At 41.4% G+C, this 100,616-nt stretch carries 78 protein-coding genes, 1 tRNA gene and 2 pseudogenes; 50 read left to right on the top strand and 31 right to left on the bottom strand.

Annotated features, from left to right (window positions below):
* Positions 1–8: 8 nt before the first annotated feature.
* Positions 9–1,104, bottom strand: a pseudogene (locus ACSQ7D_RS07900) (ISAs1 family transposase).
* 315 nt (positions 1,105–1,419) lie between these two features.
* Between ACSQ7D_RS07900 and ACSQ7D_RS07895 the strand changes: the two are divergent.
* From ACSQ7D_RS07895 to ACSQ7D_RS07850, 10 genes are all read left to right on the top strand, one after another.
* The gene (locus ACSQ7D_RS07895) at positions 1,420–2,604 is read left to right on the top strand and encodes a hypothetical protein (RefSeq protein WP_437135862.1); all 1,185 of its coding nucleotides are present in this window, start codon (positions 1,420–1,422) and stop codon (positions 2,602–2,604) included.
* A gap of 7 nt (positions 2,605–2,611) precedes the next feature.
* Entirely contained in the window at positions 2,612–3,796 is a 1,185-nt protein-coding gene (locus tag ACSQ7D_RS07890; RefSeq protein WP_437135861.1) for a hypothetical protein, read from the top strand.
* Between the two features lie 106 nt (positions 3,797–3,902).
* Entirely contained in the window at positions 3,903–5,204 is a 1,302-nt protein-coding gene (rimO, locus tag ACSQ7D_RS07885) for a 30S ribosomal protein S12 methylthiotransferase RimO (protein WP_437135860.1), read from the top strand.
* Positions 5,205–5,266: 62 nt separating this feature from the next.
* Positions 5,267–6,814 carry a type I restriction-modification system subunit M gene (locus tag ACSQ7D_RS07880; RefSeq protein WP_437135859.1) on the top strand — a complete coding sequence of 516 codons (1,548 nt, stop codon included), beginning with the start codon at positions 5,267–5,269 and terminating at the stop codon, positions 6,812–6,814.
* Between the two features lie 3 nt (positions 6,815–6,817).
* Positions 6,818–7,063, top strand: a complete 246-nt coding sequence (locus ACSQ7D_RS07875) for a hypothetical protein (protein WP_314299285.1) — start codon at positions 6,818–6,820, stop codon at positions 7,061–7,063.
* 9 nt (positions 7,064–7,072) lie between these two features.
* Entirely contained in the window at positions 7,073–8,179 is a 1,107-nt protein-coding gene (locus ACSQ7D_RS07870; RefSeq protein ID WP_437135858.1) for a restriction endonuclease subunit S, read from the top strand.
* Between the two features lie 200 nt (positions 8,180–8,379).
* Positions 8,380–9,552: an AAA family ATPase gene (locus tag ACSQ7D_RS07865; RefSeq protein WP_437135857.1), complete on the top strand. Its 1,173-nt coding sequence runs from the start codon at positions 8,380–8,382 to the stop codon at positions 9,550–9,552.
* 163 nt (positions 9,553–9,715) lie between these two features.
* Positions 9,716–12,820, top strand: a complete 3,105-nt coding sequence (locus tag ACSQ7D_RS07860) for a type I restriction endonuclease subunit R (RefSeq protein ID WP_437135856.1) — start codon at positions 9,716–9,718, stop codon at positions 12,818–12,820.
* Positions 12,821–12,871: 51 nt separating this feature from the next.
* On the top strand, positions 12,872–13,438 hold the full coding sequence (gene pth / locus ACSQ7D_RS07855; protein ID WP_437135855.1) for an aminoacyl-tRNA hydrolase: 567 nt from the start codon (positions 12,872–12,874) through the stop codon (positions 13,436–13,438).
* Positions 13,439–13,456: 18 nt separating this feature from the next.
* Complete coding sequence (locus ACSQ7D_RS07850) at positions 13,457–13,915, top strand: CopD family protein (protein WP_437135854.1); 459 nt, start codon at positions 13,457–13,459, stop codon at positions 13,913–13,915.
* A gap of 305 nt (positions 13,916–14,220) precedes the next feature.
* On the opposite strand, the gene ACSQ7D_RS07845 is transcribed toward ACSQ7D_RS07850, so the two are convergent.
* Entirely contained in the window at positions 14,221–14,382 is a 162-nt protein-coding gene (locus ACSQ7D_RS07845; protein WP_437135853.1) for a hypothetical protein, read from the bottom strand.
* A 471-nt stretch (positions 14,383–14,853) separates the two neighbouring features.
* Between ACSQ7D_RS07845 and ACSQ7D_RS07840 the strand changes: the two genes are divergently transcribed.
* The 14 genes and pseudogenes from ACSQ7D_RS07840 (at position 14,854) to ACSQ7D_RS07775 (ending at position 44,663) form a co-directional block, all read left to right on the top strand.
* A complete protein-coding gene (locus ACSQ7D_RS07840) occupies positions 14,854–18,138 on the top strand; it encodes a SusC/RagA family TonB-linked outer membrane protein (protein WP_437135852.1) in 3,285 nt (1,094 codons plus the stop codon).
* A 12-nt stretch (positions 18,139–18,150) separates the two neighbouring features.
* Positions 18,151–19,899, top strand: a complete 1,749-nt coding sequence (locus ACSQ7D_RS07835; protein ID WP_437135851.1) for a RagB/SusD family nutrient uptake outer membrane protein — start codon at positions 18,151–18,153, stop codon at positions 19,897–19,899.
* A gap of 24 nt (positions 19,900–19,923) precedes the next feature.
* Positions 19,924–22,677 (top strand): SusC/RagA family TonB-linked outer membrane protein, encoded by a 2,754-nt coding sequence (locus ACSQ7D_RS07830; protein ID WP_437135850.1) that lies wholly within the window; start codon positions 19,924–19,926, stop codon positions 22,675–22,677.
* A gap of 4 nt (positions 22,678–22,681) precedes the next feature.
* Positions 22,682–24,382 (top strand): RagB/SusD family nutrient uptake outer membrane protein, encoded by a 1,701-nt coding sequence (locus ACSQ7D_RS07825; RefSeq protein ID WP_437135849.1) that lies wholly within the window; start codon positions 22,682–22,684, stop codon positions 24,380–24,382.
* 132 nt (positions 24,383–24,514) lie between these two features.
* Positions 24,515–26,071 carry a DUF1735 domain-containing protein gene (locus ACSQ7D_RS07820; protein ID WP_437135848.1) on the top strand — a complete coding sequence of 519 codons (1,557 nt, stop codon included), beginning with the start codon at positions 24,515–24,517 and terminating at the stop codon, positions 26,069–26,071.
* Positions 26,072–26,103: 32 nt separating this feature from the next.
* A complete protein-coding gene (locus ACSQ7D_RS07815) occupies positions 26,104–26,892 on the top strand; it encodes a glycoside hydrolase family 16 protein (RefSeq protein WP_009411015.1) in 789 nt (262 codons plus the stop codon).
* Complete coding sequence (gene galA, locus ACSQ7D_RS07810) at positions 26,893–29,349, top strand: beta-galactosidase GalA (RefSeq protein ID WP_437135847.1); 2,457 nt, start codon at positions 26,893–26,895, stop codon at positions 29,347–29,349.
* A 704-nt stretch (positions 29,350–30,053) separates the two neighbouring features.
* A complete protein-coding gene (locus ACSQ7D_RS07805) occupies positions 30,054–30,542 on the top strand; it encodes a hypothetical protein (protein ID WP_437135846.1) in 489 nt (162 codons plus the stop codon).
* A 278-nt stretch (positions 30,543–30,820) separates the two neighbouring features.
* Positions 30,821–32,233: a cellulase family glycosylhydrolase gene (locus ACSQ7D_RS07800; RefSeq protein WP_437135845.1), complete on the top strand. Its 1,413-nt coding sequence runs from the start codon at positions 30,821–30,823 to the stop codon at positions 32,231–32,233.
* A gap of 147 nt (positions 32,234–32,380) precedes the next feature.
* Positions 32,381–34,693 (top strand): glycoside hydrolase family 3 N-terminal domain-containing protein, encoded by a 2,313-nt coding sequence (locus ACSQ7D_RS07795; RefSeq protein ID WP_437135844.1) that lies wholly within the window; start codon positions 32,381–32,383, stop codon positions 34,691–34,693.
* A 24-nt stretch (positions 34,694–34,717) separates the two neighbouring features.
* Positions 34,718–37,777: a glycoside hydrolase family 2 TIM barrel-domain containing protein gene (locus ACSQ7D_RS07790; RefSeq protein ID WP_437135843.1), complete on the top strand. Its 3,060-nt coding sequence runs from the start codon at positions 34,718–34,720 to the stop codon at positions 37,775–37,777.
* A 450-nt stretch (positions 37,778–38,227) separates the two neighbouring features.
* Positions 38,228–38,378 (top strand): annotated as a pseudogene (locus ACSQ7D_RS07785) (phosphinothricin acetyltransferase).
* A 132-nt stretch (positions 38,379–38,510) separates the two neighbouring features.
* Entirely contained in the window at positions 38,511–42,554 is a 4,044-nt protein-coding gene (locus tag ACSQ7D_RS07780) for a hybrid sensor histidine kinase/response regulator transcription factor (RefSeq protein WP_437135842.1), read from the top strand.
* A gap of 105 nt (positions 42,555–42,659) precedes the next feature.
* Positions 42,660–44,663, top strand: coding sequence for a beta-galactosidase (locus ACSQ7D_RS07775; protein ID WP_437135841.1), 2,004 nt, complete (start codon positions 42,660–42,662; stop codon positions 44,661–44,663).
* A 332-nt stretch (positions 44,664–44,995) separates the two neighbouring features.
* On the opposite strand, the gene ACSQ7D_RS07770 is transcribed toward ACSQ7D_RS07775, so the two are convergent.
* Genes ACSQ7D_RS07770 through ACSQ7D_RS07760 form a run of 3 tightly spaced genes read right to left on the bottom strand, consistent with a single transcriptional unit; the run spans position 44,996 to position 47,134 of the window.
* Positions 44,996–45,328: a MerR family transcriptional regulator gene (locus ACSQ7D_RS07770; RefSeq protein ID WP_437135840.1), complete on the bottom strand. Its 333-nt coding sequence runs from the start codon at positions 45,326–45,328 to the stop codon at positions 44,996–44,998.
* A gap of 15 nt (positions 45,329–45,343) precedes the next feature.
* Positions 45,344–46,123 (bottom strand): DUF695 domain-containing protein, encoded by a 780-nt coding sequence (locus tag ACSQ7D_RS07765; protein WP_437135839.1) that lies wholly within the window; start codon positions 46,121–46,123, stop codon positions 45,344–45,346.
* 36 nt (positions 46,124–46,159) lie between these two features.
* Entirely contained in the window at positions 46,160–47,134 is a 975-nt protein-coding gene (locus ACSQ7D_RS07760; RefSeq protein ID WP_002675822.1) for a M23 family metallopeptidase, read from the bottom strand.
* Between the two features lie 129 nt (positions 47,135–47,263).
* Between ACSQ7D_RS07760 and ACSQ7D_RS07755 the strand changes: the two genes are divergently transcribed.
* On the top strand, positions 47,264–47,506 hold the full coding sequence (locus ACSQ7D_RS07755; protein ID WP_009420160.1) for a Sec-independent protein translocase subunit TatA/TatB: 243 nt from the start codon (positions 47,264–47,266) through the stop codon (positions 47,504–47,506).
* Positions 47,507–47,728: 222 nt separating this feature from the next.
* On the opposite strand, the gene ACSQ7D_RS07750 is transcribed toward ACSQ7D_RS07755, so the two are convergent.
* The 5 genes from ACSQ7D_RS07750 to ACSQ7D_RS07730 form a co-directional block, all read right to left on the bottom strand.
* On the bottom strand, positions 47,729–48,028 hold the full coding sequence (locus tag ACSQ7D_RS07750) for a type II toxin-antitoxin system RelE/ParE family toxin (protein ID WP_181831485.1): 300 nt from the start codon (positions 48,026–48,028) through the stop codon (positions 47,729–47,731).
* Positions 48,019–48,264 carry a hypothetical protein gene (locus tag ACSQ7D_RS07745; RefSeq protein ID WP_264855445.1) on the bottom strand — a complete coding sequence of 82 codons (246 nt, stop codon included), beginning with the start codon at positions 48,262–48,264 and terminating at the stop codon, positions 48,019–48,021. Before ACSQ7D_RS07745 ends, ACSQ7D_RS07750 begins: the two co-directional genes overlap by 10 nt.
* 57 nt (positions 48,265–48,321) lie before the next feature.
* Entirely contained in the window at positions 48,322–49,242 is a 921-nt protein-coding gene (locus ACSQ7D_RS07740) for an acyl transferase (RefSeq protein ID WP_437135838.1), read from the bottom strand.
* A gap of 201 nt (positions 49,243–49,443) precedes the next feature.
* Positions 49,444–49,956 (bottom strand): DnaJ domain-containing protein, encoded by a 513-nt coding sequence (locus ACSQ7D_RS07735; protein ID WP_437135837.1) that lies wholly within the window; start codon positions 49,954–49,956, stop codon positions 49,444–49,446.
* A complete protein-coding gene (locus ACSQ7D_RS07730; protein WP_314783919.1) occupies positions 49,956–50,363 on the bottom strand; it encodes a hypothetical protein in 408 nt (135 codons plus the stop codon). Before ACSQ7D_RS07730 ends, ACSQ7D_RS07735 begins: the two co-directional genes overlap by 1 nt.
* 855 nt (positions 50,364–51,218) lie before the next feature.
* On the opposite strand from ACSQ7D_RS07730, the gene ACSQ7D_RS07725 reads away from it, so the two are divergent.
* The 6 genes from ACSQ7D_RS07725 (at position 51,219) to ACSQ7D_RS07700 (ending at position 58,049) form a co-directional block, all read left to right on the top strand.
* Entirely contained in the window at positions 51,219–51,926 is a 708-nt protein-coding gene (locus tag ACSQ7D_RS07725) for a tRNA1(Val) (adenine(37)-N6)-methyltransferase (RefSeq protein ID WP_437135836.1), read from the top strand.
* Positions 51,927–52,014: 88 nt separating this feature from the next.
* Positions 52,015–53,037, top strand: a complete 1,023-nt coding sequence (locus ACSQ7D_RS07720) for a hypothetical protein (protein ID WP_437135835.1) — start codon at positions 52,015–52,017, stop codon at positions 53,035–53,037.
* 45 nt (positions 53,038–53,082) lie between these two features.
* Positions 53,083–53,211: a hypothetical protein gene (locus ACSQ7D_RS07715; protein ID WP_437135834.1), complete on the top strand. Its 129-nt coding sequence runs from the start codon at positions 53,083–53,085 to the stop codon at positions 53,209–53,211.
* Positions 53,212–53,297: 86 nt separating this feature from the next.
* Positions 53,298–53,567, top strand: a complete 270-nt coding sequence (locus ACSQ7D_RS07710; protein ID WP_437135833.1) for a glutaredoxin-2 domain protein — start codon at positions 53,298–53,300, stop codon at positions 53,565–53,567.
* On the top strand, positions 53,564–54,010 hold the full coding sequence (locus tag ACSQ7D_RS07705) for a PIN domain-containing protein (protein ID WP_437135832.1): 447 nt from the start codon (positions 53,564–53,566) through the stop codon (positions 54,008–54,010). The genes ACSQ7D_RS07710 and ACSQ7D_RS07705 overlap by 4 nt, the downstream gene beginning before the upstream one ends.
* A 142-nt stretch (positions 54,011–54,152) precedes the next feature.
* Positions 54,153–58,049 (top strand): AAA domain-containing protein, encoded by a 3,897-nt coding sequence (locus tag ACSQ7D_RS07700; RefSeq protein WP_437135831.1) that lies wholly within the window; start codon positions 54,153–54,155, stop codon positions 58,047–58,049.
* A 105-nt stretch (positions 58,050–58,154) separates the two neighbouring features.
* Here the strand turns inward: ACSQ7D_RS07700 and rplT are convergent, their stop codons facing one another.
* The 4 genes from rplT to thrS form a co-directional block, all read right to left on the bottom strand.
* On the bottom strand, positions 58,155–58,499 hold the full coding sequence (rplT, locus tag ACSQ7D_RS07695; protein WP_002674637.1) for a 50S ribosomal protein L20: 345 nt from the start codon (positions 58,497–58,499) through the stop codon (positions 58,155–58,157).
* Positions 58,500–58,598: 99 nt separating this feature from the next.
* Positions 58,599–58,796 carry a 50S ribosomal protein L35 gene (gene rpmI, locus ACSQ7D_RS07690; RefSeq protein ID WP_002674635.1) on the bottom strand — a complete coding sequence of 66 codons (198 nt, stop codon included), beginning with the start codon at positions 58,794–58,796 and terminating at the stop codon, positions 58,599–58,601.
* A 121-nt stretch (positions 58,797–58,917) separates the two neighbouring features.
* On the bottom strand, positions 58,918–59,415 hold the full coding sequence (infC, locus tag ACSQ7D_RS07685) for a translation initiation factor IF-3 (protein ID WP_106096058.1): 498 nt from the start codon (positions 59,413–59,415) through the stop codon (positions 58,918–58,920).
* A gap of 91 nt (positions 59,416–59,506) precedes the next feature.
* Positions 59,507–61,450 (bottom strand): threonine--tRNA ligase, encoded by a 1,944-nt coding sequence (gene thrS / locus ACSQ7D_RS07680; RefSeq protein ID WP_437135830.1) that lies wholly within the window; start codon positions 61,448–61,450, stop codon positions 59,507–59,509.
* 134 nt (positions 61,451–61,584) lie between these two features.
* Here thrS and ACSQ7D_RS07675 point away from each other — a divergent pair, with 134 nt between their 5' ends.
* The 15 genes from ACSQ7D_RS07675 to ACSQ7D_RS07605 all read left to right on the top strand — a co-directional run bounded on the left by ACSQ7D_RS07675 (position 61,585) and on the right by ACSQ7D_RS07605 (position 79,218).
* On the top strand, positions 61,585–61,764 hold the full coding sequence (locus tag ACSQ7D_RS07675) for a hypothetical protein (RefSeq protein WP_437135829.1): 180 nt from the start codon (positions 61,585–61,587) through the stop codon (positions 61,762–61,764).
* A gap of 319 nt (positions 61,765–62,083) precedes the next feature.
* The gene (locus tag ACSQ7D_RS07670) at positions 62,084–62,296 is read left to right on the top strand and encodes a phosphinothricin acetyltransferase (RefSeq protein ID WP_437135828.1); all 213 of its coding nucleotides are present in this window, start codon (positions 62,084–62,086) and stop codon (positions 62,294–62,296) included.
* Positions 62,297–62,427: 131 nt separating this feature from the next.
* Positions 62,428–62,509: transfer RNA gene (locus tag ACSQ7D_RS07665), tRNA-Leu, on the top strand.
* A gap of 183 nt (positions 62,510–62,692) precedes the next feature.
* Positions 62,693–63,970: a Na+/H+ antiporter NhaC family protein gene (locus ACSQ7D_RS07660; RefSeq protein ID WP_437135827.1), complete on the top strand. Its 1,278-nt coding sequence runs from the start codon at positions 62,693–62,695 to the stop codon at positions 63,968–63,970.
* 226 nt (positions 63,971–64,196) lie between these two features.
* Complete coding sequence (locus ACSQ7D_RS07655) at positions 64,197–66,161, top strand: alpha-amylase family glycosyl hydrolase (RefSeq protein ID WP_437135826.1); 1,965 nt, start codon at positions 64,197–64,199, stop codon at positions 66,159–66,161.
* A 169-nt stretch (positions 66,162–66,330) separates the two neighbouring features.
* Positions 66,331–66,705, top strand: coding sequence for a GxxExxY protein (locus ACSQ7D_RS07650; protein WP_009421412.1), 375 nt, complete (start codon positions 66,331–66,333; stop codon positions 66,703–66,705).
* Between the two features lie 195 nt (positions 66,706–66,900).
* The gene (locus tag ACSQ7D_RS07645; protein WP_437135825.1) at positions 66,901–68,856 is read left to right on the top strand and encodes a glycogen debranching enzyme N-terminal domain-containing protein; all 1,956 of its coding nucleotides are present in this window, start codon (positions 66,901–66,903) and stop codon (positions 68,854–68,856) included.
* 15 nt (positions 68,857–68,871) lie between these two features.
* Entirely contained in the window at positions 68,872–69,228 is a 357-nt protein-coding gene (locus ACSQ7D_RS07640; protein WP_308766836.1) for a DUF4377 domain-containing protein, read from the top strand.
* 55 nt (positions 69,229–69,283) lie between these two features.
* The gene (locus tag ACSQ7D_RS07635; protein WP_437135824.1) at positions 69,284–70,573 is read left to right on the top strand and encodes a glycosyltransferase family 4 protein; all 1,290 of its coding nucleotides are present in this window, start codon (positions 69,284–69,286) and stop codon (positions 70,571–70,573) included.
* A gap of 11 nt (positions 70,574–70,584) precedes the next feature.
* Positions 70,585–71,835 (top strand): glycoside hydrolase family 57 protein, encoded by a 1,251-nt coding sequence (locus ACSQ7D_RS07630; RefSeq protein ID WP_437135823.1) that lies wholly within the window; start codon positions 70,585–70,587, stop codon positions 71,833–71,835.
* Positions 71,836–72,019: 184 nt separating this feature from the next.
* Positions 72,020–72,250, top strand: a complete 231-nt coding sequence (locus ACSQ7D_RS07625) for a hypothetical protein (protein WP_009421486.1) — start codon at positions 72,020–72,022, stop codon at positions 72,248–72,250.
* A 97-nt stretch (positions 72,251–72,347) separates the two neighbouring features.
* Positions 72,348–72,971, top strand: a complete 624-nt coding sequence (locus ACSQ7D_RS07620; protein ID WP_437135822.1) for a hypothetical protein — start codon at positions 72,348–72,350, stop codon at positions 72,969–72,971.
* An 871-nt stretch (positions 72,972–73,842) separates the two neighbouring features.
* Positions 73,843–75,219, top strand: coding sequence for a hypothetical protein (locus ACSQ7D_RS07615; RefSeq protein WP_437135821.1), 1,377 nt, complete (start codon positions 73,843–73,845; stop codon positions 75,217–75,219).
* Between the two features lie 58 nt (positions 75,220–75,277).
* Positions 75,278–77,536 carry a hypothetical protein gene (locus tag ACSQ7D_RS07610; protein WP_437135820.1) on the top strand — a complete coding sequence of 753 codons (2,259 nt, stop codon included), beginning with the start codon at positions 75,278–75,280 and terminating at the stop codon, positions 77,534–77,536.
* A gap of 95 nt (positions 77,537–77,631) precedes the next feature.
* On the top strand, positions 77,632–79,218 hold the full coding sequence (locus tag ACSQ7D_RS07605; protein ID WP_437135819.1) for a DUF5018 domain-containing protein: 1,587 nt from the start codon (positions 77,632–77,634) through the stop codon (positions 79,216–79,218).
* A 126-nt stretch (positions 79,219–79,344) separates the two neighbouring features.
* Here the strand turns inward: ACSQ7D_RS07605 and ilvA are convergent, their stop codons facing one another.
* From ilvA to ACSQ7D_RS07530, 15 genes are all read right to left on the bottom strand, one after another.
* Positions 79,345–80,532 (bottom strand): threonine ammonia-lyase, encoded by a 1,188-nt coding sequence (gene ilvA, locus ACSQ7D_RS07600; RefSeq protein WP_437135818.1) that lies wholly within the window; start codon positions 80,530–80,532, stop codon positions 79,345–79,347.
* A gap of 125 nt (positions 80,533–80,657) precedes the next feature.
* On the bottom strand, positions 80,658–81,311 hold the full coding sequence (locus tag ACSQ7D_RS07595) for a porin family protein (RefSeq protein ID WP_066431119.1): 654 nt from the start codon (positions 81,309–81,311) through the stop codon (positions 80,658–80,660).
* Positions 81,312–81,421: 110 nt separating this feature from the next.
* Positions 81,422–82,249, bottom strand: a complete 828-nt coding sequence (locus ACSQ7D_RS07590; protein ID WP_437135817.1) for a leucine-rich repeat domain-containing protein — start codon at positions 82,247–82,249, stop codon at positions 81,422–81,424.
* Between the two features lie 8 nt (positions 82,250–82,257).
* Positions 82,258–83,070, bottom strand: a complete 813-nt coding sequence (locus tag ACSQ7D_RS07585) for a leucine-rich repeat domain-containing protein (RefSeq protein WP_437135816.1) — start codon at positions 83,068–83,070, stop codon at positions 82,258–82,260.
* Positions 83,071–83,771: 701 nt separating this feature from the next.
* Positions 83,772–84,608: a leucine-rich repeat domain-containing protein gene (locus ACSQ7D_RS07580; protein ID WP_437135815.1), complete on the bottom strand. Its 837-nt coding sequence runs from the start codon at positions 84,606–84,608 to the stop codon at positions 83,772–83,774.
* Positions 84,609–84,733: 125 nt separating this feature from the next.
* Positions 84,734–85,036, bottom strand: a complete 303-nt coding sequence (locus ACSQ7D_RS07575; RefSeq protein WP_314784667.1) for a type II toxin-antitoxin system RelE/ParE family toxin — start codon at positions 85,034–85,036, stop codon at positions 84,734–84,736.
* Positions 85,027–85,197: a hypothetical protein gene (locus tag ACSQ7D_RS07570; RefSeq protein ID WP_009418193.1), complete on the bottom strand. Its 171-nt coding sequence runs from the start codon at positions 85,195–85,197 to the stop codon at positions 85,027–85,029. Before ACSQ7D_RS07570 ends, ACSQ7D_RS07575 begins: the two co-directional genes overlap by 10 nt.
* A 104-nt stretch (positions 85,198–85,301) precedes the next feature.
* Positions 85,302–86,123 carry a mechanosensitive ion channel family protein gene (locus ACSQ7D_RS07565; protein WP_002674535.1) on the bottom strand — a complete coding sequence of 274 codons (822 nt, stop codon included), beginning with the start codon at positions 86,121–86,123 and terminating at the stop codon, positions 85,302–85,304.
* A 497-nt stretch (positions 86,124–86,620) separates the two neighbouring features.
* Complete coding sequence (locus ACSQ7D_RS07560; RefSeq protein ID WP_437135814.1) at positions 86,621–87,316, bottom strand: hypothetical protein; 696 nt, start codon at positions 87,314–87,316, stop codon at positions 86,621–86,623.
* Between the two features lie 62 nt (positions 87,317–87,378).
* Entirely contained in the window at positions 87,379–90,216 is a 2,838-nt protein-coding gene (leuS, locus tag ACSQ7D_RS07555; protein ID WP_437135864.1) for a leucine--tRNA ligase, read from the bottom strand.
* Positions 90,217–90,243: 27 nt separating this feature from the next.
* Positions 90,244–90,555 (bottom strand): type II toxin-antitoxin system YafQ family toxin, encoded by a 312-nt coding sequence (locus tag ACSQ7D_RS07550; RefSeq protein ID WP_437135863.1) that lies wholly within the window; start codon positions 90,553–90,555, stop codon positions 90,244–90,246.
* Positions 90,548–90,820 (bottom strand): hypothetical protein, encoded by a 273-nt coding sequence (locus ACSQ7D_RS07545; protein ID WP_034554399.1) that lies wholly within the window; start codon positions 90,818–90,820, stop codon positions 90,548–90,550. Before ACSQ7D_RS07545 ends, ACSQ7D_RS07550 begins: the two co-directional genes overlap by 8 nt.
* 158 nt (positions 90,821–90,978) lie before the next feature.
* The gene (locus ACSQ7D_RS07540) at positions 90,979–91,629 is read right to left on the bottom strand and encodes a hypothetical protein (RefSeq protein ID WP_009411537.1); all 651 of its coding nucleotides are present in this window, start codon (positions 91,627–91,629) and stop codon (positions 90,979–90,981) included.
* Between the two features lie 801 nt (positions 91,630–92,430).
* Positions 92,431–92,619, bottom strand: a complete 189-nt coding sequence (locus tag ACSQ7D_RS07535; protein ID WP_009418203.1) for a hypothetical protein — start codon at positions 92,617–92,619, stop codon at positions 92,431–92,433.
* A 110-nt stretch (positions 92,620–92,729) separates the two neighbouring features.
* On the bottom strand, positions 92,730–93,965 hold the full coding sequence (locus tag ACSQ7D_RS07530) for a hypothetical protein (protein WP_437135813.1): 1,236 nt from the start codon (positions 93,963–93,965) through the stop codon (positions 92,730–92,732).
* 287 nt (positions 93,966–94,252) lie between these two features.
* On the opposite strand from ACSQ7D_RS07530, the gene ACSQ7D_RS07525 reads away from it, so the two are divergent.
* From ACSQ7D_RS07525 to ACSQ7D_RS07510, 4 genes are all read left to right on the top strand, one after another.
* Positions 94,253–94,675 carry a hypothetical protein gene (locus ACSQ7D_RS07525; RefSeq protein ID WP_178977413.1) on the top strand — a complete coding sequence of 141 codons (423 nt, stop codon included), beginning with the start codon at positions 94,253–94,255 and terminating at the stop codon, positions 94,673–94,675.
* A 49-nt stretch (positions 94,676–94,724) separates the two neighbouring features.
* The gene (gene dinD / locus ACSQ7D_RS07520; protein WP_437135812.1) at positions 94,725–95,588 is read left to right on the top strand and encodes a DNA damage-inducible protein D; all 864 of its coding nucleotides are present in this window, start codon (positions 94,725–94,727) and stop codon (positions 95,586–95,588) included.
* Between the two features lie 62 nt (positions 95,589–95,650).
* The gene (locus tag ACSQ7D_RS07515) at positions 95,651–96,415 is read left to right on the top strand and encodes a hypothetical protein (RefSeq protein ID WP_437135811.1); all 765 of its coding nucleotides are present in this window, start codon (positions 95,651–95,653) and stop codon (positions 96,413–96,415) included.
* Positions 96,416–96,462: 47 nt separating this feature from the next.
* A complete protein-coding gene (locus tag ACSQ7D_RS07510; protein ID WP_437135810.1) occupies positions 96,463–98,634 on the top strand; it encodes a glutamine synthetase III family protein in 2,172 nt (723 codons plus the stop codon).
* Between the two features lie 182 nt (positions 98,635–98,816).
* On the opposite strand, the gene ACSQ7D_RS07505 is transcribed toward ACSQ7D_RS07510, so the two are convergent.
* Complete coding sequence (locus ACSQ7D_RS07505; protein ID WP_437135809.1) at positions 98,817–99,638, bottom strand: leucine-rich repeat domain-containing protein; 822 nt, start codon at positions 99,636–99,638, stop codon at positions 98,817–98,819.
* A gap of 228 nt (positions 99,639–99,866) precedes the next feature.
* Positions 99,867–100,616 (bottom strand): transposase (locus ACSQ7D_RS07500; protein ID WP_437135808.1); only part of this gene is annotated, 750 nt, incomplete at its 5' end.

Below are 100,616 nucleotides of genomic sequence, written 5' to 3'. Positions count from 1 at the left end.
CAGGGCTGTTACATAGAGTTACAAATGTTTGATTTATAATATATTAAATTCATAAGTTCTTTGAAATTAATGATACTCCATTCCATAGCTGACTTGATAGAGTCTTTTCCATTAAGACGAAATAGGTTAATTGATATATTTCTCATTATTGAAAGATTCTCAGGAGCATTACCTGATTTAGTCTTACTCTTGTCCTCTTTCATTTGTACATCTTTCACCCAGTGCAAACGATTTTCTATACCCCAATGAGAACGTATGTGATTAGCAAAGAAATCAGCCTTATTCTTAGCTACACTGCTAATATGGTAAACTATCTCTATTGTCTGACCTTTCTTTGTTTTGACATAACGTGTTGTTTCTATAATTCGCTTTATACCAAACCATTCAGGAGAAATACCCTCTAAATTTTTATAAACTTTGGTAATACGCAATTCATCACGACCTCTTAGCAAAGAACACTCTTGGTAAGTGTGCATTAAATACTTTTTTGTAGCAACATTTGCTTTTATTTGCTCAAAAAGCTTTTTTTGATTACCTTTTACTTGTACTATGTAGTCATTTTTTGACTTTATAATAGTTTCAAGAGTTTTTTTGACAATGTAAGGCATCTAAAGTGATTATTTCACCTTGAATGTCTAAGGCTTGTAAGAGTCTTTGAACGGTATAAATTTCAGATTCTTTTTTGTTCTCTAATTTATCACAAGCTAATACAATGCCTCTTTGTGAAGCAAAAACACTTATCAATGAAACAAAATTCTGATAGTTATTTTGAGTGTCTTTAATAGTTCCTGCAATAGCCTTTCCATCAACAGCAAGTGTTTCACCTTGACACATTGGTAAAAATTGGGCAGTCCACTGATTGAATTTTTGGGCAAAATCATCAAAATCAATTTCCATAAATATCCTTCTAATAGAGCCATATGTAGGTACTTTACAGAAAGTTAGATACTTTTTAAACTCCCATTGGTTTTCTTTGAGGAAACGGCCTATTTCTCGATAACCAGTATAACCTGACATTATTGCTGTTAGGCACATAATCAGGAAGTTAGGCATTTTATGGCGGATACCGCGTCTTTTTCTAGTATCCTCTATACTAGATAACATTTCTATCAGTGTCATAGACTTTTACATTTTATTAGAATGCAAAAATAGTAATTTAAAATAACTTACAAAACTTTGTAACAGCCCTGCCCTAGCCCCCTTCAAAGGGGGAATGTAGCGACGGAAAGAGAATAGATGGTTTGGGATAATTAGAGAATTAGCAAATTTGGAAATTAGCAAATGAGAAGTGTGATTAATCGAAGGGACTCTGAAAGAGGTTGGTTTTTTGCCATTGTTTGAAAGTTTAACATTCCTTTAATAGTTGAGAATAAAAAAAAGCATTACTTTTGCCTCAAAATTTAAATACTAACATTCATTATGAAGAGAATTTTATTGAGCCTTTTGGCAATGGCTACGCTTGTAGGGTGTGGTAGTAAGGACGATAATAATCCTACCCCTCCTCAGAGACCTGACTTCACAAAAGAACAGCAAAACTATCTGCCTACTAAAAAAGTAAAACACGTAACAGCTACTTATGTAGAGGCTGATTATGAAAATGGTTCTTACCCTTCCGTACAATACAAAGACTTTTTAAACCCTGAGTTGAATCAGGGACAAAAGTTTACAGTGAAAACTATGGAGTACTTCTATGAGTATGACAATGCAGGTAGAATCACTAAGGTTACTTTTAAAAGAGAGGGAGACTCTGATATTGTAAGTTCCCTCACTTATTCAAATATTTCGGTAACCATTACGTCTCCTCCTCCTTATGATGGGATTAGAGAGCCTCGCTCTATAGAATATGGGCTCAATTCTTCTGGTAACATATTAAGCTTAGGGGTATACAACGAGAAACAACAACTCAAAAACTCTATGAGTGCAGGAACTTTTACTTGGGAAAACGACAACCTCACTAAAATCAGTAGAAAAGTAACGAGAAATGGGGTGGTTAAAGAAAGAGGGGTGAAATTTTCTTACAATAGTGCTACTAATAAAAATAAATTTTACTTACTTGATCATACAGGGGATGATATCCGTAGCTATCAGGAATATTTTGCACTTTCGATTGCTATCATAAAAGGAGCAGCTCCTAAAAACTTACCTATAGAAGCGACTCCTTTAGAGGAAAACGATTCTTATAGTAGTCGTTTTGAGCGCCCAGTGAGCTTCAGTTATACTTTTGACAGCGATGAGTTTGTAAAAACTATTGCTGAAAAAGAAAATAAATTTGTCCCTGGTTCGTTATATTCATACGTTCCTAACAATGGCAACAACGAAATTGGTACTTATTGGAGTGAGCTACAAACACTGATTGCAAACATTGAGAATAAAACGGTTACTGATAAGAGCTACAAATTTATCAGTGATGATGGTAGTACTCGTATTTTTGAGATTACTGTACCTGTAAAAGTAGAAAAAGATAGCAATGGTAAAACTATCAATCTGAACGTGAATAAAGTTTGTAAGTTTACCGTATCTTATAACAATACTTCTGCTACTGATATCCGTATGGATGCTACCTACTATGCTGATATAATTACGAATTACGAATTAAATTACTAATACCACTATGAAGAGATTTTTATTAAGCCTTTTGGCATTGGCTACCCTTGTAGGGTGTAACAGTAAAGACGACAACACTCCTACGCCTGCAAAGCCTCTATCGGAGCAACAGCAAGCTTATTTGCCTACTAAAAAAGTAAAACGTATAAGCTGTACTTATATTGATGAAGGTACTACAAGCAACACTAATAGTCCTAACAGTTATTTAGAAGCTGAATTATACAACCAAACGTATACTTTACGTACTGCCGAATACCTATACGAATACGACAATATGGGTAGAATCAACAAGGTTACCATAAAACAAGAAAGAAAACCTGAAGATGTAAGAACTTTTACCTATAAGGACTATTCGGTAATAATTACCGCTCCTTATGATACCGAAGTGAATGGTCAATACGATATTCAAGCGGTAGAGTATGGACTAAATGCAGCAGGTAACACACTTGGGTTTGGTATGTACAACGAAAAACAACAACTTAAAAGTGTAGGTGACGAGATTATTACTTGGGAGAATGACAATATTAGCAAAATTATTAGCAAAGATGATAGAGAAGGAAATAAAATTCTCGAAACTGTCTTAACTTATTACAACAATGAGAATAAGAACAAATTTAACGTTTTTTCTTTTGATTTCAGTAGAGAAAGCAGAAGTTTTATGAATTATTTCGAAATGCCTATCGCTTTGATAATTGGTGCATCTCCTAAAAATTTGCCTAAGAAAGTAGTAATTCCGTCTTCTCGCTACAATGGAGAAATAGAAAACAAAATCATAGAACTTGCTTACACTTTTGATAATGATGGTTTTGTGAAAAACATTAGCGAAAACGAGTATTTAAGAACTGGAACTTCAGTAGGAGCTTATTATCAAAATCCCTCTTATGGAGATATTGATGCTACAACTATGTCAAACACTTTGCAAGATCTTATGACTAAGATTGATAACGGAACAGTTACCGGTAAGAGTTATAAAGTCATCAATAACAAACAAAATGAGCGTGTAATTCAATTTACCATTCCTATAAAAGTAGAGAAAGATAGCAATGGTAAACCACTTAACCTGATAGTAGATAAAATCTGTGAATATACTTTCAGATATATCACTGAAAACAATCAGAAAAAGTTATCACAAATAGAAATGAATATAACATTCAAACCTCATTTAGTAACCCATTACGAACTCAATTACTAATAGACTTTGAAAGCAGAAATCAAATTGTCCGCCCTCACTGTGTGAGGGCGGACAATTTGCTAATTAGTAAATTAGTCGTACTTTTGCTCCCTGAAACTAACAACAGATGCGAACAAGAAGTATAAAGAAAAACACTATAAACGTCGTAACCCTTGGGTGTTCTAAAAATGTATATGACAGCGAAGTGCTGATGGGGCAACTCAAAGCGGGTGGCAAAGAGGTGGTGCACGAACAAAAGGGGAATATTGTGGTGATTAACACTTGTGGGTTTATCAACAATGCCAAAGAGGAGAGTATCAACACTATTTTGGACTATGTGCAACAGAAAGAAGCAGGATTGGTAGATAAGGTGTTTGTGATGGGTTGTCTCTCTGAACGCTATAAACCCGATTTGGAGAAAGAAATCCCTGATGTAGACCAATACTTCGGTACCAGTGAGCTACCTGCCCTCTTGAAAGTACTCGGCGCCGACTATAAATACGAGCTCATAGGCGAGCGCCTCACTACTACCCCTAAGAACTACGCCTATCTGAAAATATCGGAAGGTTGCGATCGCCCTTGTAGCTTTTGTGCGATTCCGCTAATGCGCGGGGCGCACCTATCGACCCCTATTGAAGCTCTCGTAACCGAAGCGGAGAAGTTGGCTGCCAAAGGGGTGAAAGAACTTATACTCATCGCTCAAGACATTACCTACTACGGTCTCGACCTCTACAAGAAACGCGCCCTTGCCGACTTACTGCGTGCCCTCGTAAAAGTAGAAGGTATTGAATGGATACGCATACACTATGCATTCCCTACCGGCTTCCCGATGGACGTATTGGAGGTAATGAAGACTGAACCTAAAATCTGCAATTATTTAGACATTCCACTTCAACATATTTCTGACTCTATCCTCGCAAGTATGAAGCGCGGTACTACTCAAGCGAAGACTACTAAACTGCTGAAAAAGTTCCGCGAAGCGATACCCGAAATGGCTATACGCACTACCCTTATTGTGGGGTACCCAGGAGAAACGGAAGAAGACTTCCAGAAGCTGAAAGACTTTGTAAAAGAGATGCGTTTCGACCGTTTGGGTTGTTTTACTTACAGTCACGAGGAAAACACTACCGCCTATGCGCTCGAAGACGATGTGCCGGAAGAAGTAAAGCTTGCACGTGCTAACGAGATTATGGAGATACAGTCGCAAATATCGTGGGAGCTCAACCAAGAGAAAGTAGGGAAGACTTTTCGTTGTCTCATCGACCGCAAAGAGGGCAACTACTTTGTAGGTCGCACCGAATACGACTCGCCCGATGTAGACAACGAGGTGCTTATCGATGCTAAAAAACACTATGTAAAGATAGGTGATTTTACAAATGTAAAAATTATCGATGCTACCGATTACGATTTGTATGGAGAGCCGTGCTAATCAACAAATTGGCTAATTCGCAAATTATTATTACCTTTGCACCTATGAAAATAGGTAATATAATGACAAGTATCAAGCAAAGAGAAGAAATACAAGCCACAATTTGGAAAATAGCCAACGAAGTACGCGGAGCAGTAGATGGGTGGGACTTTAAACAGTTTGTGTTAGGAACCCTCTTTTACCGCTTTATCAGTGAGAATTTCACGAACTACATTGAAGCAGGCGACGAGAGTGTGCATTACGCCCAGATGCGTGATGAAGAAATTTCTCCCGAAATAAAAGACGATGCTACGAAAACTAAGGGTTATTTTATCTACCCCTCTCAGCTGTTTGTGAATGTAGCTAAAAATGCGAATACCAATTCCAATCTCAATACCGATTTAGCAGCTATCTTCTCTGCTATCGAAAGCTCTGCCAATGGCTACCCCTCTGAGACTGACATCAAAGGACTGTTTGCCGACTTCGACACTACCTCCAACCGCCTTGGCAATACCGTTGAGGAAAAAAACAAACGCCTCGCCGCGGTAATTAATGGAGTGGCAGGGCTTAGTTTTGGCGATTTCGAAAACCACCAAATCGATCTCTTTGGCGATGCTTATGAGTTCCTTATTTCGAACTATGCTGCCAATGCAGGCAAATCGGGCGGGGAGTTCTTTACCCCTCAGAATGTATCAAAACTCATTGCGCAGTTGGCATTGTTGGGACAATCTTCAGTAAACAAGATTTACGACCCTGCTTGTGGGTCGGGCTCTCTGCTACTACAAGCTAAAAAACACTTCGATGACTACCAGATAGAAGAAGGCTTTTTTGGGCAGGAAATCAATCATACTACCTACAACTTGGCGCGTATGAATATGTTCTTGCACAATATCAACTACGATAAATTCAATATTGCCTTAGGCGATACGCTTATCAACCCTTGTTTTGGTGATGAAAAACCTTTTGATGCCATCGTTTCCAATCCTCCTTATTCGGTGAACTGGATAGGTAGCGACGACCCTACCCTTATCAACGACGACCGTTTTGCACCCGCAGGTGTATTAGCACCAAAATCTAAAGCCGACTTTGCCTTTGTATTGCATTCCCTCAGCTACCTTTCGGCTAAAGGGCGTGCCGCTATTGTCTGCTTCCCCGGTATCTTTTACCGTGGAGGTGCCGAGCAGAAAATACGCAAATACCTCATCGATAACAACTATGTAGAAACCGTTATCGCCCTACCGCCCAACCTCTTCTACGGCACCAGCATTGCGGTGAATATATTGGTGCTTTCCAAACACAAACCCGATACCCGAACCCAATTTATAGATGCCAGTGGTGAGGACTTTTTTAAGAAAGAAACCAATAACAACGTACTTACAGATGCCCATATAGCGCGTATCGTTAGCATTTTTGCCGACAAAGAGGCGGTACCTCACACCGCTGTGATGGTAGACAACCAGCAGATAGCCGAAAATGACTACAACCTATCTGTGAGTTCATACGTAGAGGCAAAAGATACCCGCGAGGTGATAGATATCAAGCAACTCAACGCCGAAGTAGCGCAAACCGTAGTGCGGATTAATGAGCTGAGGGCTGATATAGAGGAGATTATTAGAGAAATAGAGGGGTAGGATATGAATAGTGAAATAAAATATCTGATTTATAATACACCGCAAGAAGCGGTTTCAGTTGCAGAAGGAGAACTTGACAGAAATTCAGTTATCGAGAAAATCTCGGCAACTGCACAACTGATAAGGCAAACTCAGAATGATGTAACTATTTCCAAAATGGAAACAGTTCACCCCTTTAGTTGGTTAATATATATCATTTTTAGGCATAATTTGCTTAATCTAAAACCTATTTTATTCAAACACCAATAATAACAACAAATGACACAAGAACCTAAAATATTCCCTTATATAGAACGCCTCCTGCAAGGCGCTGAAGTAGTATGGAAACCACTGGGGGAGATAGCGGAAATCAAAAGAGGACAAAGAGTTACTAAACTAGAACTTTCTAATGATAAACAATACCCCGTTTATAGTGGAGGCGTGAAACCTATGGGGTATTATGATGCATACAATCAAGAAGCTAACACAATTACTATTGTTAAATATGGCACAGCAGGTTATGTTAATTTCATTACTGAAAGATTTTGGGCTAATGATGTATGTTATTGTATAAAACCACATACTATTTTAGAAAATAAATATTTGTTGTATGTCTTAAAGGATATGCAGGTATACATTAATTCATTAGCGACAGATGCAATTCCTGCTCACTTGCCTGCCCCTTCATTAGCTTCTATTCAAATCCCTCTTCCCCCTCTTTCTGTTCAGCAAGAGATTGTTCGTATTTTGGACAAGTTCACCCAGCTGGAGGCGGAGCTGGAGGCGGAGCTGGAGGCGGAGCTGGACTGCCGCAAGCGGCAGTATGAATACTATCGAAATAAGTTATTGATATCATTTGATGAATCTGCTGTTCAATGGCTAACTTTAGATAATATTTACAAGTTTCAATATGGAATTGGAAATAAGATACCAACGATTGGGGGAGATTATCCTGTATATGGAAGCAATGGTATTGTTGGAACACATAGTGAATATAATAGTGAAGATGCCCCTGTTATTGGGCATATAGGAGCATATGCTGGAATAATAAATTGGGCTAAGGGGAAGCATTTTGTTACTTACAATGGCATTATTTGTAAGAAAATAAATGATAATGTAAACGCTAAATATGCATATTATCTTTTATTGTTACAAAATTTCATTGACAAAGCAAATAAGGCATCTCAGCCATTTATTTCTTATGATGTTTTAAACAGATGTATTGTCCCTATTCCCCCATTAGAAGAGCAAAACCGCATTGTCGCTATTCTCGATAAGTTCGATACATTGGTCAATTCTATCAGCGAGGGGTTACCCAAAGAAATAGCCCTGCGCAGAAAACAATACGAGTATTATAGGGAGAGATTATTGTCGTTCCCCTCGTAGGGGTCAATGGCAATTGACCCTAAACATTGAGGAAGGATTGTCGTTTAAGGGCGAATTGCCTCACATACTCAGCTGCGCCAGCTCGCTGACTTTACCCCTACAGCAGGGTGCAAACGGACTAAAGAAATAGCCCTGCGCGGGAAACAATATGAGTATTATAGGGAGAAATTATTAACTTTTACAAATGACAAATAATAACTATGGGAAAAAAACTTAAAGAAATAGCACAAGAGCTAAAAGATAGTTCTAAAAAAGTACAACTTATCTATGCTTTCAATGGTGTAGGTAAAACACGTTTGTCTTGTATCTTTAAGGATTTAGTCACTTCTGAACAAGATGATGATGAAAAAACTCGTTCAAAGATTATTTACTACAATGCCTTTACAGAAGACTTATTTTATTGGGATAATGACCTAGAAGAGGATACTAATAGAAAATTAAAAATTCGTCCTAATGGTTTTACTCATTGGGTACTTGTAGATGAAGGACAAGAAAGGAATATTATCACTAACTTTCAACGTTACACCAATGATAAATTGACCCCAATATTTAATTCAGAATATACAATTAAAGGAGAAGACGGAAAAGATATTAAAGTTCCTGCATATTCTGAAATAACATTTTCTATAGAAAGAGGAAATAATGAGAAAATTAATAATATAAAGATTTCTAAAGGAGAAGAAAGCTGTCTTATTTGGTGTATCTTCTATAGTTTGTTAAAACAAGTTATTGAGACTTTAAACATTCCTGAAGCAGAAGAACGTCCTGTAGATGGGTTTAATGAGCTAGAATATGTTTTTATAGATGACCCAGTAAGTTCTTTAGATGAAAATCACTTAATAGAATTAGCTGTAGATATAGCTGAACTCATAAAATCAAGTCAGAATGAGCAATTAAAGTTTATAATCACAACACATAACCCATTATTCTATAATGTCTTGCATAATGAACTTAATTTTAAGTCAAAAAATAAGAAGAATTCTCCTTGTGCTTATATGTTGGATAAAAATGAAGATGGAACATTTGAAATTGATCCAAAGTTTGGTGATTCTAATACAAGTTTTTCCTATCACTTATTTCTAAAGCAGACTATAGAAGAGGCTATTCAAACAAAAAGTATTCAAAAATATCATTTTATATTATTGAGAAATCTTTATGAAAAAACAGCAAGTTTTTTGGGTTATCCAGAATGGTCAGATTTATTACCAGATGACAAACTAACATATTACAATAGAATCATTCAGTTTACCAGCCACTCTACTTTATCAAATGAGGCTATTGCAGCACCTACTGACCCTGAAAAGAAAACCTTAGAACTTTTATTTAATCATCTTGTAGGGGATAGATATTGGAAAGAGGAGCAGCAACAATAGCATACAATTTCTTACAAGTGTAAATGCAAAATATACCTTCAAGAAAGAATAAGCAAGTTTTGCCCTTTGCTAAGCAAGGAAGAAATACAACTATAACTAATTGAAAATCAATATCAAAATTTAAATAAGCAAGTTTTACCCTTAAATAAGCAAGTTTTTAACAATGAATTACAACACTATCGCCGAAACACAAAACTACATTGTTTTAGAAAATTATACGAAGCTCTCTAAAGTGAGTGAAACTCCTGCTACTTACCAAAGTGAGAATGCTTTAGAACGCGAATTTATAGAGGATTTGGTAGGGCAAGGCTATGAATACTTACCTCTGCTTACTACTCCCGCAGCTCTCTTGGCAAATGTGCGTACGCAGTTGCAAAACCTCAACAGCGTAACCTTCTCCGATGCCGAATGGGCGCGCTTTGTAGAAGAGTATTTAGATGCCCCTAGCGATAACTTGGTAGAAAAATCGCGCAAACTGCACCGCGATTATATCTACGACTTTGTGTTTGACGATGGGCATATACAAAACATCTATTTGGTAGATAAGAAAAATATCATTCGCAATAAGGTACAAGTAATCAACCAGTTCGAACAGAAAGGCTCTCACGCCAATCGTTATGATGTAACGATTTTAGTGAATGGGTTGCCCTTAGTGCAAATCGAACTCAAAAAACGAGGGGTGGCCATCCGCGAGGCGTTCAACCAAGTGCATCGCTATAGCAAGGAGAGTTTCAACAGCGAGAGTTCATTGTACAAATACTTGCAACTATTTGTCATTTCCAACGGTACCGATACCCGCTATTTTGCCAACACCGTAAAGCGCAATAAAAACAGCTTCGACTTTACGATGAATTGGGCAAGAGCTGATAATTCTCTTATACGTGACCTGAAGGATTTTACCGCTACCTTCTTCCAGAAAAATACTTTATTACAAGTGCTACTCACCTATTCGGTGCTTGATGTAAGCGACACACTATTAGTGATGCGCCCCTACCAAATAGCTGCTACCGAGCGACTGCTCTGGAAGATAAAAAGTGCCTATCAGGCTAAGCACTGGAGCTCTCTCGAGGGAGGTGGCTACATCTGGCACACTACAGGCTCGGGCAAAACGCTTACCAGCTTTAAAGCTGCCCAATTGGCTACCCAGCTCGATTTTATCGATAAAGTGTTCTTTGTGGTAGACCGCAAAGATTTGGATTATCAAACGATGAAGGAATACCAACGCTTTTCGCCCGATAGTGTAAATGGTTCAGGTAGTACTGCCGGACTCAAACAGAATTTAACTAAGAACGACCATAAAATTATCGTTACTACCATCCAAAAACTCAATAACCTGATGAGGAGCGAAGAGCATTTGCCAGTATACGACCAGCAAGTTGTCTTCATCTTCGATGAGGCACACCGTTCCCAATTTGGTGAAGCGCAAAAGAACCTTAAAAAGAAATTCAAGAAGTACTACCAATTTGGTTTTACAGGCACCCCTATTTTCCCCGACAATGCCTTGGGCAGCGAAACCACTGCCAGCGTCTTTGGTCGCGAACTGCACGCCTATGTGATTACCGATGCTATTCGCGATGAAAAAGTACTGAAATTCAAAGTAGATTACAACGATGTACGTCCACAATTTAAGGGTATAGAAACCGAGCAAGATGAAGCCAAACTCAGTGCTGCCGAAAACAAACGCCTCTTGCTACACCCTGAACGTATTAGGGAAATATCTACGTACATCTTGCGCAATTTTCGCCTCAAAACCCACAGGAATGAGGGTAGTAATAAGGGCTTCAATGCGATGTTTGCCGTTAGTAGTGTAGAGGCTGCCAAATGCTACTACCAAGAGCTCAACGCCTTGCAAAAAGATAGTGACCGACCGCTCAAAATAGCGACTATCTTTTCTTATGCTGCCAATGAAGAACAGAATGCTATAGGCGACATTACCGACGAAACTTTCGAACCTTCCGCTATGGACGTCAGTGCCAAAGAGTTTTTAGAAAAAGTCATTGCCGACTATAATGCGATGTTTAAAACAAGTTTTTCATTAGAAAGCAAATCGTTTGAAAACTACTACCGCGATTTGAGTAACCGTGTGAAAAATCAAGAAGTTGACCTATTGATAGTAGTCGGTATGTTCCTCACAGGTTTTGATGCCCCTATGCTCAATACGTTGTTTGTAGACAAAAACTTACGCTATCACGGACTTTTGCAGGCTTATTCTCGCACTAATCGCATCTACAACAGCACTAAAAGTTTTGGCAATATCGTTACTTTCCGCGATTTAGAAAAAGCTACCATCGATGCTATTACCCTTTTCGGCGATAAGAGCACCAAGAATGTAATCCTCGAAAAAAGTTACCAAGAGTATCTCGAGGGCTTTACTGATATTATTACCGGTAAAGCTTGCCGAGGCTATAACGAAATTGTAAAAGAACTAAAAGAACAATTCCCCGACCCTGATGAAATTCACACTACAGCCGATAAGAAAGCCTTTGTAAAGCTTTTTGGTGAATATTTGCAGGTGGAAAACATCTTGCAGAACTACGATGAATTTGCCCATCTCAAAGCGCTACAAACGATTGATAAAAACGACCCTGAAGCGTTAAAATCCTTTGCCGAGGAGCATTTCCTAACCGAAGAACAAGTGGCTTCTATGGTACAATTAGAGGTACTAAAAGACCGATTAGTGCAAGATTATAAATCTACTTATAACGATATACGTGATTGGGTGAGCAAGGAACGCGAGAACAAAGAGCAAGAAAAACAGTTAATTGACTGGGAAGAGGTGGTTTTTGAAGTAGATTTGCTCAAATCTCAAGAAATAGACCTCGATTATATCCTCGAACTCATCTTAGAACACCACAAAAAGAACAAAAACAAAGAGGCTTTAGTAGAGGAAGTGCGTCGCATTATCCGTGCCAGCATAGGTAACCGTGCCAAGGAAAGCCTTATAGTAGATTTTATCAACGAAACTAATTTAGATACTATTGACGACAAACCGACTATCATAGCAGCGTTCTTCACTTATGCCCAAGAGCGACAAAAAGCTGAAGCGGCTGAGCTAATCGCGGAAGAAAACTTAAATGAAGAGGCGGCTAAACGATATATACAGCTTTCTCTAAAACGAGAATATGCTAGCGAAAATGGCACTGACCTCAATAGCATTTTGCCTAAAATGAGTCCGTTAAACCCACAATATCGAACCAAAAAACAAACTGTTTTTCGCAAAATAGCTGCTTTTGTAGAAAAGTACAAAGGCGTAGGAGGTGAATTGTAATTTTATAATTCACAAATCAGCTAATTTACAAATTATTACTACCTTTGCACTATGAAAAAATACTTAATAGCCTGCCTCGGCAATATAGGGGCTGAATACGCCAACACACGTCATAATATAGGATTCCTTGTAGCCGATACATTGGTGAAAGACCATAATGTTTCTTTTACTACTCAGAAACTTGGTGACCTCGCCGAAATTAAAGTGAAAGGACGTACCTTTATATTGTTGAAACCCTCCACGTATATGAACCTCAGTGGCAAAGCGGTACGCTACTGGATGGAAAAAGAGAACATTCCTTTGGAAAACCTCTTGGTCATTTGCGACGATTTGAATATTCCGTTTGGCACTATCCGAATCAAAGGCAAAGGTAGCGACGGAGGTCACAACGGACTTAAAGATATACAAGCCCAACTGAACACCCAACAATATGCACGTTTGCGCTTTGGCATTAGCAGTAATTTTGAATCAGGCAGGCAAATAGACTATGTGCTTGGCGAGTGGGCTCCCGAAGAGCAAACCCTCTTGCCTGAACGCCTACAGAAATCTGCCGAAGCCGTCCTTTCTTTTGGCTTAGCAGGGCTTAATATTACAATGAACACCTTTAATAACAAGTAACCCCTGACCCCTAATACTATGTATACACATCATCTCATTCTCATTCTGCACCTCATTGCTGCCACTATTTGGGTAGGCGGACACTTAGTATTGGCTATTGGCTATTTGCCAAAAGCTCTCAAACGCAAAGATTTTAGCTATATAACAAATTTCGAGAAGACTTACGAGCCTATCGGAATGCCCTCACTTGCCGTATTAGTTATCACAGGTATTTTGATGGCTTACGACTACAATGCAGGTTTGAGTTCTTGGTTTTCTTTCGCTACTCCTATTGAGCGCGTGGTATCGCTGAAACTCACTTGCTTGCTCACCTCTATTTGTTTTGCTATTTCGGCACAAACGCGCGTTTTGCCCAAACTGCGCAAAGGTCAGCTCAACAAGTTACCCGAAATGGCGGTGCATATTATCTGTGTAACCCTCATAGGGGTAGTAATGGTAGTACTGGGTAGTTTAGTAAGAATAGGAGGAATACAATAATATTAGAGAGCTAACTAATAAACTTCTATTAGCCCTCTTTCCTTTAAGGTTTATTGTTCCGCATACCATTCCCTTTCATTTAACCACACGTGCCAACTTACCAGCCGTCCACAATTCGTATAAGCGTCCTATAAGCTAAGCCCCCATTTCACCTCTTATCTTTTACCTGAATTACCTCTTCCGAACCTCTCCAATTTTCTTCGTCTCCGTTTACTAATCTGTTAATTTTCTCATTTTCTAATTCTCTCATTTTTTAATTTGCTGATTTTTTTCCTCCCTCGATTGGTTTTAATAATATTCTAAATTCAATCAATGTGCATTCGGTATTCGATTAATCTTCGGTTAGTCTCCATTGTAGAGCCACTGTAGACCCACTGTAGACCCACTGTAGACCCACTGTAGAGCCACTGTAGAGCCACTGTAGAGCCACTGTAGAGCCACTGTAGAGCCACTGTAGACCCACTCATCCTTCGCTTTACTTTTATCTTACCTTCGCTCTACCTCCTAAAAAACCTTGTCTTTCACCCTAATAACCGTCACTACTTTTTACTCACATACCCAGCTGTGCCCCCTCTCTGGCTTTACCTTCTACCTTTTTTACACCGTCAGGTCTACTTCTTTCAAAAGACAATTTCGTGCGTTCAACCTATTTCCTAAATAACTCTTTCCCTTTCTTGCTAAATTTATTCTAAAACCTCTATTTGTTTATTTATTTTAAAATATGTAATATTGCACTTGTCAAAAAAAGTATTTTGTTATAAACCTTTGATAAACACAATATAACAAATACCTAAACATTTCCTTTACTTTAATATTTCTTACAGTAGATAGAATTTGATAAATAAACGAAAAGAAATGATAACAACCCTTTAACTATAACACCCTACCTTTGCCCCAACGAAATAAGACATTTTCCATATAACTAAAATTCCAAAATTATGGATAGATTACATTCATACAAAACCAAACTACTGATGCTCGCTTGGCTGTTCGGGCTATGCGTAGGAGCACAATCCCTGTTTGCCCAAACAGTAAAAGGGAAAGTAGTTGATGAAGACAATATGCCTCTGATGGGTGCTACCGTATTGGAAGCAGGTACTAAAAACGGCGTAACCTCCGATTTCGACGGTAACTTCCAACTCAGCTTGAAGAACGGAAATGCTACCTTAGAGATATCCTTTATGGGATATAAGAGTACCAAAGTGCAGGTGCAAAACCGCAACAGCATCACCGTAAAGCTCTTGCCCGAAACCACCGAACTAAAAGAAGTGGTGGTGGTAGGGTATGGTACCCAAAAGAAGGAAACTGTAACAGGTGCTATTTCTTCTGTTAAAGGAAATAAACTCGTAGAAAATGCAGTTGCCAACGTCTCCAATGCGCTGGTTGGGCGTATGCCAGGGATTACCTCCACTCAGTCCAGTGGTGAGCCTGGCAGGAATGCTACTACCATTCGTATTCGCGGGGTGAGTACCTTCAATGCAAGTAGCCAAGAACCTTTGGTAGTAGTAGATGGTATCCAAAGCTCTATGAATGCTGTAAATGCGATGGACCCTTACGAAATTGAAAGTATTAACTTACTGAAAGACGCTTCGGCAACAGCTGTCTATGGTGTGAAAGGAGCTAACGGGGTGGTGGTAGTAACTACCAAAAGAGGTCGTTCTGGCGCTCCTAAGGTGAGTCTTACTTATAACTTTGGTATGAGCGAGTTGGCTACTCAGTTAGACTTGCTCAATTCTTATGATTATGCTCGTTTCCGCAACGAAGCTATTCGTAATGACAACGACCCTAGTAACTTCGATAAACTGTTCAGTGAAAGCGGTTTTCACAACGAGCTATGGAAGTTCAAGAACAATCGCGACTATACACCTCAAGAGGTGGAAGCGATGAACCTCACTCCTGAACAAAAACAAGCTCTGCTAAATAGCCCTGCTCTGTATTACACCAGTCATAACTATTTCAAAGAAGCTTTTGGCGGGGTATCTCCTCAAACGCAATTCAACCTAAACGTATCAGGAGGAAGTGAGAAAACGCGTTATTTTACTTCTTTGGGCTATTTCTATCAAGGAGGTACTTTCAAAGAAACTAACTACCACAACGCCGATGTAAACTCTAAATACCAGCGTTACAACTTCCGCTCTAACTTCGATTTTGAACTTACCGACCGCACCAACCTCACACTCGACCTCGCTGCTGTATCTTCAAAGGTAGGAGGCATTTTAGGTAGTGAGCAAGACGGCGATGTAAACAGCGAAACAGCCCGCAAAAAGTCGATGTTAGTGCATATCTTGGCGAATACGCCTTTTGCAGGTCCTGGTATTGTAGATGGGCGTTTAATCGATGGATATGTAGATGGTGTAAATCCTTTAGTAGGCAAAGGAGGTACAGGTTATTCGGTGTTGTCTAGCTTGCTCTGGCGACCTTACCTTACTACCTATCAAACCGACTTGAACCTAAACTTAAAACTGAAACACAAACTCGATTATATCACTCAGGGTCTTTCTATTTCGGGTACTTTTTCTTACAACGATTTGTATAGAAAAGGTGTGAAAAGAGAACGCTCTATCCCTTCGTATAGCGTAACTCGCAACCCTAAAAACCCTGCTGAACTACTCTTCTTTGGCGGCAGACTCAAACACACTACCCTTACCGACCGCTTTAAATCAAGCAAGTGGCGTCGCCTCTATTTTGAAGTAGCTACTAACTACGACCGCTCTTTCGGAAAACACAATATCACTGCCTTACTTTTGGCTAACGGACAAAAAACGTATGACCCTGGTTTTGAGTTTAACGTACCTGCTAGTATTATGGGGCTCGCAGGTAGGGTTACTTACGATTACGATCGCCGTTACCTTATTGAAGGTAATATGGGGTATAATGGTACCGAAAATTTCGCTCCTGGCAAACGCTTCGGGTTCTTCCCTGCCTTCTCATTGGGTTGGGTAGTTACGAACGAAAAGTTCTTCCCTAAAAACAATATTGTTACTTACTTAAAGCTCAGAGGTTCTTATGGCGAAGTAGGGAATGACCAAGTAGGTGGTCGCCGTTTTCTATACTTGCCTAGTACTTGGGGCTATGGCTATGAAGGCTATCGCAACGATGGTTATGGTGCAGGAGGTTACTATTTCGGTAGTAGTGATGGTACTACCAAAGACCCTTTCTATACCGGTGCTTGGGAAACTCGTGTAGGGAACCCCAATGTTACTTGGGAACGCGCCAAAAAAAGCAATGCGGGTATCGACCTGAATATGTTTAAAGATAGGCTTACTATCAATACCGATGTATTCCAAGAAAAACGCGACAACATCTTGTGGAACAGAGGTACAGTGCCTGGTATTGTAGGTTCTGACCTTCCTGCGAGCAATATAGGTAAGGTAACCAATAAAGGTTACGAAATACAAGTGCACTGGGGCGACAAGATAGGCGATTTCACTTATGGCATTGGGGGGAATGTATCCTATGCCAAAAACAAAATAGACTACCGCGATGAGCCTAACAACCCTCACCCTTGGATGAATGAAACGGGCTATTCTATCGGGCAGTATAGAGGTTATCTCACCAATGGTTTCTACAACACTTGGCAAGAGGTAATGCAACGCCCATATTCGCGTTTTGATGGCAATAAAGTACAACCTGGTGACCTCCGCTATGTAGATGTGAATGGCGATGGCGTTATCGACGAGAAAGACCGCGTGCCTATTGGTTATGCAAACTTCCCTCGCTATACTTTTGGGGCAAACCTCAATGTAGGTTACAAAGGATTTGAAATATCGGTGTTGTTCACCGGTACGGCTCAAGGTTCTATGCCTTTGGATTTCTATACGCGCAACCCTTTCTATATGGGTACAGGGGCTGCTTTCCAACATCAGTACGACGGGCGTTGGACTCCTGAGAAAGCCCAAAATGGCATTACCCCTACCTTCCCGCGTGCTTCTATGCGCACCGGTGATAATATCAACGGATTGTTTAGCGACTTCTGGTTGCTCTCTACCGACCATATCAAGCTGAAAAACGTAGAAGTAAGTTATCTCTTGCAAAAGAAAATGTGGTTGGATAAAGCAGGTATCTCATCGGTGAAGGTATCGGTGAGCGGTAACAACCTCTATACGTGGTCTAAAATGCACGATGGTTACGACCCCGAACAACAAGATTCTAACGGCGCTGCCTCTGGATATCTCTACCCTATGACCCGCACTTATAGCGTAGGGCTCAACGTTCAATTCTAAAAAATACAACCAATGAAAAAGCTCATTTATACCACCTTAATCCTCGTCTTTTTCTCACAAATATTTTCTTGTAAGTTAGAAGACCACTTCCTCGAAAAGAGTTTAGGAAGCGATGTGAATGTCGATTCTATCTTTTCGAGCAAACAGAAATCTCTCTCGGCTATTGCCCAAGCCTACGCGATGAGCCTGCAATCAGGTATTACCTTGCGTTACGACAATGGGCGCATTAGCGGGCTGAAAGCGGGAACGCTCTCTCACCTATCGGGAGAAGTGAACGATGTGAAATTCAGTTGGGAAGACACCTATAAAATTCAACGTTCTGGAATGGTAGCCAGCGACTCCGATGGCAAAGCGCTTAGCTCCGATGGTTTTGTGTTCAACTACCAATCTATCCGTCAGTGCTATTTGGTGATTGAGAATATCGATAAAGTCCCCGATCTTACTGAGGTACAAAAGAAAAGTATCAAAGCCGAAATGTATACCCTCATCGCCTACCGATATGAGGAGATGTTCAAACGTTACGGCGGAGTGCCTATTATAGAGGGTACTCTTTCAGTAGATTCCGACCTAAATATTCCTCGCGCTACTTTGCGCGCTACCTTAAACCACATTATTGCCCTTTGCAACAAAGCTATTCCCGACCTGCCCGATAGCTACAACGCTTCGGAAAAAGGACGTGTAACCAAAGGTATCCCAATGTGTATCAAAGCCGAAGCATTGATGTACGCCGCGCGTCCACTGTTCAATAGCAATACGCCTTATATGAGTTTGGGAGGTAATAACAACCTGATTTGTTTTGGTACGCAAGATGCTTCGTTGTGGCAACAAGCCATAGAGGCTAATGAGCAAGTGATACGCTGGGCAACTGCCAATGGTTATCAAATCATCAATACGGGCAACCCCTTAGCCGATTACGGTACAGCGGTAGCAACCCCTAACAACCGAGAAGTGCTCCTCGCCTTTAAATCACAAAGTTTTATAGAGGCTTACAACCCTCACAGCCAACCAGGAGGAGCAAATTCTATGAGTTACTTGCAGCTTACCCAATACTACAAAACTGATGGTACCGACCAAACGTGGACGGGTGAAAATTGGGAAAGCTACGCTACTTATGTGAACAAGTGCAACGAGTTAGAAGCCCGCTTTAAAGCCTCAGCAGCGATTGCAGGACAACAAGCGTGGAACAACCCTAGTTCGCATTATTGGTCAAGTGAGAGTTTGGCAAATGCTTCTACTTGGGAAAAGAGAGCAGGCAGTGAAGGCGCAGGACGCCGTGTGAAATTCTTCTATATGGCTGATACCCGCGATTGGTTTGAATTCCCTTTGTACCGTTTGGCTGAGTTCTATTTAAATCTCGCCGAAGCCTATAACGAAGCAGGCAATCCTGCTCAGGCTTTGCAAAACCTTAACGTTATCCGCTCGCGTGCAGGGCTGCCCAATGTTACTGAAACAGGACAAGACGCTTTGCGCAAACTCGTACAAAGAGAGTGGGCGGTAGAGTTCTACGAAGAAAATCACCGTTACTTTGATGTAAAACACTGGAAACTCACCGATATTGCCAATGGTATCATTGGAGGGGAAAAGAAAGGAGTAGTTTTTGAGTACGCCCCAGGAAAATCGGAAGGGTGGAATGCGTGGGATTACGCTTCTTATGCTGTGAAACCTGTCTATACAGGGTATTGGGACAACAGTCAGTACTTAGAGCCTTTCCCTCAATCGGAAGTGAACAAAGGCTACTTGATACAAAACCCAGGGTACTAATAACCAATTAATAAAACAACTGAAATGAAATATAAACATAACATATTATTTTGTAGCCTTGTGGGCTGTATGCTTTGGGCAGGTGCTATGCAGGCACAAAGCCCTCTGAACGTACCCGAAGAATTGTCTACGCTTTCTACCTCATCAGTAAAAGGAGAACAACTCTTAAAAATGCCCACAACTAACTTTACCAACAGTTTGTTTGGGTTGCTACCTGGGCTCACTGTATTGCAAGGCGGAGGAATGGACAATGCCAGCCTAAATATCCGCGGGTTGGGTTCTTACAACTACCCTTCGGTTACCTATTTTATCGATGGTTACCAAAGTGATTTTATACTGCTATCGCCTTCCGAAATCGAGTCGATTACAGTTTTGAAAGATGCGGCTGCCTTAGCACCATTTGGTATGAAAGGAGCGCACGGCATCGTGTGGATTACCACCAAACGCGGTACAGAAGGCAAACCTGTGGTAGGGGTAGATTTCCAAACAGGCGTGCAAATGCCTACGGTACTGAGCAAACCGCTATCGGCTACCGAGTATGCTCAGCTATACAACGAGGCTTACAGTAACGATGCAGGGGCTTGGACAAGCTTTTACAATATCCCTAACGATGTGAAATACAACACCGATTGGTATGACAAAGTGCTCAAAAAGTCGGCTTTGTTTGATAGGCAAGATGTGAGCATACGCGGAGGCTCGGCTACTACCAAGTATTTTGTGCTATTAGGGCACGCTGGCAACAGTGGTTTGTACGCCTCTAAGAACGACGATTCGCATTCCAGCGGAAGGTTCGACCAATATCTCGTAAAGGCAAATTTAGACTTCAGTATGCTCAAAATATTTGAAGGTAATGTAAATATCAACGGGCGTATAGAAGACCGTAAATCGCCTAATTACAACGAGTATAAGCTCTGGCAAAACTTGGCGAGCTACCCTAATATCATTTATCCGGCACAAAACCCTAATGGCTCATTCCCTGGTACAGCCATCCACCCCGATAACCCTTACGCTTCTATCCGAGCCTTAGGTATCAAAACCCTACACGACCGCACTTTAGGGGCTAATTTCAACCTAAAAGAGAAATTAGACTTCATCACCCCTGGTTTATACATACAACAAGGCGTATCGCTCAGTTCGTGGACACGAGGCACACGCATTGTAAGTAGAGATTACACTCGTATGTTCAATGGGGCAGCACAAACCACTCATCGCGATAGCAACTACAAAGTAGACGACGACTGGGGTACCAACCAATGGAACCGTTTGCAGTTTCTGTTGGGTGCAGGTTATGCCCGTGAGTTTGGACAAAACACTTTCCAAACAGCGGTAAATTACCTTCAATACGTTTATAATATAGACGACAATCTCAACGGAAAAGCGGGTTTGAACAACAACTACGCTTATCAGAATATCGGCGGACGTGTGTTCTACGATTGGAACAAACGCGTATCAGCTGAATTTGGTTTTGCCTTTGGTGGCTCGGATAACTACAAGAAAGGTAATCGCTTTGGTTTTTATCACGCTCTTTCAGCAGCCTATCAGGTTTTCAATGAGCAACACCCTTCGGCGAATGCCAATATCAATCGGTTGAAATTGCGTGCTTCAGTAGGTACTACGGGTAACGATGTGTACAACGAAGGTCGCTACTTATACGAACGCTATTACGGTTCTTACGGAGGAGGCGGTTTTGCCACAGGAAACGATGACCCGTCGTGGCATAGTGCTATCGGACTAAAATACGTGCCTAATGAACATATTTTCGCCGAAAAAGCCTATAAGTACAACATAGGCGCGGAAGCTAAATTCTTTAACAAATGGGACGTGATGATAGAGGCTTTCTTCAACAAACACGAAGGTATTATCACCCCTGATTACAGTATTTCAAGTGTCTTTGGGGCTACCCCTCCCTATAAAAATATAGGAAAGGTTACTAACCGAGGTTTTGAAGTGAGTACGCTCTACAGCAATGCAGCAGGAAAACTCACTTATAGTATAGGCGCTAATGCTTCATTTGCTAAAAACAAAATAGACTATATGGCTGAGTACGATGCTAGTAGCGAGAGTTCAGCTCAAACAGGTAGACCTATCGGCACGCGCTTTGGCTATGAAGCTGCCGGATTTTACGACATAAACGATTTTGACAGCAATGGCAACCTGCTACCTTCACTCCCTAAACCTTCGTTTGGAAATGTTGCCCCTGGTGATGTGAAATACCGCGACCTAAATGGTGACAACCGTATAGACCCTGCCGATAAAACCGAAATAGGCAAAAGCTACCTCCCTACACTCACCTATGCCGGTACACTCAACCTTGGTTATGAAGGGTTTGACCTTGGCGTGCTCGTACAAGGAGTACAAGGCAGAGAGGTGAATTTATTAGACGATGCACGCCAAAAAACAGTTGCTTTCGAGAACAACGGCAATGTGTATGCTATCGCCAAAAACCGCTGGGCTTACTATCCTGCACAAGGCATCGACACCCGTAGCAGCGCCCAGTACCCACGTTTGTCGTTATTGAGCAACAACAATAACACCCAGCCTTCCACCTTGTGGATAAAGAAAGCTAATTACCTAAGAGTACGCTACATAGAGTTAGGTTACAGCATTCCTAAACGAATGCTCGACGAGATAGGCGTTAGCAAATTGCGCATTTATGTGAATGCTGCCAATCCGTTTACTTTCTCATCACTGCTTACCGATTACGACTTAGACCCCGAAGTACTATCGGGTTACCCTGCCCTCAAATCGGTTACTATGGGTGTGTCTTTAAAGTTTTAAACAAATGAACTACCGAAAATATATCGCTATGTTAAAGAGTAATAAACCGAGCAGAACAATCTTTGCAGTGAGCTACATTGCGCTGATGAGTACACTCATCGGGTGTAATGTGTTGGACACCAAAGAAGATATTTACGATACCGACGAGCAGATAAAAACCAATTACCAAGTGTTGTACGACTTTGGTTATGCTGCCTATACACGTTTGCAAAACCGCTTTGATGCCATCGATGGCAATCTGTTTGCGGCAGTGAGCGACGAGGCTGAATATACACTTTCGCCTTCAAACACTCAAGTTTTTAACGAAGGAAGCTGGAATAGCACCAACAATCCCGATAATACGTATGCTTACAACTACGAGGGCATACAAGCGGCTAATTATTTCTTGGAAACTTTTCCTAACTATGCTTCTTTCTTAAAGCAGAACCGCAACCTTATCACTCAAAACGACATCAACAACTACAATCGCGATGTAAAGAGCATAAGGGCTTTGCGCTTTGAAAATCGCGTGTTGCGCGCTTATTTCTATTTCGAACTACTGAAACGCTATGGAGGTGTGCCTCTTGTAAAAACAAGGCTTTCCACCGATGACAATACACATTTGCCTCGCAACACAGTGGACGAGGTAGTGAATTATATCGTGAGTGAAATCGATGCTTCCAAAGATAGCTTGATTACCAATTGGGGAAGAGATTTTGATATAGGTTTAGACGGGCGCATTACCAAAGGAGCTGCCTTAGCCCTCAAATCCAGAGTGTTGCTTTATGCGGCAAGTCCGTTGTACAACCCCACTAACGATGTGAACAAGTGGAAAGCAGCTGCCAGTGCTGCCAATGAGCTTCTCAGCTTAAATCTCTACAGCCTCGACAATAGCTACCGCGATTTGTTCCTCGGAGACAGAAGCGCGAAAAGCTCTGAAACCATTTTTGCTATTCGCCAAAGTGCCACCAATGATTTGGAAAGGAAAAACTACCCTATTGGCAGTGCCGGAGGCAACAGTGGCATTACGCCTTCACATAATTTGGTAAGTGCTTATGAGTACAAAGGTGCTCCTGACCCTAATGATATATACGCCAATCGCGACCCTCGACTCGGCTATACGATAGTAACCAACAACAGTCAGTGGAACGGACGCACAATGGAAATATACGCAGGTGGCGCTGACAACTACAACGCCAAAAACGCTTCACGCACGGGCTACTACCTCAAAAAGTTTTTGAACGACAATCTTGATTTAGTGCAAGATGAAAAAAGACTTCGCTCTTGGGTAGTTTTCCGTTTGGCTGAAATTTACCTCAACTATGCCGAGGCGATGAACGAAGCCTACGGACCCGATGCTAACAACGGTTATGCACTTACTGCCAAAGAGGCTATCAATTTGGTGAGAGGCAGAACGGGTGTGGAAATGCCTGCGATTACTACAGCATCAAAAGAGGAGTTCAGAGAGAAAGTAAAACACGAACGCCGTATAGAACTCGCCTTTGAAGAACACCGCTATTGGGATTTGCGCCGTTGGAAAGACGCTACTACCGTGCTCAATGAGCCGCTTACTGGAGTGCAAGCTACCAAAAACGGCAATCATTTTAGCTATCAAGTAAAAGAAGTAGAAAAGCGCACTTTTACCGAAAAGATGTACTTTTACCCTATCCCTCATAGCGAAATCAATAAATCTAACGGAATTGTAAAACAAAACCCAGGTTGGTAGTGACGAATGACGAGTGACGAAATACGTCAATTTGATAAAATAATTGAATAACAAACCTCATCGCTTTTGCGGATTCCCTCCCCCTTCCCTTGGGGAGGGGGAGAAGGAGGGGGTGAGGACAAACTCTTATATATGAAAACAAAAAACATTACATTATTGCTACTCCTATTCGTAGCCTTCATCGCTTGTAAAAAAGACGATGTATTTGAAGACCCTGGTATAAACAATATCTATATGCCACAAGCCTCCTTGAACAACGGAGGTAATGAATATAATGTGCCTTTTGGAGGAAACTCCGAGAACTACACTTTCGACGAGACTACTAAGAAATTGAAAATAGTGCTCGGCGTGAAGAACTCTGGTCTCTCTACCGATGGCTTTGCTGTAAAACTAAAAGTAGACGCACAAGCTACTAATGCCTATGTAGAAAAGTACAAAAACGACGAGAAAAAACCTGCTGTAGTACTGCCCGAAGGTTCTTACACTTTGCCTGAAAGCGTAAGCGTTGCCTCTGGTAAAAGTGAAGAATCATTTTACTTGGACGTAGATGTGCAAAAGCTCCTTACCGACCACGCTGATTACTATAAAAATCGCATTGCTTTGGCAGTAAGCATTTATGGCAATGAGAGAATCCTCCAAAACAAAGCGACTACTATTGTAGTGATTGACGGGGCGAAGTTCTTGCCTACTCCACCTGAACCTCCTAAGCCTCCTGTGGAAAATATGATTAAAAAAGACGCTTGGAAGATTCTAAAACAAAGTATAGACGGAAAAATTACAGCCGATGCTAAGATTAATATCGTAGATGGAAATATCCAATACTCATCAGGTAAAGTGGGTGGTAAGTTCAACCACGTGATTTACCAACCAGTAAATGTAGAAAAAGGACAGACTTACACTTACGATATGCACGTGGAAATCAAAGGGCAAGCGTGGGGTTGGATACAAGCGTATGTGAGTGAACACGAGCCTGAAGAAGGCAAAGACTTTGGCGATGGCAAGGTATTAGAACTCCAAAACAACATCACCTCGCCTATGAGTGGTTCATTTGCCGAACTTTCAGCTATTCAAGACCAAAAAACCTATACCGCTGGTAAAACCGGTACGCTATACTTTGTAATAAAGATAGGTAGCTGGGATAACAACTTTGAGGATTTAGCCCTCTCTGATATCGTATTCAAGAAAGATAATAGTCCTAAGCCTCCTAAACCTCCGGTAGAGACCAGCATCAAGAAAAACGCTTGGAAAATACTGTTACAAGGCATCAATGGAGGTCTTTCAGAAAAAGCCGATATCACCATTACCGACGGTAATATTCATTACACTTCGGGCACCGAAGGAAAGATGTTCAACCACGTAATTTATCAGCCTATTGAAGTAAGCGGAGGAGAAACTTATACTTACGATATGACGCTCACCGCCAAAGGCAAAGCGTGGGGTTGGATACAAGTGTATATAAGTCAGTGGGAACCAGAAGAGGGCAAAGACTTTAACGATGGTAAGGTATTTGACCTATCGGGAGAAATCAAAACGCCTAAAAGCGGACTGATGTCGGAATTAGCTTCAGGGGAAAAGACCTATACAGCTACTAAAAGTGGTAAGCTATACTTTGTGATAAAGATAGGTAGCTGGGATAACAATTACGAAGACTTAACTTTTTCAGATATCTTTATTAAAAAAGCACCTTAAATGAATATATTAAATAGACAAATAAAAAACATATGAAAAACGCAACAACCTTTAGTTTTATTACAATGTTATTGTGCGGGCTTACTGCCTGTAACAAATCGGGAGGAGACGCTCCTATTGAAGACAACCCTATGCCTGAAACCCCTACTGAGTGGGTATTAGACTTCCAAGACAACTTCGATGGCAATGCCTTAAACACAGATAATTGGGCAGTGTACGACAATGAATACCTCGAAAAAGAAGGCAAACTCAAACCCGAGAATACACGCCGTACTTATGCTATAGAAGTGAAAGACGGCTTCTTGAATTGCCTTATCGACAAAGATTATAAACGCGAAGGAATGTTTATAACAGGAGGGATAGCCCATAAGAAGAACTACAAATACGGTAAGTTTGAGTTCAGAATACGTATGGACGAAGACCCTCATAAGTCTTCCAGCGGTTTAGGACTTACTTGGCCTGAGAGTGAAAAATGGCCTGACGATGGCGAAAACGACATCTATGAAACAAATCACGAGGACAACGCTTGGAATACCTATATCCATTACGCAGTATCTGGTAAAGACCAACAGTATCAACAGAGCTTCCGCAACTACAGCAAAACCGATTGGCATATTGTAGCAATGGAATGGGCTCCTGAGTACATAAAGATTTACATCGATGGTAAACTCGAATGGACTCTTAAAGACCCTATAGCAATGGCTAAAGCACCTCACCATTTATGCTTTCAAACTGAAAAAGACATTAACAAACCTTTTACCAAACAACTCAAACTACAAGTAGATTGGGTAAAGGTATACAAATATGTACCTAAAAAGTAAATGAGATATCCATACAAGTTTCTTCCCTTTCTCATCGGTATGCTCCTATGGCTTGCTCACCCCATCTATGGGCAAGCCATTAGGGAGCATATATTGTTAGATAACGGTTGGAAATTCAGCTTAGGGCACGCTACCGACCCTACTAAAGATTTGTTTTACCGCGTGTATAACGACTTCTCTAAAACACTTTCCAAAGGCATTAACTTTTCGAGCATAGACTACGACGATAGCGCGTGGCAAACCGTAGACCTCCCTCACGATTGGGCAGTAATTCTCCCTTTCAGTGAAAAAGGTGATTGGTCACACGGATATAAAGCCTTAGGCAGTACCTTCCCCGAGCATAGTATCGGTTGGTATAGAAAAACCTTTGACCTCAGCAAATCCGAAGCTGGCAAACGCATCGAACTGCAATTCGACGGTATTTTTAGAGACAGTCGGTGTTGGGTAAATGGCATTTATGTAGGGCATCACCTCAGCGGGTATACAGGAATAAAGTACGATATTACCGATTTGGTGCATTTTGGCAAACCCAACGTGATTACCGTAAGGGTAGACGCTACCCAAAACGAAGGTTGGTTCTACGAAGGCGCAGGTATCTATCGGCACGTGTGGCTGAACTCTTACAACTCTGTTCACTCTTCCCCCGAAGAGGTTTTTATCTATACTAAAAGCATTGGCAAACAAGCCGAAATGCACGCCGAAGCCACTGTGCATAACCGAGAAACAAGCTCACAAACTTTTCAGGTGGAATGGACTATTCTTAACCGTGAAAAGAAAGTAATAGCTACTCACAAATCTGCAAATACTACTTTTGCTCCTAACGAAAAAGTAACTGTAAAGAGTATCCTTAACATTCCTAATGCACAGCTTTGGGACACTGAGCGCCCCTATCTGTATACCTTAACAACGAAAATCATTTCCAACGGAAAGACCACCGACCTTATTCACACCCGCTTTGGGGTACGCACTTTTAGTTATCAACCCGACGGCTTTTACCTCAACGACAAAAAAATGAAAATAAAAGGCGTGTGCGTACATCAAGACCACGCCGGCGTAGGTACTGCACTATTAGACGAATTGCAGTATTATCGCATTGGGTTACTCAAAGCAATGGGTGCCAATGCTTACCGCACTGCCCATCACCCTCATAGCCCTGCCGTGCTACAAGCTTGCGACAGTTTGGGTTTATTAGTAATGGACGAGACCCGACTCTTAAACAGCGGGCGAGAATACCGTCAACAATTTGAAGACCTTATCAAGCGCGACCGCAATCACGCTAGCGTCTTTATGTGGTGTATCGGGAATGAAGAAGAAAAAATACAAAGCACCGAAACTGGCGAGCGCATCGCTCGTACGTTGGTGAGCTTGCAAGAGCATTTAGACCCTTCACGCGTGAGCACTTATGGTGCTAATGTGGGCAATGAAAGTGAAGGCGTGAGTGCTGCCATACCCGTACGAGGCTTCAATTACAACCTCTATGGGCTTACCGATTATGAGAAAGCACACCCCAATCAACCTATCATCGGTACCGAAGTAGCCAGCACCGTGGGTACTCGAGGGGTGTATCTGTCGGAAACTGTGCTTGACAAAGCCGGGGGGTACAGCGGTCATTTTGTAGCTGATACCCTACGCGCTTACCTGCTCGACCAAGACAAGAGTTACCCGAGTTGGGCATCACAAGCACAGCAATGGTACAGCACGACTGCTAACGACCCTCGTTTTATGGGAGGTTTCGTATGGACGGGCTTCGACTATCGCGGAGAGCCTACCCCTTTTGCGTGGCCTAATATCAGTTCGCATTTTGGGGTAATGGACGTGTGTGGTTTCCCTAAGAACGTGTATTACTACTACAAAGCCCATTGGAGCGAATCGCCTGTATTGCACATAGCCCCTCATTGGAATCTGAACCTGCCCCAAAACACTGTGGTAAAAGTGTGGGTATATAGCAATACCGAAGAAGTGGAACTTTTCTTGAACGGAAAGACGCTCGGCAAACAAAAAACACCTGCTTTTGGACACTTATATTGGGAAGTACCCTACGAAAAAGGTACGCTGAAAGCCGTAGGCACTAAGAGTGGAAAGCGGATTACCTCCGAAATAACTACTACCGAAAAACCCTTTGCGATTGTGCTTTCTCCTCATAAAACACAACTGAAAGCCGGTAAGCAAGATGCCGTAGTAGTGAACGTGAGTGTAGTAGATAAAAAAGGACGTGAAGTACCCAATGCCGATGCCCTTATACAGTTTCAGCTTACAGGAGATGCTCGCATTATAGGAGTAGGAAACGGCGACCCCAGTTCGCACGAGAAAGATACTTTTGCCGAAGGAGAGCGTGTAGAGCGTAAACTCTTTAATGGCAAATGTCAAGTGATTATCCGCTCAGGTGAAAAAGGCGGAAAGGTACAACTACGCGCTACAAGTAACGGACTGAAAGAGGCGGTGGTGAGAATGAATTAAGGTAAAAGGTAAAACCAGAGAGGGTTCACAGCTGGGTATGTCAGTAAAAAGTAAGTTAAAGCTTGAACGAAAAATAAATAAAGGGAAAAACTGACTTAGAGAGAAAAGAGAGAGAGCATATTGCTGTATTGACAAATATTTTATAACTTTGTGGTGTGAATTAGCAGATTAGGAAATGAGAGAATTAGAAAATGGGTAATGATAAAAAAGGGGGGTTGATAGGTCTGACTTATAGGGCAAATCGGGCTGGTTAGGACTTTCGGAAGGAAACGAAGATTTTCAAAAGGAGACTAAGAGACTTTTTGATGAAAAAGGGCTATGAGAAGGGTGGGGTTAGCTTATAGAGAGCTTATAGGAAGCTTATACGAATCTTGGACGATTGGTATAGAAAGGGTATATAAATTATTGATTAATAGTATGATACAGCGATGCAAAAAATGGTAAAAACGGGGTTTCGAGGCGAAAGAAAGAGGAATAGGCAATAGGCCTTAGGCCATAGGCACTAGGGGGAGTATAACGAAAAAGGGGGAATGTAGTGACGGGAAAGATGAAGGTAATGTGGTGAAAACATCTCTCTATATACACACTCGGTTGTTGCCGACAATCCCGAAAGAAAACTTTCTGCCAAAGAGTATTTTTATAATAGAAAATGCTTTGGTGTAGGAATTGAAATGAATAGTAAGTAATCTTAAAAACAATTATATATGAAGACAAAAGCATTTTTAGCAATGTTGTTATTGGTGATAACAGCTTGTGGTTGTTCTAAAACAGAAGAGGAAACAACATTTCCTGAGGCTGTAATGGTTAAGAGTTTTGCGACTGTAGCAAATACTCCTGAGCATAGTTTTGTGAATTTTGCCCTTACCCAAGATGGTTACCGAGTTGTCCAAAATAAAGAAGCCCTACAAGCGCTCTTTCCTAATACTGACCTCAGTACTATAAAGGAATTTAAGGATATTGATTTCGGTACACAGACTCTTATCATAGGAAGAAAGGGGCTTTCTGAAATGACACAGGCGAAATGTAGGTTTAGCAAGAAAAACAATAATAGCTACGTGCTTACGGTAGACCTCGACTTACTTGGACTATTTGGACCTGTAGTGTTATACTACGGTGCGGTAGTACAAAAAATACCTGAAAACGCTACTGTAACCGTAGAAGTATTGCCTCTTGAAGTGAACAAAGATATTTAGGCACGAGGTCGTAGCAAGACAGGTGGGAAAATTAGAGAATTAGGAAATTTGGAAATGAGCAAATGAGGGTGTGAGTCACACGGGATTATTAGCAGATTTGTCGGAGGGACTCTGAGAGGCTCATTAGAAGAACCTGCCTGCTTTCTGTACGATTGAAATTCGTAAGACAAATAAAAGCATCACTTATAAAAATAATGAATAATTTTAAAAATAGTTTCATATATAAAGACAAAAACGTTTTTAAAACTTGTTACCTATTTCCTATTACTTGATTTAAAATGAACATAACCCTACATAAAACACTAAGAAACGCTTTGTTTTTAATGCTTTGCCTAAGCAGTCCGCTATGTTTGGCACAAGCAAATATAACGGTAAGCAAAACCCACCCGCGCTATTTTGAAAAAAACGGTGCGACGTGGATTCCTATTAGCACCAATTATCTACCATCGCACAATTTTGAAGAGGTAGAAAAGTACTTTAAACACTTTGCCGAGAATGGTGGAAATGCAATGCGCATCTGGATAAGCACTGAGTTCTTAGAAATAGAAGACCAAAGGGAAGGAAAATACAATCCCGAGAAGTTAGCGCGTATAGAACAGTTGCTACAACTTGCAGAAAAGTATCATATTTACCTTAAATTCACCCTGCATCACTTGCGTACTATCTCTAATAACATCTCACCTGAAGCTTCTTGGTGTAACAGCTATTCACTAGCTACCAAGTTCAAGAATGTAAGCGAGTATGTAAGTACTAAAAAAGGCAAAAAGTCCTACTTAAAACGCCTCAGAGCGATTGCTAAAAAATGCCAAAACCACCCGTATGTATATGGGTGGGAGTTGTGGAACGAAATGGATTCAGCAGTACCCGAAGCAGAGTGGCTACCTTTTACCAAAGAGATGCTCGGTAAGGTGAAAAAGTTATGCCCTGAGCAATTGGTTACCCAAACCTTAGGCAGTATGCACGCCTCTTATATGGACGACTACTACAAGAAGTTAGCAGTAATACCTGACAACGAGTTTTTGAGCATTCACCGTTATTTAGACGAGGGCGACAAGTGGCATCAATACCCGATAGTGAAAGGAGCCGTGAGTGATTTAGCAACCGATGCCGTAGCTATGGGCTTGACATTTACCAAAAACGACCCCAAGCCTGTTGTCATCAATGAGATAGGAGCTGTAAACCCTAACCACGCAGGACCTTCGTCGCTTTATACAAAAGACACAGAGGGCATTTTGTTACACGATTTTATCTTTGCACCTTTCTTTGGAGGTAGTGCAGGTTCGGGCAATACTTGGCATTGGGATCATTACATAGAACCTAACCAATTGTGGTATCATTTTGGGCGTTTCAAAAACGCTATTGAAGGAATTGACCCCGTGAAAGAAGCGATGCAACCCTTCTATTTCAAAAGAAATGCTGTAGCCTGTTACGGACTAAAAGGCAAAACAAAAACGATATTGTGGTGCAGAGACCTAACTAACAATTGGAAAACAGAGTTGCGTGAGGGGCGTCCTGCCCAAATGAAACGAGATTTCGAAATACCACTCAACCTCATAAATATAAAATATACTCATTACAGTGTTTACGACCCTTGGACGGATAAATGGGAACGACATATGCCTATGTATGACGGAAAGGCATTGATTCCAGCCTTCAAGCGTTCGATAGTAGTGGTATTAGAAAACCCATAGCATCTTCCTGTCTTCTTTCCTTAGTTTTCTTACTGCCCTGATAGATGAGCAAAGGGCAAAATTATAAAAACAAAGCAATATGTAATTCTCATTTCAAGGGAAGGGTACAGGCAGGAAGGTGTTTTTTATAAAAACGTTAATGTATCTATGAGATATAGCAAACACATCTTTAAAACGCTTATTTCGTTACTTATGATAGGTTGCGCAACACCCGCTATCTTAAAATCTGATAATGAAAAAATCACCCAAAAGAGTTTCAGTGGCGATAGACATATAGAACAGCGCGTAGATTCGGTACTGCGTTTGATGACTCTTGAAGAAAAAATCGGACAAATGACGCAATTCTCAGCCGATTGGTCGGTTACAGGTCCTGTAATGGCTGATAAGTACCAACCTTACCTCGAAAAAGGCTTGGTAGGAAGTATTTTTAACGCTACTTCGGTTGCAGGTATACGAAAATTACAAAAAATAGCGGTAGAACAAACGCGTTTGGGTATTCCTATCCTCTTTGGTCAAGATGTGATACACGGCTATAAAACTATCTTTCCCATTCCGTTAGCTGAATCTTGCTCGTGGGATTTGGCTTTGATGCGCAAAACAGCTGAACTCGCTGCCCGTGAAGCTAGTGCCGATGGTATCAATTGGACGTTTGCCCCTATGGTAGATATTACCCGCGATGCTCGTTGGGGACGGGCAATGGAAGGCGCAGGCGAAGACCCTTACTTAGGAAGCCTCATTGCCGAAGCGCGCGTAAAAGGATTTCAAGGAGGAGACAATTGGCAAACGTTGAGTAGCCCTCACACGCTTTTAGCTTGTGGTAAACACTTTGCCGGCTATGGAGCTGCCGAATCAGGCAAGGACTATAATACAGCTGAACTCTCTATGCACACCTTGCGCAATGTATATTTACCTCCTTATGAAGCGACCCTAAACGCAGGGGTAGGCAGTATAATGGCTTCTTTGAACGAGATAAACGGAGTGCCTGCCACCGCCGACAAGTGGTTGCTTACTGAGGTGCTTCGCAAAGAATGGGGATTTAACGGCTTGTTAGTGAGTGATTACACAGGTATTAACGAGTTGGTACGACACGGGGTAGCCAAAGATGATAAACAAGCGGCAACCCTCTCAGTCAATGCAGGAATAGAAATGGATATGAACGGGGCAACCTTTATTAAATACCTTAGTGCCTTAGTGAAAGAAGGTAAAGTAACCGAAGCTCAAATTGATAAAGCAGTAAGGCATATATTGGAAATAAAGTTCCTTTTAGGTCTTTTTGATGACCCCTACCGATACTTAGATGAAACCCGTGCCAAAGAAAATACTTTTACTGAGGAATATCTGAAAGTAGCGCGACAAGCTGTTGCTTCCTCAGTAGTACTCTTGAAAAATGAAGCTGAAGTGTTACCCATCAAAAAAGATAGCGGTAAAACTATTGCTGTAATAGGCCCTATGATGAACAACACAAGTGATATCAACGGCAGTTGGACGTGCTTAGGTGACGGCAAACAAAGCGTGAGTTTACTCACAGGACTTACCGAAAAATACAAGGGTACAAACGTAAAACTTCTCTATGCCGAAGGTTGTGGTTTTACAACTATTTCAACAGAACAACTCAAAGAAGCGGTTACTATAGCTCGCAAAGCCGATAGGGTATTAGTAGCCGTAGGTGAACAGAGCAGCTGGGCAGGAGAATCGGCGGTGCGCACCGACATTCGTTTGCCTCAAGCACAACGCCAATTGCTCGAAGCACTAAAAGCCATAAACAAGTCTATAGCTATCATTACTTTTAGCGGACGACCGCTCGACCTTTCTTGGGAAAACGAGAATGTACAAGCTATTTTGCAAGCGTGGTTTCCTGGTACGCAAGGAGGCAATGGTATTGCTGATGTGATAGCAGGCGATGTAAATCCTTCGGGACACTTAACGATGTCTTTCCCGCACAATGTAGGGCAAATTCCTATTTACTATAACTACAAAAGCACAGGGCGACCTGTATATACAAATAATGAAGAAGTAGACCACCGCCCTCATTATAACGCAGGATATTTGGATAGTTCCATTACGCCTCTTTATCCTTTTGGGTATGGACTCAGCTATACTACCTTTGCTATTAGTAATGTGCATCTGAATAAAAAAAGTTTGAAACGTTATAACGATAGCATTATAGTAAATGCCTCTGTGCAGAATACAGGAACAACCGAGGGCGAAATAGTGGTACAACTCTATACCCGACAGTTAGTAGCAAGTGTTAGCCGCCCCGTAAAGGAATTGAAAGGGTTTCAGAAAATCTCTCTCAAAGCAGGTGAAAGCAAACAAGTCCGTTTTGAACTGCCTTCCGAAGCTCTTGCGTTTTACGGTATCAATGGAAAAAAGGACACTGAGCCCAGCGAGTGCTTGCTGTGGGTGGGCTTACATTCTGCCGATAATAGTAATGAACAACATTTTACAATAGAAGAATAACAAACCATAAAATAGTAAACGATTATGAGAATACAACGTACCTTATTCTTATCAGTACTTGCCTTGGCGAGTAGCCTCAGCACAGCGCAAACCCACGATTGGGAAAACTTAGCGGTAAGCAGTATCAACACCGAAAAAAGCCATAGCCACTATGAGCCGGCTGGAAAAGTACTCCTCAACGGCAATTGGCAGTTTGCTTACTTCAAGCACCCTTCACAAGTGCCTGCCGATTTCTTTTTGGGCAAAGGCATTACCCAATGGGACGCTATAAAAGTGCCTTCAAATTGGCAACTGCAAAGCAACCGATATGACCCTCCTGTTTTTACCAATATCAAATATCCGTTTGCAATGAACCCTCCTTACACCCCTAAGGACTACAACCCTACGGGAGTGTATAGAACGCTGTTCACAGTGCCTAATAAATGGAAGGGCGAACAGGTATTCATTCACTTTGCGGGAGTGCAATCGGCGATGGAGTTGTTCATCAATGGTAAGCAAGTGGGCTATCACGAAGATGCAATGCTACCTGCCGAGTTCAACATCACTTCTTACCTCAAAAAAGGCAAAAACGAGTTATATGTAAAAGTCTTAAACTGGTCGGACGGCAGTTATATAGAAGACCAAGACTTTTGGCGACTCAGCGGTATCTATCGCGATGTATACCTCTTTGCTACCCCCGAGTTGCGTATGCGTGACTTTTCAGTTTATCCTCAGCTCGATGCGCAATACTGCGATGCTACCTTGCAGGTACAAGTAGAGGTACAGAATTTAGGCGAAAAAGTAAGCGATGCCCTTGTGGTACAAACTACTCTTAAAGACAGTAAAGGCAATGTGATAGGTACCGAAAAAGCCTCTGTTGCGGATATTGCTGCGGGAAAAGAAGCTACTGTTAGTACCCAAATAGCTGTAAAAAATCCGTTGAAATGGACTGCCGAAACTCCTAACCTCTACAAAGTGGAACTCTGTTTGCTCACCGCCAAAGGCAAAGTGTTACAATCGTTTACTCAAAATGTAGGATTTAGGAAGATTGAACTAAACAACGGATTGCTCCTTGTGAATGGCAAGCCTGTGAAGTTTAAAGGAGTAAACCGACACGAGTTCGACCCTTATAACGGTCGCACCATCACCCGCCAATCGATGATTGACGATATTATATTGATGAAAACTCACAACATCAATGCGGTGCGCACCTCTCACTACCCCAATCAGCCTGAGTGGTATACCCTCTGCGACGAATATGGCTTATATGTGGTAGACGAAGCTAATATCGAGAGCCACGGATTGTGGGAAGATGGCTATTACGTAGGCGAACGCTCCGAGTGGCAAAAAGATATCGTAGAGCGCAATGTGAATATGGTTGCCCGCGACAAGAACCACTCTTGTATCATCTATTGGTCGATGGGGAATGAATCGGGTTGGGGCAAGAACTTCGATGCGGCTTACGAGGCGATAAAAGCCCTCGACCCTCAAAAACGCCCTGTGCATTACGAGTCTAAAAATCCTGCTTATGCAGGCGTGCTCTCGCATTATGATATCATCTCTAATATGTACACCGAGCTCAACCACCTGAACAATCTCTTTACCGAAGACCCTAAACGCCCTGTGATTATCTGCGAATATGCCCATTCTATGGGTAACAGCTTGGGTAACTTCCGCAAGTATTGGGAACTTTTTGCTACCAATGAGCGCTACCAAGGTGGCTTTACGTGGGATTGGAAAGACCAAGCGTTGCGTTGCAAAGATAAGAACGGCAAAGAGTATTGGAACATCATCAATCATATTGACAAAGCGAATGTGAACGACGGATTAGTAAATGCCACAGGCGTTCCTCAACCCGAAATGCACGAACTGAAAAAGGTATATCAGTATTTCAATGTAAAGGATATTGATATCAACACAGGCTTGGTACTCATCAGCAATAGCAACTACTTTGTAAATAGCGACGAGGTGTATTTGCAATGGGAACTTATCGAGAATGGCAAGCCTATCGCCAATGGGGTAATCAACGACTTAAACATTGCCCCACAAAGCCAAAGAGCCCTACAAATACCTTTCGATACAAAATTAGTACAAAACGGCAAGGAATACTTTATGAACTTCCGTTTTAAGAATAAAAAGGCTACTGCTTGGGCTTCAAAAGATTTTGAAGTAGCCAAAGAACAACTCGCTTTCCCTAACCGTGTTGAGAGAGAATTCACCAAGCCCTCCGATAAAAAACTAACATTTACTGACGAAGCGACAAACTTCACCGTAAAAGGCGACAATTTTACAGCCGTATTCAGCAAGAAAATAGGTGGTTTAAGTCAATTTACGCATAAAGGGAAAAACCTACTTTCAGAAGCGATGGTGCCCTCTTTTTGGCGTGTGCCTACCGATAACGATGAAGGGGGTTTTGAGCACTCCTATGCCTCAGCTTGGCGCAAAGCGGGATTAAAAGAAGCTACGGTAACAGCTACCAAAATGAAAGCTACACCCATAGGGGAAACCCAAGTGAAGATAGTAGCACACAACCGCATTGAAACCAAAGCGGGCAATATCAGCCAACAAGTAACTTACCTCATCAATGGAGACGGGCGTATAGATATCAGCACAAATATGGAAGTGCCTGCCTCTGTGCCTCCTTTGGCAAGAGTGGGAATGCTCCTAACGCTCGACAAGAGTTTTAACAAAGTGGAATGGTACGGCAAAGGTCCTTATGAAACTTATGCCGATAGAAAAGAATCAGCTTTTGTGGGTATTCACAGCGGTGCGGTAAAGGATATGCACTTCCCTTATGTGATGCCTTCTGAAAATGGCAACCATATCGATACCCGTTGGCTCAAACTCCTTTCGGGTATTACCGAACTATACATCAGTGCTCCTAAGCTATTTAATTTCAACGTACAAGACTATTCGGATGACGCGCTAAACCAATCCAAAGAAACCCAAGAACTGCGCCGTGGAGACCACACTTATTTGCATATCGATGAAGCTCAAATGGGTGTAGGAGGAGACGACAGCTGGTCGCCACGCGTACATAAAGAGTTTTTGCTCAACCAACCGTATTATCATTACGAATTTAGCATTCAGGTAGGGGGGAAATGAGAAAATTAGGAAATTTGGAAATGAGAGAATTAGAAAATGAGAGAATTAGCAAATGGGGAAGGGTTGAGGAATTCGGAAGGAAACGGAGGAAATCAAAAGAAGGTTAAGACTGTTTTTGGTGAAAAAAGGCTTCAAGGAGGGTGGGGTTAGCTTATAGAGAGCTTATAGGAAGCTTATACGAATCTTGGACGATTGGTATAGGAAGAGTGTATAAGTAGTTGATTTATACTGCAATACAGCAAGGCTAAAAATGCCAAAAACAGGGTTTCGAGGCGAAAGAAAGAGGAAGAGGCACTAGGCCTTAGGCCATAGGCAATAGGAGGGAGTATGACAAAAAAGAGAATTAGCAAATTAGAGAATTTGGAAATTAGAAAATTAGTAAATGGGGAAGTGTAAGGTCTTAGACATTAGGTAATAGGGGATAACATCCCACTTTACACATACTCCGCTATCGCGGACTTCCTTCAAAGGAGAAAATTATGGCGAGTCATTTATTCGGTAAGCCCCCGAACCCCCGAAGGGGGACAAGCTGGAAAAGGAGACAAACCTCCCCTTTACACATACCCAGCTGTCGCTGGCTACCTTCAAAAGGGGAGTGTAGCGACGGAAAATCGAAAGAAAAGACGAATGAAGAGAGACGAATGACGAAGGCGGACTTCCTTTAAAGGGGGAATGTAATGAAGGAAAAGGGAATTAGTAAATTAGAAAATTTGGGAATTAGCAAATTTGAAAAATGAGGGAACTACTCTACATAATATGGGCGTTATTTCCTGCGTTGCTCTCAGCGCAGGACTGGGCGTATCTATCCAAAATCACCACCCACAACGGATTGGTGAGCAATGAGGTAACCAGTATGTTGCAGGACTCAAAAGGCTTTATATGGATAGGCACTGATGACGGTTTGCACAAGTTTGATGGCTATGATATCACTGTGTATAAGCACAATAGCACCCAGAAGAACAGCCTTGCAGGAAACTCTATCAGGTGTTTGTTTGAAGACAGTCAGCACAACCTTTGGATTGGCTTAAAAGGCGAAGGACTCAGCAAACTGAACCTGCGCACGGGTATCTTCACCACCTACAAACATCAAAAAGGGAGTAAAAGCCTTAGCTATAACGATGTAGCGGGCATAGTAGAGGACGAAGCGGGTATGATTTGGATAGCCGTAGACCGCGGCGGACTGGATATGCTCAACCCCAAAACAGGTGTTTTCACTCATTATGACATTCGAGAAAAAGGTACTTCCAAACCTCTGAACAACGCCCTTACGGGTATGGTAGCTACCAATGGCACGCTCATACTCAGTTCGTGGGGTGGCGGGGTGTACAGTTTTAACCGCAAGGAAAAACAATTTGAGCTACACCCTTACTGGTATACAAACGACACCGATGAGAAGGTATGCAAGCACATTTTCAATCTCTACAAAGACCCAGAAGGCACTGTTTGGGTATCATCGGCTCACGGTGGTTTGTATAGCTTAAATGAAAAAACAAAAAACTACCAACGTTATGCGGTGTGTGGCGCGACCCATTGCACGCATAATGTAAATGTGCTTTCGGTTGCCGATGACGGTCAGCACAACATTTGGATAGAGACCAACGAGGGCATCAAACTCCTCAACAAAAACACTCACGCCTTTACCGACTTGCAAAACCCGCAACTCGCTAATGAAAGTGTGAATCACATCTACCGAGATAAAAGCCAACTGATGTGGGTGAGTACCGCCTCAGGGATTTACTATTTTAGCCCTACCCCTGCCCAATTCAAATGGGTGAGGTACAAGAATTTTCTTTCGGAAAAGCAAGTGCGCGCTATCTTTAAGGACAGCAAAGGCAACCTCTGGATAGGGGGCTTAAACCATATTGATAAACTCAACCCCGACAGAAAGACACTCACTGCTTTTAGCAACCAATCCTACAACCCCAATACCCAGCTCTATCAGGCTTTTTGTGAAGATGCGGAAGGCAATATTTGGATAGGCAACTACGCCAATTACCTCATTAAGTACAACCCTTCGTCCAACAGTTTTAGTCAAGTGCCCATTCCCGTGCCTACCGGTACGAACTACACCTACCGCAACGTCTATCAAATTACCAAAGATTGGGACAATTCCTTTTGGCTTGCTACCGAGTTGGGGGCAATCAACTACCAGCCCGCTACGGGGGTTTTTACCCCGCTATTCGAAAGTAAAAACATTATCTACCCCGAAGATAAAACCCACGTAATTCACCGAGACCAAGATCTGCTTTTGTGGGTAGGCACCGAAAAAGGCTTGCGTTGTTATACCCGCGACCTAAAACTCAAACACACCTATACAGCCCTAAAAAACAACACACACGCCCTGAGCAACGACTTTATTACGGCTATCCACGAGAGCAAGGACGGCACTTTGTGGATAGGCACCAAAGGAGGGCTACACAAGTTCGACAAGAAAACCGAACGCTTTGAACTCATTCGCCGTAAAGGCACCGACTATGGTGACCCTATTTTCGGTTTGGCAGAAGACAACAGTGGCAATCTGTGGATGAGTACCCCTTCGGCAGTACTGAAATACAGCCCAAAAAGCCAACAGTTCCAAGTGTTCAACGAGTACGACGGATTGCAAAATTCGGGCTTTCAATTAGGAGCTTTTGCACAAGCCAAAGACGGCGAGCTACTCATTGGAGGAAAAGACGGTTTTAATACTTTCTATCCTCAACAGCTTACCCTTAACCAAACCCAACCCAAAGTAGTAATTTCTGATTTTCAAATATTCAACAAATCGGTACGACCAGAAGAAAGAGGGGTGCTCACCGAAGTGATAGATGAAACCCAAAGCATTCACCTCAAACATTGGCAATCAGTAATATCGTTCCGTTTTTCGGCATTGAACTATCGCGCTTCTTTCAAAAACCAATACGCCTATATGCTCGAAGGTTTTGATAGCGATTGGATTTATGATGCTTCCGAGCGCATCGCTACCTATACAAACCTCAACCCAGGTACTTACATTTTCAAAGTAAAAGCCACCAACAACGACGGGGTGTGGAGCGAAAAACCTACTACAATTAAGATAATAGTAGCCCCTCCGCTTTGGCGAACAACTTGGGCTTATATCCTCTATGCCTTGCTGGGAGTGGGCTTGCTCGTGCTTATTGTGAAGTATTACACCATCAAGGAAAGAGACAAGCAGAACCTGCGTATCTCCCAATTGGAAGCCCAGCGTATGTACGAAATCAACGAGATGAAAACCAACTTTTTCTCTAACATCTCTCACGAGTTCAAAACACCGCTTTCACTTATTGTAGGTCCGCTAAACCAAATGGTAGATGATGAGAATTCTCCTAAGCAGCACAAAGAGAAATATACAATGATGTTGCGCAACGCCCAAAAACTGATGCGCCTCATCAACCAATTACTCGATTTTAGAAAGTTAGAAAAGAACAAATTAGAACTAAATTTGCAATACGACGATGTAGTGAAATTTGTAAAAGGGGTGAGTGAAACCTTTGCTTATCTGGCTTTAGAAAAACAAATACAATACACTATCAAAAGTACAATGCCCAGCTTGTGGATGCCTTTTGATGCTGATAAGTTAGACAAAATTCTCTACAATCTCATCGGAAATGCCTTCCAATACACCCCCGAAAAAGGTGCAATCACGGTACTCATTGCGACTGTGGTGCAAAACCAGCAGAAGTTTTTGCAAATAAAGATAGCCGATACAGGCATTGGCATCTCCAAAGAAGAACAAAAACAGCTCTTTACCGCTTTTTTGCAAGGCAAACGCCAGAAAGAACTCCACAACGAGGGTGCTGGCTTAGGGCTCGCTTTTACCAAAGACCTCATCGACCTACACCAAGGGCATATAGAGGTAGAAAGTGAAGAAAAACAAGGGGCTACCTTCACGGTATTGTTGCCTATTTTAGATGTGCCACAACTCCACGACGAGGCGTCTATCACCTTGCAACAGATAGACACTACCCAAGAGGTGAAAGAAATAGCTCCACAAGAAAATGCAACCGACAAGGAAGAGACTATTTTGGTAGTGGAAGACAACGACGATATGCGCGATTATATAGAGCACATCCTCAACGAGCATTTCCACGTACTATTGGCACGCGATGGTGAAGAGGGCTTAGAATTGGCAATTGCCCACATTCCCGACCTTATCGTATCGGATATTATGATGCCTAAACGCGATGGTATTTCAATGGTAAAAGAACTGCGCGCCAACGAAAAAACAAACCATATTCCTATCATTCTGCTCACTGCCTTAGACAAAGAATCGCAAGTGGTAGAGGGGTATAGTTTGGGTGTGGAAGACTATATCACCAAACCTTTTTCGGCTAAAATACTCAGCAAGCGCATCGAAAATATACTGCTTTCGCGCAAGAAGCTGTGGGAACAGTACAGTTCCTCCCCTAACCTGAATGTATACCGCGAAAAACTCATCGGGCAACCTTGGAAAAAAGAGTTTGTAGATAAAGTGAACAACATTGTAATGGAACACCTCAGCGACCCCGAGTTTGGTATCGATGCCCTCGCCGATGCCCTAAATATGAGCACTAACCAACTCTTCAAAAAGGTAAAAGCCATTATGAACACCACCCCTTACAACGTGATTGTACAAATACGTATGACCGCCGCTGCCGAACTGATGAAACAAGGCAATTTGAACATCTCGGAAGTAGCCTATAAGGTGGGTTACCAAGAGCTATCGAATTTCAGTCGCTCGTTTAAGAAGTTCTACAACGTCTCACCGAGAGAGTATTTAAAAGGGGAAAGTGAAAAGTGAAGTGTATAAGCTAATTTGATAAGTTTTATAGAAGAAAAGATAAGTGGATAAAGACTTTATTGCCTTACCTTTGCAACACAAAATGTACCACCAAAAAGTATTTGTATGTTTTTAAGAAGTTATATATACCTTTTATGCCTTGGGATTGCCTCCATCACTACCACTGTGAAAGCGCAACCCTATGTATCACCCATTGGTGCACAGGTGTTTATCGAACCTGGGCAAACTGATGAGGAGATAAATACTTGGTTCAAACTCCTCAGCGAGTACCAAATGAACTGTTGTCGCATTCGTATGTTCGAAAACTATATGAAGCGCCCCGACGGTACTTGGGATTTCTCGCTGTTCGACAAGGCTTTTAAAGCAGCCGAGCGATACAATGTGAAGATTGTAGGCACGCTCTTCCCCGCTGCCCCCGACAATTCATTAGGTGGCTTTAAACACCCTTATTCGCAGTCGCATCTACAAGAAATTGCTACCTATATCAAGCAAGTAGTAACCCATTTCAAAACCTCACCTGCCCTCTATGGTTGGGTGCTGATGAACGAACCTGGCACTGGGGGTTGGGTGCCTAACGATACTTTTGCCAATACCCAAAAAAGTGAATGGCTCAAAACACTACAACCTACTGCCTACAACAGCAAAGGCTACCCACAAATAGTAGATTTCACTCCTCAACAATTCTTGCTGCACTACAACACTTGGTACCTGCAATGGATTGCCAACGAGGTGAAAAAGTACGACCCTAATGCCTATTTGCACGTCAATTCTCACCAAATATTCAGCAATATTGCCGAATACAACTTCCCCGCTTGGCGCAACTTCCTCAATTCGTTAGGTGCTTCAGCTCACCCCAGTTGGCATTACACTATGTTTCACAGAAGTCAGTACGCTACGGCTTTGGGGGCAAATTGCGCTATCATACGTTCGGGAGCAGGCGATTTGCCTTTTTGGGTAACCGAATTGCAAGGGGGCAACAACACTTATAGTGGTTATAAAGCCTTCTGCCCTACCAAAGAAGAAATCACCCAATGGCTGTGGACGAGCATTGGCAACGGTGCTGAACACATCTTGTTTTGGTGCTTGAACCCGCGTGCTGTGGGCGATGAAGCAGGCGAATGGGCACTCGTAGATTTCCAAAACCAACCTACCGACCGACTCACTGCTGCCTCCGAAGTTGCCAAAACACTCCGAAAAATCAATATCAGCAAATTTAAACCTGTAGTAGCTAACATTCATATCCTCTATACCCGCGAAACTCTTTGGGTAGAAAAGAAAGCGCAACTAAATGATAATACCAACAATGATTACGAGGGCAGAAACACGGGAGGTGCTATGAAATCGGCGTTTGCAATGTACGAAACCCTACTTGAAAACGGCATCAATAGTCAGTTTCAGTGCTTTGATGAGTTCAACTGGAACAAACCCTCTTATAAAGGCGAAACCATTATTTTATCAGGACAAATAAGCCTCCCATCGCGTTATTGGGAACCCCTGCGCAACTTTGTACGCAATGGTGGCAAACTGATAATGGAAGGACTCAGTGCGTTCTACGACGAAAATATGTTTGCCCTACATCACACAGGATTTCCGCTACAAGATGTATTGGGAGGAGCGCTGAAAGAAGTAAAATGCCTCCCTACCGATTTCAGTGTAAATTACCAAAACGCACCCCTGCCCGCCCATCTTTGGAAAGGAAGTATCTACAATACTCAAGGACAAATAGTTGCCCAAGAGGGGAATAGTGTGTTGGCAACGCGACATCGCTTTATGAGGGGAGAAACCTTTTGGTTTCCATCGTTATTGGGTATGGGTGCTTTGCGCAGTGGCAAAGGGGAAGCACTTTCGCATTTGCTACTCGCCGAAGTGCAAGCCACAGTGCCTTTTCAGTTTGAAACTTACCAAAAAGGAGTGCAAATGTATACGATGCAAAAAGGCAATCAATATCTTACTATCCTCATTAACAAACGCCCACAAGCTACCTCAGTGGCATTGCGCTACCCCAAAGGAGTAAATCCTTCAGTTGTTTTTGCGGATAAGGGAGGAAGTGCAACAGCTAACACCGCCCGCCTATCCTCCGAAGAGACATTAGTGATTCTTTGGAAATAGATACAAATTAATATTGATGTTTTTTCCTAAAAAAGCTGTACGAGTATAGTTACATCGTACAGCTTTTTTGTTATTCAATGTGAATTCGATGTTAGAAAAGTGTAGCTTACGCTACAGAAATCTTACAAATCTTAAAAAAAATCAAACAAATGGATAGCTTTGCTGTTTTAAATGTCTCGCACAGATTTCACGAATTACACGAATTTGACACAGATAAATCTCTATTATTATCAGTTGTGATGCGCACGGATTGGTAGCTTTGCTACTGGAGATTCACACAGATTGTAATACAAATATAATTGTAAATCAATATTGTATATATCGAACTGACATTATTCAAGATTTTCTTTGATTTCGATAAGCATTTGCTTTACACGCTCTAACTTTGTAACCACATCAAGGTTTGTAAGAGGTTTCTGCTTGTCTTCTTTAAGACGTTGACGCGCCCCTTCAAGGGTGTAGCCTTGTTCTTTTACCAAATGATAGATAAGCTGGAGTTTCTTAACATCATCGGGAGAGAATTTCCTGCTTCCCGAACTCGTCTTTCTCGGGCTGATAATAGAAAATTCCTTTTCCCAAAAGCGAATAAGAGAAGCGTTCACATTGAATGCCTTGGCTATTTCTCCTATGGTGTAATACAGTTTATCGGGTAATACAATATCCATTTCTCTAAGAAATTATCAGTTATCAGTTACATTCACACAGCCCCAGCCGTCGTATTCTCCTTCAAAAGAAGAAGCTAGCTCTATCAGTTCCCATACGATATTGTTGATATCTAACGGACTGTCCTCACGTGTGGCTTCGACGGTGTAAGGGAAAGTATGTCCTTCGGATTTTCGTTCCTTTACTGTTTTCTCATCACTCAAACGCACTTTATAGCCTTTTTCGGCTACTTTCTCGGCAAAACCTCGTTGTTGTGCCTCACTTTTGAAGTAGATAAAATGGTCGATTTCACGAGGGACTTCCATCTTATCCCCTTTCTTCTCAAGTTGCATTAGCACTTTTCTGTTCTGCATCGTTTGATAAGAAAACTCATCAGGATAAAGGAAGTCGAAATAATCTTCCCATTGGGCATCTTCAGCGGTATTATATCCCGATTTATAACCCTCAAAAGCTTGTAACGCTTCTTCGCAAGTCTGTGTTAAAACTTCCGCATTATTACAGTAAAACCAAAGCTCTAAAAAGCCTTCGGATTTTACCACACCTGCCAATACTGCTCCTGTGGCTTCGGCTTTCTCGCTTATGGCATCTTCTATATCACAGAGTATAGGATACTCCTCCTTTGAAGGAAATCCATCAGGAGTAGGGTTTTTCATTTTTATATAAAACTGTAAACGTTGCGATAAGCCCTCGAGAGGAGCAAGCTCAAACAAGGCTAAATTGGTGCGTATAGAAGCTGGGACGCCTTCGATATGGCACATAAAGAAGTCCCAATTCTGGGGAAGATTATGGTGAGTCATATGGGTTTAATTAACAAAATACTATTTCCAATCATCTTAGTCAAGCGATTGATTTTCTTGGGTAGAAACGTGTAGCATCTCGGTGTATTCGCTCGGGGTGAGGTTGCCATAATAGAAGTGTATCGGGTTGATGTGTTCGCCGTTCTTTATCACTTCGTAGTGCAGGTGTGGAGCTTCCGAGCGACCGGTACTTCCTACCCTTCCTATGAGGTCGCCACGCTTGACGTGTTGTCCTGCACGCACGTTGTAAGCCGAAAGGTGTCCGTAGAGAGTTACATAGCCATAACCGTGGTCGATGCGAATGTGGTTACCATAACCTGAGGCATTGCTGTCGGCACGTGCTACTACACCATCGCCCGCAGCATATACAGGAGTGCCTTGGGGTGCAGTGAAGTCCATACCATAATGGAACTTACGCGCTTTGGTAAAAGGGTCGATACGCCAACCATAACCCGATGCCATATGCTTTAAATCTTTATTATTAATAGGCTGAATGGCAGGAATGGAAGACAAGAATTTTTCCTTTGCCTTAGAAAGTTTAGCAATCTCATCTAATGATTTCGACTGTACGACCAACTGTTTTCGCAATATATCTAAGCGTTTGTTTGTATTGGCAACAAGTTTGGAGTTTCCGTATTTCTCGAGGTTTTTATAGCGGTTAGGGTCTTTGAGGCTTTTGCGAACACTATCGGGGATAATAGGAGCGTTGAAGTAAAGGCGGTACATATTATTATCGCGTTCTTCAAGGTCGGCAAGCACATCTTCCGCCAATTCCATCTTTTTGTTCAGGATTTGGTAGTTGGTTTCATAGGTTTTAATCTCGCGTGCTAATACCACCTCGCGGGGGGTGAAAAACAAGCGCGAGTTAATCATTATAAAAGAGAATAAAATCCCGAAGAGTGCAGCAGCTGTAAGAAAAATCAAAGCATTGCGCACCTTTGTACGCTTTCGGGAGAGGATGCGTTTATACGAGAGCGTATCGGGGTCGTAATAATATTTTACCTTTTTCATACGGGCAAAAGTATAAAAAAAATATGATATTTGCTGTTTTATGACAAAAAAAATGTAATTTTGCAGTGAATAGGCCATAGGCAGTAGGTCATAGGCCATTGTGTTAATTATCAATTGTTAATTGATTTTATGGGGTTTTCAGAAATTATATTCATACTTTTTATGGTTTTAATCCTTTTTGGGGCTGATAAGCTCCCAAGTATTGCGCGTGGTTTAGGAAAGGCAATGCGCCAACTGCGCGATGCTACCGATGAGATTAAAACTGAAATACAACGCGGTGCTGAGAAGGCAGGTGTAGATACTAAAATTGTAGAAGAGACTCAAAAAGAAATTGAAAAAATGAAAGATTCAATGGGGAAATTGGGAAATTAGATGTAAGGCCTTAGGCCTTAGGCCACAGGCACTAGGAAAGCGACGCAAAAGCGATAGGTAGGGAAGATTTTTGTTAATCGGATAGGGTGTTCTCATTTAGAAGCCTACCCCCGTTCCTCACATACTCTGCTCTCGCAGACTTTCCGAAGAGAAGGGGACAAGCCACAAAAGCTACTTTTTGAGTAAAAAATCTTATACTTCTTATTATTATAGATTTTATTCTCAAGATATAGGTTGTTGTTTTGAACTTCTAAAATATTGGATTTCTATAAAATCTTCTTTTCCATTATTCTTAACCTCAAAATATATAAAATACCTACCTTTTAAAATAGGTCTTACATAAAGGTTTAATGTTTTGTTATATCTACCCAAATAGAGTGTATTATTAGAAAGTTCAAGCATTAATCTTTCTGTTTCTAATAATATTTTATCTGAAAACAAATAGCTCCCATTGTGTATATCCCAAAACTCAAGAGTTTCTTTGAAGCTTTCTTTAGCTTTATCAGTCCAAACTATTTCCATTTTCTTTCTCTTAGCTCTCGAATCTCTTTAAAAACATCGTCATTGCTTGTAACCATACCGAGGTTCCCTTGCTCTTTTGAGAGCGCAATAGCTTTGAGGTCTTCAGGAGTAAGAATATCAAAAGCATCTTCTTCTTTTTCAAAGTTGATTTCGGTAGCTGAAATGCCTTTTAAAAACCTTTCCAAGTATGGAATATCAAATTCTTGCACTGTTGCTTGTAATCTTACTGTACCCATAATTCTTATATTTTCGGCAAAAATAAAAAATAATTAGGAATTTAGCAAATTGGTAAATTAACTAATGAGCAAATTGCAACCTCTGATATCGGCGTTATCGAAGCGTCCTAATACTTCAAAAGTACCTTCGGGGTGTAGCTTTCCTAAATCTTGAGTAGCAATAAAACTACACGATTCTCTATTAGCCAAATCGATGATGTTAAGTCCGCCGGTTTTGCCCGTAGGCAGATAGCTTAGCGCATCATTCGTATCGCGTATAAGGATTTTCAGCCAAGGTACACACTTATAAATCCCTTTACCCGCAGAATAGGCTTGCGAAAGCAGTTCGGTCATTCCGTATTCGGAGTGAATCTTTTCGACACCAAAGCCTTTGCAGAGGAGCGCGTGCAATTCTTCGCGCACGAGTTCTTTGCGACGACCTTTCATACCACCTGTTTCCATTACAATCGTATTTTTTAAAGAGAAAGTATGCTCGGTTATAAGGTCGAGTAACGCAAACGATACCCCTATGAGCAGTACTTTCTTGCCCGAAGCATCAAGCATTTGTAAGCGCTGGGCTAAGAGGTCGTATTCGTTGAGATAAAAACCACTGTACTCACTACCTGAACGCTCAATAAGGTCGGCTACCATAGTGATAAGCGATGAGCCGGTGCGTTCTAAATACGAGGGAAGAAGGGCTAAAACTACATAATCTCCAACGTTGCCATAGAAATGTTCAAAGCCTTTACGGAAGCTTTGTTCATACAAGCTAAGTTCTTTCACATAGTGTCGGGAGGTTTGTGCGCCTGTTGTACCACTGCTGGTGAATATCTGCTGAGGTGTGGTATGACCGCAGTACACTTTTTCAGTTTTAAAACATTCGATAGGAAGAAAAGGTATTTTTTCGAGTGTGTTTACCTCATTAGGAAGGCAGTTCAATAGGGTACAAAAGCGATGGTATACCTCGTTGTTTTCGTATTGATAACGAAAAGTATCCAAGGCAACAGCTGTAAAATCTATGTTTGCTGATAGTTGAATTTTGTCGTTCGTTAAAGTGAAGTATCGCTTGGGCTATAGAAATTAATCAAAAAATTAAGTTTTTGACTCATTGATAGACTTTACCAAAGGCTTAGCACTTTGGCAAAGTGTATATCGCAAATTTTATTGATTATTCAATTTATATTTATCAATTGTGCTTAATTAAGGTAAAAGTCCTTTTAGGAGACCGAAAGAAGGGTTTAGCAAAATGGTGCTTAAAATGATGACAAGGACTACAAGCACAATTTTCACCCAAGAGGAGTACTGTTTTTTGGGAGATGCTAAGATAGTATCGTACTCTTTACGGGTTTTTACAGTAGCGATTTTCTGTTCGAAATAAATATCTATCAAAGAGGGCAAATCCTTTACGGTACGAGCTTTTGAGGAGGCGCTATTTTTTTGTGAGGTTTTCTTTTTAGCTTGCTTTTTGGGTTCTTCGGTTTTCTTTTGTCCTTTTAACTCGGCGGCGAGGTCGGCATCGTAGTCTTTACGACTTTCGGGGTCGGAAAGGACTGCATAAGCTTCTTGTAGGCTTTTGAATTTTTCGGCAAAGAAATCGTCGCCCTGATGTTTATCGGGGTGATAGGCTTTTGCGAGCTTTTTGTAGGCGTCGCGTATTTGGTCGTCAGAAGCCTTTTGGCTAACTCCTAATATTTCGTAGTAATCCTTTAACATTATAATCTTGCTTTTTGAGAGGTGTTATCGTGGCTTTCCCAGCCGATGAGTTTGTTATTTTGGAATGTGAGGGTAAGGGTTTTGTAGTGCCAACGTTCGGTAGTAGAGCCTTTGAATCCTGCACTTTGGACTTCTAACGGCTTACCGAGCGCCATTTTCACCAAAAAGTCGGGCATACCTTCGGTATATACACCTTTTTCGACGGAACTTGTGGTGGGCTCACCGTATTCACTTTTGATGAGCTCCATAATTCTGTCTTTGGTATCTTCTTCGTCTACCAAAGCATTTTGCCATTTTTGGCGTTTTTCTTCAATGGATTTTTCTCTTTTTAAGTTGGTAGTTGCCTGCATTACAAGTATATAAATGAGGTAGGCTACGCTTATTGCGAGAATAGAATAATATATCATTGTATGCTTATTTTATTATATAATTCTTCACTGAGGGTGCAAAACTACAAAAACAATTTTTAATATACAAATTTGAAAATTGGGAAATTAGATGTGAGGCCTCAGGCCATAGGCCACAGGCACTAGGAAAGACGAGGAAAAAGTGATAGATGTGAGGCCTCAGGCCATAGGCCATAGGCACTAGGAAAGACGACGAAAAAACGACAGATGTGAGGCCTTAGACCATAGGCCATAGGCACTAGGAAAGACGACGAAAAAACGATAGATGTGAGGCCTCAGGCCATAGGCCACAGGCACTAGGAATGGTAACGAAAAAACGATAGATGTGAGACCTCAGGCCATAGGCCATAGGCACTAGGAATGGCGACGAAAAAGCGATAGATGTGAGGCCTCAGGCCATAGGCAGGAGGAAAATTAGAAAATTGGGAAATTAGAGAATTAGGAAATGATGGTGCGAGCCGCACGGGCAGTTTGTGTGAACCGCACAGGTAGTTTTTAAAAAGAATAAAATAGGGATTTTCAAAAAGAAAAATATACTATGATATAGGTACCTTATACGAACCTTGAACGAATCTTGGACGATTGGTATAGGATAAAAGGTGCTTTTTTGAAAGGTGGGAATCTATAAAAAGGGGATTCTATGGTAATATATTTTGTTTTATTGGTGGGTAAGTAGAATATATTTCCTATGTGACTGGTAGCAACTCTGAAAGTCAAAAAAATATTCAGAAGGGGATTGCTGATTGGTAATTATTTTATATTTTTGCTTGAATTAAAAAAAGAGGTTGAAATAAGGAGAAGAACGACTTTTTTGTATTAAAAACTGATAACCTCGGGGGAAGGAACAAAGAGAATATGATATTTAAGTTTAAGCAATTTAACGTAAAGCAAGCACAAAGTGCGATGAAGATAGGCACTGATGGAGTGCTATTGGGGGCGTGGACGCCTATTGAGAATCCTAAAAGTATACTGGATATTGGGGCGGGGACGGGCTTATTGTCGCTAATGTTAGCCCAACGCTCTGACGCTCCTGTGATTGACGCCGTAGAAATAGACGAAAAAGCTTATATAGAATGCACGGAGAACTTCGAAGAGAGCCAATGGGGCGACCGCTTGTTTTGCTATCACGCTTCGTTTCAGGAATTTGCTTTGGAGATAGATGAAGTGTACGACCTTATCATCTCTAATCCGCCTTTCTATACCGCTGATTATAAAACAGCTGAAAAAGCGCGCAACACGGCTCGGTTTACTGATACGCTTTCGTTCTCGGAGCTCTTAGAAGGGGTAAGCCAATTACTGTCGGACGAGGGTGTTTTTAGTGTTATTTTGCCTTATAGTGAAACCGAAGGGTTTATCACTCTTGCGTCGGGTTATGGTCTTTTTCCTCAGAAAATCACTCATACGCGAGGTAATGCTACGGCTGAACTAAAACGGAGTATGCTACTACTGAGTAGAAAAGAGCTCTCCTCCTACCCTATCGATGTGCTTATTATTGAGAAGGAACGTGGGGTTTATACTGAGGCGTACAAATCTCTCACAAAGGATTTTTATTTAGGAAATTAGCAAATGAAGTGGGCTAAGGACTAAGGAGAGGAATTTGGTGATTTAGTAATTATGCTTTATCTTTGCTCTCTAAATAATAAACTCTAAAATGCTTAAATTCATTGCCTTTTTCGTCTCTTGCTTTACCTTTGCCCAACCTACTATTAAGGATATGATTGCCAAAGACTCCCTGCTCTATGCCGTCACAACCGACGGTAAACTCAAGTGCTGGAATCTTTCTACCGAAAAGAAAAACACTGTAACTCATAATTCAAGATTTACTTTTACGGCAATCGGTTCGGACAAACAACAAAACGTAGTAGTAGGGACGAACAACGGTAAACTCTTCACCCTTTCTGATAAAGGCTTGCAATTACTGCACGCAATGCAAAAGCCTTATACTATAGAACATATTGTTTTCAATTCGCAAAACGAACCTTATCTCATTATCCGCAATGCGCTCTACGCACCACTTACCCATACTTATTGGACAGCCTTTCCGCAGCAGACCACTGTAGGTATTAGGATAGAAAAGCGCGCAAAAGAGTTCTTTCGCTTTCCTTCTTGCGTGTTCGTTGATGCGCACGACGTGATTTGGATGACCAATTTTTATGGTGAATTTGGCGGTAGCTTCCAATTGTTCGATAGCAAGGAACGCAAACCTCTTAACCGCTCTATCGAAAACCTTGAGCTAGGATTGTTTTTCCCACAGAGCATTTTCAGTGATGGCAAAACCGATGCCGTGTATATTGCTTCAGGCTTACAACATCTCATCAACTCGGGCGATATTTTTAAGATAGACAATTACTCTGCCGAGAAAATACTCAATGATGATGATTTTGACCTAAACAACCGTCTTTTTATAGGAGCTTCCACCATTGACCCTGTGACCCAAACGCTGTATATTGCCACCCAAAAGGGTATTTACAAAACCTTTTTATCTGAAAGCGAAAAAATAGGCAACTTAGAACTGCTCTGCGAACCTAAGCTTCGCTGGGAGAGAGAGCCCTTGGCTATCGGTGCTAAAATGGCGATAAAGAAGTTGTTATTTGTGAGAGGCAAATTGCTGTTCCTCACCTCCCAAAATGGGATAGGGGTTTTCGAGAACGGAAATATCAGCTACTTGAAGTAAAAGATTGTCTATTATTTATTATCTTTGCAACAGAACAATCACTCTATGATAGTACCCACAGGTTTAGAAGAACGCGCAAACACCGCTGAAGCCATACAGCAATTAGCTACCTGTGCGCCTTTTGCTATTGAAGAAGAGAAAGTACAAGAGTGGTTTGAGGAGTATATGGATTAGGAAAGAAGCCAGAGAGAACTTCAGAAAAAACCATTTTGTTAATTGATAAAAGTTTTATATCTTTGCCTCAAAAAATACAGAATATTATGTCTTATACCCTTACTATTACCAGTGATAGCCCAATGGCGATGAGCTTTATAAAGTACGCAAAAAGTCTTGACTTTGTAAAGGTTACCAAAACAAAAGAGGCTAAAAAAGTAATATCCGCAACAACTGAAGAAGTTGAAGAAGACGAGTACGGTATTCCAATTAAATACCGTGAAAAAATTATGGCAATGTCTAAAGAATCTAATAAAAACATTGCACGCCGTTGGGACGAAGACCTTGCAAAATTAGAAGAAAAACAAGCTATATGATAGTAATTTCGGACACCAACATTATTTATAGCTGTTTCTATAAACCAAAAGGAGTTATAGCTACCATATTGAGTGATAAAAAGAAAACAATTCAGTTTACCGCCCCTGATTATCTTTTAGATGAGGTAGAAGAGCACTTGCCTGAAATTATGAAAGACAATCATTTGTCTAAACAACAAGCAAATGCCCTTCTCAAAGAATTTATACAGAATATTACTTTTTTCAAAGTTAAAGATATTCCAAAGGAATATATAAACAAAGCTAAAGATATAGCACAATCAATAGACCCTGATGACTATCCTTTTATTGCACTTCACCTTGAGAAAGGACATAAAATCTGGACTTGCGACTTAAAACTATCGAATGGTTTAAAAGAAAAGGGATACGATATTTGTGTAACAACTAAAGACCTTAAAGCTAAACGCTACAAGAAGAGAATTTAAAAACAACAATAGCTTCATATCACAAACAAAACTTGCCGTGCTACGACTGCTACGCTAAGATTACTTATTTGTTAATGAGTGTACTTGCTTATCTACTAATTATACATTACCTTTGCCTCGTTATTTTAGCATTTCACAGAAGATGAACCAAGAAGTATTTACTGCTCTGCAAAACAAACTGAAAGTGGGTAACCGTCGTGGCGTGCACCTCAATGCACTTCCTGGTGCTTCGCGCTATAAGTTTGATATCGCACGTCTCTCGGCTATCTTCAAGAGCTTGCCCGAACGCTTTATTCTCGACTTACTCACCTTACGCAACCTCAACTTTTCGTTTTCTATTCACGATACCGAAAGTACTGATATAGATATCCCCCGTTCCCCCCAAGGGGGACAAGCCTCTAAAAATATACCTAAAGAACGTGAGGCTACCTTAGAAAAACTGGTAGATAGCATCGAAAACCTAATGTTCCAAAGCGAGGTTATCACTTCTGAAAAAGGGGTGAACACACTCGGCTTTGGTTTCCCCATACTGTTGCGTCGGGATATGGGCGATAGACAACTAACGGCTGCGCCTATCCTAATTTGGTCGGTGAAGATAAAGCCGGCTACCCAAATGAATACGTGGGTAATAAGCCGTAGCGAGGAAGACCCTATCTACCTAAATGAGGTGCTCATAAACCACCTGCAAAACGATTCGGGCGTAAGCCTTAAACCTATCCCCGACGAGATGCTAGAAGACGGAAAAATCGATAAACCCGAACTCCACTCTCTTTGCTCGGATATCCTCAACCAACTGAAAGTTACCCAAAATTTGGATTTCCTGCTGAACAACTATACCGAGATTCTTCCCCTAAAAACCAAAGCGGAATACGAGGAACTTTTGCCTAACAAAGGTGATGCTTTTATAGAAAAATGCGGTATACTCTCCCTCTTTGAAGTCCAAAAACAGAACATTATCAACGATTACGAATCGCTGAAAAAGGAATTTATACCTTTGCAAGCAACAGCCAACGAACAATTCCAATCGCTGAGCGCTATTGAAACCGACCCCTCTCAACAGTCGATTTTGGAATCGCTGAAAAGTCAGCAGAAAATACTTATTCAAGGTCCCCCAGGTACGGGCAAGAGCCAAACGCTCACGGCGATTCTCATCAATGCTTTGGAAAACAAACAGAAAACATTAGTAGTATGCGAGAAGCAAACTGCCCTAGAAGTGCTCTACAACGCCTTGCAAAACAAAGGTTTGGGCAGGTATTGCACAATGATAAAAGATGCCATTGCCGACCGCAGGCTCATTGTTGATGCCGTGCGTAACCATATTGATAATGCCGAGTTTAAAAAAGAAACGCAAGCCTTCCTCGAAAATCTCCTTGCTGAACAAGTGCAAGCAATACGCAAAATCACAACAGATATCAATGCTATTCACCACAAACTCAACCAACCACTCCTCAACCAACTGTCGTGGACAGATGTAATGGCGGAGCTAATGCGCTACGAAACAGACAGAGAAGAACTCGACCTCTCGGCTTTTTCGTTTCAGTTTACCGATGAAGAGTTTGCCTCTCTCGCTCTCCTTTGGCAACAAGGTGAGGCGCTCTATCAGCGGTATGCGCCTTACGCTCAAAATCATTTGTTAAACCCCAAAAAACTCACCGCTACCAATCTGTTTAACACCCAACAACAACTCGCCGAAGCCTTCAAGCAATACGCCCAGCAGTGGGAGGTTATCCAGCAGCAGGTAGCTGTTTATAAAGCCTATTACTTGCACAAACGCAAAGAAGAATTTATACAACAGTTGGATACCTTAGCGCAATATCGCAATGATTATGAGCTGATTACCGCTACCCTCTCCCCCACTTCACCTGTGTATCGACCAGAGGTCACCAAAGGATTCTTCTATAAACTCTCAGCACTCTTTTCTGCCGAGAAAAAGCAGGTGCTGAAAACCCAAAAACGCTTGCAAGAACTCTGTACTGCAATTAAAGCGCTCAGTTTGCATCGCAATTTTTCGTCGATTGCTATTTCGGATAACTTATTACTCAACAAAACTGTTATCGCCGAGTACACTCCTGCTATTGCTCAAGCGCAAACCGATTTCGACAGCAAAGCCAATGCTGATTTTGCTGCCTTAGACCTGCTGAATTACTACGAACGCTCGTTTGTGAATACCGATTTAGACAAGCTCATAAGCGAAGTAAAATCGCTTAAAAACCGTATAGAAGCTGATAATTGGCTCGACACTATCAATTTTGGCAATACCTTTGCCGAGTTTGAAGCCTTTATCACCCGCAGTTTAGCGACTTACAACAGCTATCAAGCCGACCCTGCACAGCCTTTGGTAACACAGTATGAGTGGTTTGCATTCTTCCAATCGCTCAACGATTTCCAAGAGCGCATTGTTTTATCACTTACCAAAGTAACCCATTGGGAAGCTTCCTTCCTCTACGCCTATTACACCTTGCTCTTGCAACGAAATGCCGATGATACGCTAAACTTCAACGAGCGCGATTATGCCGATTTTAAAAAGAAAGTACACTACTTCGCCTCTGCCCAAAAAGATTTTATCGAGGGCTACTGGAATACCCAGCAACGCAAAGCTGTAAAAACGTTTGAAGAGACCAACAAAGAGCTCACTGTGGCAAACCTCTACAACAAGCGCAAAAGTGAAAAACACAACCGACTTACCTTGAGACAAATAGCGATGAAGGACACTGACCTCTTTACGAGTTTCTTCCCTATTATCCTCACCACCCCCGATGCTTGTTGCAATCTGTTTGAGGGTAAGAATTTCTATTTCGACAATGTAGTGTTTGACGAGGCGAGTCAGCTGAAACTTGAAGACAACCTGCCGGCTATGCTCAAAGGCAAGACAATTATCATTGCAGGTGATGAACACCAAATGCCTCCGTCTAACTATTTTAGCAAAGTATTCGACGGTAGTGCTGAAGATGAGGACGACAACGAGGAAGAAGATGAAGTACTCACCTACAAAAATGCGATGCTAAACATAGAGTCGCTCTTGGATTACGCTTTGGAATACCAATTCAGTAAGAACCATTTAGATTTTCACTATCGTTCTAAACACCCTTATCTGATTGATTTTTCTAACCACGCTTTCTACAACGCCCGATTGCGTCCGCTACCCAGCACCGAAAATCGTATCCCTATCCATTTTACTCAGGTAAATGGCACTTTCGATGAGCATATCAACCGTGAGGAAGCCGCCGAAGTGTTGCGTATCCTCTCACAAATAGAGCCTCGTCCTGACGGTAGTTACCCATCGGTAGGGATTGCGACTTTCAATATCACCCAGCGCAACTACATACGCAAACAGATACTCCAAAAGCAAAACGACCCTACTCAAACGGCTTTCCGCGAGAAAATCAACGCCTTAGAACAAGCAGGACTCTTTATCAAGAACTTGGAGAACATACAAGGTGACGAGCGCGATATCATCATCTTATCGGTAACTTATGGCAAGAAGAAAGGCGGCAAGTTCGTACAGAGTTTTGGTCCGCTGAACTTCTCCAAAGGCTACAAACTGCTGAACGTGATTATCACCCGCGCCAAGGAACAGATATACGTGTGCAACTCTATCCCCGAAGAATTGTTAGCCACCTATAAAGAGGCTTTAGCGCAAGAAGGCGCTAACAACCGCCGCGCTGTGCTCTACGCCTACCTCGCCTACGCTCGTGCCGTAAGCGACGGCAATGATGCCCTCCGCCGTGAAATCCTATCGGAACTCGACCTCTACGGACACAAACACACCGATATCGACCAGCAAAGTAAAAGTGCTTTCAAAGAACAAACCTACCGTCAGCTCAAAGAAAAATACCCCGACCAGCGTATTACAATGGACTACGAGTTTGGGGGTTATACTATCGATATTTTGTTAGAGCCCAAAGAAGGCAAGCCTGTAGCTGTAGAATGCCTCAGCAAACCTCTTTACAACAACGATTTAGCCTATTTAGAAGACCTGCACAAAGAAAAAATATTGCTCAACGCCGGCTTTGACTACAAAAGAAAATGGGCGAAATGAGTGCACAGGCAGGTGGAATATCAGAAAGACCGTAACAAGAAAAATAAAAAAGCGACTCCTAAGGAGTCGCTTTTTCTATACGGAATTATATCTTTAGTTAAACGTTTATTTTACTTTTTCTACAATAGCTTTGAACGCTTCGGGGTGGTTCATTGCCAAATCGGCAAGAACTTTACGGTTGAGCTGGATATCAGCTGCTTTAAGTTTACCCATAAATTGAGAGTAAGACAATCCGTGCAAGCGAGCTCCTGCGTTGATACGCACAATCCACAAAGCGCGGAAGGTTCTCTTCTTGTTACGGCGGTCGCGGTAAGCGTACTGCATTGCTTTCTCAACAGCGTTTTTGGCTACCGTCCAAACGTTTTTTCTGCGGCCAAAGAAACCTTTGGCTTGCTTCATTATTTTTTTTCTACGAGCTCTACGAGCTACAGCATTTACTGATCTTGGCATAAATTCCTTTTTTTAATTTTTGTAGCAGGTGGTTTGTGCTTAAAACAAACGCTTAGGGGTACCTACTCCACGGTTATTAATTTCCTACTATTTAAACAATTATTTTAAGCCTAATTGTTTCTTCACGCTTGCTTCGTCGTTAGAGTGAACGAGCGTAGCGTGGGTGAGTGCTAACTTGCGTTTTTTAGCTTTCTTAGTTAAGATGTGGCTTTTGAACGCGTGTTTTCTCTTGATTTTACCAGAGCCGGTGAGCTTGAAGCGCTTTTTAGCTCCAGATTTAGTTTTAATTTTTGGCATTTGCTTAGATTTTTATTGATATAATTCCGTCCTCCCCCTGCCCCTCCCAAGGAGGGGAGTTATGGGAGTTTATTTTTGCCCTCATTTTTATCCTCCCCTTGGGGGAGGGTTAGGGAGGGGATTATTTTTTCTTGGGTAAGGGTGCGAGGAACATCGTCATACGTTTTCCTTCGAGTTTAGGCATTTGTTCTACTTTGCCATAGTCTTCGAGGTCGGTGGCGAGGCGCAAGAGGAGAATTTCCCCTTGGTCTTTATAGATGATAGAACGACCTTTGAAGAATACGTAGGCTTTTACTTTGGAGCCTTCTTTGAGGAACTTCTCGCCGTGTTTCTTCTTAAACTCATAGTCGTGGTCATCGGTTTGAGGGCCGAAGCGAATTTCCTTAATTACTACTTTGGTAGCTTTGGCTTTCATCTCTTTCTCACGCTTTTTTTGTTCATAAAGGAATTTCTTATAATCGATTACTTTACAAACAGGAGGCGTGGCGTTTGGTGAAATTTCCACCAAATCGAGTTCTAATTCATTAGCAATTTCTAATGCTTTGCGAGTGGGGTATACGCCTCCTTCGACGTTTTCCCCTACCAAACGCACCTCAGGAACGCGGATATCGCGATTGATACGATGAGGTTGTTTGTCATCTCTGCCCGGTGTGTTACTTTTTTTTATGATGGCTATTTAAATTTAAAATTACTTTCACTATTCTAATTTGCTAATTAGCAAATTGTTTAATTGACTTAGCGACTTCGTCGTTGATGAGTTTAGCAAAGGCTTCTACGCTCATACTTCCTAAATCCTCACCACCGCGTTTGCGCACTGATACGGTGCCTTCTTTCTCTTCATTTTCGCCAACAATGAGCATATACGGGATTTTTTGAGTTTCGGCTTCGCGTATTTTTTTGCCCATAGTTTCAGCACGATTGTCTATCAGGGTGCGAATATCGGAATTTTCTAACAATCTCAAAACTTTTTGAGCATAATTTTCATATTTTTCGCTCAATGATAGTACGATAGCTTGACTCGGGTTGAGCCATAATGGGAAGTTTCCGGCAGTGTGTTCCAATAAAATGGCTACGAAACGCTCCATACTTCCGAAAGGCGCACGGTGAATCATTACAGGGCGGTGCATTTCGTTATCAGCGCCTTTATACCAAAGGTCGAAACGCTCTGGGAGGTTGTAATCTACCTGAATGGTACCCAATTGCCAGCTTCTGCCTAAGGCATCTTTCACCATAAAGTCGAGTTTAGGTCCGTAGAAAGCAGCTTCACCTGTTTCGATTACATAGCTCAAGCCTTTTTCTTTCGCAGCGTTGATGATGGCATTTTCGGCTTTTGCCCAATTCTCATCACTGCCGATGTACTTGGTAGGGTTTTCGGGGTCGCGCAACGATACTTGTGCGGTAAAATTGTCGAATCCAAGAGAACCAAATACATAGAGCACCAAATCGATTACGTGTTTGAACTCGTCGTCTAACTGTTCAGGAGTACAGAAGATGTGCGCATCGTCTTGGGTAAAGCAACGCACACGGGTTAAACCGTGTAACTCGCCACTTTGCTCGTAGCGATATACTGTACCGAACTCGGCAAAACGTTTAGGCAAATCTTTATAACTCCAAGGGTGTGAATTGTATATCTCGCAGTGATGCGGACAGTTCATCGGTTTTAGTAAATATTCCTCACCTTCGTTAGGGGTGGCAATGGGCTGGAAACTATCTTTTCCGTATTTATCCCAGTGACCTGAGGTTACATACAAATTCTTATGACCGATATGCGGAGTAACTACCTGCTCGTAACCGGCTTGTTTTTGGGCTTTGCGCAAGAAGGCTTCGAGGCGTTCGCGCAAGGCAGCTCCTTTAGGTAACCAGAGCGGTAAGCCTTGTCCTACCTTGTTAGAGAAGGTAAAGAGTTCGAGTTCTTTACCGAGCTTACGGTGGTCGCGTTTTTTAGCTTCTTCAAGCAGTTCGAGGTATTCGGTGAGTTCTTTTTGTTTAGGGAATGAGATAGCATACACACGAGTGAGTTGTGGGTTGTGCTCATCACCACGCCAATAAGCCCCAGCAGCGCTGAGTACTTTTACGGCTTTTACAAAGCCTGTGTTAGGGATATGCCCCCCACGACAAAGGTCGGTGAAGGTACTATGGTCGCAGAAGGTGATCGTACCATCTTCGAGGGCTTCGATAAGTTCAGTTTTGTACTCATTTTTGCCTGCGTAGTACGACAAGGCTTCGGCTTTGCTCACAGGGCGCATTTTGAAAGGGTGTTTGCCACGAGCGATTTCCAAGAATTTAGCTTCGATAGCAGAGAAATCTTTTTCGGAAATAGGTTTGCCGTTGAAATCGACATCGTAATAGAAACCATTAGCGATGGCAGGACCTATGGTGAGCTTGATGCCGGGGTAGAGCTCTTCGAGCGCTTGTGCCAAGATGTGCGCTGAGGAGTGCCAGAAAGCTTTTTTACCTTCGGGACTATCCCAAGTGTATAATGTTAAACTACCGTCGGTCGTCAGGGGGGTAACGGTTTCTATGGTTTTGCCATTGAAGCTGGCAGAAAGGACGTTACGCGCCAGTCCCTCACTGATAGAGGCTGCGATTTCGGCGGGAGTAATCCCACTTTGGTACTCTTTTACAGAGCCGTCGGGTAGTGTGATTTTAATCATTTTTTTGTTGTTGAAAATTGGTGTTGTTGTGTTAGAAAGTGCAAAAGTACAAAATAATTAGTAATTGACAATAAATAATGAAGAAAAATATTTAGAAAATGAGGTGAATGCCGATAATACCAGAAATACCAATAATGCCAATAATACCGGAAATACCAGTAATCAACTTTGCCAAAGGTGCGAGCCGCACAGGCAAAAACTTTGGCAAAGTGTATACCGCAAAAGTGATGTATTGGGACAGGTTGGAGGATTCGGAAGGAAACGGAAAAGAACGGAAGAAGAGAAGTAGGATTTTTGATGAAAAAGGGGTGTAAGATGGGTGGGGTTAGCTTATAGAGAGCTTATAGGAAGCTTATACGAATCTTGGACGATTGGTATAGGAAGGGTGTGTAAAAAGTTGATTCATAATATAATACAGCGATGCAAAAAATGGTAAAAACGGGGTTTCGAGGCGAAAGAAAGAGGAAGAGGCACTAGGCCTTAGGCCATAGGCAATAGGGGGAGTGTGACGGAAAAGGAAAAGAAACCTCCCCCTAGCCCCCTCAATGAGGGGGAATTAATGACGAATGACAAGAGACGAATGACGAAGAGAATGTGATGAAAATCTCTCGTGGACTTTCTCAATGAGGGGGAATGTGGCGAGTCATTTATTCGGTAAGCCCCCGAACCCCCGAAGGGGGACAAGCTGTAAAAGGAGACAAACCTCCCCTTTTACACATACTCCGCTCTCGCGATACACATACCCAGCTATTGCTGGCTACCTTCAAAGGGGGAATGTGGCGACGAAAAAAGAGAGGGGTAGCGATAACAAGAGGAAAGCAAGATGAAGGAATGATTTTTGGTTGATAAATTTAACTGATAATTAATGTATTGGTGGGGCTAAGGTGAGATTAAGGATAAAAAAACACGGAAAAAATTTGCAGTTAAAAAAAACTGTTGTACTTTTGCGCCGTCAATCATTGAAACGTTCATCATTTGCGGGTGTGGTGAAATTGGTAGACACGCTAGACTTAGGATCTAGTGCTTCACGGCGTGGGGGTTCGAGTCCCTTCACCCGCACAAGAGCCTTAATTCATCAGTAGTGAATTAAGGCTTTTTTATTTTTATGGTAGGGTAAAGATAAAGGAGATTGGCAAGTGTTAGTATAAAGCCCCCGAGCCCCCGAAGGGGGACAATCTGCAAAAGCGAAAGGGGGAAGGGACACAAAAGTGATTTTGATTTGCTATAAAACAGACAATAACTATGCAGAAAACAACTATCATCAGTATTATTCCTCTGCTCGTATTCGTAGCATTATTTTTAGGTAGTGGGTTGTATTTCGACAACTTCTACTCGCTACCTGCTCCTATTATTGCGCTTTTTTCGGTGGTAGTGGCTTTGCTTATCTACCGAGCTCCTATGAAAGAGAAAATAGGATTGTTCTTTAAAGGGGCGGGTGATAGCAATGTGCTACAAATGTGTATGATTGCACTTTTGGCTGGGGCATTCGCTTCGGTGGCTAATGCTTTGGGAAGTACGCATAGTATTGTGAATATGGGTATGTATTACATCTCGCCAGAGTATTTTCCGGTAGGGATTTTTATCATTGCATCGTTTCTTTCATTTGCTACGGGCACTTCGGTGGGTACTATTATGACGCTTTCGCCGATAGTGTTTGACCTTGCCACCCAAAGCCAATCGAACACGGCACTCATAGGCGCATCACTGCTATCGGGGGCGATGTTTGGGGATAACTTATCTCTTATTTCGGACACGACGATTGCCGCCACACAGTCGGTTGGATGTCAGATGAACGAAAAGATGAAGGCGAATGCTAAAGTTGCGATACCAATGGCAATTCTGGCAGTTATCATACTGCTGTTGATAGGAAATCCTGACGCCGAAAATCACCTTCACAATCAGTTGTATAGCGATTTTAACGCTGTGCTTATTTTGCCTTATGTGGCAGTGGTGGTAATTGCGCTTTTTGGGGTAAACGTATTTGTGTCGCTTTTCTTAGGGATTCTTATCTCGGGGGTGATAGGGTTTGCGTACGGCAAGTTTCATTTCTTGCAATTTGCTACTGATATTCACAAAGGTTTTATGGGAATGGCTGATACCTTCTTCTTATACTTTATCATAGGAGGATTGGCGTTTTTGGTAGAGCATTTTGGCGGGATTCGGTTTTTGATGAACCTCATTACTCAGCGCATCAAAAGTGGCTCGTCGGCTCTTTTAGGGATGGGCTTTTTGGTGACAGTAGCCGACGTGTGCGTGGCGAATAACACGGTGGCTATTCTCATCGCTTCGAAGACGAGCAAAACGATTGCTGAACAGTTTAAAATACCGTTGCGTAGTGTGGCATCGGTATTGGATATCTTCTCTTGTTATGCCCAGGGGCTTATCCCGTATGGAGCGCAGGTAATTGCCCTATACAAATTTGCCGACACGATAGATTACCCCCAGCTGGTGATGTATGCTATTTACTTACATTTACTGCTGATAGGCACTTTGGGGTATATTTATGTGGGTAAAAAGTAATAAAAAAGTTGTTTTTACACAGCATTAACAGTGATGTCTTCTACTTTATAAGTGTTTGTATTCTATTAAACTACATAAGTTTATCATAACAGACTATAAAATTATTGTAAAATAATTGCAAAAAAATTTGCAGTTATCAAAATATTGTTTTAATTTTACGGCGAATTTAATTGACTTACCTAAAAGCCAATCTTTTGACTTTTCCGTAGCCAGAATACCAAACCTTATGAACGACCCACTATTGCTACCATACCTCCCTGTTATTCAGGGAAGGCATCAGCACTTTATAGATACACTTCGTAGAGTGCAAGGGGACGCTAAGTGCCTGGCTGATGCTTGTAATTCGCACCTCTACTACGGTCTGCACCGTACTCATACAGAATGGGTGCTACGCGAGTGGGCTCCAAATGCAACGGCTATCTTTCTTCTTTGTGATAGCAACGACTGGCAAAAAAACAAACACTATTCTTTCACTAAACTAAACGACCAAGACTGGGAATTGCGTGTTCCTGCTAATATCCTCCGCCACGAAATGCTCTACAAACTACTTGTGGAATGGGAAGGAGGCAGTGGCGAACGCCTCCCCTCACATACTATCCGCGCCGTGCAGGACGATTATACCAAGGTGTTTTCCGCCCAAGTGTGGTGTCCGGAGCACCCCTACCCTTGGCAACACCCACGCCCCAAAGCTACCCCGCACCCTCTTATCTACGAAGCACATATAGGGATGAGTACCGAACACCAGCGCGTGAGTACTTTTATAGAGTTCCGCCTCTATGTACTACCCCGCATCGCTGCTTTGGGCTACAACACAATCCAACTGATGGCAATACAAGAGCACCCTTACTACGGTTCTTTTGGCTATCAGGTAGCTAACTTCTTTGCGGTGAGTTCACGCTTTGGTACGCCCGAAGAACTCAAAGAACTCATCGATGCTGCCCACGGCTTGGGTATACGTGTACTACTTGATATTGTACACTCGCATTCGGTAAGCAACGAGGCAGAAGGGCTCAGCCTCTTCGACGGTACCGACTATCTTTACTTCCACCGCGGTGAGCGTGGTAAACACCCTGCTTGGGACTCCCGCTGTTTTGACTATGGTAAGCCCCAAGTACTGAATTTTTTACTTTCTAACTGTAAGTATTGGTTAGAAGAATATCACTTCGACGGTTTCCGCTTCGACGGCGTTACCAGTATGATTTATTACGATCACGGTTTGGGCAAAGCCTTTACCAATTATAGTTTCTATTATGATGGCAATGAGGACGACGACGCTTTGGTGTATCTCACTATGGCTAACCAACTTATTCACGAGCTCTACCCCGAAGCGCTGACCATTGCCGAAGAGATGAGCGGATTGCCCGGTCTTGCTTCGCCTATTGCTGAAAAAGGCGTAGGCTTTGATTACAAGCTGAGTATGGGTATTCCCGATTATTGGATTAAGCTCCTCAAAGAAGTACCCGATGAACAGTGGCACGTAGGCAATATCTATTACGAATTGACTAACAAACGCGCCGAAGAACGCACTATTAGTTATGCCGAAAGCCACGACCAAGCCTTGGTGGGTGATAAAACGATATTTTTCTGGCTCACCGATAAGGAAGTGTATACGGGTATGAGCGTGTTCGACCACAGTCTCATCATCGACCGTGCAATGGCTTTGCACAAGATGATACGTTTGGTAACTCTGGGTACCGCAGGTGGGGGATACCTCAACTTTATGGGCAACGAATGGGGACACCCTGAGTGGATAGACTTTCCGCGTGCTGGTAACAACTGGAGTTATGCGCACGCACGCAGGCTATGGAGTTTAGTAGACGACTCTAACCTGAAGTTTAAATACCTCAACGCTTTTGATAGCGCGATGATACACTTTGCCACCGAGAGCAAATTCCTAGACCGAGAACCCCATATATTGGTGCGCGACATCGAGCGACAGCTACTCATATTCGAGCGCAGTGGGTACTTATTTGTTTTCAGTTTTAACCCCACCACCTCCTACACCGATTATCAGTTTGATGTGCCAGCAGGCAAGTACACAACGGTACTGAATACTGATAACCCTGCTTTTGGAGGGGATAACCGCATTGATGAGAGCGTAGAGCATTTTACGCAGTACACCGGCAAGGAGAATTTGCTGTCGTTGTATATACCCGCAAGAATTGGCTTTATATTGAAATTAGCAAACTAACGATTTTAAAAGCCTCGCACGGATTTCACGAATCTCACAGATTTATATGTATAAGAGTTCTTATATTTTGTATGTCTTTTCCACTGATTACTCACCTTCGGTGAGAGATAGCACAGACTAAAGCACCCTAGTGAAGGTGAAAAAAAACCAACAATAAATAAGATAGAAAATGATAGTAGAAGAAGAGCTTAGTTATAAAGTAAGAGGAGCTATTTATGAAGTGTATAACCAATTAGGTACAGGTTTATTAGAAAGTGTTTATGCTACCGCTTTAAAATACGAACTAGAAAATAAAGGTTTGAAAGTACTTTCAGAAGTACCTATTCCTATTGTTTATAAAGGAGTTATGTTAAAAACTGCTTTTAGATTAGATTTATTGGTAGAGGATAAGATTATTTTAGAGTTAAAATCAGTAGAGGAGATAAAACCTATATACAAGAAACAACTGTTAACCTATTTAAAACTTACTCATAAAAAAGTAGGATTTTTAGTAAATTTCAATGAAGTAGACATTAATAAAGGTATTGTTAGATTGGTAGCATAGCTGAATTAGGTAATCTGTGAAAATCTCAGCAACTTGTTGCTGTAATCCGTAGCACAAATAAACATTATAAAAAGAAATATCCGTGAAGAAATCTGTGAGATTCGTGAAATCTGTGTGAGATATTCCAGCAAAGCTGGCAAAGTATATACTACAACCTAAATTGTAAATTATTAATCGTAAATTGTTAATTGAAATATGAGTTATTTATCATTCAAAAAAGACCAACTTATTAATCTTGAATACTCTCTGGATAGAGAGTTTCTCGGTACGAACCGAGGGGGAGGCTACTGCTCCTCTACTCTCGTATTTTGCAATACCCGTAAATACCACGGGCTACTAGTAGTGCCTATTGAAAAGTTCAGAGGCAAAAACTACGTGATGCTCTCCTCCTTAGATGAAAGTATCATTCAGCACGGACGCGATTTCAATTTCGGCGTTCATAAATACGAAGGTACCTATGAACCGCGCGGGCATAAGTATATCGTAGATATTTCCTACGAAAAAGCATTTACCGTTACTTACCAAGTAGGTGGCGTACTGCTGAAAAAAGAAATCTTGATGATGCACAATGCTCCCCAAGTATTGATACGCTATACGCTACTAGAAGCCCATTCGGCTACCCTTTTGCGCCTAAACCCTCTCTTGGCTTTCCGCGATATCCATTCGCTTAGCAAGCAAAACCCCGTAGCCAATACCCAAGCTGAAGCAATAGGCGGTGGCGTGCGTGTAAAACTATACCCAGAGTTTCCTTATCTCTATATGCAACTCAGCAAATCCGCTAATTTTGGTGGTGGAGCTTATTGGAACAACAACATCTATTACACCAAGGAAAAAGAACGCGGGTATGACTACCAAGAAGACCTCCTCAGCGTAGGAGCTTTCGAAGTGAGCCTCAAAAAAGGAGAAAGTATCGTCTTTTCAGCCAGCTTAGAGGAAGCTAATCCTAAAAACCTCGCTAAGGATTTTACCAAGTACCTCAAAGAGCGCGCCGACCGCAATTCGTTTGAAGAATGCTTGCAATACGCCGCTTCTCAGTTTATTATTCACAAGGCAGGCGAAACCCGCATCAAAGCAGGTTATCACTGGTTCGACAGCAATATGCGCGACACTTTTATCGCCTTGCCAGGTATTGCTTTATCGGGCAGTACAGCCAAGATATTTGAAGACGTGCTCACCTCTACTCAAAAGTACTTCTACGAAGGGCTTTTTGCTAAGGAAATCAGTACGCACAATATACACCCTGAGTATGATGCCGACACCTCTCTGTGGTTCTTCTGGACACTTCAACAGTATGAAAAGGAAACTATTAAAAGTAAGAAACAACTTTGGAAGGAGTATGGCGATACAATCAAAAGTATCTTAAACGCCTACAAACAAGGCACTCATAAGAATATCCGTATGGAAGCTAACGGGCTCATCTGGAGTGATGACCTTACACGTCCGCTTACGTGGTTTGATGCGCAAAGCGATTACGGTGCCATCGTGCCACGCAATGGTTATGTAGTAGAAGTGAATGCCCTCTGGTATAATGCCGTGTGTTACGCCCTTGTCTTAGCAGAAGAGGCAAAAGACAAGGCTTTCTTAGGCGAGTGGTTTACGCTACCTGAAACCATCGAAAAGAGCTTTGTAGAGACTTTTTGGATAGACGACAAGAAATACCTTGCCGACTATGCCAACCGCACGAATAAAAACGTAGATGTACGACCCAATCAGCTCATTGTTTGCGCTCTCGACTATGCTCCCATAAACGAGAAGACTAAGAAGAAAGTGTTGGACATTGTCACCCAAGAGTTGCTCACCCCTCGCGGGTTGCGCAGTTTATCTCCTCAAAACCCTCGTTATGAAGGCGTGAGTGTAGGTAATGTATATGTGCGCGACAAAGCCACCTTCAACGGGTCGGCACACCCTTGGTTTATTGGGTTCTATATAGAGGCTTATCTGAAAATCTTTGGAGCACAGTACCTGCCAGAAGCGCAAGCTATCTTAGAAAATTTTGAAGAAGAGCTCAACGAACACGGCGTATGTACTATATCGGATATTTACGACGGCAATCCACCATTCCACTCACGCGGTTGTATTGCCAAAGCTAAGAATGTAGCTGAGATATTACGTGCTCAATGGCTGTTGAGACAAATGCCTGCAACACTTTGAGAAAGTTATTTTAATATGATAAGAAATATCTTAATATTATTGATATGTATCTTGTGCTGTTCTTGCCTTAGTAAAGAAAGTGATTACACCAATAATGGAGTTAAAGAAGTACAAAAAGTGACACTTACAATTACAGGAGAGATAGGAGAAGCCTTTAGTTGGCCTGAAGTGAAATTCGAATGTTTTAAAGCACTAATAGGTAATAAAGAACTTTGTTTTGGCAACAACCAAATAAAAGGTATTACCCTTGAAAAAGGTTATAAATATCAGTTGAAAGTCAAGAGAATCATCTATGACTACCCTATTCAAGATGGTAACCTGCCCGATGATTATGAGTTAATCAGCATCATCTCAAAACAAAAATTAGAATAACACTCTTCTTGCTCCCCGCGTGGGAGGGGATTGGGGAAGGAATAAATAAAAGCATATGAAGAAAGCAAGAGTATTAATGTTTGGATGGGAATTTCCCCCTCATATTAGTGGGGGATTAGGAACAGCCTGCTTGGGTATAGCCCAAGGATTGGCTAAAAACGGCGTAAAAGTGCTGTTTGTGATGCCAAAAGCCTCCGGTGATGAGGACGGCAATGTGGCTAAGATTATCAACGCTAGCGATGTAGAGATGTTGCAAAACGCTGAAAAGATTGAAGATTTCTGGAAACACATCAATTTTATGGAGATAGGTTCGAACCTCGTGCCTTACCTGGATCCCGAAACCTTTGCCCGCGAACGCGACCAGTACCTCAAAGAAGGCGAACACCGCGAGCGCATTTCGTATCATAACAAATTTCAGTTTTCGGGCAAATACGGTGCAAATCTGATGGAAGAGGTCTACCGCTATGCCTTAGTAGCGGGTACGGTTGCCCAACGCTATGAGTTCGACGTGATTCACGCCCACGACTGGCTTACCTATAGCGCGGGTATCATCGCCAAAAAGATTTCCGGCAAACCCCTTATCGTACACGTGCACGCTACCGAATACGACCGTGGGGGCGAGTATAACCGCAACACATTGGTCTACGACATCGAAAAACGCGGTATGGAAGCTGCCGATAGAGTAGTAACCGTGAGCAACTGGACGCGCAATATCGTCATTGAAAAATATGGTATCCCTGCCGAGAAGGTGATTACTGTGCACAATGCAGTAGACTTTAAAGCCGAAACTGATGCCAAAGAAGAACGCGGTATTAAGGATAAAATCGTTACTTTCTTAGGGCGTATCACCTTGCAAAAAGGTCCTGAATATTTCGTTGAGGCAGCTGCAAAAGTGATGAAACGTATGCCTAACGTACGCTTTGTAATGGCAGGTAGTGGCGAGAAGATGAACCCCTTAGTGCGCCGTGTTGCACAATTGGGATTGGGCACCCGCTTCCACTTCACGGGTTTCCTCAGGGGTAACGACGTACAGCGTATGTTCCAATACAGCGATGTGTATGTAATGCCCTCAGTATCCGAGCCTTTTGGGATTTCTCCTTTGGAAGCAATGCGCTCAGGAGTACCTACTATCATCTCCAAACAATCGGGGGTGTCTGAGGTACTGAACCACGCTATCAAAGTAGACTATTGGGATATCAACGCTCTTGCCGATGCTATTTATGGCATTTTGGCTTACCCCACCCTCGCTCACTATATGCAACGTGAAGGGTATGATGAGGTAAACCAACTGAAATGGGAAAAAGCTTCCTTGAAACTCAAAAACATTTACGAATCTTTAATATAAAATAACCAACGATGAAAAAGTCAATTTGTATCTATTTCCAAATCCATCACCCCGAACGTCTTAGAAAGTATCAATTCTTCGACATCGGCAAAAAACATAATTACTTCGATAATTACGCCAATCGCTCTGAGCTTGAAGATTTGGCTGAGCATTGCTATCTACCTGCTAACGCCTTGCTCTTGGAGCTTATCAATAAATACAAAGGCAAGTTCAAAGTAGCTTTTTCTATCACAGGAAGTGCTATCGACCAGCTCGAAATGCACACTCCTGAGGTGATACGCTCTTTCCAAGAACTCGCCCAAACCGGTAGTGTAGAGTTTTTGGCAGAAACTTATTCCCACTCTTTGGCTTCGCTTTCCGATGATACCGATGAGTTCGAACAACAAGTAAAACGACATACTACGGCTATCAAACAGCTCTTTGGTAAGAAGCCTGTAACTTTTCGCAACACCTCTCTCATCTATTCCGATACCATAGGCGAACGCGTCGCAAAACTCGGTTTCAAGACGATGCTCACCGATGGAGCTAAGCACGTATTGGGTTGGAAGAGTCCAAACTTTGTCTATAAAAACGCTATCGACGAAAACCTCAACCTTTTGCTCAAAAACAGCAAACTCAGTGATGATATCGCCATACGCTTTTCCGATAGAAATTGGAGTGAATACCCTCTCACTTCCGAAAAGTATATCAGTTGGGTGAAAAACAGCTTGCAAGATAGCGAGGTGCTCAACCTCTTTATGAACTATGAGGTAATAGGCTATTACAACAACGCCCAAAGCGGTATTTTCGACTTCTTGCGCTATTTCATCGTCTATATGATGGAAGACGATAACTATGAGTTCCTATTGCCTAAGGAAGTAGCCAAAAAGCACCCTGCTAAAGATGTCTTGCCTGTGCCCTACCCTATTTCGTGGACAGACGAAGAGCGCGATACCACCTCTTGGTTGGGTAACGAGTTGCAAAAAGAAGCCTTCCGAGAGCTCTTTAAGATACAACCAGAAGTAAGAAAGAAAAAGAACGCCGACCTCATAGACGATTATACTCGTCTGCAAGCCAGTGAGCACTTCTATTTTATGCGCACTAAGCTCTTTTCAGGTGCCGACTACCACAAGTACCGCTTACCTTACGATTCGCCCTACGAAGCCTTCATCAACTATATGAACGTGCTCAGCGATTTCATCGAAAGATGCAAACCACACGAGCAAGAAGAGGTGCAAACCACACAAGTAACAAAGAAAAAGAGCCAGACAAGGAAAAAGTGAAAAGTCACTTTTGAGTCCCCTTCTCCCCCTATTTAAGAGAAGTCAGCCAGCTGGCGTAGCTGAGTATGCGAAAGGAGGGAGAGGTTATCCTCTTTTGAGAAACGCTATCCCTTGAAACCTATGCCCTATGGCGTGTTTCCTAAGGAGTAAAAGAAAGTTTAATAATAATTTAAAAGCAGACAAGATGAAAAATGTAAAAACAAGGAAAGACAATTTCTTTGAAGAGATTGTCGTTGAAGAACTGAAAGAACTGTCTGGAACCAACAAAGTTGCCGAGACGAACCCCGACGAGATGCCCACAGGACATCTAAGTAGCGAAGAGTTTCTCTACACCACTCCTTTTAACGAGAAAAACTCACAGCTCGCCAAGAATACCGACAACGACTTAGTAGAAAACATTATTTACACTCCTTAAATAAAAAGCCCCTCGCGTGAGCGAGGGGCTTTTTTGCTTTTTTTCAAATTTGCTATTTTGCTATTTTGTACTACCTTTGCAAAAAAAGAAGAATACAATGCGTTTTTTGAGTTATATCATAGCTTTTTTCACTCACCCCATCTGGTTCCCTATCTACGGAGCTATGGTGGTGCTTTTTAATATACCTTTCCCTCTCCCTGTAGAGCAAATGAAGTTTACGTGGCTATTATTACTAATAGTTACCATTGCTATCCCTACACTTACCTACCTCATCTTGTTTGTAGTAGGCTGGTTGCAGAACCCTTTTATCATTCCATTAGAAAAACAAAAATGGCTTTTGTACGGCTATATAGCAATGCTCTTAGGGGTAGCTTTCGGCATCACCCCCATCGACCCCTATCCTATCCTCTACTTCTATGTGATGAACTTAGCTATCAGCTGTTTTATAATTTTGTTTTTACATTTTCTGCGATTGCAAGTCAATATGTTTGCTATGGGAATGGGGGCGCTTACTACCTTCTCAGTATTGCTCAGTATTGCCGTAGAAAAAGATATGACCTACATAATAGCCTTTTTCTTATTCCTCAGCGGAGCCTGTATTTCAGCACAAGCTTACCTCAACCAGAAGTCCTTATGGCTAATGTTTTTAAGTTGGCTCATTGGGGTTTTACCACAGCTCTCGCTACTGTTATTGTTCAGAAATCTAATTTTCGCAATGTAGCAAATTAGCCATTCAAGCCTTTGAACAAATTATTCCTATTATTCATTGCCTAACAATTACCTAAGTAACACCATTTGCCCCCTTAATAATTTACATATTATTCAAGGATTCCCACCTCACTGCTCCCCATTTACTAATTTTCTAATTTGCTAATTCTCTAATTTTTCTTCCCCTTTCCCGTCATACTCCCCCTAGTGCCTATGGCCTAAGGCCTAGCGCCTCTTCCTTTTTCTTTCGCCTCGAAACCCCGTTTTTACCATTTTTAGCGCTGTTGTATTATAATGTTAATCAACCACTTATATACCCTTTCTATACCAATCGTCCAAGATTCGTATAAGCTTCCTATAAGCTCTCTATAAGCTGACCCCACCCTCCTTACACTCTTTTTTCGTCAAAAACTCTCCCTCCACCCTTCCGAATCTCTCCGCTTCCTTTCGAATCCCTCAACGCTTCCCCCATTTGCTAATTTTTCCTCGCCTGCCGTGCTACGACTGCCTGTGCGGCTCGCACCTTTGCCAAAGTTAATTATCAATATTTCTGGCATTATTGGCATTATTGGTATTTACCCCATTTTCTAATTCTCTCATTTCCTAATTTACTAATTTCCCCGCTTGTCGCTTTTCCGTCACTATATTTCCCCCTTTGAAGGTATCCAGCGACAGCTGGGTATGTGCCCCGCGAGAGCGGAATATGTAACAAGAGAATGTTTCTTTTCAAACAAGTAACCCTATTTGTGGCTTGTCCCCCTTCGGGGGTTCGGGGCCTTATTCTAACACAATAATCTTTTTTATCCACATTTCCGGCATCATTGCACTAATTTGGCATTATTTTCGTATACTTTCTCTTAGAAACACAAAAACTATATTCCAAAATGAAAAACATATCTTATTTTTTATTGTTATGCCTCGCCCTACTCACAGGAGCTTGTGGCAACCGAAACGCTTATAAACCCGTTGATCGTGGAAGCAGTACCACCGAATACCCATATGAAAGCTCTTCCACCGAATACCGAGAGGAAAATAGCGGTGAATTAGCCGAGATAGCCGTAGTTGGCTACGGCGAAAAGAGCGCTAAGAGAAAATCCTCTAAAATAACAGGCGATGTTAGCAGAAGTGACGAAAGTACGATGTCAGCTAAAATGTCAGTAGCAAAAGATGTAGCAACCAGCAAACCAGCCAAACGCACTGAACCTAAGCACCGCAAACATCGTCCCGAAAGCGACCCCCAACCTCAGTCCGGCTTGGTAACTGCCGGTGAATGGAATGACCTCAATAGTTGGGATTTTTACCAAAAAACGATCAATAAAAATGAATTTGCTTCTTTCCCCGAACATTGGCAAATGTACACCAATCACCGTATAGCGGTACTTGTAACCGCTAATGGCAAGCCTGCTGTGAATGCTACCGTATCGCTCTATCGCAACAATACCCTGCTATGGACAGCTAAAACCGATAACACGGGTAAAGCTGAACTGTGGGTGAGTGCCTTCCAAAAAGAAAAAGAGCTTAACACCGAGCATTTGCGCCTAAAAGTAAACGACCAGTGGGTGAGCACAGAAAAAGCAATTACCGAAAGCACTCTTAACCGTATTGCGCTTAAAAATGAAGTAAAAAAAGCGTCAAACGAAGTACAAATTGCCTTTATGGTAGATGCTACGGGCTCAATGAGCGATGAGTTAGAGTTCCTAAAAATGGACTTAAAAAACGTAATCAGTAAGGTAGAAGAAGGAAATAAAAACCTCAAAATAAGCACCGCTACGGTCTTTTATCGCGACGAAGGCGATGAGTATGTAGTCAAACATTCCGATTTTACTAAGGATATCAATAAAACCATTCAGTTTATTAATAGCCAAAAAGCTGATGGTGGTGGCGACTTCCCCGAAGCAGTACACACAGCCCTCAATCAGCTCAACAAACTCCAATGGGACGGCGAGGCACGCACACGTATTGCCTTTTTAGTACTCGATGCTCCTCCACATCACGAAGATAAGATACTCAAAAGCGTACAAGCATCAGTTAAAACCGCTGCCGAGAAAGGTATCAAACTCATTCCTATCGTAGCCAGTGGTATCGATAAGCCCACCGAGTTCTTAATGCGTTTTATGGCAATATATACCAATGGTACCTATGTCTTTATCACCGACGACAGCGGTATAGGTAACGCCCATTTAGAACCCAGTGTAGGGGAGTATCAAGTCGAAAAACTCAGCGACTTAATGATTCGCCTTATCAAAAAGTATACTGAATGATCTGGCTCACTTTTTGCTACACAAGTCTCAGCTTTTTAACTTTTAATTTTTTACTCAAATGAAGGCACTTCCCCTATTAGCACTATTTCCGCTATCACTCATAGCCCAAAACCCTATTCCTACTGGCTCTTACAATGCTAGCTCTCTTGGTAATGCTTTGGAGCTTAGGATAGGTAATAACAACACTTACGAATTGGTAGGCGCTTCGGGCAACTATACCTTAAAGGACAAAAAAATAGAGTTCTCTTCCGATGCGTCGTCTTTCTTGGTTGAGAAGAAACAGAGCAATAGCCCTCAGTTGCAAATTACCTTTAAAATAGGAACGGGACTCTTTGGCGACCCACATTTCTTATATGTAGGCTACGAAAACAACAAAGGTGAAGTGGAATATGTGTGTGTACATAACAAAATCACTTCATTGGAAAATGTAGAAAAAACAAAAGACAGCAATGGAGTTGGTTATTACGTATTAGAAAGTTTTGAAGTGCCACGTACTGAAAACCTTTACTTAGTGAATGCCCATTCAGTAGCATTCAACAATAAATCTAAAGAAGTAATTATTGAGAAATATCCTATCGGAAAGACAACCAATGGCGTGGAAGTAGAATTTTTAGGAACCAATAATATGCTTAATTTAAAAGGCACTTACAACCCCGATAAAGGAACGATTTCTCTTACCGAAGGTGATTCCGATAACGCAATTCTGTTCAGTAACAAGGCAAGTACTCCTAATCCAGCAAAAGTAACCCGTAGCAATAAGGAAAATGTAAAGAATTGGAAATATCTTATCGCTTTCGAGGAAGAACAGGATATCCCTGAATATAATCCTGAACAAAGAGCTAAGCAGAAAAACCAAACAGATATATCACTACCCAAGAACTTGAAAGCAGCCCTTGTTTCAGCCGATAAATATAGCCGTTTGGTAATAGTCTTCCAACAACCCGATAACAAAGAGGCTCAACAACAATTCGCTACTCTTTTTGCCAAATATAAAGAAGAAGGAGGTAGTAACGGCTATCCGTATGAACTCTATTTGGCAACTACCAAAGATATGAAAACCCTCAAAGCCAAAGGCGTACCTACAGGTAACCAAATGGCAGTGCTTGACGTAGCCGGTGATCTGCTCTACAATCAGCCCTCTACTATCGAAGAGGTTGCCAATGACGAAATAGTAACAAGTGATGCTTACGGACAGCAGTTCGGTACGATAGCAATGGCTCGTGCGCTCGACAAAGCGTTGGGTAATCCTAAACTTTCTGTAAAAGACCTACAAGCTATTTTTACCACTTTCCTCAAAAAAGACAGTCAGCGTGTGTATTTGTTAGCTAAAAATCGTCCCGTGCAAAAAACAGGCGACTCTAATGAGGAAGAAGCCTTCGACTATATAGCGCAAGAGCAAGAAGATTACTTCTCCGACCTTAAAAACCCCAAAGGCATCTACCAAATGCAACTTACCCCCGAGCAAGTAACTACCCAATGGCAACGCATCGTAAACGCTCATAAAAACGATAGCAAACTCGATACCGAATATGCTTTTTTGCTCGCTCTTAATAGTAACGATAGCGATTATTATTACCGAATTTTCAATGCCGAAAAACCTACTTCCCCTGCTGATGTAGATGCTATCGCTTATTTGGTGAAGTTCAGCGAGGAAATAAAAGCTCATAACGAAAAACTCATTCCTAAAAACGATGACTATACAGACTATCAACAACGCTTAGAGAAAGGCGTAATAGAAGCTAACTATGGACATTTCAGCACTCTTCTCGACCGCCTTGTATTCAACGACAAAACTCTTTTTGAACCTGTAAAAACAGTTTATATCGAAGGCGTCAAAAAGAACGTACTTACCGCTGATGATTACATCGATTTTCTCTATGAAAATAACGTAGAAGAAGCCAGCGCTTATTTCGGCGAATACTATAAAAGCCTATTGAAGAGAGATAGTAACCTCATTGCAGCACTCGATAAGGCTTTTTCCGAAAGCGATGAAGAAAACAGTTGGAAGTATTACAAAATGCGCTTTGCTAACCGCGCTAATAACATCGCTTGGAAAGTGTACGAAGAACATAAGCACGACCCCGCTAAATTAGCAGAACCCTATCAGTGGGCAAGCTCAGCAGTACAGTTAGAACCTGAGAATCCTTATTACTTAGATACCCTCGCTCACCTCTTGTACACACGCGGTGAAAAACAAGAAGCTATTAAACTCGAAGAAAAAGCCGTAAAACTCCTTTCAAAAACTAATGATGAATTTGAATCCCAACGCCAGGAGGTAAAAGCTAATCTCGAAAAGATGAAACGAGGAGAGATGTAGAGCCTCATTTTCTCATTCCCTTATTTGCTCATTTGCTAATTACGTCTTATCTTTGCACTCTCTAATAGCAAGCAATTCAAAAAAATTTATCTACAATGAAAAAATTGTACGTTTTATGCATCTTGCTCATCGCTTTTGCGTGCAAGAAAGACAATGATGAAACGCTCCCACTGAGCGCTGAAAAAGACATTCTTTCGTTTGTCTTTACCGTAGAGGGTAACACTTATAGTGGTACTATCAGCAATACCACTATCACCGCCCAATTACCTGAAGACACCGATGTCGCCACCCTTACTCCTACCATCACGGTTTCTAAGGGCGCAACCGTAAGCCCTAATACAGGGGTAGCTCAAAACTTCTCTAAGGAAGTAACCTACACTGTAACCGCCGAAAACAAAAGTACTAAAACCTACAAAGTACTGGTTACCACCGAAAAGACCGAACAACCGCAAGTCCCAATAGAAATTGGGCACGTTCCTAATGAATATACGGTAAACAAAGCAGGAGGCGAGGTGATTTTCTTCGAGGTAAATACATTACCCGTCAAAAAAGAGCAAATAAAAGTAAAGCTCCTTAAATACAGAAGCGCGCTCTCTTACGACCTCAAAGTACAAAAGATAGACAAAAAAGAAAGACGTGTATATGTGGTCTTGCCCGCAACGTATAAAAACGGTCAATACCGCTTTAAAGCAACCTTCGACAAAGAAGAAGTGGAAAGTGGTGTTTTTACCTTAGATAGTAGTGAGATTGTTTTAGATGTTTTAGATATTAATCTTTTTGAAGGTCCTGTACAAACATTAGCAACTACCAACTTGCAAATCTTTAAAGTGCTAGTATACGCTAATACTGAAGCCTTAAAGAAATACACCTATTACCTACGTAAAAACGGACAAGATTACCAGCTTACAGTTGGAGAAATATCTGGTTATAACCTCGAATTTAAGATGTTCAATACTCCTGCGGGAGCTTTCAGCGGAGGTAATGACTTTAAGTTTGTAGTAAAAGGGGGTGTTAAAGAGCAAGTGCTTCCTTTTGTAAACAGCGACGGACAAGCGATAAACATAGTGCCTACCTATGCCCCAGTAATCAAATCTCTTTCTACAACTACCCTAAAAACAGGTGATGAATTAACCATAACAGGAGAAAACTTTACCTATATGAGCGTAGGTTTTAATACTAATTACAGATATTGCGAGTTACTTTTAATTAAAAACGGAGAAACAAAAGCAACTTTAAGTACTTATAATCACCGAGGTACCACCGCAACCTTTAAAATAGATAATAATGTAGAGTCAGGTACTTATAAGGTAGTGTTATCCTCCCAAATACAATTGAAATCAGAGGTTTTTGGTCAAGAGATTACTATTCAAAAAGTTGTTCCTGAAATTCCTCCACGCTTGAAAGTTAAAGGTACTGCTGAGCTTATAGACAAAGACGCCTCTTTCTTTGCTAAACAAATTAATATTTTCTTTAATGAAGAAATAGGTAATGCTTCTATAAAAGCTATTGTATTTCCTAATCTGAAAATAGAAAATATGACTAGATATCCAGCAGCAGTAAGTACACGTAGACTATCTGATAGTGAATACGACTATTTATTAAAAGACCTGCCCAAAGGCTATGTACTCATAGAAGAAAACGGCAAAGAATATAAAGCAGAATTCTCTTTGAGAAAAGTCTGAAGTCAATAAGTCCGTATATAGCTTAACAGAAAATAAAAAGACTTTGCCAAGGGGTTAATAGCCTGTCGTGCTGACCCTTTGGCAAAGTCTTTTTTAGTAATCTAAAAGCGTTTGTTCTACTAACAACTACTTAGCAGTAATTTCGTACCCTTTATCTTTAAAAGCTCTTACCAACTGCTGGATATGGTCGGTACCGTTGGTCTCTACCGTAATAAGCACTTCTTTATCGCGGAAACGTGAGAGGTTCTTAAACTGGTTGTGGGCGAGTTTAACTACATTAGCTCCCACTTCTGCAATAATTTGAGTAATCTTAGCGAGTTCACCAGGGCGGTCAGGAATGCTTACCGAGAAGTTGAAAATACGGTCTCTGCTCACCAATCCCTTGCCTATCATCGAAGATATCATTAGCACATCTATATTGCCCCCACTTACTACAGGCACAACGTTCTTACCGCGGTCGGTGAGTTTTTTGAGTGCCGCCAAAGGTAATACGCCTGAGTTCTCAGCGATAAGCTTGTGCTTTTCTGCCAATAGCAAGAAAACTTCCGTAAGTTCATAGTCATCTACGGTCACCACCTCGTCTACATACTTCTTGATAAAGTCAAAATTTAGCTCTCCTATCCGTTTTACAGCAGTGCCATCAGCAATGGTATTGGCTTCGGGTAGGCTAACAAGCTTATTTTTCTTGAGCGCTTCGGTTGCCGAAGCAGCTCCTGAGGGTTCTACACCTACAATCTTAATATCGGGTTTGAGCTGTTTAGCAGCGCAAGCAATCCCCGAGATAAGTCCACCACCGCCTATAGGCACAACTATCACATCGGTGTTAGGCAGTTCTTCCAATATCTCTAAGGCGATAGTACCTTGTCCTTCCACCACATCAGGGTCGTTGAAAGGGTGTACAAACACGTAGCCTTCTTTCTCTTCCAGCTCTTTCGCTTTTTGGTAAGCATCGTCGTATACATCGCCGTAGAGCACTACTTCAGCACCGTACTTTTTGGTAGATTGCACTTTGATAAGAGGCGTAGTTTTAGGCATTACAATCACGGCTTTGATACCCAATTCACGTGCTGCGTAGGCAACGCCTTGTGCGTGGTTTCCTGCTGAAGAAGCAATAACTCCTCGTTTTTTCTCCTCTTCGGTAAGTTTAAGTATTTTGTTATAAGCGCCACGAATCTTAAAAGCTCCTGTCTTTTGAAGGTTTTCAGGCTTAATGTAGATTTTGTTGCCAGATTCTTCTGTGAAGAGCGGACTATAAATAAGGTGTGTAGGGAGGAGCACACTTTTGAGGTGCTCACGTGCTGTGGTAAAGTTCATAATTAATTTATCAATTAGTCAATTAGCAAAATAAGTCAATTGTATTATTAGGGACAAATATATGAAATAGTTTTCAATTCACAATTACAAATGAAAAAATAACCAGTAGGAAGTGATGTACAAATTTAAAACTTATACGCTATACCTGAGGAAGTACTAAAAAAGTAAAACTTCGCTTTGCTGAGGTCTAAAAACTCCTTATTGTTATGCTCCGACACGTTAAACACGCTCATAGAAAACCGATGATCAAGAGTGAAAATCCAATGCTTACGCTCAAAGAGAATGCCTGCCCCTATATGCCACATCAGCAAGCTCTTCTTAAAACGACGGGTATCAGCAAACGAAATATCATAAGAGCTATCCAAACTAACCTCGCGCATCAAATAAAATTTAGGTGAAAAACCTGTTTGTACAAAACCTCTAATAGGTCGCTTGCCTTCATATTGTAACAAAAAAGGCATATCAAAATGCACAAAACGGTAGCCCGAATGAAAAGAACTACCTTGATATTTACCGTCAAAATCTACTTCGGCAATACTAAACATTCCTTCAATTTGGAATGTTAATCTTTCTTGTAGAGGAATCCTAATAAAACCTCCCGCATTTAAGTAATTTCTAAATTTACCAAAGCTTACAGATGAAGATGGTACATTTGGGGTAACAGGACGCATACTTTGTACCATAGTAAAAGGATAGGAAAAGCGTACTCCTATAGCCACTTGTGAAAAACCTATCGAAGTGATACTTAAAAAAGCAATAACAGTCAAAAAGCGTTTCATATAGTTTTGGATAAAAATTACAGAATTTAAAAATACCTAATAAATATCTAAGTCAAATACATCAATATAATCTTAATCTTTATATATGATATACCCCCCTCAATTATTATTTATTGTGCTTTCGGATATATCTTATCAGAAAAAGCACTCCAGAAAGTAGCTCTTTTGTATTGATCTACCGAGCCTTTAGGTACGTATATCTTTTCTATACGAGTAGCCCTAAACGGGTTATTCACTAAGGCAGGAGGGTTTACAGCATTAATCGTTACTGTTTTAAGCTGTTGGCAATACCAAAAAGCATCATACCCTATAGTCTTCAGTGTTGCAGGCAAGACAACACTCTTCATCTCCGTACACCCCGAAATTCCCACAGTTTCTATATCAGTGATTCCTGTATTTTCTAAGTTAATTTCTTTTAGATAATTCCACCCAATAGCACCAAACCCTAACTTTTCTACTTTATTGAAGTGTAATTCTTCGAGATTATAAGACATTGACAATACGCTATAGGGCAGTCTTTTTACATTAGGAAGGGAGAGTTTTCTAATTTTTGTTTTGAAGAAAGCTTTATCGCCAAAAACTACTGTAGCGTTGGTATTGAAGGTAACGGTACCACTAAGGCTAGCTTCTTCAAAAGCACTCTCTTCTATCTCCTTCAAGTTATTCGGAAAAGTAATCGATTGGAGGTTCTGATGTTCTTTAAAAGCCTCTTTCCCGATAGTGTTCACGTTTCTGAGCTTCTCATCAGCTTGCATATCAAGTACCGTAGTATTCGCGTTTTTCCATTTTATGAGTGTACGCCCATCAGCGCTGAGCTCATAATCAGCGGTAGAGTTACCGTTGTTGTCATCATCACTCTTCCGACAGCCCACCAAAGCAATCCCTATAAGAGCTAATAATAAAACCTTTCTCATTTTTAAATTTTCTAATTTTCTCATTCTTTAATTTAATTAATTGCCTGTATTTTCTCCGCAAAATCTTTCCAGCCTGCCGCTTTTTTGTATTGTTCTACCGAACCCTTAGGCACATAAATAGTAGGTATCACACTTTTATCATTAGTGCCAAAAATACTGTTAATATGTAAGGCAGGTGGGTTTACTGCTTTAATAGTAAGCTTTTTCAGCACTATGCATTGCCAAAAAGCATCTGATTCTATTCTAGTAAGCGTCTCGGGTAAAGTAACCTCTTTTAGCTTCCACATCCCCACAAAAGTGCCGTGCCCTATTTCAGTAAGCCCCGTCCCCTCAAAGGTAAGCGAGGCAGCATTGCAATCTCTCAGCGCAAAAATATCTAATTTCTTTACTTTGTTAAAAGTAACCTCTTTTAAATCCCTACAAACTGAAAAAGCGTTGTTGCTTAACACGCTCATATTGGGGAGCGCTATTTTTTTCAGATGAGTGTGGTAGAAGCACTTTTCGCCAAAATCAACGGTAGCTTTCGTGTTAAAGACAACCTCACCGCTGAGGTTTGCATCCTCAAAAGCACTTTTTTCTATCTCCTTCAAGTTATTCGGAAATGTAATCGACTGTAAGTTCTGATGTTCTTTAAAAGCCTCTTTCCCGATAGTATTCACATTTCTGAGCTTCTCATCAGCTTGCATATCAAGCACCGTAGTGTTCGCATTTTTCCATTTGATAAGCGTACGCCCATCAGCGCTGAGCTCATAATCAGCGGTAGAGTTACCATTGCTGTCATCATCACTCTTCCGACAGCTCACCAAAGCAACCACCACCAAAGCTAATAATAAAACTTTTCTCATTGTATAATTATTTTTTATCGTATTTATCAATTTTTGTAAGCTACTAATTTTCTCATTTTCAATTTTACTAATCCACTAATTTCTCATCTGCTCGTCGCACAATAATCTCACATTACCTTCACTTTTTCCGTCTCCATCTTCCCTCTTTTTTGTCGCGAGCTTTTAGCTCGTGCTCTCCCTTGCTAATTTTCTAATTTGTTAATTCTCTAATTACCCCTTCTCCTTTCCGTCATACTCCCCCTAGTGCCTATGGCCTAAGGCCTATCACCTATTCCTCTTTCTTTCGCCTCGAAACCCCGTTTTTACCATTTTTAGCCTTGTTGTATTATATTATGAGTCAATCACTTATATACCCTTTCTATACCAATCGTCCAAGATTCGTATAAGCTTCCTATAAGCTCTCTATAAGCTAAGACCACCCTCCTTACACCTTTTTTTCATCAAAACTTCTCTCAGCTCACTTCCGTTCTTTTCCGACATCTTTCGAAAGCTCCTAACAGTCTCAGCATATCACTTTTTCATCTCAAACTTTGGCAAAGTTGATTGTCGGTAGGTATTATTAACATTTACTCCACTAATCTGTTAATTTCCTCATTCTCTAATTCTCTCATTTTCTCATTTCCTCATTCTCTCATTTCTCCCCCGCCTGTGTGGCTCACACCGCCCGTCGTGCTACGACTGCCTGTGCGGCTCGCACCTAATTATTTTGGTATTAACTGAATCTTATCAACTAAATTTTTCCAATTGTTATCTCCTTTGTATATATCCAATAAATCCTTAGGTCTTCTGGGGATATAAAAAGTAGGAAACTTAGTTTTAGCTATCCCAGAAAAAGGATCTCCCTCTAAATACGGCGGGTAAAGTGCAAGAATAGTAACATTCTCTAACGAAGTACAGTTCGCAAACGATTTATCTCCTATCGTCTTTAAGTTCATAGTTACCGAAAGGATTGCCTTTTTCAAAAGTTTACAGTTAGCAAAAGCCTCTTTCCCTATATGAGTAACTCCCGCATCTGTTAAATCTACTAATTCAAGAGTTCCACAAGACGAAAAAGCCCCATCGCCTATAATACCCGTTCTTTTAAAAGTAACTTCTTTTAAGTTTCTACATTCAGCAAAAATCCGGTTAGATAACGCTTTAGTATTGGGGAGCAACACTTTTCTAATATTCGAACGATAAAAAACCCTCTCGCCAAAAACAACGTCTGAATAAGAGTTGAAGTTTACGCCATCACTGAGGTTCGTTCCTGAAAAGGCATCAGAACCTATTTCTTTTAAATTGTCCGAAAAAGTAATCGCTCTTAAACTTTTAAGGTCTTTAAAAGCATTTTCGGCAATAGTGTTTACTTTCCGCAAATTGCTATCCCCTTGCATATCAATAGAAATAGTACTACTATTAGTCCATTTTATTAAGGTAAGACCATCGGCACTGAGAGTGTAGTCATTAGGCGATACGTTTACCTCGTTACCGTTGTCATCGTTCTTACGACAACTCACCAAAGCAATAGCCACAAAGGCCAAAAAGAAGATTTTTCTCATTGTAAAATCATTTTTATGATGTTAAAGACGCCACAAAAGTACTAAATAAAGACCAATTAGCAACGAAATATTCACAAAAAAAATACCGACTATCTTTATAGCCGGTATCTGTATGTTTTTTCTTTTTAAAAATCAAATAAATCTAAGCTATTAGGATTTCTTCGATTGTCCCAAAAAGAAAGAATACGAATAATATTGTTTTCTACTCTGTAAAAAATAGAGTAATTATAAAATACTAAAACAGAACGGACATCTTCATATCCTTCTTCTATAGGCCAGATGTATGGATTATCAATAAGAGATTTAACTACTTTTTGTGCCTCTGTATTCAGTTTTACTGAATAAGTATTACTTTTGTTCCGTTTTTTCCAATAAACAAGAATTTCTTTCAGCTCCTCCTTTGCTTTAGGAGTCCAAACTACGACCATAATATCGCATTCATTTCTTGTTCTACATCTTCTTGAGGAATATGTAACCCTGCCTTATCTTCCTCCAAACCTTTTTGTATACTATACTTTTTCGCTTCTTTTTGTTGTTTAAGAAGGAGGTCGTCTTCAGTTAAGATATTATCTATAAGCTCTGCGTCCATAGTTTTTTATGTTTTTACGTTGCAAAAATACTAAATAAAAACCAATTAACAATGAATAAAGGACAATTTTAATCACTAATCATTAACCATTAATCACTGCCTCTCTACTGATGCACTTGCACTTGTGGGAATGGTATCTCTATACCAGCTTCGTCGAAGCGGTTTTTGATAGTCTCTAAAGTACGGAATATACACCCTGCGTGCTCGGAAGTCAAGCACCAATAGCGCAGTGAAAGGTTCACCGAACTATCAGCCAATTCCTCTACATATACCACAGGCTCAGGGTCAGGCAAGGCTTTGGGCTCTTCTTTGGCAATTTGCAAGAGCACTTCGCGAGCTTTTTGAATATCCGAACTGTAACCTATGCCTACTAATACGTACACCCTGCGCTTCTCTTCCCTACTGTAATTGATAATGCTATTGCTAAAAAGTTGGGTATTGGGGATAATCGCCTGCTCGTTGTTGGCTTTGTTAAGAGTTGTAGCAAAGAGTCCAATGTTTTTTACTGTCCCCTTTTCGCCATTACCTTCAATGGTATCGCCTACGCGGAAAGGTTTAAAGATAAGAATCATTATCCCGCTCGCAAAGTTGGATAGCGACCCCTGTAAGGCTAACCCCACTGCTACAAAACCACTGGTAATAATCGCGATAAACTGAGTCGCAGGCAAACCTATTACTTGCACGATAGTAAGGAACAGAGCAATATAGAGTATCCACCGTACTACTTGCAAGAGGAATCCCTGCAAAGCCACGTCTACTCCACGGCGTACCATCAAGCCTTTAAGGAGTTTTGCAATAAACCGAATAATGTATCGCCCTATAAAATAAAGCGCAATTGCCCACAATAGTGTAGGCGCAAATTTAATAAGTCCGGTAATCCACTCTTTAATGAGTCCTTCAAAATCCGCAGTCGAAAAATCATTCATTTTTGTTTGTTTTATTTTTTAGTTTCTAAATCTCACCAGCCCCTCTTCTCTCTGTCCTCTCTCGTCTGACCAGTCTTCATTTGCTAAATCCTAAATATGCCAATTACTCACCTCCACATATCCAACTGTGAGCTCTCGAAGGCTTTGGTTCGCATCTTTCTTTTTTAGCTATTGATGCGCAAAAATACAAACTAATTTCCAATCGCCAAAATTCCCTACAACTCTCTTTTGATGTTTTTCGTTTCTCTCCGATAATTCAGGAACTCTTCAACCCTCTCCGAAAACTCCGACCCAACTTTCTTGTCATTTCACAAGGCGTAGCCTTGATTTTGTTTGATTTTTGTTTAATTTCTGAGGCACAGCCTCATTCCTCTAATTCAAACTCGCACCCCATTTTCTAATTCCCTCATTTTCTAATTCCCTCATTTTCTAATTCCCTCATTTTCTCATTTGCTAATTTTCTCATTTGCTAATTTTCTAATTTCCAAGTTTGCTAATTAGAAAGTTCGTATTTTCGGGTTATATTTTTTAATGATTTGCAAGAGATAAGACAACGCCTCGCGCGACATTGTAATCCTTGTGACTTTAGGCGATTTGATTTTTACATATAAACCATTTTTGCCATAACCCCAATCTATATCTGTGATTTTAGCAGGGTCAATTTCACGAATTGTATAGAAAATAAAGAAGTACAGTTGCTTGTTACACAACACAAACGGCGGATTGTAGCGAGTGAGAACAAATAGACTATCTTTTACTTTTAACAGCAAGTCGAAATCACTATCGCTCATTTGTTCCACCAGCATACGCAGGGCTTTTTCATTGCGTTTGAACACGTAAGAAAGGAGGTAATAAGCTAAAAAACCAATCAAGAATATTATCAAAGGTTCTACTATCATTTCATTGAGGTATAATACATACCATTTAGCTGTACTCTCTTGAAACATCAATATAAAGTAGATGATTGAAGGAGCGACAAATATTACAAAGAAGATACCTACAAACCAGAAACGGAACTTTCGCGCCCCTTTCAAATAATCCTCCCGCTTTTGTGACAGCTGGTGCTGAGGGCGATAAAGTGCCAAGCGCTCTTCAAAGGCGTTTTTGCGTACCATCACAAAGTACATAATAACCCCGAGAATGGGGAGCATCAAGAGAAAAATATAAAACGGAAAGAGAAAAAGTGTATCCATAATTTTGGCTGAAAACTCAAAATAAAAAAGTCGTTAATCACTAATTGACTAACGACTTTTTTCTACATCACAATATTGATAATCCTATTAGGCACTACAATTACCTTTTTAGGAGTATTGCCTTGTAGCTGTTCTGCGGTTTGAGGATCGGAGAGAATGGCTTGCTCTATCTCTGCCACACTCATACTGGTAGCATAAGCGCGTTTGAAGCGTACTTTGCCGTTGAACGATACGGGATACTCCTTGCTGTCCTCTTGCAAATACTTATCCTCGTGTACGGGATAAGGTGCATAAGTTACGCTTTCAGTATTTCCAAGCCTTTTCCAGAGCTCTTCGGCGATATGTGGAGCGAAAGGAGCTACCAGCACCGCAAGAGGTATTAAAACGTCTCTATGGTGGCATTTTAGCGATGATAACTCATTCACGCATATCATAAACTGACTCACCGAGGTATTGAAGGAGAAATTCTCAATATCTTCATTTACCTTTTTGATGGTTTTATGCAGAACTTTGAGCATCTCGGGCGTAGGAGCTTCGTCGGTTACTTGCCAGTCGTTATCTTTGAAATACAAACGCCATAGCTTGCGCAAGAAGTTATACACCCCCGAAATACCTGCCGTGTTCCAAGGTTTGGCTTGTTCCAAAGGTCCTAAGAACATTTCGTAGAGGCGCAGAGTATCCGCACCATATTGCTCGCAAATATCATCGGGATTTACTACGTTGTATTTAGATTTCGACATTTTTTCGACCTCGCGACCTGTGATATACTTGCCGTCTTCTTCTAAAATAAACTCGGCATTAGCAAATTCTTTACGCCACGTCTTGAATTTCTCGATGTCTAACTCATCCGAAGTATCTTTTAATAAAGAAACATCAACGTGAATAGGTTGTACCGATTGCCCTTTTACTTGATTTTTAGATACAAAAGTATTGGTACCTTCTAATCGATACGCAAAGGCACTCATTCCCAATATCATCCCTTGATTGATGAGTTTCTTAAATGGTTCTTCAGTAGGGGCAAAACCACGGTCTTTGAGGAATTTGTTCCAGAAACGTGAGTACAAGAGGTGCCCTGTGGCGTGTTCACTACCCCCTACATATAGGTCTACGTTTTGCCAATAGTCTACTACGGATTTGGTAGGGAAGGTTCCACGTGCGTCTTTTTCCATCATATACTCTAACCAATACCACGAAGAGCCCGCCCAACCTGGCATAGTGTTCAATTCTAATGGGAATATCGTTTGATTATTAATAAGGTCATTGCTCACTACCTTATGGTTTATGGTATCCCACGCCCAAGTAGTCGCATTGCCCAACGGTGGGTTGCCCTCTTCGGTAGGGAGGTATTTCTCTACTTCGGGTAGAAGAATAGGGAGGTACTCCTCGCCTATCATCTGTGGCAAGCCGTTTTCATAGTATACAGGGAAAGGTTCGCCCCAATAACGCTGACGTGAGAATACAGCATCACGGAGACGGTAATTCACTTTGGCTTTACCTGCTCCTTTGGCTTCTAAGGCTACTAACACTTTGGCAACGGCTTCACCAAAGTTAGTGCAACCATTCAGGAAATCCGAATTTTGGTAAGTCATTCCCTCTTTGTCGGTAAAGGCGTTTTCCGAAATATCTTTATCGAAAATGTTAATCACATCGGGCATTCCTTTGACACCCTTGAAGTGTTTGGCAAAGGCATAATCGCGGTCGTCGCCAGCAGGCACTGCCATTACAGCACCCGTACCATAGCTGGCAAGCACATAATCGCCTATCCAAATAGGAAGCTGCTTGCCGGTAAGTGGGTGCAGAGCATACGCCCCTGTGAAAACTCCTGATACGGTTTTGGTGTCTGCCATACGGTCGCGCTCCGAGCGTTTGGCAGTAGCTGCTATATAAGCCTCTACCTCAGCGCGTTGCTCCTTTGTAGTGATTTGCAATACTAAGGGGTGCTCAGGAGCCAAAGTAAGGTAAGTGACGCCGAAAAGGGTATCGGGGCGAGTGGTGAAGACCTCGACTTTGTGCTCGCCTCCGGCGAGCACAAAGTCGATAGATGCCCCTACTGATTTTCCTATCCAGTTGCGTTGGCTTTCTTTGATACTCTCACTCCAATCGATGGTGTCTAATCCTTGCAAGAGGCGTTCGGCATAGGCGGTGATGCGCATACTCCATTGGGTCATCTTCTTGCGAATCACAGGGTGACCACCACGTTCGGATACGCCATTGACAATTTCATCGTTGGCGAGTACAGTACCTAAGGCAGGGCACCAGTTTACTTCGGTTTCTGCCAAGTAGGTAAGTCGGTATTTTAGTAAATGACGTTGTTTGCTTTCAGCTGTCATTGCGTGCCATTGGGCAGCAGTGAAAGAGGGGGTATCGTCGTCGCAAGCAGCATTTACCTTGCTATTGCCTTCTGTTTCAAAGAGAGCGATAAGCGTTTCGATAGGCTCTGCCTTGTCGGTTGCGTTGTTATACCACGAGTTGAACAACTGTATGAATATCCACTGGGTATGACGATAGTAATCGGGGTCGGAGGTCTTTACTTCGCGACTCCAATCAAAAGAGAAGCCCATTTTATCTAATTGTTCGCGGTAACGGGCGATATTCTGTGCCGTAGTGAGGGCTGGATGTTGCCCTGTTTGGATAGCATACTGCTCGGCTGGCAGACCAAAACTATCATACCCCTGAGGGTGCAATACATTAAAGCCTTTGTGACGCTTGTAGCGCGCCACGATGTCGCTGGCGATATAGCCCAGCGGATGCCCTACGTGTAAGCCCGCTCCTGAGGGGTAAGGGAACATATCAAGCACATAGTACTTGGGTTTGGTACTGTTGTTTTGGGCTTTGAAAGTTTGGTGTTTAGCCCAATATTCTTGCCAAAAGGCTTCTATTTCTTTGTGATTATAGGTCATAGTGCGAGCCACAAGGGCTTTTTTGTTTTAATTAAACAATTCGGAATGTGTTCCTACTCTGTTTAGAGTGATTAGTTTTTCTTCTTCATATTGCTTCCAAATCAAGAGTAGGTCAGGTTCTATATGGCATTCCATACAACCTTTATAATTTCCTGTCAGCAAATGAGAATATCTATCAAAAGGAATTCCTTCACTTCCTTTTTCCATTAAGATTTGTACTATCTTCTCTATTTTGTCAAACTTCTTTGGTTGTTTTTTGTATTTCTTCAATTCTTTTTTATAAATGGATGTAGGAATAATGGTGTACAAAAACTCTTGGCTTTCATCATCTTCATTCATCATCTTCGGATAATATGTCGTTAAACATTTCTTTAGCGTTCGTATAGCCTTTCACAAGTCCTTTTTTGTATTTTTCTACTAATATATCGCCTTCTTCAATAGCTTCAATAGTTTTTTTATTAGGTACATACTCTTCAGTAGGTTCGGATATGTGCACGGGTTTTACTATTACATTGTATTTCTTGAAGAGAGATTCAAAAATAGGCATATCAACTTCAGGAATGCTTACATTGTAATTCATCATTTTGTAATTTGTAGTTCTCATATTTCTTCTATTTTTGTGCAAAGGTATGAAGTAATTAGCAAATGAGCAAATTTAGGGATTGGCAAATGCTGAGAAGTAAGAAAATAGAAATCTTTGCCAAGATTATAAAACCTTGACAAAGATGAAGAAAGTTTATGTTTTTCGATTAACTTATGTTTCTAAAAACGTGGGAGTTTTTCAGGGATAATGTGTGCTGTGTCGTACCCTGCAAAGTGTTTTAGGTAGTTTTGCAACGTAGTACCATTGCCATCGGCAAAGGCATAGCGTCCTTTTTTCTTCAAATATTTTTTTACTGATTGCGCTCCGACTAAGTGAGCTGCGGCTAATATGCCTGATTCGGTAATTTCTATACCGTTAATTTTAGTGCCTACGTATTGCTTGATTTCATTGCGCAAATACCATTTGTTGCGCTGAAGACTAAGGGTAAAAAGTCTTTCTTGTTGTTCGGGAGAATTGAGGAATTGCTGAGCGTCTTTTACTCCGTAGAACTGCAAAGCTGATTTTCCGAATTGATATTTCCCCATATAGCCAAACCTATTCACTATAAAATAATTGCCTCGTGACTCGCGGTAGGCTAAGGCTTCTTTAAAGCCTATAAAACTTTTTCCTACTTGTGGTGGATTTAAGGAAAACAGATTGGGTTCGCTTGTTATTTCTTTTGGCATAGCGGTAACCAAACGAGGTATATCTACTACGAAGCTGGGCGGTACTACGGTAGTTCTCTCTTCATCACTTTTTACAGTAAAACCCAACATAAAAAATACGGCCATCATCACGGCACAATAATACCTCTTTTTTATATTTTTCATAAAAATTGTTTTCTTTAAGACTTACATCTGTTCTTCATAAGAAGTACACCTGCTTAAAATTATTTCGGGGGCAAAATTACAAAAAAAATGCCAAATGCAACTATTTTAGGTTATAAATTTATCGATAGTGCTATAAGAGTTCTTGATAGCTACCTTCTAAACATTAGTATTTACAGGGGTCGTAACACGACGGGCGGGGGAATAATTAGAGAATGAGGAATTGAGAGAATGAGGTGCGAGCCACACGGGCGAGAGAAATGAGAGAATGAGAAAATTAGGAAATTAGAAAATGGGGTGCGAGTTTAAATTAGAGGAATGAGGCTGTGCCTCAGAAATTAAACAAAAATAAAACAAAATTAAGGCTACGCCTTGTGAACCAGCAGAGGGATTGTTAGTTTATTCAACTTTGCCCAAGTTTGAAACTTTGGCAAAGTTTGAGATGGAAAAGCGATGTGTTGGGACTGTTAGGAGGATTCGGAAGATATCGGAGAGATTCGGAAGAGGGGAGGGAGGATTTTTGGTGAAAAAAGGGTGTAAGGAGGGTGGGGTTAGCTTATAGAGAGCTTATAGGAAGCTTATACGAATCTTGGACGATTGGTATAGAAAGGGTATGTAAAAAATTGATTCATAATATAATACAACAGGGGTAAAAATGTTAAAAACGGGGTTTCGAGGCGAAAGAAAGAGGAAGAGGCACTAGGCCTTAGGCAATAGGCACTAGGGGGGAGTATGATGGAAAAGAGAAGGGATAATTAGGGAATTGGCAAATTAGAAAATTAGTAAATGGGGACGTGTGAGGTCTTAGGTCATAGGCAATAAGGGAAAAGTGTAATAGAAACCTCCCTCTTTACACATACCCAGCTGTCGCTGGCTACCTTCAAAAGGGGGAATGTGGCGACGGAAAGAAGAAGCTATCGGGGGAGGGTCGGAGAGACTCAAAAGGGGAGAACCAAAGACAAAGAGGGCTATATTAACTTTGCCAAAGGTCATAGTACGACAAGCAATTAGAAACTTTGGCAAAGTGTAGCGATGAGAGTGACAAAGTGTAGTGAAGCAAAGGTGGAGGTAAGATGGGGGAAGTTTATAAGAAAGAAAGTCTTTTATTTTGTCCACGAGAAAAGACGCATATCTCCTGCTTCTAAGGTGTATGTTTTAGAGGTTGTCCAATCGACGGGGAGCAAGCGGGCTTCTTTGCTTACTTCTTGTACTTCGGCAGTGGCTTTTATCTCTAAGGGCAACGTTTTGAGTGGACTGTGGTTTACAATCATCAAATAGTAGCGAGACCCGTTCTGCAAAAGCGAAACAGTTGCTCCTATATCGCCTGTTTTGAGGACGTCAAAGTTTTTGGGCAATACCAATCTTTTTGTACCTGCGGGAATGCTTTTGCCGGTATGCCATACGTTGAGCATCTTTGCTCCTACGAACACGCCGGAAAGTTTCTGTACTTCGGCATTGGTTTGCGCTAATCGGTAATAGGTAGCATTTTTAGAGCCGTCGGGCGCAATAGGCGCTTTGTAAGTTAGGTTATCAGGAGGGGTGGTATAGGTGAAGAACTGCATCAGTTGCGAACCATAGGCTAAGTTGGTGTACAGTTGCAAGCGGAGGTCGGCAAGAGTAGGTTCTGGGTATCCTCCTTCACCGAGAGAGTGGGACGATGATAGCACGAGCGTCCATAGAGGAATGCGTAATTCTTTGGCTTTTGCCGAGAAGACTTCTAAGTTTTTATACCACAATCCGTTTACGGTTCTCTCTTTTGCTCCTTTGTTCAGTACGATAGGGTAGAAGGTAGAAGAGAGCATTTGCAGAGGGAGGGTGCGGGTGGCTTTTTCAAGATAAGCATTGAAGGAGGCGCCTAATTGCTTTTCGGAAGTGTCTATTGAGAGGAAATTCACATAGCAGATACCTTTTTTGTCGATTTGCTGAAAGCGTTTCATCTTCGCAGCTATCTTATCTAAATCTTTCATTGAGGGTTCGTCTGCCATAAACCAGCCCGCCACAGCAGGGTGGTCTTTTAGGGCTTTAATGGTTGCTTCGGTATCGGTAGAGAGTTCTGAGCAACTTACAATACTCTTCATTTGTAGGTTTTGCATCTTATTCAAAGCCTCTTTCACTTGGGAAAGGGTGGAATAATAGGGGTACATATTGTAATTTAAGCCCGCTTGTTTCATCTCTTGATAGGCTTCAGTAGAGGATTGAGGAGAGAGTCCTATCCACGCCATCATTGGAAAGGGGGTGTTGCTGGAGATAAGAGAGCCATTATCTTCGCTGTTATTGTCTTTTTGGCAACCTGTGAAAAGGCATAAAGCGCTTAAAGTGATGTAAAAAAATCTTTTCATTTGGGTAATGTTTATGATTTTGATAGCGCAAAAATACAAAATAAATTGTAAAAAAGGTGACGATATGAAAGAAAATGATTACTTTTGTCGCAAGAGTAGTCGTAGCACGACAAGCAGTATGAGTCGCACAGGTGAAAAATTAGCAAAATTGTAAATAAGCAAATGAGTAAGTGTGAACCATATATGCAGTTTGAGCCACACAGGTATCCGTAGCACGGAAGGCGGAAGAAAAACGATTTGAGAACTAAGAACTCACGAGTGAAAATTAAAAACTAAATAATAGAACGATGAAAAGAACGATTTTAATGCTCCTTATTGCCTTTGGAGCACTCTCTTGTAGTAAAGAGGATATTAAGAGATTAGAAGGAAAGGTAGATGTTACCGTCTACGTAAAAGACAACAACGGTACGCCCTTAAAGAATTGGGAGGTATATGCTTACGATGAATGGGCGTGGGAACACAAAAGTGACTCGCACCCTACTTTTCACGCGAAGCGGTCGGCGACTGATGATGAGGGGATAGCCTCGTTTGTACTGAGTGTAGATGTGATTGATGAGCAAGAAGTGTATCAGTTTGTGGTGTATTACACTGAGGACAACGCAGGGAAGAAGAATCTTTCGGGCACTGAAATTACTAAGAACAGTTTGAAAACAGTGAAAACGGTTACCCTTAAAGCGAAAGAAAAATCAACAATTACAATTACGTTGTAGTAGTTATCGGACAGATTTGCCCCTTGAAACTTAAAAACGCTAAAACATTATGGATAAGAACAGTGTTTTACAGTACAAAAATCTGTTTGACGGCATTACTCATTATATAGAAAGTGAAGATGCCAAAGAGAAAATAGAAGTGTGGTTTGCCCGTGAGTTACAAACCATATTGGGCTATGCCCGATGGGAGAACTTTTCGGTAGCGATACACCGAGCAGTTGCTTCGTGTAAGTCGCAACAAATCAATGTAGATGATCATTTTCGTGAGGTCACGAAAATGATCGAGATTGGTAAAGGAGGAAAGCGTGAAGTGGTAGATTTTATGCTTACTCGTTACGCCTGCTATCTCATTGCACAGAATGGCGACCCTAAAAAAGAGGAAGTAGCCTTTGCTCAGAGTTATTTTGCTGTACAAACCCGTAAGGCGGAACTCATAGAAGAACGGCTCAATTTACTCTCTCGTTTAGAAACACGCGACAAACTCAGAAGTGCTGAAAAACAACTTTCACAGAATATTTATGAGCGTGGCGTTGATGATAAAGGCTTTGCGCGTATCCGCTCCAAAGGTGATACCGCTCTTTTTGGCGGACATACTACTGAGGATATGAAGTTGCGGTTAGGAATAAAAGCCAACCGACCTTTGGCAGATTTCTTACCAACCCTTACCATTGCCGCTAAGAACCTCGCTACCGAAATGACCAATTACAATGTTGAGAATAACGATTTGCACGGCGAACCTGCTATCACACACGAGCACGTACAAAATAACCAAACTGTCCGACAAATGTTAGGACAGCGTGGTATCAAACCAGAGGAATTACCTCCTGCCGAAGATATTAAGAAATTAGAGCGCAAAGTAGCGCGTGATGAAAAAATGATAGCTGAACACTCTCAAAAATTACCTAAAATATGACCCTAACACTAACCTAAAATGTATATAACTGGGTTCGCACCTAACGCCTAAAAAAAATAACGATGAAATATATTTTAATAACTTTGTTACTATGTGCGCCTTCTGTATACGCACAAAATCCCTTAAAAGGTGAATGGATAACCGCTTCTCTGTTCGGTAACTTCAAAGAGGAATATCAAAACCTGCTTGTGCTTACTCGAAAAGGACGTGAAAGAGTTGGTTATGCAACGGTATTTGAAAAGGACGACAAAAATCAATATAAATCATTTTACTTCGCCCCTTGTGGCAACGATTGTTTCAAATCTATATCAGGAACATTTGAGCTTATAGCTCCCTCGTATGTACGCCTGAATGCCCTAAAATTTGAACAAAGAGGTTTTTGTGAAAAGAAAAACGAAACGTTGCATAACGATACCGCCGTTTATTACATATACAAAGTCTCAAATAAGAAAATCTTCTTAGTGAAAAGCACTTCAAGAAATGAAAAAGAGGACAAAGAAAAGGCTAAAAACTATCTGTTGGTAACCGGTATAAAGGACAATGTAGTGTATAAACAAAAAACAAAAATGAAGGTGGAAGCTAAGGAAACAGGAGCATTACCTGCGCAAGTAGAGAAATATGCTACCAATATACTTCAGTTGAAAGAATTCAAGATACTTGTTTATAACCAATTAAGAGGGATAGCGGCTTGGGTGTTTGCTGTAAAAGACCTCACCACAGGAGCTATAACCTATGTAATACAAGAAAATTATATTGATATAAAAGATAAAGAAGTCGCTCGCTTTTTTGACTGTAGCGAAGCTGAAATGAAAAAGTTCAGACAGTAAAAATAACCTCCCCTAATCCCTAACCACTAAAAACCTAACACAAAAAAATGCTAAGATTCACCGCTCTTACTACCGCACAAAACCGTAAACCGGTGGTGGTACCCGAAAATGGCAAACGCTCCGAACTGTTTGCCCAAAATGTATTCAACGAAGAGGCTATGCGCCAACTGATGACCCGCGATGCCTTTGCCGCTGTAATGAACGCCATTCACAATGGCACTAAAATAGACCGCCGTGTAGCCGACCAAGTGGCTACTGCTATGCGTGATTGGGCAATCTCCAAAGGCGCTACCCACTATACCCACTGGTTCCAACCTCTTACAGGGGGCACTGCCGAAAAACACGACGCTTTCTTTGAGCCCGTTACCCGCGACCGCGCTATCGAACGTTTTGGAGGCGGACAGCTCGTACAACAAGAGTCTGATGCTTCCAGCTTCCCCAATGGCGGTATCCGCAATACTTTTGAGGCGCGAGGCTACACCGCTTGGGATCCTTCTTCACCGCCTTTTGTCTACGGCACCGTGCTTTGTATCCCTACAATATTCATCGCCTATACCGGCGAGGCATTAGACAATAAAACGCCACTGCTCAAAGCCCTTAGCGCTATCGACCAAGCAGCTACCGAGGTTGCACGCTATTTCGACAAAAATGTGAGCAAAGTAACCACTACCTTAGGCTGTGAACAAGAGTACTTCCTCATCGATAAAGCCCTTGCCAATACCCGCCCCGATTTGATGATTACCGGTCGCACCCTCTTAGGTCATCAAGCGGCGAAAGGACAACAGCTGGACGACCATTATTTAGGGGCAATTCCGAGCCGTGTGTTGGCTTTTATGCGCGATTTGGAACAAGAGTGCCTATTGCTCGGTATCCCCGTAAAAACGCGGCATAATGAGGTCGCACCTAACCAGTTTGAGTTAGCGCCTATTTTTGAAGAAGCCAACCTTGCTGTCGATCAAAACTCTTTGCTGATGGACGTGATGCGCAAGGTAGCCGAACGTCATAGCTTTGTAATCCTATTCCACGAAAAGCCCTTTGCAGGGGTGAATGGGTCGGGTAAACATAACAACTGGTCGCTTGTTACCGATACAGGCGTAAACCTCTTAGCGCCAAGCAAAACACCTATCAAGAACCTGCAATTCCTCACTTTCTTCATCTGCACTATCAAGGCAGTATGTGAATATGAACCTTTGTTAAGAGCCTCAGTGGCATCGGCGACTAACGATTACCGATTAGGTGCCAATGAAGCACCCCCTGCCATTGTATCGGTGTTTATAGGCGAACAACTCACCCAAGTGTTAAACGCCTTAGAAGTATCTTCTGATAACCTATCTCCCGAAGAAAAAACCGACCTTAAACTGAACGTAGTAGGCAAAATACCCGACCTCTTCCTCGACACTACCGACCGCAATCGCACCTCTCCTTTCGCCTTTACGGGCAACAAGTTCGAGTTTCGCGCGGTGGGCTCTAAAGCCAACTGTGGTAAGCCTACAATGGTGCTCTGTACTATCGTAGCCCAACAGCTCACCGAGTTTAAGAAAGCAGTTGATGCGCTTATAGAAGGGGGCAAGAAGAAAGAAGATGCTATCTTTAAAGTATTGCGACGCTACATCAAGGAAAGTAAGAAAATACGCTTTGAAGGCGACGGTTATAGCAAAGAATGGGAAGAAGAGGCTGTCCGCCGTGGTTTGAGCAATCATAAAACTACTCCTGAGGCTCTCAAAGAAAACATCAGTGAGAAGGCTGTGGCTTTGTTTGAAAGTACAGATGTACTGAGCAAAGTAGAGCTTTTGGCGCGGTATGAAATTGCCTTAGAAGAATATGTAAAAACCGTGCAGATAGAATCGCGTGTGCTGGGCGATATAGCACTGAACCACGTGGTACCAACAGCAGTGCGCTACCAAAACACGCTTATTGAGAACGTGAAAGGCTTAAAAGAAATATTTGGCGATAGCTATCAAGAAGTAGCTGCCGAGCAAATGGAGCTTATACGCCATATATCGGAGCATATCAAGGTTATCCACAGTCAGGTGGAGGCAATGGTAGAGGCGCGCAAGCACGCTAATCACTTACCCGATTTTGAAGCCAAAGCCGATGCTTATTGCACGCAAGTAAAACCTTTCTTTGAGGTAATACGCTACCATTGCGATAAACTCGAACTTATGGTAGACGACGAGCTTTGGACACTGACGAAATACCGTGAACTGTTTTTTAATTAAGTGCGAGCCGCACGGGCAATAAATCAATCGGCTTTATCAGCCGAGTTGGGTTTGTCAGGCAAAACCGATTTTTTCGTAATTCGTAATTGAAATCTTAGACTTTGATAAAGTAAATTAATACAAAATGAGCCAATGTGCATACCTGCACATTGGCTCATTTTTATAATTGCTAATTTGCTAAATTATTCAATAATAGCAGTAATTTCATCTTTCCAAGTACTCCAGTTAGGAGCATTCTTGTAATCGTTTACTCTTCTTGAAGGTACATAAATATTTCTTCTTATTGATGATCCACTAAAAAAAGCACTATCTCTTTTCAAAGTAGGTACTTCTAAAAAAGCTTTAACTGTAATATTACTTAACACAAAACAACCTGAAAAAGCTCTTGAACCTATTATACGTATGGTTTCAGGTAAGATAGCTTTTTCAGCTTTTTCACACGAAGCAAAAGCAGCTTCCCCTATTTCAATAAGCCCAGTGTTATCTAAATTAATTTGGGTAAGAGCTGTGCAGGTGTTAAATGCATTGTCACCTATTTTTTCTACCTTGCCAAACTGTACTTCTTTTAGTTTGTAACAACCCTTAAATAGAGAGTTTGCTATTTCTCTAGTGTTGGGTAGTTTTATCGAAGTTATATCGGTATTTTCAAAGGCAGCTTCCCCAAAAGTAATATTGGATGTGCTATTAAAAGTAACTGTACTAATAGAAGAGTTTATAAAAGCATAATCACCTATTTCTTTCAAGTTAACAGGCAGGTTTATACTTTGTAGTTTGGTGTTTCTAAAAGCATTTGCTTTAATAGTATTTACTTTTTGTAGTTTGCTATCGGCTTGCATATCTAGTGAAGTAGTACTAGTGTTAGTCCATTTCACAAGGGTCAAACCGTCAGCACTAAGTTCATAGTAGCTAGCAGGAATGTCGTTGTTTACAGGTTCCTCTGTTTTATCTTTGCTACAGCTTGCAAAAACAGTAGCAGCTAAGGTTAAAAATAAAAATTTTTTCATGGTGTTTTTTTTGATGTTTAGAGTGCAAAGCTACAAAATAATTATCAATAAACAATTAATTATAAAGATATTTTTTAGTATAACCAATCCAATATATCAAACAGGCAGGAGCTACAAGAAAAGCGCCAGAGGAGGTCGTAGCACGACGGGCGGGGAAAATGAGAAAATGAAGATTGTCAGTTTATTCAACATTGCTAAAGTTACAAACTAAGGTTGTAAGGAACATTTTTAACTATCTGAATAAGAATACATTTTTGAAGGATCTCCTCCGCAATGGATTACAATTTCTTTAATTATTTCATCTTGTAAACCATAACAAAATCGCCTTTTAGGGATTTTATAGCCTTTCAATCCTTCTTCTTTTATGTATGTCAATAGTAATATTGATGCTATTAATATTACATACATCATCACTTGTATGCCATTGAGATTTCTTGAAAAGAAATGTTTAAAGTTAAGCTCTTGCTTTATAAAACGAAAATACTGCTCTATCTTCCAACGATTCCTATAAATTCCGGCTATTTGCTCATCACTAAAATCATCGGTTAAGTTACTTAAAAACAGTATCTTCTCTTCTTTAATTTCTCCTCTCTTCTCATCCTTCTTTAGCAGTCTACCCTCTATCAAACGAAAGGTATTTTTTGTCTTCTTTTGACTTTTAGTGAAAAGATGTACTTTCTGACTGCTAATTAAGCGCAGATGCTCATCTTGCTCAGCTAATTTCTTTACTTGACTCCCTTCTGCTAAAATATACTTTGAGTCTTTGTAAATTCGGGTGACAAAATATTGAGTCTGCTCATCTGAAAGCTCATCCATTACCTTTCTGTCTTTCATTCCTCTGTCGAACACTGCTATATCTTTCTTATCAGCAGTATGTTCCTTGAGAATATCACCAAGTGCTAAATCTTCACTTATCATTTCTTGCTGGTGATGAATTTTACACTTGAATGGTAAGTTTGAAAATCCAATGGTGAATTT

Source organism: Capnocytophaga sp. G1920 (assembly GCF_051417515.1).
This window is presented reverse-complemented; position numbering and strand designations above follow the sequence as displayed.

Coding starts and splice junctions, on each gene's coding strand:
- ACSQ7D_RS07895 (WP_437135862.1), top strand. CDS start 1,420: ATGAAGAGAATTTTATTGAGCCTTTTGGCAATGGCTACGCTTGTAGGG.
- ACSQ7D_RS07890 (WP_437135861.1), top strand. CDS start 2,612: ATGAAGAGATTTTTATTAAGCCTTTTGGCATTGGCTACCCTTGTAGGG.
- rimO (WP_437135860.1), top strand. CDS start 3,903: ATGCGAACAAGAAGTATAAAGAAAAACACTATAAACGTCGTAACCCTT.
- ACSQ7D_RS07880 (WP_437135859.1), top strand. CDS start 5,267: ATGACAAGTATCAAGCAAAGAGAAGAAATACAAGCCACAATTTGGAAA.
- ACSQ7D_RS07875 (WP_314299285.1), top strand. CDS start 6,818: ATGAATAGTGAAATAAAATATCTGATTTATAATACACCGCAAGAAGCG.
- ACSQ7D_RS07870 (WP_437135858.1), top strand. CDS start 7,073: ATGACACAAGAACCTAAAATATTCCCTTATATAGAACGCCTCCTGCAA.
- ACSQ7D_RS07865 (WP_437135857.1), top strand. CDS start 8,380: ATGGGAAAAAAACTTAAAGAAATAGCACAAGAGCTAAAAGATAGTTCT.
- ACSQ7D_RS07860 (WP_437135856.1), top strand. CDS start 9,716: ATGAATTACAACACTATCGCCGAAACACAAAACTACATTGTTTTAGAA.
- pth (WP_437135855.1), top strand. CDS start 12,872: ATGAAAAAATACTTAATAGCCTGCCTCGGCAATATAGGGGCTGAATAC.
- ACSQ7D_RS07850 (WP_437135854.1), top strand. CDS start 13,457: ATGTATACACATCATCTCATTCTCATTCTGCACCTCATTGCTGCCACT.
- ACSQ7D_RS07845 (WP_437135853.1), bottom strand. CDS start 14,382: ATGAGTGGGTCTACAGTGGCTCTACAGTGGCTCTACAGTGGCTCTACA.
- ACSQ7D_RS07840 (WP_437135852.1), top strand. CDS start 14,854: ATGGATAGATTACATTCATACAAAACCAAACTACTGATGCTCGCTTGG.
- ACSQ7D_RS07835 (WP_437135851.1), top strand. CDS start 18,151: ATGAAAAAGCTCATTTATACCACCTTAATCCTCGTCTTTTTCTCACAA.
- ACSQ7D_RS07830 (WP_437135850.1), top strand. CDS start 19,924: ATGAAATATAAACATAACATATTATTTTGTAGCCTTGTGGGCTGTATG.
- ACSQ7D_RS07825 (WP_437135849.1), top strand. CDS start 22,682: ATGAACTACCGAAAATATATCGCTATGTTAAAGAGTAATAAACCGAGC.
- ACSQ7D_RS07820 (WP_437135848.1), top strand. CDS start 24,515: ATGAAAACAAAAAACATTACATTATTGCTACTCCTATTCGTAGCCTTC.
- ACSQ7D_RS07815 (WP_009411015.1), top strand. CDS start 26,104: ATGAAAAACGCAACAACCTTTAGTTTTATTACAATGTTATTGTGCGGG.
- galA (WP_437135847.1), top strand. CDS start 26,893: ATGAGATATCCATACAAGTTTCTTCCCTTTCTCATCGGTATGCTCCTA.
- ACSQ7D_RS07805 (WP_437135846.1), top strand. CDS start 30,054: ATGAAGACAAAAGCATTTTTAGCAATGTTGTTATTGGTGATAACAGCT.
- ACSQ7D_RS07800 (WP_437135845.1), top strand. CDS start 30,821: ATGAACATAACCCTACATAAAACACTAAGAAACGCTTTGTTTTTAATG.
- ACSQ7D_RS07795 (WP_437135844.1), top strand. CDS start 32,381: ATGAGATATAGCAAACACATCTTTAAAACGCTTATTTCGTTACTTATG.
- ACSQ7D_RS07790 (WP_437135843.1), top strand. CDS start 34,718: ATGAGAATACAACGTACCTTATTCTTATCAGTACTTGCCTTGGCGAGT.
- ACSQ7D_RS07780 (WP_437135842.1), top strand. CDS start 38,511: ATGAGGGAACTACTCTACATAATATGGGCGTTATTTCCTGCGTTGCTC.
- ACSQ7D_RS07775 (WP_437135841.1), top strand. CDS start 42,660: ATGTTTTTAAGAAGTTATATATACCTTTTATGCCTTGGGATTGCCTCC.
- ACSQ7D_RS07770 (WP_437135840.1), bottom strand. CDS start 45,328: ATGGATATTGTATTACCCGATAAACTGTATTACACCATAGGAGAAATA.
- ACSQ7D_RS07765 (WP_437135839.1), bottom strand. CDS start 46,123: ATGACTCACCATAATCTTCCCCAGAATTGGGACTTCTTTATGTGCCAT.
- ACSQ7D_RS07760 (WP_002675822.1), bottom strand. CDS start 47,134: ATGAAAAAGGTAAAATATTATTACGACCCCGATACGCTCTCGTATAAA.
- ACSQ7D_RS07755 (WP_009420160.1), top strand. CDS start 47,264: ATGGGGTTTTCAGAAATTATATTCATACTTTTTATGGTTTTAATCCTT.
- ACSQ7D_RS07750 (WP_181831485.1), bottom strand. CDS start 48,028: ATGGAAATAGTTTGGACTGATAAAGCTAAAGAAAGCTTCAAAGAAACT.
- ACSQ7D_RS07745 (WP_264855445.1), bottom strand. CDS start 48,264: ATGGGTACAGTAAGATTACAAGCAACAGTGCAAGAATTTGATATTCCA.
- ACSQ7D_RS07735 (WP_437135837.1), bottom strand. CDS start 49,956: ATGTTAAAGGATTACTACGAAATATTAGGAGTTAGCCAAAAGGCTTCT.
- ACSQ7D_RS07730 (WP_314783919.1), bottom strand. CDS start 50,363: ATGATATATTATTCTATTCTCGCAATAAGCGTAGCCTACCTCATTTAT.
- ACSQ7D_RS07725 (WP_437135836.1), top strand. CDS start 51,219: ATGATATTTAAGTTTAAGCAATTTAACGTAAAGCAAGCACAAAGTGCG.
- ACSQ7D_RS07720 (WP_437135835.1), top strand. CDS start 52,015: ATGCTTAAATTCATTGCCTTTTTCGTCTCTTGCTTTACCTTTGCCCAA.
- ACSQ7D_RS07715 (WP_437135834.1), top strand. CDS start 53,083: ATGATAGTACCCACAGGTTTAGAAGAACGCGCAAACACCGCTGAAGCC.
- ACSQ7D_RS07710 (WP_437135833.1), top strand. CDS start 53,298: ATGTCTTATACCCTTACTATTACCAGTGATAGCCCAATGGCGATGAGC.
- ACSQ7D_RS07705 (WP_437135832.1), top strand. CDS start 53,564: ATGATAGTAATTTCGGACACCAACATTATTTATAGCTGTTTCTATAAA.
- ACSQ7D_RS07700 (WP_437135831.1), top strand. CDS start 54,153: ATGAACCAAGAAGTATTTACTGCTCTGCAAAACAAACTGAAAGTGGGT.
- rplT (WP_002674637.1), bottom strand. CDS start 58,499: ATGCCAAGATCAGTAAATGCTGTAGCTCGTAGAGCTCGTAGAAAAAAA.
- rpmI (WP_002674635.1), bottom strand. CDS start 58,796: ATGCCAAAAATTAAAACTAAATCTGGAGCTAAAAAGCGCTTCAAGCTC.
- thrS (WP_437135830.1), bottom strand. CDS start 61,450: ATGATTAAAATCACACTACCCGACGGCTCTGTAAAAGAGTACCAAAGT.
- ACSQ7D_RS07675 (WP_437135829.1), top strand. CDS start 61,585: ATGCCAATAATACCGGAAATACCAGTAATCAACTTTGCCAAAGGTGCG.
- ACSQ7D_RS07670 (WP_437135828.1), top strand. CDS start 62,084: ATGTGGCGAGTCATTTATTCGGTAAGCCCCCGAACCCCCGAAGGGGGA.
- ACSQ7D_RS07660 (WP_437135827.1), top strand. CDS start 62,693: ATGCAGAAAACAACTATCATCAGTATTATTCCTCTGCTCGTATTCGTA.
- ACSQ7D_RS07655 (WP_437135826.1), top strand. CDS start 64,197: ATGAACGACCCACTATTGCTACCATACCTCCCTGTTATTCAGGGAAGG.
- ACSQ7D_RS07650 (WP_009421412.1), top strand. CDS start 66,331: ATGATAGTAGAAGAAGAGCTTAGTTATAAAGTAAGAGGAGCTATTTAT.
- ACSQ7D_RS07645 (WP_437135825.1), top strand. CDS start 66,901: ATGAGTTATTTATCATTCAAAAAAGACCAACTTATTAATCTTGAATAC.
- ACSQ7D_RS07640 (WP_308766836.1), top strand. CDS start 68,872: ATGATAAGAAATATCTTAATATTATTGATATGTATCTTGTGCTGTTCT.
- ACSQ7D_RS07635 (WP_437135824.1), top strand. CDS start 69,284: ATGAAGAAAGCAAGAGTATTAATGTTTGGATGGGAATTTCCCCCTCAT.
- ACSQ7D_RS07630 (WP_437135823.1), top strand. CDS start 70,585: ATGAAAAAGTCAATTTGTATCTATTTCCAAATCCATCACCCCGAACGT.
- ACSQ7D_RS07625 (WP_009421486.1), top strand. CDS start 72,020: ATGAAAAATGTAAAAACAAGGAAAGACAATTTCTTTGAAGAGATTGTC.
- ACSQ7D_RS07620 (WP_437135822.1), top strand. CDS start 72,348: ATGCGTTTTTTGAGTTATATCATAGCTTTTTTCACTCACCCCATCTGG.
- ACSQ7D_RS07615 (WP_437135821.1), top strand. CDS start 73,843: ATGAAAAACATATCTTATTTTTTATTGTTATGCCTCGCCCTACTCACA.
- ACSQ7D_RS07610 (WP_437135820.1), top strand. CDS start 75,278: ATGAAGGCACTTCCCCTATTAGCACTATTTCCGCTATCACTCATAGCC.
- ACSQ7D_RS07605 (WP_437135819.1), top strand. CDS start 77,632: ATGAAAAAATTGTACGTTTTATGCATCTTGCTCATCGCTTTTGCGTGC.
- ilvA (WP_437135818.1), bottom strand. CDS start 80,532: ATGAACTTTACCACAGCACGTGAGCACCTCAAAAGTGTGCTCCTCCCT.
- ACSQ7D_RS07595 (WP_066431119.1), bottom strand. CDS start 81,311: ATGAAACGCTTTTTGACTGTTATTGCTTTTTTAAGTATCACTTCGATA.
- ACSQ7D_RS07590 (WP_437135817.1), bottom strand. CDS start 82,249: ATGAGAAAATTAGAAAATTTAAAAATGAGAAAGGTTTTATTATTAGCT.
- ACSQ7D_RS07585 (WP_437135816.1), bottom strand. CDS start 83,070: ATGAGAAAAGTTTTATTATTAGCTTTGGTGGTGGTTGCTTTGGTGAGC.
- ACSQ7D_RS07580 (WP_437135815.1), bottom strand. CDS start 84,608: ATGAGAAAAATCTTCTTTTTGGCCTTTGTGGCTATTGCTTTGGTGAGT.
- ACSQ7D_RS07575 (WP_314784667.1), bottom strand. CDS start 85,036: ATGGTCGTAGTTTGGACTCCTAAAGCAAAGGAGGAGCTGAAAGAAATT.
- ACSQ7D_RS07570 (WP_009418193.1), bottom strand. CDS start 85,197: ATGGACGCAGAGCTTATAGATAATATCTTAACTGAAGACGACCTCCTT.
- ACSQ7D_RS07565 (WP_002674535.1), bottom strand. CDS start 86,123: ATGAATGATTTTTCGACTGCGGATTTTGAAGGACTCATTAAAGAGTGG.
- ACSQ7D_RS07560 (WP_437135814.1), bottom strand. CDS start 87,316: ATGGATACACTTTTTCTCTTTCCGTTTTATATTTTTCTCTTGATGCTC.
- leuS (WP_437135864.1), bottom strand. CDS start 90,216: ATGACCTATAATCACAAAGAAATAGAAGCCTTTTGGCAAGAATATTGG.
- ACSQ7D_RS07550 (WP_437135863.1), bottom strand. CDS start 90,555: ATGAATGAAGATGATGAAAGCCAAGAGTTTTTGTACACCATTATTCCT.
- ACSQ7D_RS07545 (WP_034554399.1), bottom strand. CDS start 90,820: ATGAGAACTACAAATTACAAAATGATGAATTACAATGTAAGCATTCCT.
- ACSQ7D_RS07540 (WP_009411537.1), bottom strand. CDS start 91,629: ATGAAAAATATAAAAAAGAGGTATTATTGTGCCGTGATGATGGCCGTA.
- ACSQ7D_RS07535 (WP_009418203.1), bottom strand. CDS start 92,619: ATGACCTTTGGCAAAGTTAATATAGCCCTCTTTGTCTTTGGTTCTCCC.
- ACSQ7D_RS07530 (WP_437135813.1), bottom strand. CDS start 93,965: ATGAAAAGATTTTTTTACATCACTTTAAGCGCTTTATGCCTTTTCACA.
- ACSQ7D_RS07525 (WP_178977413.1), top strand. CDS start 94,253: ATGAAAAGAACGATTTTAATGCTCCTTATTGCCTTTGGAGCACTCTCT.
- dinD (WP_437135812.1), top strand. CDS start 94,725: ATGGATAAGAACAGTGTTTTACAGTACAAAAATCTGTTTGACGGCATT.
- ACSQ7D_RS07515 (WP_437135811.1), top strand. CDS start 95,651: ATGAAATATATTTTAATAACTTTGTTACTATGTGCGCCTTCTGTATAC.
- ACSQ7D_RS07510 (WP_437135810.1), top strand. CDS start 96,463: ATGCTAAGATTCACCGCTCTTACTACCGCACAAAACCGTAAACCGGTG.
- ACSQ7D_RS07505 (WP_437135809.1), bottom strand. CDS start 99,638: ATGAAAAAATTTTTATTTTTAACCTTAGCTGCTACTGTTTTTGCAAGC.